Raw genomic sequence first — 106,017 nt, forward strand, 5'->3', positions numbered from 1 at the left:
TGCCGTGGACGGCGCCTTCCTGATGCCGGTGGAAGACGTGTTCTCCATCTCCGGCCGCGGCACGGTTGTCACCGGCCGCGTGGAGCGGGGCGTGATCAAGGTCGGCGAGGAAATCGAGATCGTGGGCCTGACGCCCACGGTGAAGACCACCTGCACGGGCGTGGAGATGTTCCGCAAGCTGCTGGACCAGGGCCAGGCCGGTGACAACGTGGGTATCCTGCTGCGCGGCACCAAGCGCGAAGAAGTGCAGCGCGGCCAGGTCCTGGCCAAGCCGGGCAGCGTGAAGCCGCACACCCACTTCACCGCCGAGATCTACGTGCTGAGCAAGGACGAGGGCGGCCGCCACACGCCGTTCTTCAACAACTACCGCCCGCAGTTCTACTTCCGCACCACGGACGTGACCGGCGCGATCGAGCTGCCCAAGGACAAGGAAATGGTCATGCCCGGGGACAACGTGACCATCACGGTCAAGCTGATCGCCCCGATCGCCATGGAAGAAGGCCTGCGCTTTGCCATCCGTGAAGGCGGCAAGACCGTGGGCGCCGGCGTCGTCGCCAAGATCATGGAGTGATGGTCATGGCACAGCAAAAGATCCGCATCCGCCTCAAAGCGTTCGATTACAAGCTGATCGACCAGTCCGCCGCCGAGATCGTCGACACCGCCAAGCGCACCGGCGCCATCGTCAAGGGCCCCGTGCCCCTGCCGACGCGCATGAAGCGCTTCGACATCCTGCGTTCGCCGCACGTGAACAAGTCGAGCCGCGACCAGTTCGAGATCCGTACGCACCAGCGCCTGATGGACATCGTCGACCCGACCGACAAGACGGTCGACGCCCTGATGAAGCTGGACCTGCCGGCCGGCGTGGACGTCGAGATCAAGCTGCAATAAACCGCAGTCCGAGCTCGACAGGAAAGGCCGCCGCGTGCGGCCTTTTCGCTTCCTGGCGGCCTGCCATGGAGAACGCTGGCGAGCCTGTAGGAACACTGCTACAATTGCGGGCTTCGCTCGGTTTGCGCCGGGCGGAGCTTTTATCAACCCTCCTTCGCGCGCGTTCCTCGGGGCGCCAAACGCAGAAGCCAATTGCAGCGGCTGCGGCGAAGGTAACGGAGTCAAAACATGAGTCTGAGCAGCCTCGGGTTGCTGGGCCGCAAGGTGGGCATGATGCGCCTCTTCACCGATGAGGGGGACGCTGTTCCCGTCACGGTGATCGACGTGTCGAACAACCGCGTTACCCAGGTCAAGTCCCAAGACAACGACGGCTACGTGGCCCTGCAGGTCACGTACGGTTCGCGCAAGGCCTCGCGCGTGACCAAGCCGCTCGCCGGCCACCTCGCCAAGGCGGGTGTCGAAGCCGGTGAAATCATCCGTGAATTCCGCGTCGACGCCGACGTCGCCGGCAAGTACGCCGCCGGCGGCACCGTGCCGGTGCAGGACCTGTTCACGGCCGGCCAGCGGGTCGACGTGCAGGGCACCTCGATCGGCAAGGGCTTCACGGGCACCATCAAGCGCCACAACTTCAAGTCGCAGCGCGCGTCGCACGGCAACAGCCGTTCGCACAACGTGCCGGGCTCGATCTCCATGGCGCAGGATCCGGGCCGCGTGTTCCCCGGCAAGAAGATGTCCGGCCACAAGGGCGACGTCACCACCACCACCCAGAACCTCGACGTGATCCGTGTCGACGAGACTCGCGGCCTGCTGATGGTCAAGGGCGCCGTCCCCGGTGCGAAGAACGGTTTCGTGACCGTGCTGCCGGCCGTCAAGGGCCAGCCGAAGCCGGTCACGGCCAAGCAGGCCGCCGCCGCCGAGAAGGGGAAGAAGTAAATGCAACTCGAACTCCTGAACGAGCAGGGTCAGGCCGCGTCCAAGTTCGACGCGCCGGAGACCGTGTTCGGCCGCGAATACAACGAAGCGCTGGTGCACCAGATCGTGGTGGCCTTCCAGGCGAACGCCCGCCAGGGCACCCGCGCCCAGAAGGACCGCGAGCAGGTCAAGCACTCGACCAAGAAGCCGTTCCGCCAGAAGGGCACGGGCCGCGCCCGCGCCGGCATGACGTCCTCGCCGCTGTGGCGCGGAGGCGGCCGGATCTTCCCGAACAGCCCGGAAGAGAACTTCACCCAGAAGATCAACAAGAAGATGTACCGCGCCGGCATGGCGTCCATCTTCTCCCAGCTCGCGCGCGATGGTCGCCTGGCCGTGGTCGATTCCCTCAAGGTCGACAGCCCCAAGACCAAGCAGCTGGCCGCCAAGTTCAAGGCGATGAACCTGGAGTCGGTGATGGTGATCGCCGACGAAGTGGACGAAAACCTGTACCTCGCGTCCCGGAACCTGGCCAACGTGCTCATCGTCGAGCCGCGTTACGCCGATCCGCTGTCCCTGGTGCATTACAAGAAAGTGCTCGTCACCAAGGGCGCGATCGACAAGCTGAAGGAGATGTTCGCATGAGCACCGCCTCCAAAAAGTTTGACGAAGGCCGCCTGATGCAGGTCCTCGTCGCCCCGATCGTCTCCGAGAAGGCGACGATGGTGGCCGACAAGACCAACGCGGTGACCTTCAAGGTCCTGCAGGACGCCACCAAGCCCGAGATCAAGGCCGCCGTCGAACTGATGTTCAACGTGCAGGTCAAGGGCGTTTCCGTCGCCAACCTCAAGGGCAAGACGAAGCGCTTCGGCCGTTCCGTGGGCCGCCGCGACAACATCCGCAAGGCGTATGTGACGCTGCAGCCTGGCCAGGAGCTGAACTTCTCCGGGGAGACCGCTTAATCATGGCAGTCATCAAGCTCAAACCCACCTCGCCCGGTAACCGGGGCACGGTGAAGATCTCGCGCGACCACCTGCACAAGGGCGAACCTTACGCCCCGCTGCTGGAGCCGCAGATCCAGAAGGCCGGCCGCAACAACAACGGCCACATCACCACGCGCCACAAGGGCGGTGGCCACAAGCACCACTACCGCGTGGTCGATTTCGTCCGCAACAAGGATGGGATCCCGGCGAAGGTGGAGCGCATCGAGTACGACCCGAACCGTTCGGCCCACATCGCCCTGGTGGTGTACGCCGATGGCGAGCGCCGCTACGTGATCGCCCCGCGCGGCCTGGAAGTCGGCTCCACCATGATGAGTGGCGCCGAGGCCCCGATCCGCGCCGGCAACACCCTGCCGATCCGCAACATCCCGGTGGGTTCCACGATCCACTGCATCGAGCTGCAGCCCGGCAAGGGCGCGCAGATCGTGCGTTCGGCCGGTACGTCTGCCACGCTGCTGGCCCGCGAAGGCGTCTACGCCCAGGTCCGCCTGCGGTCCGGTGAGGTGCGCCGCATTCACGTCGAGTGCCGCGCCACCATCGGTGAAGTCGCCAACGAAGAACACAGCCTGCGCCAACTGGGCAAGGCCGGTGTCAAGCGCCACATGGGCATCCGCCCGACCGTCCGCGGTGTGGTGATGAACCCGGTCGACCACCCGCACGGTGGCGGTGAAGGCAAGACCGGCGAAGGCCGCCATCCGGTGGATCCGTGGGGCAACCTGACCAAGGGCTATCGCACGCGTAACAACAAGCGCACGCAGACGTTCATCGTCTCGCGCCGCAAGAAGTAAGGGGTCGCACAAATGACGCGTTCTCTCAAGAAGGGTCCGTTTGTGGACCACCACCTGGTGGGCAAGGTCGAGAAGGCCAATGCCAACAAGGACAAGAAGCCGATCAAGACCTGGTCGCGCCGCTCGATGATCCTGCCCGACTTCATCGGGCTGACCATCGCCGTTCACAACGGAAAGCAGCACGTGCCGGTCTACATCACCGACCAGATGGTGGGCCACAAGCTGGGCGAATTCGCCCTGACGCGCACCTTCAAGGGTCACCCCGCCGACAAAAAAGTCGTGAAGAAGTGAGACTGAACCATGGCTGAAACCAAAGCAGTCCTCCGCGGTGTGCGCCTGTCTGTCGACAAGGGCCGCCTCGTGGCAGACCTGATCCGCGGCAAGAAGGTGGACCAGGCCCTGAACATCCTGAACTTCACGCAGAAGAAGGGTGCCGTCATCGTCAAGAAGGTTCTGGAGTCCGCGATCGCGAACGCCGAGCACAACGACGGTGTCGACATCGACGAGCTGAAGGTCAAGACGATCTACGTCGAGCAAGGCGCCACGCTGAAGCGCTTCACCGCGCGCGCCAAGGGTCGCGGCAACCGCATCAGCAAGGGTACGTGCCACGTGTACGTGACCGTCGGGAACTAAGGAAGAACATGGGACAGAAGATCCATCCGACCGGCTTCCGCCTGGCCGTCACGCGCAACTGGAACAGCCGCTGGTACGCGAACAACCGCGACTTCAGCGACATGCTGGCCGAGGACATCAAGGTCCGCGACTACCTGAAGACCAAGCTGAAGAACGCCGCGGTCTCCCGCGTGCTGATCGAGCGCCCCGCCAAGAACGCCCGCATCACCATCTTCTCGGCGCGTCCGGGCGTGGTGATCGGCAAGAAGGGCGAGGACATCGAGAACCTGAAGAAGGAACTCGCGCAGCGCCTGGGCGTGCCCGTTGCGGTGAACATCGAGGAAGTGCGCAAGCCCGAGGTCGATGCCCAGCTGATCGCCGACTCGATCACCCAGCAGCTTGAAAAGCGCATCATGTTCCGCCGCGCGATGAAGCGCGCGATGCAGAACGCCATGCGTCTCGGTGCCCAGGGCATCAAGATCATGTCGTCCGGCCGCCTGAACGGCATCGAGATCGCCCGTACCGAGTGGTACCGCGAAGGCCGTGTGCCCCTGCACACGCTGCGCGCGGACATCGACTACGGCTTTTCCGAAGCCAAGACCACCTACGGCGTCATCGGCGTCAAGGTGTGGGTCTACAAGGGCGACACCCTGGGCCGCAACGACCTGCCGTCCCTGGACAGCACGCCGCGTCCCGAGGGCGAAGAGCGTCGTGGCCCGCGTGGCCCGCGCCGTGACGGCGACCGCCGTGGCGGCCCCGGCGGTGACCGCCGTGGCGGTCCTGGCGGTGGCCGTGGCGGCCCGCGCACCGGCGTCAGCGCCGGTGCCGGCAACGTCGCGCCGGCTGACGGCAGCGACAAGCCCCAAGAAGCAACCGCAGGCGCTCCCGAAGCGCCGAAATCTACCGTTAAGCGCGTTCCCCGCAAGACCACGGGTGCCGCGCCGGCCGGGACTCCTCCCACCGACGGTAAAGGAGAGTAAACATGCTGCAACCCGCTCGCCGCAAATACCGCAAAGAGCAAAAAGGCCGCAACACCGGCATTGCCACCACCGGCAATTCCGTCGCGTTCGGCGACTTCGGCCTGAAGTGCACCGACCGCGGCCGCCTCACGGCGCGCCAGATCGAGGCCGCGCGTCGCGCGATCTCCCGTCACGTCAAGCGTGGCGGCCGCATCTGGATCCGCGTGTTCCCCGACAAGCCGATTTCCCAGAAGCCCGCCGAAGTGCGGATGGGCAACGGCAAGGGCAACCCCGAGTACTACGTGGCCGAAATCCAGCCGGGCAAGGTCGTGTTCGAGATCGTCGGCGTGCCCGAGGAACTCGCGCGCGAAGCGTTCAAGCTGGCCGCTGCCAAGCTGCCGCTGCGCACCACGTTCGTCACCCGCCTGCTCGGCACCTGAAGGAGCGAAGAGAAATGACGAAAGCCAAGGATCTCCGCACCAAGGATGCCGCCGGCCTGGAAACCGAAGTGAAGTCCCTGCAGAAGGCCCATTTCGGCCTGCGCATGCAGAAGGCCACGCAACAACTCAACAACACCGCCACGCTGCGTTCCACGCGTCGTGACATCGCTCGGGCCAAGACCATCCTGGCCCAGAAGCGTGCGGAATCCGCCAAGTCCTAAGGAGCGAACATGACGGAAGCAAAGACCTCCCTCAAGCGCACCCTGGTGGGCAAGGTGGTGAGCGACAAGCGGGCCAAGACCGTGACCGTGCTGGTCGAGCGCCGCGTCAAGCACGCGCTCTACGGCAAGATCGTGATGAAGTCGAGCAAGTACCACGCGCACGACGAGCAGGGCCAGTACCACACCGGCGACGTGATCGAGATCACCGAGAGCAAGCCGATCTCCAAGACCAAGAACTGGGTTGCCACCCGCCTGGTCGAGAAGGCCGCCGAGGTCTAAAGCCTCGCTGCCCTGCAGGCAATACGGAAACGGCCCACAATCGTGGGCCGTTTTTCTTTTGTCCATCCCAACGAGGAGATAGAGCCATGATCAAAGTCGGTGACCAGCTGCCGGACGTCACGCTGATGGAGTATTCGGAAGTCGAGGGCAACGGTTGCAGCATCGGCCCGAACCCGGTGAAGGTGGGCGAAGCGACCAAGGGCAAGACGATCGCCCTGTTCGCGCTGCCCGGCGCCTTCACGCCCACCTGCTCGGCCAAGCACGTGCCGGGCTACGTGGAGAAGTTCAACGACCTCAAGGGCGCGGGTGTCGACGAGATCTGGTGCGTCAGCGTCAACGATGCCTTCGTGATGGGTGCCTGGGCGCGCGACCAGAAGACCGGCGGCAAGGTCCGCATGCTGGCCGACGGCAGCGGCGACTTCGCAAAGGCGGCGGGGCTGACGCTGGACCTCACGGCCAAGGGCATGGGGGTGCGCAGCCAGCGCTATTCGATGCTGGTGAAGGACGGCAAGGTCGCGTCACTGAACGTCGAGGCGCCCGGCAAGTTCGAGGTGAGCGACGCCCAGACCATCCTCGGCCAGGCCAAGGGCTGATCGGCGCAATACGTCGTGCGCCTGCGGGCGCGGGACGAAGGTCGCTGCGCAAACGCCGGCGTCAGAAGCGGCTGCTCAGCGGCGCCGGCGTGCTGTTCCAGAGGTCCGCCTTGAGGTAGTGCGCCCCCGCGATGGGGTTGTGGTAGTAGGGCGGGATGTCCTCGAAGCCGAGGTCGTCGTACAGCGCGCGCGCTGCTTCCATGTCGTCCAGCGTGTCGAGCAGGACGCAGTCGTAGCCGGCCTGGCGCGCGGAATTCAGTGCCGCCTCCGCCAGCTGGCGTCCCAGGCCGAAGCCGCGGAACGGCTTGCGCACGTACAGGCGCTTCATTTCCGAGGCATTGGGGTAGTCGGTGCTGTCCAGCGGCCGCAGTGCGCAGCAGCCTGCGAGTTCGCCGTCCACGCGGGCCAGCAGCAGGGCGCCGCGGGGTTCGGCGTACTCGCCCGGCAGCTCCGCCAGTTCCTCGGTGAAGTTCTGGAAGCAAAGGTCGACGCCGAGTCCTTCAGCGTATTCCCGGAAGATCGCGCGCACCTCGTCGTAGTCGGGTGCGGTCGCGGGCCGGGAAAGTTCGATCAGGGGCAGTGGGGCAGTGTCCAAGGTCGCGGAATCGAGTCCATGGACGGATCATTCTAGTCGCCCATTACGGTCGAGTTGGTGACCTGGCTCAAGGGGTAGCGCCGGCCCGGACCACCCATGCGACCAGGGTCGCGCAGACCGCGAGCACGGCGAGCGCGGCACTGCGTGAAGCCAGGTCGTCGCGCGAGGAAGGCGCGGGCGCCGCCAGCACCTTGTCGCCCACGATCATCGGCCGCACCAGGTCCTGCCGCTTGCGCCGCAGGTACCAGGCGATGGCGGCGACGTGCAGCACGACCAGGCCCACCAGCAGCCACTGGCCCACCTCCTTGTGGTACCAGGTCGCCCGCAGGCCGGCCGCCGTGGAAACGAGGCGGTTCAGCGGTCCGGTGAAGGCGATCTCGTCGTCGCCCACCAGGCCGGTGGCCACCTGCGCCCCCAGCACCAGCAGCATGGCGAAGACCGAACCGGCCGCCAGCGGGCTGTGGCCGACGAGGTGGTCGGGATGGGCCCGACCGCCCAGGTAGGCCCGGACGCTGCCCGGTCCGTAGAGGAAGCTGCGGAACTGCGACCAGTGGCCGCCGATGAAGCCCCAGACGATCCGGAACAGCAGCAGGGCGAACACGGCGTAGCCGATGCGCGCATGCCAGTCCATCGCATTGCCCCCGACGTGCCCGGTGATCACCAGGCCGACCACCGAGATGACCAGGAGCCAATGGAACAAGCGCGTGGGCAGGTCCCAGACGCGGACGCGATGCGGCATCGTCACCTCGTTGTTGTTGGCGACAGGCGACGGGGAATTCCGGGCCCGGCCAAAGCGTTAGTACAGTTGCGGAGCGGCAGGAGCGGCGCGAACCATCCGGTGGCGCCCGGCCCCCACCGTCCCGGCATCCGACACTTTAACCACGGAGAAGAAACCCATGAAGTTCGCCGCCACGCTGGCCCTCGCCGCCGCCGCTTTCACGATGGCCACCCCGGCTTCCGCCCAGTTCGCCAAGCCCGAAGACGCGGTCAAGTACCGCCAGAGCGTCATGTTCGTCATGGCGCAGCACTTCGGGCGGGTCGGTGCGATGGTCAACGGCCGTGCGCCCTACGACGCCAAGGCGGCGGTGGACAACGCGGAGATCGCGGCGGAAATGTCCAAGTTGCCGTGGCCGGGTTTCGCCGCCACCACCAAGGACATCACCACCAACACCAAGGCGAAGCCCGACATCTGGGCCGAGCAGGCCAAGTTCAAGGACCACGGCGACAAGATGCAGGGCGAGATGCAGAAGCTGGTGGCCGCGGCCAAGACCAACAACCTGGACAATCTGAAGACGGCCTTCGGCCCCGTCGCGCAGTCCTGCAAGGCCTGCCACGACAACTATCGCAACCAGTGAGAGGCCTCACCCGGAAGACGCGGGGGTGTTTTCGATGGGGCAGGTCAGTGTGAAAAAGCCGGGCGACGCCCGGCTTTTTTCATGGGAGCAGGCGGGCGGGACGCGAACCCGCTCGGTTCGCGTGCCGCTGCGCGGTCACGATTCCGCCAGCAGTTTCTCGATCAGCTGGTGCAGCTCGGCGAAGTTGGGCTCGCCGACGTAGCGCTTGACGATTTCGCCCTTCTTGTTCACGAGGTACGAGGTCGGCGTCAGCTGCACCTCGCCCCAGGCCTTGGCGACCGCGCCCGTGTTGTCGATCGCGACGTTGAAGGGCAGCTTGCGGGTCTGCGCGTAGTTGACGACATAGCTGGGGGGGTCATAGCTCATCGCCACCGCCATGTGCTCGTAGCCTTTGGCGTGGTACTTGTCGAAGGTGGAGACCATCTTCGGCATCTCGGCCACGCAGGTGGTGCAGCTGGTCGCCCAGAAATTGACCAGGGTGACCTTGCCCTTGAGATCGGCCGTGGTCTTCTTCGAGCCGTCCAGCAGCACGAAGGTGCTGTCGGGCGCGGCGGACGAACCGCCCGCCACGAAGAAGGCCCCCGCGGCCACCACCACCGCCGCTGCCGCGCCCAGGATCCACTTGCTCTTCATTGCTGTGCCTTGCCTCGTGCCGGGAACATCCGGCACCCAGGAAGGATTCTCGCCGATGGGGAAAGTTCTTGCCTGATGCAGGTCAGGTGCCCGTTCAGGCGAGGGCGAGCAGCAGGCGGGTGAATTCCTCCGGCGCGCTGACCATGGGGTCGTGGCCGGTGGCCAGTTCCACCACCTGAATGCCGCCGCCGCCAGCCCAGGCGCCGTCCCAGAAGTTCGCATCGCGAACGCGCGGGCGGATCGAGTCGATGGTGCCCAACCGGGGCTTCACGCAGTCGACGAAGGTGCGGGCGACGCCGGCCACGCGCCGCGGATCGAACTGCAGCGGCGCCTGGTAGGTATGGCCGGGGTGGGGCGTCTGCCGACGCTGCACCCAGTCATGGTCGCCGGCCGCCAGCCCGAACACGGAAGGATCGGGCGGCGGAAAGCTGAAGTCGGGCGAGGCCTCGGCCGCCGCGATCCGCGCTTCGCGCGTGGCGCTGGCGTGCGTGCTGCTCCAGCTCTCGCCCGGTTTCGGCACCACGGCGTCCACGTAGACGAGGTGCTTCAGGCGCTGCGGCATGCGGTCCGCGATCGCGGTGCCGATCATGCCGGCGTAGGAGTGCACGGCGAGCACCGCGTCCTGCAATTCCTCCGCGTCGATCAGGTTCGCCACGTCGGCGATGTGCGTCTCCAGCGTGATCAGCGGCGACATGAGGTGGGCGCGCTCGCCCAGGCCGGTGAGCGTGACGGCGAAGGCGCGGTGGCCTTGCGCGTGCAGCGCAGCCACCACGCGGCGCCAGCACCAACCGCCATGCCAGGCACCGTGCACGAGAACGAAATCGGCCATCAGATCACCTCCCGTGCGCGCAGCGCCGCGATGCGTTCCGGATTCCATCCCAGCACCTCGGCCAGCACCTGCTCGGTGTGCTCGCCCAGCAGCGGCGGCGGGCGGTCGGCACGGACCGGCGTGGCGCCGAGCTTGATCGGACTGCCCACCAGCGGGAGCGGCCCGGCAAGGGGGTGTTCCCACTGGTGCACCATGCCGCGCTCGCGCACCTGCGGATCGGCGAACACCTCCGCGAGGTTGTTGATCGCACCGCATGGCACCTTGGCGGCCTCCAGCGCGAGCAACCAGTCGGACTTGCGCCGCGTCCTCATGATCTCTTCCAGCATCGGCACCAGCACGCCGCGATTGCGCACGCGGTCCTGGTTCTTGGCGAAGCGAGGATCGGAGGCGATCTCCGGCCGGCCGGCCACCTGGCAGAACTTGGCGAACTGGCCGTCGTTGCCGACCGCCAGGATCAGGTGGTCCTTGCTGCCGTCCGCGGCGGGCGCGACCTCGAACACCTGGTAGGGCACGATGTTCTGGTGCGCGTTGCCGGCCCGGCCGGGTACCTTGCCGCTCACCAGGTAGTTGGCGCCCAGGTTGGCGAGCATGGCCACTTGCGTGTCGAGCAAGGCCATGTCCAGGTGCTGGCCCTCGCCCGTGTGCTCGGCATGCCGCAGCGCCGCCAGGATGCCCACGCAGGAGTACATGCCGGTGAACAGGTCGGCCACCGCGACGCCCACCTTCTGCGGGCCGCCGCCGAGGTCGTCGCGCTCGCCCGTGATGCTCATGAGGCCGCCCATGCCCTGGATCGCATAGTCGTAGCCGGCGCGCTCTCGGTACGGACCGGTCTGGCCGAAGCCCGTCACGCTGCAGTAGACGATGCGCGGATTCACCGCGCGCAGCGCGGCGTAGTCCAGGCCGTAGCGGGCCATGTCGCCGACCTTGAAGTTCTCGACGAACACGTGGCAGTGCCGAGCCAGCTCGCGGATCAGCGCCTGCCCCTCGGCCAGGGCGATGTCGCAGGTGACCGAGCGCTTGTTGCGGTTGGTGCCGAGGTAGTAGGCGGCCTCGGCGGTGTCGCGTCCTTCGCGATCCTTCAGGAAGGGCGGCCCCCAGCTGCGCGTGTCGTCGCCGCTGCCGGGGCGCTCGATCTTGATCACATCGGCGCCCAGGTCCGCCAGCGTCTGCGTGCACCAGGGGCCGGCCAGCACGCGCGAGAGGTCCAGCACGCGGATTCCATCGAGAGCATTCATGCGCCCCATTATCGGGAAACCGATAATGCAAGGCAGCGTCCCCCAGAGGACGGCCCGCCTTTCCATCCAAAGATTCCGATGTCCCAGCTCGATCGCCGCCAGGCGGTGGTGGTGTTCCTTGCGTTCGCGTTCGCCTATTTCTTCGCTGCCGTGCTGCGGGCGATCACGGCCACGCTGTCGCCCGTGCTCACCCAGGAGTTCCACCTGCAGGCGGCCGACCTGGGCCTGCTGGCCGGCGGCTACTTCCTCGGCTTTGCGCTGATCCAGCTGCCCCTGGGCACCTGGCTCGACCGCTGGGGTCCGCGCAAGGTCATGCTGCGCTTCGTGGCGCTGGCCGTGCTCGGCTGCGGCGCCTTCGCGCTGGCGAACAGCTTCACCGGCCTGCTGATCGCGCGCGTGCTGTGCGGCCTGGGGGTGAGCGCCTGCCTGATGGCGCCCCTGACCGGTTTCCGCCGCTGGTTCGAGCCGGGCGTGCAGCTGCGCACCAATTCCTGGATGCTGATGACCGGCTCGTTCGGCATGGTGGCGTCGACGCTGCCGGTGCAGTGGCTGCTGCCGCAGTTCGGCTGGCGGCCCCTGTTCTGGGGGCTGGCGGTGCTGATGGCGGCGTCGATGCTGGTGATCGCCTGGCGGGTCCCGGAATGGTCCGCCGCCGACGCCACCGGGCGTCCGGGCGAGCCGCGCGGCAGCTACGCCCCGGTCTGGCGCCACCGCTATTTCTGGCAGATGGCGCCGCTGGGCTTCTTCAGCTACGGCGGAATGATCGCCGTGCAGTCGCTCTGGGCCGGTCCCTGGCTGTCGAGGGTGGCCGGGTACGACGCGGAGGCTTCCGCCCGGGGCCTGTTCACGATCAACCTGGCCATGCTGGTCACCTTCTGGTGCTGGGGCCTGGTGAATCCCTGGCTGCAGCGCCGCGGCATCGTGACCGACCGCCTGATTACCTGGGGCACGCCGCTGAGCTTCGTGGCGCTGGCCGCGCTGGTGGCCGCCGGACCCGCGGCGGGGCCGGCCACGCTGGCCTTTTTCTGCACGGCCACCACCTTCGTGTCGCTCGCCCAGCCCGCGGTCGGCATGATGTTCCCGGCCTCGCTGGCCGGCCGGGCCCTGTCCGCCTACAACCTGGTCATCTTCGTCGGCGTGTTCGTCGTGCAGTGGGGCATCGGCTTGCTGGTGGACGCCTTCCGCGGCGCCGGGTGGACCGAGGTCAATGCCTTCCGCGGGGCGTTTGGTGTGTTCCTCGCCACGAGCGTGCTCTCCTACGGGTGGTTCCTGTGGAGCAGCGGCCATAATCGCAAGCAGCTCCCATGAACGCCATCCTGCTGATCGCCCACGCCCCGCTGGCCAATGCCCTGCGGCAGTGCGCGCTGCATGTGTTCCCGGAGTGCGGCCCCTGCGTGATGGCCATCGACGTGCAGCCCAATCTGTCGCCCGAGGAAACGCTGGGCACCGCGCGCATCGCGCTGGACCAGCTCTCGCGGCAGGCCCACATCCAGGGCGTGCTGGTGCTGGCCGACATCTTCGGCGCCACGCCCAGCAACGTCGCGCAGAAGCTGGTGGACGGGGTCAGCTCGCGGCTGATCACCGGCGTCAACCTGCCGATGCTCCTGCGCGCGGTGAGCTACCGCCACGAATCGCTCGACACGCTGGTTTCGCGCGCGGTCATCGGCGGCACGCAGGGCGTGATGCAGGTCGCCATCACCGCGCCCCAGAACCAGTCCCGCCGGAACCATGATCAAGACAAAAACGACCATCAACAATAAGCTGGGACTGCATGCCCGGGCCTCCGCCAAGCTCACCAAGCTGGCGGGCAGCTATCCCTGCGAGGTGTGGATGAGCCGGGGAGAGCGGCGAGTCAATGCGAAGAGCATCATGGGCGTGATGATGCTGGCGGCCGGCATGGGCACCGAAGTCACGATCGAGACCAACGGCGAGAAGGAGCAGGAGGCGATGGCCGCCCTGCTCACGCTGATCGCCGACAAGTTCGGGGAAGGCGAGTGACCTTCTCCGTCCATGGCATCGCGGTCGCCCGTGGCATTGCCATCGGGCGGGCCGTCGTCATGGGCTCCGGCCGGGCCGACGTCGTCCACTACTTCATCGAACCGGCGCAGGTCGAGTCCGAGATCGAACGGATCCGCGTCGGCCGCAATGCCGTGGTGGACGAGATCCACCGCCTGCAGCAGACCATCACCACCATGGGGCCGAAGGAAGCGCCGCACGAGCTGACGGCGCTGCTGGACGTGCACCTGATGCTGCTGCAGGACGAGGAGCTGATCGGCGGCGTCAAGCACTGGATCACCGACCGCCTGTACAACGCCGAATGGGCGCTGACCACGCAGCTGGAGGTGCTGTCGCGCCAGTTCGACGACATGGAGGACGAGTACCTGCGCGAGCGCAAGGCCGACCTCGAGCAGGTGGCCGAACGCATCCTGCGCTACATGAAGGGCATGGGCTCGCCGGTCGCGCAGCCGCCCGTCCCCAAGCGCAAGACGCAGCAGGACCTGCTGCTGGACGACAGCGTCGACGTGCCGCTGGTGCTGGTGGCCCACGACCTGTCGCCGGCGGACATGCTGCAGTTCAAGCAGAGCGTGTTCGCCGGCTTCGTCACCGACGTCGGCGGCAAGACCTCGCACACGGCGATCGTCGCGCGCAGCCTGGACATTCCCGCCGTGGTCGGGGCGCGCGCCGCCAGCAACCTGGTGCGCCAGGACGACTGGGTGATCGTCGACGGCGACGCCGGCGTGATGATTGTCGACCCCTCGCCGATCATCCTGGCCGAATACGGCTTCAAGCAGCGCCAGGCGGAACTGGAGCGGGGCCGGCTCGGCCGCCTGCGCCACACGCCGGCCGTGACGCTGGATGGCCAGAAGGTGGACCTGCTGGCCAACATCGAGCTGCCGGAAGACGCCGAAGCCGCGCTCAAGGCAGGGGCCGTCGGCGTCGGCCTGTTCCGCAGCGAGTTCCTGTTCATGGGCCGGCACGGCGACATGCCCAACGAGGAGGAGCAGTACCTCGCCTACCGCAAGGCGGTGGAGGGCATGCAGGGCCTGCCGGTCACCATCCGCACGCTGGACGTGGGCGCCGACAAGCCGCTGGACGAGAACCCGCGCGACGCGGCCCACCTGAACCCCGCGCTGGGCCTGCGCGCGATCCGCTGGAGCCTGTCCGAGCCGGAGATGTTCCGCACGCAGCTGCGGGCGATCCTGCGCGCCGCCGCGCACGGCAAGGTGAACCTGCTGGTGCCGATGATCGCGCACGGCAGCGAGATCCGGCAGACGCTGTCGCTGATCGACTTCGCCCGCGCCGAGCTGGACAACCGCGGCATGGTGTACGGCAACGTCCAGATCGGCGCGATGATCGAGATCCCGGCGGCCGCCCTGTCGCTGCGCACCTTTCTCAAGTACTTCGATTTCCTGTCSATCGGCACCAACGACCTGATCCAGTACACGCTGGCGATCGACCGGGCCGACGAATCGGTGGCCCACCTGTACGACCCCTGCCACCCCGCGGTGCTGCGCCTGGTCGCCGACACCATCACGGAATGCCGGCGCCTGGGCAAACCGGTCAGCGTGTGCGGCGAGATGGCCGGCGACATCCAGTTCACGCGCCTGCTGCTGGGGCTGGGCCTGCGCAGCTTCTCCATGCACCCCGCGCAGCTGCTGGCGGTCAAGCAGGAGGTCCTGCGCGCCGACGCGGGCCGTCTGGAAGGCTGGTCGCGCGAGGTGGTCGACTCGGAAGATCCCGCGCGCACCATGGCGGGCTAACGCGCCCGCGTGCCCACCAGCGCCGCGCCGATGATCAGCGCGGCCGCCGCCGCGATGCCCGCCGTCAGCGGCCTGCCCGTCACCAGCATCAGCAGCGAGGTCGACGCCAACGGCGTGAGGTAGCTCAGGATGCCGATGTGGCGCGCATCGCCCGCCTTCAGCGCCTTGTCCCACAGGAAGAACGCCGCGCCGAGCGGCCCCAGGCCCATGACCGCGATCAGCGCCCCGTCGCGCAGCGACAGCGCGGTGCGGGGCTCCAGCAGGACGTGGCACGCCAGGGACAGCAGGCCCGACACCAGGCCGAACAGCCCGATCGCGGCGGTGGGAAACGCCGGCACGCGCCGGGTCCCCAGCGAATAGCTCGCCCAGATGAAGGCGGCACCGAGCGCGGGCAGGTAGCCCCACGACCAGGCGCCGGTCACACTGCCTCCGCCCAGAATCGCGATCGCCGCGCCGGAGAACCCGGCCAGCGCGGCCAGCACGTGCGCGGGACGCAGGTGCAGTCCCGGCAGGAACAGCGGCGCCAGCACCACGATCAGCAGCGGCCACAGGTAGTTGACCAGGTTGGCTTCCACCGCCGGCGCCAGCCGCAGCGCGATGAACAGCAGGAAGTGGTATCCGAACAGGCCGTAGATGCCCAGCGCCAGCGTGCGTGGCGGCACCTTCCAGTGCCGCGCCAGCGGCCAGGCCGGCACGCTGCCGATCACCAGGGCGAGGCCGGTGAGCAGGAACGGCGGCACATGGCGCAGGGACACGCCCAGCGATGCCAGCGAGGCCCACAGCACGATCGCGCCCAGCGCGTACAGGTTGGGATGCATCCGGCGAGCTTAAGCGCGCGCATCGTCGCGCATCGCCGGTCTGGCGGCGCGCATCGCCGTTTCAGCGCAGGCCGCTGCGGCGCAATGCGGCGGTGAGCGCCGAGGGGGAACGGTAGCCGGTGCGACGGGCCACGTCCTTCACCGCCAGTCCCGCGTCGCGCAGCTGCCGCGCCCGCGTGAGCCGCTGCAGCCGCAGCCACTCCAGCGGGCCCATGCCCTGGGCCTCGTGGCAGCGCAGGGCGAACTGGCTGGTGCCCAGGTGCACGCGTTGCGCGAGATCGGCGACGGTGACGGGATCGTCCAGTCGCGACTGGACCCACAGGCCCAGCGCCGCCCAGTCGACGCGCCGCCGCGGGCGCCGCGCGGGCGAGCGCGGACGCCAGGCTTCCAGCAGCAGCGCCGGCCCCTGCAGCGTCGCCAATGGCAGCCGTGCTTCCATGGCCTGGGCGAGGTAGCGCGCGAGCGCGTGCACCTGCGGCCCGGCCGCGGGCAGCACGCCGCATTCCAGCCACAGCGGGTCGGCGGAATCGAGCACCAGGCAGCGGCTGCCCCGGGCGGATTCGAAGTCGTGGCGCTCGCCCGCCGCGACCAGCACCGCGTCGCCGGCGGCCACGCCCCGGCCATGGCCATCGACCTCGAGTTCCAGCACGCCCTCCAGGCCGACCAGCATCTGGTGGTGCGCATGGCTGTGGCTGCCGTGCGATGCGCCGTAGGCGCGCAGCGAGAGGTCGGAAGAAGCGTCCGGGGACATGGCGCGAAGCTTAGCGCCGCCCGCACCGGCGTGCAGCGGTGGCGGATCAGGGGCCGCGGGTGCCGCCCAGGGCCGGAAATTCCGGCCCGCGTCCCGGCTGGCGCAGTGTTGCGAGCCGGCGCTGCATGCCCTCGATCTCGATCGTCTGGCTGGCGATGATGTCCTCGGCCAGCCGGCGCGTCGCTTCGTCGCGGCCATGGCGCAGCAGCGCGCGCGCCATGGCGACCGCTCCGGCGTGGTGCGGAATCATCATGGCCAGGAAGTCGATGTCCGGATTTCCGGTGGCGCCGGGCGCATGCATGTCGCGCATCATGCGCGCCATGCCCTCGTCCATCTCCGCGTCGAAGGCGGAGGGCGTGCCCGGGCTCATGCCGTCTGCCCGCGCGCGCCGACGCGCACGTACACCAGGTTGATGCTCTTCTTGTTGCGCAGGCCGCCCGAAGGAAGCGCGATCTCTCCCAGGGGGATCTGCGCGATGAATTCCGGCTTGAACGGGTCGCGCACGTCGAAGGCGGCGCAGACCGTCTGGCCGCCGTTGGGCGTGCCGGGCAGCTCGTCCTGCTCGTGCGCCACGTACACCAGCGTGTTCTCCGGATTGGTCCACAGGCCGTGCGCTTCGCGCCCGTGGCTGAAGAAGGTGCCGGCCACCTTGCGGCTGCCGGGCCGGGCGCTGCGGTCGATGATCGCCAGCTGGCTGGAGGCGACGCCGCCCGGGCCGTTGTCGTCGACCCGGGCCAGGCTGGCGTACACCACGCTGCCGCGCGCATTGCTCACGAACTCCACGTGGTTGGGCCGCGCGCCGTTGCCGAGCGCGACGGTGTCCAGCAGCCCGAACTCGCCGCGCGTGGAGCGGCAGGACACGGCGTCGGCCAGCTTGTGCGAGAACCACACTTCGCCGCCATCGGGCGTGGTCTTCAGGAAGGGCGTGAAGCCGGGCTTGTCCTGCCCCGAGATGTCCAGCGTGGCGAGCCGCTGCGGCGCCGAGTGGCCGTCCGACCCCGGTCGCACCTGGAACACGTCCACCCTGGAGGCCTTCTGGCTGGCGACGAAGGCGTGCTGCCCCTCGCGGTCGAACCACACCTGCGCCGGGCCGGGCAGCGTGCCCAGATACATGCGGATCGCGGAAGCCGGCTCGCCGCGCAGCTGGCGCAGCGCCTGTTCCACGTCGAGGATGGCGATGCGGTCCTCGCCGCGCACGGTGACCCACAGCTCGCGGCCGTTGCGCGTGAAGGTCGGCTCGTGCGGCTCGCGGCCCACCAGGATGCCGGTGCTGATGCGTTCGGCGCTGGTGCCGGCGCCGGCCGCCGGATTGGGCGTGTTGCCGATCACGCGCTTCTGCTCGGCGTCGATCAGGTAGACGTTGCTGGAGCCGCGGCCGCTGGTGGCGAGCATGCGGCCGTCCGGCGAGGGCACCGCGCCGTGGGCGTCGATGCAGCCGTGGTACAGCGGCTTGTGGATCATCGCCGCGTGGGTGGGCGCGACGCCGGCGGTGACGTAGCGGAAGGGCGGACGCGGGTCCTCGTCGAAGCTGGTGAGGTTGATGGTGGTCTCCACCACGTTGCGCGACGGGTCGATCACCACCAGCGTGTTGGAGTCCTCGTTGGTGATGAACACGCGGTCGGCCGGATCGACCCCGGGCACGCGCGCCGGAGCTGCGGGCTGCGCGCCTGCCAGCATGGGCGACGCGGCCAGTGGCAGCGCGCTCGCCAGCCTGAGGAAATCGCGCCGCGCGGCGGACGCGGGATCGCGGGAACTGTCTTGCATGCGGAATCTCCCTGGGAATGAAGGGATGAACGCCGCCCGCGGCGCTTTATTCCATCCACCCTGGACCGGAAGCCGCGCGGGAAGGACCCCGTTACGCGTCGACCGGCACGCCGGCCGCGTGGGCCTGCTGGTCCGCGTGGTACGAGCTGCGCACCATCGCGCCGACGGCGGCATGCGAGAAGCCCATCTCCAGCGCCTTCTGCTCGAACATCTTGAAGGTGTCCGGGTGCACGTAGCGGCGCACCGGCAGGTGCGAGGTGGTCGGCGCCAGGTACTGGCCGATCGTGAGCATCTCGATGTCGTGCGCGCGCATGTCGCGCATGACCTCCAGGATCTCCTCGTCCGTCTCGCCCAGCCCGACCATCAGGCCGCTCTTGGTCGGGATGGCCGGGAACAGGGCCTTGAACTTCTTCAGCAGGTTCAGGCTGAACTGGTAGTCCGAGCCCGGCCGCGCTTCCTTGTACAGGCGCGGGATGGTCTCGAGGTTGTGGTTCATCACGTCCGGCGGCGCGGCCTTCAGGATCTCCAGGGCGCGGTCGTCGCGGCCGCGGAAATCCGGCACCAGCACTTCGATCATCGTGCCGGGCGACAGCTCGCGGGTCTTGCGGATGCATTCGACGAAGTGGCCGGCGCCGCCATCGCGCAGGTCATCGCGGTCCACGCTGGTGATCACCACGTACTTGAGCTTCAGGGCGGCGATGGTCTCCGCCAGCTTCTGCGGTTCCTGTATGTCCAGCGGGTCTGGCCGGCCGTGGCCGACGTCGCAGAACGGGCAGCGGCGGGTGCACTTGTCGCCCATGATCATGAAGGTCGCCGTGCCCTTGCCGAAGCACTCGCCGATGTTGGGGCAGGAGGCCTCCTCGCACACCGTGTGCAGGTTCTGCGCGCGCAGGATTTCCTTGATCTCGTAGAAGCGCGAGCTGGCGGAGCCGGCCTTCACGCGGATCCACTCCGGCTTCTTCAGCACTTCGCCAGGCTCCACCTTGACCGGGATGCGCGAGAGCTTGGCCGCCGCCTTCTGCTTGGCGCTGGCTTCGTAGGTCTCGACCGATTGCGCCTCGCGCACGACGTTGCTGGAGCTCATGGGATGTCCTGGGGAGCGAGCAGCGCCTGGAGCTCGTGGCCCAGCATCGCGGCGGCTTCGTTCCATGTGGTGGAAACGCCGATTGTAGAAAGGTCCACCGTTCGAAGTCCTGCGTAACCGCAAGGGTTGATGCGTTCGAAGGGTTCCAGGTCCATGCCGACGTTCAGCGCCAGCCCGTGGTAGGTGCGGTGCCGGCTCACCTTGATGCCCAGCGCCGCGATCTTGCCGAGGCCGGCGAAGGGGTCGCCGCCCGGGGCCGGACCGGTCAGCGCCGCGTGCGAGCCGGGGTCGGCCAGCCGGACATAGATGCCCGGCGCGCCCGCCACCCGGTGCCCGGTCACGCCGAAGCGGGCCAGGGTGCGGACGACCGCCTCCTCCAGCCGGTAGACGTACTCCTTGACGAAGTAGCCGGCCCGCTTCAGGTCCAGGAGGGGATAGGCCACCACCTGGCCGGGCCCGTGGTAGGTGACCTGGCCGCCGCGGTTGGTCGCCACCACCGGGATGTCGCCTGCGTCCAGCACGTGGGCGGCCTTGCCGGCCAGGCCCTGCGTGAACACCGGCGGGTGCTCGCACAGCCAGAGTTCGTCGGGGGTGCCGGGGCCGCTGCCCTCCGTGAAGGCGGCCATCGCCTGCCAGGTGGGCAGGTACTCGACCTGGCCCAGCACCCGGACCTGCATGGGGCGCCTACAGGACGACCTTCACCATCGGGTGCGAGGTGAGCGCGCGGTACAGGTTGTCCAGCTGCTCGCGGCTCGTCGCCGTGATGGTGATGGTGATGCCCAGGTAGTTGCCCTTGGCGCTGTCGCGCAGTTCCACCGTCGAGGCATCGAAGCCGGGGTCGAACTCGCGCGCGAGCGTCGTGATGGCGTGCACGAAGCCGTCCACCTTCGGGCCCATCACCTTGATGGGGAACCGGGACGGGTATTCGATCAGCGATTGCTGGCCGGAAGCGGTGACGGACTTGGGCGGAAAGATGGAAGCGGACATCTAGGAGTTTCGTTTGGCCTGCTGGTACCCAGCAAAGAGCCTTTCGTAGATGGGACCGGGTCGGCCTTTTCCAACTGGCTGTCCGTCCAGCACCGTGCAGGGCAGGACTTCCTTGGTGGCCGAGGACAGCACGATCTCGTCGGCGCCCAGCACTTCCTCCCGGCTCACCTGGCGCAGCTCGAAGGGGATGCCGGCCTGGCCGCACAGCTCTTCCAGCAGGCCGTAGCGGATGCCTTCCAGCACCAGATTGTCCTTGGGCGGTCCCAGCACCACGCCGTCCTTGACCACCCACACGTTGGACGCCGCGGCCTCGCTCAGCCAGCCGTCGCGAAACATGATGGTCTCGTTCCCGCCCACGTCCGCGCTCATCTGGCGCGACAGCACGGCGCCGGCCAGGCTGGTGCTCTTGATGTGGGCCTTCTTCCAGCGGAAGTCGTCGGCCGTCACGCACATCACGCCCTTCGCGCGTTCCTCGGCCGTGTAGATGTACAGCCGGTTGACCATCGCGAACACCGTCGGTTCGAGGTCGGGGGGCATCACGTGGTCGCGCATCGCCACGCCGCGCGTGACCTGCAGGTACACCAGCTGATTGGTCTCTTTCGGCTTCTTGCCTACGTGCTGCGCATAGGCGAGGACCAGCTGGTCGATCAGGTGGCGCCAGGCGCCGCGGTCCATCGGGTTGCGGATGCGCAGTTCGCCCAGGCTGCGGTCCAGCCGGTCCATGTGCTCTTCGAAGCGGAACGGGCGGCCTTCGTAGCAAGGCACCACTTCGTAGACGCCGTCGCCGAAGATGAAGCCGCGGTCCAGCACGCTCACCTTGGTGTCCTGCAAGGTGCCCATGCGGCCGTTGAGCCAGCAGGGCAGGGCGGGAATGTCGTTGCTCATGGCCGCCATTGTCACTGCTTCGGCAAGGCGGCGGGCGCGCCCGCCGGCCACCAGGTGCCGCCGATGGGCAGCACGAAGAAGTCCTGCTCGGCCAGCCCTCGCTGCGCCCGCGCCAGCGCCAGGTCGTGCGGCGGCTGGTCCAGCGCCTCGTCGGTGAGCGCGAAGGTGCCCCAGTGGATGCCCAGGCTGCGGCGCGCGGCCAGGTCGTGGTGCGCCTGCACGGCTTCGGCCGGGTTCATGTGCTGCTCCTTCATGAACCAGCGCGGCTCGTAGGCGCCGATCGCCAGCAGCGCGACGTCGAACAGCGATCCATTCCGCGCGTGCGGCGCGAGCTTGTCCCGTGTTTCCTTGAAGTGGCGGCTGTACCCGGCGTCGCCGGAGAAGTACCAGCGCAGGTCGGGCGCGAACACCGCCCAGCCGCCCCACAGGGTCTGGTTGCGGTCGCCCAGGCCACGGGCGGACCAGTGCTGCACCGGCACCAGGTGGAACTGCACGCCTTCGTGCGTGTGGATGTCCCACCAGTCCAGCTCGATCACGTTGCCGATTCCCAATTGCGTGAAGAACGGCTTGAGGCCCAGCGGCACCAGGAAGAGCGTGTGGCCGCGCGCGCGCTCGTTCAGCTGCACCACGCTCAGGCGATCGAGATGGTCGTAGTGGTTGTGCGAGATCACCACGACGTCGATCGCGGGCAAGTCTTCCAGGGCGACGCCCGGCGGCTGTTCGCGCCGCGGGCCCAGGAAGCTCACCGGCGAGGCGCGGTCGCTGAAGACGGGATCGGTCAGGATGTTGAGGCCGCCCGACTGCACCAGCACGGTCGCGTGGCCGATCCAGGTCACCGAAGGCAGCGGCGGCACCGCCGCCTGCGCGCCGGCCCGCCGCACCGGCGCCGTGTTGGCACGCAGCAAGCGGAGTTCCGGCAGCGCGACCGGCGTGGCCTGCTGCGGCGGCGGCGGCAGGCCGTCGCGCAGGGCGTCGATGCGCCAGCGCAGCAGCCAGGACAGGGGCTTGTCGACCTGCACCCCGGCGGGATTGCGGAAACCGTCCGGCGTGTGATGCGGCTTCGTCGGGTCGAAGTAAGGATTGGCGTGCACCGTCACGGCCCAGAACACCAGGCCGACGACCCATGCCATCGCCCGCTTCATCGCCACAGCAAGACCGCAGCGATCGCGATCCATCCGATCGCGAGGTTGACCTTCACCAGCAGCGCGATCTGGTTCATGCGCCTGCCGCCTTCCGGCCAGTCCTGCGCGGCGACGGCGGCGCGCGCGCGCCGGAACGGCCCGAAGAAGATGTGGCCGAACACCAGCACCATCAACACGCCCAGGCCGGCCATCACGTGCCAGCCGCGCGGCGCCTGCGCGCCGGGCACCTGCATCAGCAGCGGCCCGCCGGTGGCGAGCAGCACCACGATGCTGGCGATGACGACGGTGAAGAAGCGGCGCATCACCTGCAGCATCAGGGTCAGCCGTTGCGGCGGCTGCAGCTGCGCGTGGGCGGCCGGGCGCAACGCGAGCACCATGAAGGCCATGCCGCCCATCCAGAAGACGGCGGCGGCGAGGTGCAGGAAAACGAGCAGGTTGCGCATGGATCTTCTCGGCGTGGATGCGCGCGGATTGTGCGCGCCGGAACATGTCATTGCCGGCGCCATGCCTGCTCATCGTCGGGGGGCTTGGGCCCGACCTGGGTTTCTACTTATAATGGGAGGCTTTCCAAAATTTTCAGGGCTTACCGCGGCGGACCATGCCAACAAGAAGAGTCGCGCCGCTGCCTGAAGACCAGGAGGAAGCCTTTCCCGTCCAGCCGTTGAGCGCCGAAGAGGCCCGACGCGTGCGTGAGCAGAACCCCCCGGTGTCCCCGTGGTGGGTGGTGGCGGGGCAGGCGGGAATGGGCCTGGTGGCCGCGCTGCTGGCGTGGCTGCTGACCGGAAAGCAAAACGTCGGATGGTCCGTCGCGTACGGAGCTCTGGCCGTGCTGGTGCCCGCGGCGGTGTTTGCCCGGGGACTGACCGGAAGGTTTGCATCTCACAACGCGGGAACCGCAGCGGTCGGATTCCTGCTCTGGGAGATGGTGAAGATCGCCTTGACGTTCGCCATGCTGGTGGCGGCGCCGAGGCTGGTGGCGGGACTGAGCTGGCCAGCATTGCTGATCGGCCTGGTCCTCGCAATGAAGGTTTACTGGATTGCGCTGGCGTTCGCGCCGCGTCCCAAGACGAAATCGAGCTGAAAGAAACATGGCTGCTGAAAGCACTGCCGCGGGGCACGGTCCGACCGCGGGTGAATACATCGTCCACCACCTGACGTTCTGGCAGAACAAGAAGCCTGCCAACGTCGTCGATTTCTCCGTCTTCAACTGGGACTCGCTGTTCTGGGCGATCCTGCTGGGCGTGCTCACCTGCTTCTTCCTGTGGAAGGCGGCGCGCACCGCGACCTCCGGGGTGCCGGGGCGCTTCCAGGCGGCGGTGGAGATCCTGGTGGAGATGGTCGACGCCCAGGCCAAGGGCATCGTGCACAACGCGACCAGCCGCAAGTTCGTGGCGCCGCTCGCGCTGACCGTGTTCATCTGGATCTTCGTGATGAACGCGATGGACCTGTTCCCGGTCGACCTCTTCCCCTACCTCTGGCAGAAGATCTTCGGCGCGGCGGGCCATGACCCCGAGCACGCCTACATGCGCGTCGTGCCGACCGCCGACCTGTCCATCACCATGGGCCTGTCGCTGTCCGTGCTGCTGGTCTGCCTGATCTACAACATCAAGATCAAGGGCTTGGGCGGCTGGGTGCACGAGCTGTTCACCGCGCCCTTCGGAAGCCACCCGCTGCTGTGGCCGTTCAACTTCCTGATGCAGATCATCGAGTTCGTCGCCAAGACCGTGTCGCACGGCATGCGGTTGTTCGGCAACATGTACGCCGGAGAACTGATCTTCCTGCTGATCGCCCTGATGGGCGGCGCCTTCTCGCTGAACGCCACCGGCATCGGCCTGGCCATCGGCCACATCATCGCGGGCTCGGCCTGGGCGATCTTCCACATCCTGATCATCACCCTGCAGGCCTTCGTGTTCATGATGCTGACACTCGTGTACGTCGGCCAGGCCCACGACGCGCATTGACATGGCCCACCCCCGAAGCGCCTGCGGCGCCTCGCCCTCAAGGGGGCGCCACCAGCGGCCCGGCAAAGCCGGTTCCGCGGTGGCAGGCGACCCAGGTCATCCGGTCAGCTAGAAGTTCTTTTTCCGTTTTCTTCTTTTCTCGTCAACCACCAAAGTCCCTAGGAGCAATCATGGAAGTTATCAGCTTTGTCGCCCTGGCCGCCGGCCTGATCATCGGTCTGGGTGCCATCGGCGCCTGCATCGGCATCGGCATCATGGGCAGCAAGTACCTCGAATCGGCTGCCCGCCAGCCCGAGCTGATGAACGAACTGCAGACCAAGATGTTCCTGCTGGCCGGCCTGATCGACGCCGCGTTCATCATCGGCACCGGCATCGCGCTGTGGTTCGCCACCGCCAACCCGTTCCTGGGCCAGATCGCCAACCTGCCGAAGTAAGAAGTCCCATCCTTTCGCCAACCCATTTCCTGGCGCGCACCGCACCGGGAGCAAGGATGAACAAGTGAGCATCACCGGCACCCTCATCATTCAGGTGATCGTGTTCCTGATCCTGGTCGGGTTCACGATGAAGTTCGTGTGGCCGCCGATCGCCGCGGCGCTCGACGAGCGCGCCCGCAAGATCGCGGAAGGCCTGGCCGCTGCCGACAAGGCGAAGTCCGAACTCGCCGCCGCCGACCGTCGCGTGGAACAGGAACTGGCCAAGTCGCGCACCGAGACCGCCGCCCTGCTGGCCGACGCCGAGCGCCGCGCCCAGGGGATCGTCGAGGAGGCCAAGGGCCGCGCGACCGAAGAGGCGAACAAGATCATCGCCGCCGCCCGAGCCGAAGCCGAGCAGCAGACCGTGAAGGCCCGTGAAGCCCTGCGCGAGCAGGTCGCCGCGCTGGCCGTCAAGGGCGCCGAGCAGATCCTCCGCAAGGAAGTGAATCCCGGCGTGCACGCCGAGCTGCTCAACCGCCTGCAGACCGAGCTGCAATAAGGAACGAAGGCCATGGCTGAACTCGCCACCATCGCCCGCCCGTACGCCGAGGCGCTGTTCCAGTCGTCCAAGAACGACCTGAACGGCACCACGCAGTGGCTGGACGCGCTCGCCGCAGTGGCGGGCAATCCCCAGCTGCTTCAGTACGCAGGCAACCCCAAGGTGGACAAGCGCCAGGTGTTCGACCTCGTCTCCGAGGTCGCTCGCGTGCAGCTGCCGCCGGCGGGCCAGAACTTCCTGCGCACCGTCATCGACAACGGCCGCCTCGTGGCCCTGCCCGAAGTGGCCCAGCAGTTCCGCGAGATGAAGAACGCGCTGGGGGGCACTTCGGATGCCGTGGTCTACAGCGCCTTCCCCATCGCCGCCGACCAGCTCGGCGGTGTGGCCCAGGCACTCGAGAAGCGGTTTGGCCGTAAGCTCAATCTCACCGTGCAGGAAGATCCGTCCCTCATCGGCGGCATCCGCGTGGTGGTGGGCGACGAGGTGCTGGACACCTCGGTGAAGGCCCGCCTGGAACAAATGAAAGTCGCGCTGACGGCTTGATGCCGCAGCCTCCAAAGGACAGAGTCATGCAGCTCAATCCCGCTGAAATTTCCGAACTGATCAAGAGCCGGATCGAAGGCCTGGCCGCCAGCGCCGACATCCGCAACCAGGGCACCGTGCTGTCCGTGACCGACGGCATCGTCCGCGTGCACGGCCTGTCCGACGCCATGGCCGGCGAAATGCTGGAGTTCCCGTCCACCGCCGACGGCACCCCCACGTTCGGCCTGGCCCTGAACCTCGAGCGCGACTCCGTCGGCGCTGTGATCCTGGGCGAATACGAGCACATCTCCGAAGGCGACACCGTCAAGTGCACGGGCCGCATTCTCGAAGTGCCCGTCGGCCCCGAACTGATCGGCCGCGTGGTGAATGCCCTGGGCCAGCCGATCGACGGCAAGGGCCCGATCAACGCCCGCATGACGGACGTGATCGAGAAGGTCGCCCCGGGCGTGATCGCCCGCAAGTCGGTCGACCAGCCGGTGCAGACCGGCCTGAAGGCCATCGACTCCATGGTGCCGATCGGCCGGGGCCAGCGCGAACTGATCATCGGCGACCGCCAGACCGGCAAGTCCGCCGTCGCGGTCGACACGATCATCAACCAGAAGGGTCAGAACATGACCTGCGTGTACGTCGCCATCGGGCAGAAGGCGTCCACGATCAAGAACATCGTGCGCGCGCTGGAGCAGCACGGCGCGATGGAATACACCATCGTCGTCGCCGCTTCCGCGTCCGAGTCCGCCGCCATGCAGTACGTTTCCGCGTACTCCGGCTGCACGATGGGCGAGTACTTCCGCGACCGCGGCCAGGACGCGCTGATCATCTATGACGACCTGTCCAAGCAGGCCGTCGCCTACCGCCAGGTCTCGCTGCTGCTGCGCCGCCCCCCGGGCCGCGAAGCGTATCCCGGCGACGTGTTCTATCTCCACAGCCGCCTGCTGGAGCGCGCCGCGCGCGTGAACGAGCACTACGTCGAGCAGTTCACCAAGGGTGAAGTCAAGGGCAAGACCGGTTCGCTGACCGCGCTCCCCATCATCGAGACGCAGGCCGGCGACGTGTCCGCGTTCGTGCCGACCAACGTGATCTCGATCACCGACGGCCAGATCTTCCTGGAAACCAACCTGTTCAACGCCGGCATCCGTCCCGCCATCAACGCGGGTATCTCGGTGTCGCGCGTCGGCGGTGCCGCCCAGACCAAGCTGATCAAGTCGCTGTCCGGCGGTATCCGTACCGACCTGGCGCAGTACCGTGAACTGGCCGCCTTCGCGCAGTTCGCATCCGACCTCGACGCGGCCACGCGCAAGCAGCTGGACCGCGGCGCGCGCGTGACGGAACTGCTCAAGCAGCCCCAGTACAGCCCGCTGCCCATCTCGCTGATGGCCGCTTCGCTGTTCGCGGTGAACAAGGGCTACTTCGACGACCTCGACGTCAAGCGCGTCCTGGCCTTCGAAAGCGGCCTGCACGGCTGGCTGAAGGACAAGCACGCTGGTCTGCTGACCAAGCTGGAAAACGACCGGGCGATGGACAAGGACGCCGAAGGCCAGCTCACCGCTGCCATCGAAGCGTTCAAGAAAACCTTCGCTTAAGCCAGCAACCCAAGGAAGACGGCAATGGCTGCAGGCAAGGAAATTCGCGGCAAGATCAAATCGGTGGAGAACACCAAGAAGATCACCAAGGCCATGGAAATGGTGGCCGCGAGCAAGATGCGCAAGGCGCAGGAGCGGATGCGTTCCGCCCGGCCTTACAGCGAGAAGGTTCGCAACATCGCCGCCAACCTCGGCAAGGCCAACCCGGAGTACACGCACGCGTTCATGAAGACGAACGACGTGAAGGCGGCGGGCATCATCGTGGTCTCCACCGACAAGGGACTGTGCGGCGGCCTCAATACCAACGTGCTGCGCGCGGTCACGCAGAAGCTGCGCGAACTGCAGGGCGCGGGTTCGGCGGTGCAGACCGTGGCCATCGGCAACAAGGGCCTGGGCTTCCTGAACCGCATCGGCGCACAGGTCGTGTCGCATGTCACCCAGCTGGGCGACACGCCGCACCTCGAGCGCCTGATCGGCCCGGTGAAGGTGCTGCTGGACCAGTACGCCGAGGGCAAGCTGAGCGCCGTGTACATCTCGTACACCCGCTTCATCAACACGATGCGCCAGGAACCGGTGGTGGAGCAGCTGCTGCCCCTGTCCGCAGCCAGGATGGAAGCGGAAGCCAAGGAAACGGGCGGCGAGCACGGCTGGGACTACATCTACGAGCCGGACGCGCAGACGGTGATCGACGAACTGCTGCTTCGCTACGTCGAGGCGCTGGTGTACCAGGCGGTGGCCGAGAACATGGCGTCCGAGCAGTCCGCGCGCATGGTGGCCATGAAGGCCGCCACCGACAACGCCGGCAACCTCATCGGCGAACTCAAGCTGGTCTACAACAAGACGCGCCAGGCCGCGATCACGAAGGAACTTTCGGAGATCGTGTCTGGGGCGGCGGCTGTTTAAATTTACGGGGCAACAAATGGCTCAAGTTCAAGGAAAAATCGTCCAGTGCATCGGCGCCGTCGTCGACGTCGAGTTCCCGCGCGAGCACATGCCGCGCGTGTACGACGCGCTGAAGATGGATGGCAGCGCGCTGACGCTGGAAGTGCAGCAGCAGCTGGGTGACGGCGTGGTGCGCACCATCGCGCTGGGTTCGTCCGACGGCCTGCGCCGCGGCTCGATGGTCTACAACACCGGCGCCGCCATCACCGTGCCCGTGGGCAAGGCCACGCTGGGCCGGATCATGGACGTGCTGGGCAACCCGATCGACGAGCGCGGTCCGGTCGACCAGACCCTGACCGCCCCGATCCACCGCAAGGCTCCTGCCTACGACGAACTGTCGCCGTCGCAGGAACTGCTGGAAACCGGCATCAAGGTGATCGACCTGATGTGCCCGTTCTCCAAGGGCGGCAAGGTCGGCCTGTTCGGCGGTGCCGGCGTCGGCAAGACCGTCAACATGATGGAGCTGATCAACAACATCGCCAAGGCGCACTCGGGCCTGTCGGTGTTCGCCGGCGTGGGTGAACGCACCCGCGAAGGCAACGACTTCTATCACGAGATGGCCGACTCCGGCGTCGTGAACCTGGACAACCTGGGCGAGTCGAAAGTGGCCATGGTGTACGGCCAGATGAACGAGCCCCCGGGCAACCGCCTGCGCGTGGCCCTGACCGGCCTGACCATCGCCGAATCCTTCCGCGACGAAGGCCGCGACGTGCTGTTCTTCGTGGACAACATCTATCGCTACACGCTGGCCGGCACCGAAGTGTCCGCGCTGCTGGGCCGGATGCCTTCCGCCGTGGGCTACCAGCCGACGCTGGCCGAGGAAATGGGCCGCCTGCAGGAACGGATCACGTCGACCAAGGTCGGATCGATCACTTCGATCCAGGCCGTGTACGTTCCCGCGGACGACCTGACCGACCCGTCGCCCGCCACCACCTTCGCCCACCTGGACGCCACCGTGGTGCTGTCGCGTGACATCGCCTCGCTGGGCATCTACCCGGCCATCGACCCGCTGGACTCCACCAGCCGCCAGGTCGACCCCAATGTGGTCGGCGAAGAGCACTACGACACCACCCGCTCGGTGCAGCAGACGCTGCAGCGCTACAAGGAACTGCGCGACATCATCGCCATCCTGGGCATGGACGAACTGGCGCCGGAAGACAAGCTGGCCGTGGCCCGCGCCCGCAAGATCCAGCGTTTCCTGTCGCAGCCCTTCCACGTGGCCGAAGTGTTCACCGGCTCGCCCGGCAAGTACGTGCCGCTGGCGGAGACCATCCGCGGCTTCAAGATGATCCTGGCCGGCGAGTGCGACCACATGCCCGAGCAGGCCTTCTACATGGTCGGCACCATCGACGAAGCCTTCGAGAAGGCCAAGAAGCTGGCGGCCTAAGCCATGGCAGAGACCACGCACACCATCCACGTCGACGTGGTGAGCGCCGAGGAGTCCATCTTCTCCGGCGAGGCGCGATTCGTCGCGCTGCCCGGTGAAGCCGGCGAACTCGGCATCTACCCGCGCCACACGCCGCTGATCACCCGGGTGAAGCCCGGCTCGGTGCGCATCGAGCGCGCCGATGGTGGCGAGGAATTCGTCTTCGTCGCCGGCGGCATCCTGGAAGTGCAGCCCAACCGCGTCACCGTCCTGTCCGACACCGCCATCCGCGGCAAGGACCTGGACGAGGAAAAGGCCAACGAGGCCCGCGCGGCCGCGGAAGAGGCCCTGAAGAACGCCAAGAGCGACATCGACATCGCGAAGGCGCAGTCGGAACTGGCCGTCATGGCGGCCCAGCTCGCTGCGCTGCAAAAGTACCGCCAGAAGAAGTAAAGTACCGGATAAGAACGCGCTAAAAACCAGCGCCCTAAGCCCCGTGCCGCAAGTCACGGGGCTTTTTTCTTGGCCGCGCGCGCGTGACGCCCGGCGCGCCATCGCGTACAAACGCGGGCATGACCGACCCCACGCACACCCTGCACGTCGACGTCGTGAGCGCGCACGAGTCCATCTACTCCGGGGAGGCGCGGTTCGTGGTCCTGCCCGGCGAGGCGGGTGAGCTCGGCATCTACCCGCGCCACACGCCGCTGATCACGCGGATCAGGCCCGGCTCGGTGCGCATCGAGAAGCCGGATGGAAGCGAGGAGTTCGTGTTCATCGCCGGCGGCATCCTCGAGGTGCAGCCGAACCGGGTGACCGTGCTGTCGGACACCGCCATCCGCGGCCAGGACCTGGACGAGGAGAAGGCCAACGAGGCGCGGGCGGCGGCCGAGGAGGCCTTGCGGAACGCGAAGAGCGAGATCGACCTCGCCCGGGCGCAATCGGAGCTGGCCGTGATGGCGGCCCAGCTTGCCGCATTGCGCAGGTTCCGCCAGAAGAAGTAGCCGCAAGCCGGAAGCGGCGGCCCGTGCAGGACAGGTTCGGCCGCTCAAGGGCCGCGCCGCGGCCCTAATCAGGCGCTTGCGGCGACAACGCCGCCATCGAGGCCGGCACCTGCGCCGCCAGTTCGCGCGCGAGGTAGCCGATGACCCCCATGCGGTCGGCCAGCGCCTGGCCGGCGCGTGCGTGCAGCGCCACGCCCCAGACTGCGGCTTGCTCGGCGGATGCGCCGCGTGCCGCCAGCCCGGCGATCAGGCCGGCCAGCACGTCGCCGGAGCCCGAAGTGCCGAGTCCCGGTGCGTGCGCGCTGTGGGACCACAGGCGCCGGTCGGGTGCCGCGATGCAGGTGGTCGGGCCCTTCATCACGACGGTGGCATTCCATGCGGCTGCCTGGCGCAGCGCGATGTCGCAGGGTTCGTCCTGCAGGTCTTCCTTGTCCCGGCCCGTCAGGTGCGCCATCTCGCCGGCGTGCGGCGTCAGCAGCACCGGCTGCTCGAAGCGGCGCACCGACAGCACGAGATCCATCGCCAGTGCATCGAGCAGCACGACGGCATCGCGGCACAGGGGCAGCAGCCGCTGCACGAAGGCGATCGTGGACTTGGCCCCGATCATCCCGGGGCCGACCAGCACGGCAGCGGTGTCGGCGGCGATCGCCTGCAGGTCCGCGAGCCCGGTGAAGGCCGGGCCGCCGTCGGACGCCTCCGGCAGGGCGATCACGCGCGCCTCCGGCACCGCGCCGGCCACGGTGAGCGCGGCCGACTGCGGCGTGGCGATCACCAGCTTGCCGGCACCGGCGCGCAGCGCAGCGGTGCCCGCGAGCACGGCGGCGCCCGGCATTTCGCGGCTGCCCGCCACCACGAGGACGCGGCCGCGGCGTTCCTTGTCACCGTCTTCCTCCGCTTCGGGCAGCGGCCAGGCGCGCAGCAGCGCGTCGTCCACCGTGTGCAGCACGGGACCGCTCATGGCTTGGGCGCGGCCTGGGCGTCGGGGGCGGCGGTGACAGGCGTGCCCGTCTCCACCAGGGGTGCGACAAAATTCACGAGTTCCGGCACCAGGCAGCGCGCCGCTGCATCCATGCGGTAGGCGGTGACCGCGCAATTAGGCACGTCGCCCATCTTGTCGATGGCGAGGATCTTCGCCTCGTCCAGGTCCTCGATGAGGTAGCGCATGCAGTTGACGATCACCTGATGCGCCACCACCAGCACGCGCTCGCCGCCGTGCTCACGCGCCATCATTTCGGTGAGGCTGCGCAGCCGCAGGATCACGTCGCACCAGCTCTCGCCGCCCGGGGGACGGAAGTAGAACTTTCCGACGTGCGCCCGCTGCTCGTCCAGCTCGGGATACTTCTGGCGGATGCCGTGGCGCGTCAGGCGATCCAGCAGGCCGAATTCCTTTTCGCGCAGGCGCTCGTCCACGCGCAGGCGCACTTCGTGGCCGTTGCGCAGGCCCGCCTGTTCCATCAGGAGCCGCGCCGTGTCGCGCGCGCGCACATAGGGCGAGCACACGACGACTTGCGGGCGCTCCCTGGCTGGCAACTGGCCGAACCACTGGCCGAGTGCGAGCGACTGCTGCACGCCCAGCTCGGACAGCGGTGTGTCGATGTCGCGGAACTCCACGTCGATCCACGCATGGCCGGCGGCCTCCGCGGCATCGCGCGCGACGTTGCCCGCGCTCTGCCCGTGGCGCGCGACCCAGAGAACTTGAGGCCAGGCTTGCTGCATCGAATTAAAATGACTGGATGGGTTCCACAGTGTTCTCGCAGGGCGCGGGCCGCGTTGTGGACGGAGCTTGTCGGACGCTGTAGGCCATTGGCTGCATAGCTCATCCGTTGCGCGGTGGTCACAAAGGGGGAGCCAGCGCGGCACAGGCAAGGTAACCTTCTGTCACAGCGTCCACAAGGGCGCGCCCGTGGGAGATTTCATGCGCATCCTCGCCTGCACGCTGCTGGTCGCAGCGGCCCCCGCCCTCGCCCAGGACATCGTGGTCGGGCAATCCGCGCCGCTGACCGGCGGCAATGCCGAACTCGGCAACGACATCCGCAACGGCGCGCTGGCGTACTTCAAGAAGGTCAACGACGCCGGCGGCCTGCCGCAGGGCAAGCTGAAACTGGTGACGCTCGACGACCGCAACGACACCAAGCAGTCGGCGGAGAACACGCAGAAGCTGGTGAATGAACAGAACGTGGTCGCGCTCTTCGGCTATGCGTCGTCGACGCTGAGCATCCCGGCGATGCCCACCGTGATGGAACACAAGGTACCGTTCTTCGCGCCCTTCACCGGCGCAGACACCATCCGCAAGCAGAACGAATACGTGTACACGGTGCGCGCGACCTACGAGGACGAGATCAACAAGATCATCAACTTCTGGGGCAACCTGGGTTCGACCAAGGTGACGGTGCTGCACTACGACGACACGGTGGGCAAGCAGAACTTCGACACCGTGGCCAAGGTCCTGACCAAGTTCAACCGCACCCCCGTGTCGGTGGCGATCAAGCGCAACGCGGAGATCACGGAAGCGAACTTCAAGGACGTGGTCGCCTCCGATCCCAACGTGCTGGTGGTGACGACGCTGTACGCGCCGGCGGCGCAGATGATCAAGAAGCTCAAGGCGGCGCACCGCGCGACCATGGTCACCAGCCTCTCCTTCGCCGGCGCCAGCCAGCTCGCCAAGGCGCTGGGGCCCGACGCCACCGGCGTGTCGGTGGCGATCACGGTGCCGCCGCCGCGCGCGCAGAGCGTGCCGGTGGTCAAGGAGTGCGGCGACGCCTGGCAGGCCTCCGGGCAGAAGGAGGCGATGTCGGTCACGGCGCTCGAGTCCTGCATCGCGGCCAAGGTCCTGGTCGAGGGGATGCGGCGTTCGGGCCGGGAGGTCACGCGTGCCTCGCTGCATCGCTCCCTCTCGGGGCTGGGCCGCTACGACGCGGGCGGCTACGTGGTGGACTTCAAGCCCAACTTCCGCCACGGCGGCAGCTACGTGGGCATGGCGCTGCTGCGCCCGAACGGCGAAGTGCGCGACTGAGCGTCAGCCGAGCACCGGCTCGTCCGGCAGCTCGTTGGGGTTCGCCGCACCGGCAGCCGCGGGAAAGTGCCGTACGAGCAGCGCGTCGACCGCCTGCACCGCCTGTTCCAGTCCTTCCTGGTAGCGCCCGGCGCGGAAGGCCTCGCCCATGCCCCGCACGATCTGCTGCCATTGCGCAGCATCCACTTGATCGCTCAGGCCGCGGTCGGCCACGATCTCGATCGCATGCTCGGCCAGCAGCAGGTAGATCAGCACTCCGTTGTTCTGAGCGGTGTCCCACACGCCCAGCTTGCCGAACATGGCGATCGCACGCTCCCGGGCCGTGGCGCCGCGCCACAGGTAGCTCATGGGAAGCCCCGCCTCGACGTAGATGCGGATCTCGCCGGTGTGCCGCCGCTCGCTGTCGGCGACCTGCGCGGCCAGCCGCTCCAGGGTTGCCGGCGGAATCGCGCGGCGGGTGTCCGCCTCGTCGTGCCAGCGATGCTTCAGGATGCGTTGCAGCCGGTTGCCCATCACCAGTCTCCCGAGGCGCCGCCGCCGCCGAAATCGCCGCCGCCGCCGGAGCCGAAACCACCGCCGCCACCCCAGCCGCCGCCTCCTCCTCCGCCACCGCCGCCCCACCCGCCGCCGGGAAAGATGATGGGCCCATGGCCGCCGCGACGGCCGCCGAAGGGACCGCCGCCGGACAGCAGCGAGAACAGCAGGCCGGCCACGCCGGCGATCGCCGCGATCACCAGGCTGGAGGTGAACAGCAGGGCGAGCACGCCGATGCCGCCGCCGGTTGCGACCGATCCCAGCTTGCGGCCCAGGATGCCGCGCAACACGCCGCCGACGATGGGCACCGCGAAGAACAGCAGGATCGCAAGGTTGAAGAAATCGAAGCCCTCGCCGCCGCCCCGCTGCTGCGACGCCGGCTGCTTCGGGGCGGGGAGTGCCTCGCCACTGATGCGTGCGATCAGCTGGTCCACGCCGGCCTGCAGGCCGCCCGCGAAGTCGCCCTGGCGGAACTTCGGCGTGATCGCGTCGTCGATGATCATCTTCGCCGCCAGGTCGGGGACAGCGCCTTCCAGTGTCTTGGCGACCTCGATGCGCACCTTGCGATCGTCCTTGGCGACGACGACGAGGATCCCGTCGCCGACCTCCTTGCGGCCGATCTTCCAGGTGTTGCCGACGCGGTTGCCGTAGCTGGCGATGTCCTCCGGCTGGGTGGTGGGCACCACCAGCACGACGATCTGCGTGCCCTTCTTCTGCTCGAAGGCGGCCAGCTTCTCCTCCAGCCCCTTGCGCTGGATCGCGTCCAGCGTGCCGGTCTGGTCGATGACGCGCGCGGTGAGCTCGGGAACGGGCAGCACGCCCTGCGCCGCCGCCTGCCCGAGGGCGAGCAGCGCCAGGACGAAGGCCAGCAGCCGTTTCAACGGGTCAGCGCGTCAGCGTGGTGCTGGCGGGAGCGGAAGGGGACGGCGCAACCGGTGCGGGGGCCGCGGGCTTGCCGAATTCCACCGTCGGCGGGACCGAGATCTGGGCCTCGTTCTGCACGGTGAAGCTCGCCTTGGGCTTGTAGCCGAAGACCATCGCCGTCAGGTTGGTCGGGAAGCTGCGCGACAGCACGTTGTACTGCTGCACCGCCTGGATGTAGCGGTTGCGGGCGACGGTGATGCGGTTCTCGGTGCCCTCCAGTGCCACGCGGAGGTCGCGGAAGCCCTGGCTGGCCTGCAGCGTGGGATAGCGCTCGCTGACCACCAGCAGCCGCGACAGCGCGCTGGAGAGTTCGCCCTGCGCCTGCTGGAACTTCTGGAAGGCCTCGGGGTTGTTGAGCGTCTCGGGCGTGACCTGCACGGCGGTGGCCCTCGCGCGCGCCTCAATCACCTTGGTCAGGGTCTCCTGCTCGAAGTTCGCTTCCCCCTTGACCGTGGCCACCAGGTTGGGAACCAGGTCGGCGCGTCGCTGGTACTGGTTCAGGACCTCGCTCCAGGCGGACTTGGTCTGTTCGTCCAGCTGCTGGAACTGGTTGTATCCACAACCGGTCAGCATCGAAAGCAAGGCGAGGATCAGCAGCCACTTCTTCATGTCGGTTCCTTGTCTCGGCGAGAGTCAGCGAAGTTAGCATAGATGGGATGGGCCAGGAGGCGCTTCAAGTCCTGCGGGCCGCGGCCCGCGCCACGCCATCCGTGGCGAAGCCGCGCCTGCTCATCGCCGGGGCCACCGGGGTGCTCGGCAACGAGGTGCTGCGGCGACTGGCGGGCTCGTCCGGTTTCGCGCTGACGCAGGTGCTGGCGCGCGAGCCCATCACCGCCGCGCTGCGCGGGGTGCGCACGACCCTGGTCCCCTCCGCATCTCCACAGCAGTGGCCGCCTGCCGCCGCCGACGTGGCCGTGGTGCTGTTCGATCCGCCACGCATGTTCAACGAACGGGAGCGGGCGCTGTGGACGCCGACGCCGCAGCAGTTGCCGGCGCTGGCGCGCTGGATGCGCGCGGGCGGCGTGCACACCCTGGCGATCGTGCTGCCGCACTTGCCGGGGCAGCTGCCCGAGGCCCTCAAGCGCGGACTGGCCACCCTGGACGAACAGGAGGTGGCCGCGCTCGGTTTCGAGCGCCTGTTGATCCTGCGCTCCGCCCAGAAGCCCGCGCAGCCGGCGCACCCCAACGTGCTGGCACGGCTTGCCCACTGGATGCTGGGCATCTTCAAGTACATGGTGCCTTCCAGCGAGCAGCCGGTTCGCGCCGTCAAGGTCGCCGAGATGCTGGCGGAGGCGCTGCGCGCGGCGCCGCCCGGCATCCACGTGGCCCCGCCCGAACTGGTGTGGCAAGCAGCACAACAGGACGTGCGCGACACGGTGCACCGCTGGCTCGGCTGACCGGCCTTCGGCACAATGGCCGCATCACCGCTCATTTGTCGATGCGAAAGTCCAAGATCCAGGCCGCCAACCTCGAAGGCGACGCCGATGACATCGAAGCCGCCTTCTACGATGCCCTCCAGCGCGGGGACATCGACAAGCTCATGTCCTGCTGGGCCGACGAGGACGACATCGTCTGCATCCACCCGGGCGGGCCGCGCGTGGTGGGCGCCACCGCCATCCGCGCCACCTTCGAATCGATGTTCAGCGACGGCGGAAGCGTCCGCGCCTGGCCCGAGCGCGTGCGCAAGACGGTGGCGGTCGGCAGCAGCGTGCACAACGTGCTCGAGCGGGTGGAGGTGCTCACCGCCGCCGGGCCCAGCGTCGCCTGGGTGATCGCGACCAACGTCTACCACCGCACGGCCCAGGGCTGGCGGCTGGTGGCGCACCACGCCAGTCCCGGCACCACCAGCGAAATCCAGGAAGTGTCCGATGCGCCATCGGTCCTTCACTAGCGACTTCATCCGCAACTACCGGGCGCCCTGGTGGCTGCCCGGCGGCAACGCGCAGACGATCTGGCCGGCGGTGTTCGCCCGCCGCACGCGCGGACCGGTGCCGGAATACCGGCGCGAGCGCTGGACCACGCCCGACGGCGACTTCGTCGACCTCGACTTCCTGGACACCGACGTGTCCCCCCGGCGGCCGCTGGTGGTGCTGTTCCACGGCCTGGAAGGCTCGTCGCGCAGCCATTACTCGGAAGCCTTCGCCGACGTCGCCTGGCGCGGCAAGCTCACCTTCGTGGTGCCGCACTTCCGCGGCTGCAGCGGCGAGATGAACCTGGCGCCGCGCGCCTACCACTCGGGAGACCACGAGGAGATCGACTTCATCCTGCGTGGCCTGCGCCAGCGGCACCCGGGGCCGATCGTCGCCGTGGGCGTGTCGCTCGGCGGCAATGCGCTGCTGCGCTGGGCGGGCGAGAACGGGGACGACGCGGGCCGGGTGGTGTCCGCCGTGGCCGCCGTGTGCTCGCCGCTGGACCTGGCCGCGGGCGGCCACGCGATCGGCCATGGCTTCAACCGCATGGTGTACACGACGATGTTCCTGCGCACCATGAAGCCCAAGGCGCTGCACAAGTGGTCGCAGCATCCGGGCCTGTTCGACCGCGATGCGCTGCTGCAGGCCCGCGACCTCTACGAATTCGACAACATCTTCACCGCGCCGGTGCACGGCTTCACCAACACCGAGGACTACTGGGCGCGCGCCTCGGCCAAGCCGCACCTGCAGCGCATCCGCATCCCGGCGCTGGCGATGAACTCGTGCAACGATCCCTTCATCCCGGTGTCCAGCCTGCCGCGGCCGGAGGAGGTGGCGGCCAGCGTGACCTTGTGGCAGCCGGCGCAGGGCGGCCACGTCGGGTTCCCCGCGGGGCCCTTCCCTGGCCACGTGCTGGCGATGCCGGAAGCGGTGAGCGCCTGGCTGCTGCAGGCCTCGGGCATCACGCCTAGCGTGCCGGCGGAGTGGCCCGAGCGGCCGATGACCGTGCCTGCGGCGCTCTAGCGGCCAGCGGCGCCGGCTCGCGCCAGCGCGGCACGAAGGTGGTGCCCGCGGTCGGCGTGCCCGTGGTGGCGGTGCCCAACGGTGAAAACGCGGCGGCCACCGTCTGCGCCTGCGCGACGGCGGCGGCGGGCGACGCGGAGCTGCCAGGACCGCCGGCCACCGAGGCGGGCCCAGCCGGCATGTTGGTGGGTGGCCAGGCGTACTCGGCCGCCGGCCGCGGCTTGCCCACCGGGGTGGTCGCCTTGCCCTGGCGCACCAGGGCCATGTCTTCCTCGCTCGGGTATTGTCCCAGCAGGTAGTAGTCGAAGGCGCGGCGCACGATCGGCGCGGCGTTGGCGGCGCCGAAGCCCACGTTCTCCACCACCATCGCGATCGCGATCTTCGGGTCTTCCGCGGGCGCGTAGGCCATGAAGAGCGCGTGGTCGCGGTGACGCTCTTCCATCTCCGAGGCCTTGTACTTGGCGTTCTGCGCGATCGTGATGACCTGCGCAGTGCCGGTCTTGCCGCCGCTCGAATAGCCGGCGCCGCGGAAGGCCGCCGCGGACGTTCCCTCGATGTTCACGCCGACCAGCGCCTTGCGGATGATCGCGAGGTTCTCCTGCTTCGCGGTGAGCTGGCCGACCTGCTGCGGCGCGATCTGCCTGGTTTCCTTGGACACCACGTCCTCGACCTCGCGCACCATGTGCGGCTTCATGCGCGCGCCCTGCGGGTTGGCGACCGTCGCGGTGGCGGTGGCGATCTGCAGCACCGTGAAGTTGTTGTAGCCCTGGCCGATGCCCAGCGAGATCGTCTCGCCGGCGTACCACTTCTGCTGTTCCGGGCGCTTGTAGGCCTTGCGCTTCCATTCGGTGGAAGGCAGCAGCCCGCGGGATTCGCCCTGGATGTCGATCCCCGTGATTTCGCCGAAGCCGAAATGCGACAGCTGCTCGTGGATCAGGTCCACGCCCATGTCGTTGGCGAGCATGTAGTAGTAGGTGTCGCAGGACTGGACGATGGACTTGTACATGTCCACCGAGCCGTGGCCGCCTTCCTTGTCGTCGCGGAACTTGTGGTTGCCGAACCAGAAGTAGCCCGGATCGCTGATCACCTGTTCCGGCCGGCGCTTGCCCGTCTCCAGCGCCGCCAGCGCCATGAAGGGCTTGTAGGTGGAGCCGGGCGGGTAGGTGCCGCGCAGCGCGCGGTTGAGCAGCGGCTTGTCGATCGATTCGTTCAGCGCCGCCCAGTTCTCCTGGTCGATGCCGTCCACGAACAGGTTGGGATCGAAGGTGGGCTTGCTGACGAATGCGAGGACCTCGCCCGTCTTGGGGTCGATCGCCACCATCGCGCCGCGGCGGTCGCCGTACAGGTCCTCCACCAGCTTCTGCAGCTTGATGTCGATCGACAGCTTGACCGTGTTGCCGGGCGTGGCGGGTGTGCTGGCCAGCTTGCGCACCGCGCGCCCGCCTGCGGACGTCTCCACCTGCTCGACGCCGGTGATGCCGTGCAGCTGCTTTTCGAAACTCTGCTCGATGCCCAGCTTGCCGATGTATTCCGTGCCGCGGTAGTTGGACTGCTCGTCCTCCGGCCAGTCCTCCATCTGCTTCTTTTCGGGCTGGTTGATGCGGCCGATGTAGCCGATCGCGTGGCTCGCGAGCTCGCCCCAGGGATAGTTGCGGAACAGCCGCGCCTTGATCTCCACGCCCGGGAAGCGGAAGCGCTGCACGGTGAAGCGCGCGACCTCCTCGTCGGTGAGCTTGGTGCGAAGCGGCAGCGAATCGATGCTCTTGCTTTCCTCCAGCAGCTTCTTGAAGCGGCGGCGGTCCCGCTGCTGGATGTCGATCACGCGCGACAGCTCGTCGACGACGGTGTCCAGCGGCCGCGTCAGGCGCGAGGGCGTGATCTCCAGCGTGTAGGCGGAGTAGTTGGTGGCCAGCACGATGCCGTTGCGGTCGAGGATCAGGCCGCGGTTCGGCACGATCGGGACGATGGCCGTGCGGTTGGCCTCGGCCTGCTCGTCCAGGTCCTCGTGCCGGACGATCTGCAGCCACACCAGGCGCGAGGCCAGCAAGATGAAGCACAGCAGCACGGCCGCGCTGGCCGCCAGCACGCGGCCGCGGAACTTGGACAGGTCCGCTTCGACGTTACGGAGTTCGGTCATAGCCCTTAGATGGGCCTATTTTCGTCCGGATCGGGCGCCCGGCGCTGCGGCAGCAGCAGCAGGACGCTCACGACCGGCCAGAGTGCGGCTTCGATCACGGGCGCCAGCAGCACCGGGGCGCCCGGGAAGGCACCGCCGGCCAGCATGCGGATCGCCAGTTCGATGGCGTGCGAAGCCGCGAACAGCGGCAGCACCTGCACCGCCTGCGAAGGCACCGTGAACCACAGCAGCCGCCGGTGGATCGTGATCGCGAAGAAGCTGAGGATGGTGTAGGCCAGCGCGTGCTGGCCCAGCAGGGAGGTCTGGTGCACGTCCACGGCCAGGCCGAACAGGAAGGCGGCCACGACGCCGATGCGCAGCGGCTGGTGCACGCTCCAGAACACGAGCGTCACCGCCAGCAGGTCGGGCATCCAGGAGATGCGGCCCACTGGCAGCATGTTGAACATCAGGGCCACGACCAGCGTGAACCAGATGAAGAGGGGATTCGCCGGCAGCAGCAGCGGCTGCCCGGGGCGCATGATCATGCGGGAGCGCTCCTCACTTGCGGCCGGCCTTGCGGCCCAGCGGCGCCGCGTCCTCCGGCGCGGGGCGCGCCGGCAACTGGCTCAGCAGGGACCTGAGGACCATCACGTGCCGGGCGCCGTCCACCTTGGCCTGCGGGAAGCAGACGATGCGGGCGAAGGCGGAGTCCGGACGGCGTTCCACCTTGGCGATCTTCGCCACCGGGATGCCGGGCGGGTAGACCCCGTCGACGCCGCTGGTGGTGAGCAGGTCGCCGGGCTGCACGTCGGCATTGGCGGCCATGTAGCGCAGCTCGAGGCCGCCGCTGCCGTAGCGGCCCGCGTCGCCGTAGGCGATGCCCCGGTTGCCGGTGCGCGTGTTCAGCACGGGGATGGCCTGGTCGGCGTCGGTGACCAGCGTCACCTCGCTCATGAGGGGGTGCACGCGGGTGACCTGGCCCAGCACGCCGGACTCGTCGATCACCGGGGAGCCGGCTTCAATGCCCTGCGCGAGGCCCTTGTCGATGACGACCTTGCGCGAATAGGGGTCGGCCGCGTCATACAGCACTTCGGCGGCAACCGACGGGGCGTTCAGCCGTTCACGCAGTCCGAGCAGCTTGCGCAGTTGCACGTTCTCGTTGGACAGCTGTTCGACCTGGTTGGCCTTCTGCGACTGCAGGATCAGTTTGCGGCGCGCCTGCTCCTCGTTGTTCAACGCGGTGTTGAGCGAGGTGAAATAGTCCTGCACCGTGCGCACCACCAGCAGCGGGCGAAGGGCCATCCACTGCACGGGGAACAGCACGGTGGCGACCGCGGCCCGGATCGGCTGCGTGATGCGAAAGCGCGCGTCCGCCACCATCAGGAACAGCGCCAGCGCGCTGCAGACCATCAGCTTGGAGAGTGCTGAAGGCCCCTGCTTGAAGAACGGCGGCGGAGAACGGTCGAGGGTGCCTAATGGCATGGGCCGATTGTGCCCTTGGGGTTCACTCGCTGGTGAAGATCGAGCCCAGCCGTTCCATGCGTTCCAGCGCGATGCCGCAACCGCGCACGACGCACGTCAGCGGATCTTCGGCCACCAGCACGGGCAGGCCGGTTTCCTCGGCCAGCAGGCGGTCCAGGTCGCGCAGCAGCGCGCCGCCGCCGGTGAGCATCATCCCGCGCTCGGCGATGTCGGCGCCCAGTTCCGGTGGCGTCTGTTCGAGCGCGTTCTTGACGGCGGACACGATGTTGTTCAGCGGGTCGGTCAGCGCTTCCAGGATCTCGTTGGAGCTGATGGTGAAGCTGCGCGGCACGCCCTCGGAGAGGTTGCGGCCCTTCACTTCCATTTCCTTCACCTCGCTGCCGGGGAATGCGGAGCCGATCTGCTTCTTGATGGCTTCGGCCGTCGGTTCGCCGATCAGCATGCCGTAGTTGCGGCGGATGTAGCTGATGATGGCTTCGTCGAACTTGTCGCCGCCGACGCGCACGCTGCCCTTGTAGACCATGCCGCCCAGGGAGATCACCCCCACCTCGGTGGTGCCGCCGCCGATGTCGACGACCATGGAGCCGGAGGCTTCGGACACCGGCAGGCCGGCGCCGATGGCCGCGGCCATGGGTTCCTCGATCAGGTAGACCTCGCTCGCGCCGGCGCCCAGCGCCGATTCGCGGATCGCCCGGCGTTCCACCTGGGTGGAGCCGCAGGGCACGCAGATGATGATGCGGGGGCTGGGCTTCAGGACGGACCGGGGATGGACCATCTTGATGAACTGCTTGAGCATCTGCTCGGTGACGGTGAAGTCGGCGATCACGCCGTCCTTCATCGGACGGATGGCCTCGATGTTGCCCGGCACCTTGCCCAGCATGGCCTTGGCCTCGTGGCCCACGGCCTGGATCGATTTCTTACCTTGCGGGCCACCCTCGTGACGGATCGCCACCACGGATGGCTCATCGAGGACGATGCCCTTGTCGCGGACGAAAATCAGGGTGTTGGCCGTGCCCAGGTCGATGGCCAGGTCCGTGGACAGATAGCGTCGGAAGGCTCCGAACATTTGGGGAAATCCTCGTTTCTTCTGCGAAATCGGCCGCTTTGCGCGGCCGTTGCGCCGGCTGCGGAGACCGCACGCCGAACGGCGGGATAATACCCCATCCCCTGTGCCGGACCCCCTCCAGCGCGCCTCGCGCCGGTGGTCTGTGGCGCTGGCGCAAAGACTTCTTTCACCCATGTCCCTGAACGCACAAGACATCGCGCGCATCGCCAACCTGGCGCGGCTGGAACTCCATCCGGAGGAAAGCGAACGCATGCTGGCCCAGATCAACGGCTTCTTCGCCATCGTGGAGAAGATGCGCGCCGTCGATACCACCGGCGTCGAGCCCCTGCCGCACCCCGTGGCGGCGGTGCAGGAGGTGGCGCTGCGGCTGCGCGCGGACGTCGCCGGCGAGCCCGAACAGCGGGAGGCCAACCAGCGGAGCGCGCCGGCGGTGGAACGCGGGCTGTTCCTGGTGCCGAAGGTGATCGAATGAGCGCGCTGCACGACCTGACCGTCACCCAGCTGGCGGGCAAGCTCAAGGCGAAGGAAGTCTCCGCGCTGGAGACGGCGCAGCACTTCCTGGCGCGCGGCCGCCAGCACGCCGCGCTGGGCGCTTACCTGGCGACCGACCCCGACGTGACGCTGGCCCAGGCCCGTGCCGCCGACCAGCGGATCGCCGCCGGCGATGCGGCGCCGCTGCTGGGCGTGCCGATTGCCCACAAGGACATCTTCGTCACCAAGGATTTCCCCAGCACCGCGGGCTCCAGGATGCTGGAGGGCTACCTGTCGCCCTTCGACGCCACGGTGGTCCGCAAGCTGGCGGACGCCGGCGCCGTCACCCTGGGCAAGCTCAATTGCGACGAGTTCGCCATGGGCTCGTCCAACGAGAACTCCGCCTATGGCGTGGTGAAGAACCCCTGGGACACGAGCCGCATTCCTGGCGGCTCCTCCGGCGGCAGCGCCGTGGCCGTGGCGGCCCGGATGGCGCCGGCGGCGACCGGCACCGACACCGGCGGATCGATCCGGCAGCCGGCGTCCTTCTGCGGCATCACGGGCATCAAGCCCACCTACGGCCGCGCGTCCCGCTATGGGATGATCGCCTACGCGTCCAGCCTGGACCAGGCCGGGCCGATGGCGCGCACGGCGCAAGACTGCGCGCTGCTGCTGTCGGCCCTGTGCGGACCCGACCCGGACCGCGACTCCACCTCGCTGGACGTGCCGTCCGAGGACTTCACCCGCGCGCTGGACGGCTCCCTGGAGGGCCTGCGCATCGGCGTGCCGAGGGAGTTCTTCGCGGAAGGCGTTAGCGCCGACGTGCGCGCGGCCCTCGATGCCGCGCTGGCGCAGTATCAGAAGCTGGGGGCGCGGCGCGTGGAGATTTCGCTGCCGCGCACCGAGCTGGCCATTCCCGTCTACTACATCATCGCGCCCGCCGAAGCGAGCTCCAACCTCTCCCGCTTCGACGGCGTGAAGTTCGGCCACCGGGCCAGCCAGTACGGCGACCTGCTGGACATGTACAAGAAGACGCGCGCCGAGGGCTTCGGTCTGGAAGTGCAGCGCCGCATCATGACCGGCACCTACGTGCTCTCGCACGGCTACTACGACGCCTATTACCTGCAGGCGCAGAAGATCCGCCGGATGATCGCGGACGACTTCCAGAACGCCTTCCGGCAGTGCGATGTGATCGCCGGCCCGGTGGCGCCCACGGTCGCCTGGAAGCTCGGCGAGCACGGCGGCGACCCCGTCGCGGACTACCTGGCCGACATCTTCACCTTGCCGGGCTCCCTCGCCGGCCTCCCCGGCATGAGCATCCCGGTGGGCTTCGGTGAAGGCGGCCTGCCGGTGGGCTTGCAGTTGATCGGCAACTACCTGGGCGAGGCGAAGCTGCTGAACGTGGCGCACCGCTACCAGCAGGCAACCGATTTCCACCTCCGCAAGCCGGAGGGCTTTTGAGATGACGAGCAAGCTCATTCACGGCTGGGAAGTCGTCATCGGCTTCGAGACCCACGCGCAGCTGTCCACGCACAGCAAGATCTTCAGCCGCGCGTCCACCCGGTTCGGCGCCGAGCCCAACACGCAGGCCTCGCCGGTCGACCTGGCGTTGCCGGGCACGCTGCCGGTGATGAACGTCGGCGCGGTGGAGCGCGCCATCCGCTTCGGCCTGGCGATCGGCGCCCACGTGGCGCCGCGCAGCGTCTTCGCGCGCAAGAACTACTTCTATCCCGACCTGCCCAAGGGCTACCAGATCTCGCAGTACGAGATCCCGGTGGTGCAGGGCGGCGTGGTGGAGTTCTGGCTGGGCGAGGAAAAGAAATCCGTGCGCCTGGTACGCGCGCACCTGGAAGAGGACGCCGGCAAGTCGCTGCACGAAGACTTCGTCGGCCAGTCCGGCATCGACCTGAACCGCGCGGGCACGCCCTTGCTGGAGATCGTCACCGAGCCGGACATGCGCTCGTCCGACGAAGCCGTGGCCTACGCCAAGGAGCTGCACAAGATCGTCACCTGGATCGGCATCTGCGACGGCAACATGCAGGAAGGCAGCTTCCGCTGCGATGCCAACGTGTCGGTGCGCAAGCCCGGCCAGCCCTACGGCACCCGGCGTGAGATCAAGAACCTGAACTCCTTCAAGTTCATGAAGGAGGCGATCGACTTCGAGGTGCGCTGGCAGATCGAGCACATCGAGGACGGTTTCGCGATCCAGCAGGCGACCGTGCTGTTCGACCCGGACACCGGCGAGACGCGCGCCATGCGGACCAAGGAAGACGCGGCGGACTACCGCTACTTCCCCGATCCCGACTTGCCGCCGCTGGTGATCGCCGCCGACTGGATCGAGCGCGTGAAGGGCGAGATGCCCGAGCTGCCGCGCGTGATGGCGGCGCGCTTCGTGAACGACTACGGACTGCCGGAGTACGACGCGACCACGCTCACGCAGAGCAAGGCCATGGGCGCGTACTTCGAGGAAGCCGCGAAGGCCAGCGGGCAGGCCAAGCTGGCCAGCAACTGGATCATGGGCGAGATGTCCCGGCGCCTGAACGCGCAGGAGATCGGCATCGAGCAGGCGCCGGTGAACGCCGGCACGCTCGCGGCCCTGATTCAGCGCATCAGCGACGGCACCGTGTCGAACAACGCCGCCCGGCAGGTGTTCGAGGCGCTCTGGACCGGCGAAGGCAGCGACGTCGATGCCGTGATCGAGGCCAAGGGCCTCAAGCAGATGAACGACAGCGGTGCGCTGGAGAAGATCATCGACGAGGTGATCGCGGCGAATGCGGCCAACGTCGAACAGGTGCGCGCCGGCAAGGACAAGGCCTTCAACGCGCTGGTCGGGCAGGCCATGAAGGCGTCCCGAGGCAAAGCCAATCCGCAGCAGGTGGGCGACCTGCTGCGCAGGAAACTGGGTCTTTGAGCGGTTGATCCGGGCGAGCTGCCCGCGGCTCAGCGAACGGGCGCGGGCCCGGAGGCAGCGGACGCCGCGGCCAGTCCCGGGGTCTGCTGCGCCCAGAGCAGCTTCAGCCGCGCCAGTTCCTCGTCGAAGCGGCGCGTGATGCGCTTCTTTTCGTCTTCCTGGCTCGCGATGAAACGCTGCTGGGCGGCTGCCTGCTCGTCGTTCTCTTCCAGCTGGCGCTTCAGCTTCGGCGGCCACTGGGTGGGCGACTTGTAAAACTCGGTTTCGGTCGTCAGCCCACGGCGTTGCTGCTGGAGTGCCTCGGTGCGCCGGTGGCCGCTGGCAATGGCATCCTCCACCGCCCGCAGCGCCCGCGTTCGCTCGGCTTCGTGCACGGCCGCATTGGGATAGCGCGCCACCAGCAACTTTTGCATGCGCTGCTCCTCGGCCTGGCGCTGCCGCTCCTCGGCGGCCTTGCGGTCCCGTTCCTCCTGGGCGGCGCGCTCGGAGGCAGTCAGGGTGGGGCCGATGCTGCGCCGGAACGTGCCGCTGGGGTTGAGTTCCTTTTGTTCCCGATCGAAACATTCCGCGATCGGGCGGTCCGAGGTGATCCGGCGGCCCTTGGCGTCCGTGCAGCTGTAGATGCTGCGCGTCTGCGACCATGCCGCCCCGCACAGGCTGGTCACCAGGAAGGCGATGACGAAGTGACACAGCGCGGGGGACATGGCGGTTTCCTTTCAGCCGGCGCCGTAGCGGTCCCGGTATTCGAGCACCTTGGCGTGGTGCCGTCCGAGCTCGTCTCCGGCGTGGTGCTCCAGGTACTGCAAGAGGTCTGCCAGCTTGGCGATGGTGCACACCTGCAGGCCCAGTTTTTCACGGACATACTGCACGGCGCTCCAGTCCGCGTCACGCCCGCCCTCCGTGGCCTTCTCCTGGCGGTCCAGGGCGATCGCCACCGCATGGGGGGTCGCGCCGGCCGCCTGGATCAGCGCGATCGATTCCCGGGCGGCCGTGCCGGCGGACATGACGTCGTCCACGATCAGCACCTTCCCGCGGACCGGCGCCCCCACCAGGGAGCCGCCTTCGCCGTGGTCCTTCGCTTCCTTGCGGTTGTAGGCGTAGGGGACGTTGCGGCCCAGGCGCGCCAGCTCGATCGCCACCGCCGCCGCGAGCGGAATGCCCTTGTAGGCTGGGCCGAACAGCATGTCGAACTCCACCCCCGAAGCGAGGATGCGCTGTGCATAGAATTGCGCCAGCCGACCCAGCTTCTCGCCATCGTCGAACAGGCCCGCGTTGAAGAAGTAGGGCGACAGGCGCCCGGCCTTGGTCTTGAATTCGCCGAAGCGAAGCACCCCCGAGCGCACCGCGAACTCCACGAAATCCTGCGCCAGCCGGTCCTGGCCCGTCACCGCCACCATGGGAAATTCCTTGTTCAAACTGACCAGCCTCAACCTCAACGGCATCCGTTCGGCCGCCAGCAAGGGCGTCGCTGCCTGGGTCGCACAAACCAGCCCGGATTGTATTTGCGTGCAGGAGGTGAAGGCCCAGGCACCCGACGTGCAGGGCAAGCACGACAGCCTCGCCGGGCTGCCGGGCCATTTCCATTTCGCCCGGAAGAAGGGCTATTCCGGCGTCGGCGCCTTCAGCCGCCACGAGCCGAGCGACGTCATCACCGGCTTCGGCTGCGAGGAGTTCGACGCCGAGGGTCGCTACCTCGAACTGCGCTTCGACACGCCGCAGCGCAAGCTGTCCATCATCAGCTGCTACTTTCCGTCCGGCTCGTCCGGCGAGGACCGCCAGCAGGCCAAGTTCCGCTTCCTCGACGTGGTCGACCCGCACCTGGTGGCGCTGAAGCGCTCGCGCGAATTCATCCTGTGCGGCGACGTCAACATCGCCCACGGCGAAAAGGACCTCCGCAACTGGAAGAGCAACCAGAAGAACAGCGGTTTCCTGCCCGAAGAACGCGCCTGGATGACAAAACTGTTATCCGAAACGGGCCTCGTCGACGTATATCGTCATCTGCAGCCGGACACCACCGACGCCTGCTACACGTGGTGGAGCAACCGCGGCCAGGCCTGGGCGAAGAACGTGGGATGGCGGCTGGACTACCACCTCGCCACGCCCGGCATCGCCGGGCTGGCCCGGCGCGAGTCCATCTACAAGGAGCAGCGGTTCTCGGACCACGCGCCCATCACCATCGAGTACGAACTGGGCCTGTGACGCCGTGATCATCCGCGACCGCCCGCACGGGGCGCAGCTGTTCTACATCCTGCGCGGCTCGGTGCTGCCCCACATCGCCTGGGAGCTGGCCACCTGCACCGCCGTGGCCCTGGCGGTGACCCTCACGCATGGCTTCGTGTACCACTTCAAGGTGACGCTCACGCCCGTCCCGTTCTCGCTGATCGGGCTGGCGCTGGCCATCTTCCTGGGCTTTCGCAACAGCGCAGCCTACGACCGCTACTGGGAAGCGCGCAAGCTCTGGGGCGACCTGGCGCACCGCTCGCGCAGTTTCGCGCGCCAGGTGCAGACGCTGCTGCGTTTCCCGCAGCCGGCCGGTCCGGCCGACCCCGGCGACCCGCGCCGGGTCCTGATCCTGCGCACCCTGGCCTTCGCGCACGCGCTGCGGCACCAGCTGCGCTGCAGCGATGCGCGCGCGGACGTCGAGCGCCTGCTGGGCGCCCAGGAGGCGCAGGCGTTTGCCGGCGCGCGCCTGGGGACCGACTTCCTGCTGCGCAGGATGGGCGCGCAGGTGGGGGACTTCCTGCGTGCCGGCCAGCTCGATGCGCCGGTGGCGGCGGAAATGGACCAGACGCTGTCGGCACTGACCGCCGTCGCCGCGGGATGCGCGCGCATCAAGCACACGCCGATCCCGTTTCCGTACACGCTGCTGCTGCACCGGACGGCCTGGATGTACTGCTTCCTGCTGCCCTTCGGCCTGGTGGACGCCGTCGGCCTGATGACGCCTTTCGTGGTGGCCATCGTCGCCTACACCTTCTTCGGGCTGGATGCGCTGGGCGACGAAATCGAAGAACCCTTCGGCCTGGCCATGAACCACCTGCCGCTGGATGCCCTGTGCCGGGAGCTGGAAATCACTCTGCTGGAGGCGCTGGGCGAGACGGAGCTGCCTCAGCCGCTGCAGCCGGTGCTTTCACAGCTGACGTGAGGAGCGGTCGCGAGCAACCGCGGCCAGCCTGGGCCCTTAGCCGCCGTCCTTGCGCTTGAACCAGGACGCGTCGGCCTGGCGCTCCCACTCGGCGAGTTGCTTCTCGGCTTCGTCCTTGGCCACGCCGTAGCGCTCCTGGATCTTGCCCGCGAGCTGGTCGCGATGGCCGGCGATGACGTCGAGGTCGTCATCGGTCAGCTTGCCCCACTTCTCGCGGGCCTTGCCCGTCACCTGCTTCCAGTTGCCCTTGATCTGGTCCCAGTTCATGGTGATCTCCTGTGTTGGACACGATCCGTACGCGGACGACCCGCCGTGAACGGCTAATCCTTTCTGCCCCCGGCCAGCAGCAGCACGCCGCCGATGACGATCGCGCCGATGCCTGCCCAGACGGGGATGTTGACTGTCTGCTTTTCCTTCACCGAGAGTTCCAGCGGACCGATCTGCGCCTTCTGGGTTTCCTTGGTCCAGCTGAAGCTGCCGTAGCCCAAGCCCAGCACGCCGGCGACGATGAGCAGGATGCCCGCAATTTTGGCGGCGTTCACTTTCGTGTTTCCCGGTGCGCTACAGGCGCCGACCCTGGAGCAGGCGGACCAAGATGACGACGACGGCGATCACCAGCAGGACGTGGATCAGTCCGCCCAGGGTGTATGAGGTCACCAGGCCGAGAAGCCAGAGGGCGATCAGGATGAGGACAAGGGTCTCGAGCATGTCATGCTCCTTGGGTTGGTTGGAGGGCAAACCCGTGCGGCCCCGGACTGCGCCGTGTCATTGCCAATCTAGTCCGCCGGCCCTCGCTGCGCCAGCGAATTCGCCATCCATTGCGCGTGCTGTTGATCTTCCGCAAGCGCTGCGGCGGCCCTTACCACTCCACCAGGCTCAGCCCGATGCTGAACACGGTGCGGTTGCGGTTGTAGTCGATCAGGGTCTCGCCGTAGCCGGAGAACAGCTGCGTGTGCAGCCGCAGCCCGCTCGGCAGGCCGACGCCCGGGTCGGCGAGGGTGCGGAACCATTCCAGCCGCACGGAGCCCTTGGATCCGCTGCGCAGCCCGTGCCGCCCGGTGAAGGCGAACAGGTTGCCGCGGTCGGCGTTCCAGCGCATCACCAACTCGCCGCGCCCGACGTAATCGCTGATGCGCGGGTTGTCGTCGTTGTTGCCTTCGTCGATGCGGTTCCACAGACGCGCCTGCACCTGCACCGTGTCGTGCTCCGCACCGCCCATCAGGTAGACCCGGTTCCAGCTGCGCGACAAGGGAAGCGACTGCCCGTTGGACTGATGCACGAGTCCCAGTCCGGCGAGTCGCAGGCGCCACTCGCCTGCCTGCGCCCGCTGCACCGGCGTGACGTACAGGATCTCGGGCTCGTGGTCGGTGTTGCGGAACGGGCGCGACAACGCGGGCGTGAACACCTGCCAGTACGACAGCTGCGAATACGCGAGCCACAGCGAGTCCATGCCCCGCTCGCCATAGGCGAACACGCCTTGCGCGATCTTGGTCCGCACCGACAGCTGCAGGCGCGCCTCGGTGGTGCGATAGTCGGTGCTGGTGGTCGCGTTGTTGCGCGGGTTTTCCGAGGTGGGCTGGCGGCTCACGGTGTTGGCGCGTGCCACCGCGGCGGAGATGGGGCGGAAGCCCCGCAGGCCGAAGGTCCCGCAGTCCGCGCCGGGCTCCAGCTCCCAGAAACGCGACAGCTCCGTGTACTGCGGCTCGTGGCAGCCCTCGCTGGCGGTCAGCCGGACGCCGCGCCGGTCTGCGGGCGGCGGTGGCGTGCCCATCGGGGCGGGCGGGGGTGCGGCCGCGGCGGGTGCGGGTTCGACTGCCGCAGCCGGCGCCGGTGGCTTGGATCCCTGTCCCCTGGCCCACGCATCGAAGCACGCGAGCCGCTGCGCATCCTCCAGCTCCGTGCATGCCTGCCAGGCCTCGGTGCCTTGCGCATGGACCAGCACCGACAGGGCGGCCGCGGCACAGAAGGCGAGGGTTCTCCGCATGCCGGAATGCTAAGCGGCGAGCTCTTCGTGCAAAGAGAGTTACTGCTTGCGCAGGACGAACGGACTGCCGGCCTGCTGGCCATCGAGCGTCCAGGTGCCGCGGATCTCGCGACCGCAGGAGCCTTCCACCACGTCGCCCAGCCAGGTCGCGGCGATGTGCACGCCATCGGCGGACTCTTCCAGGGTCAGCTCGCCGTTGTCGACGTCGCCCGCCACCTGGCTGCGCCGGCCCGAGCGCTCGAGGCTGCCGCTGACGCTCTCGGCGTACTCCGCGTGCTGCTCCAGCCGCATCGTGGCCGGGCCCAGGCCCTCGACCTCCGCCCGCCAGGTGCCGATCAGGTGGGGCTGCATCACGTCGCCTGCTTCCGGGCAAGAGGTCTGCGCCGCGGCTGGCAAGGCGCAGGCGAAGAGCAGCAAGTGCCAGACCGCCTTCATGCGCTGCCTGCCGCCGCGGCTGCGGCGGCCGCCGCTTCCGCGCTCTTCTTCGCGAACTCGGCGCGCAGCGCCTTGAGCTTCTCGCGCGGGTCTTCCTTGACCGTGCTCTTGTCCAGCGCCATCTCGGCGATGAAGCGGCTCGGCATGGCGGGCACCATCTCGCGGCCCTTCTTGCGCTTCTTGCTCCAGCTCACCGCCAGGGAACGCTGGGCCCGCGTGATGCCCACGTACATCAGCCGGCGTTCTTCCTGCAGGCGCTGCAGCAGGGCTTCACTGCCGCCGCCGCCGTCCTCGTCCGGCTTGAAGGGCAGCATGCCCTCGACGCAACCGGCCAGCACCACGTGCGGCCACTCCAGTCCCTTGGAGGCATGCAGCGTCGAGAGCGTCACCACGTTCTGGTCCTTCTCGCGCTCGCTGATGGTGGACAGCAGCGAAATGGTCTGCGCCACCTCCAGCAGCGTCTTGCGTTCGCTCGCCAACGAGGCGCCGGCCGCGTCGTCGATCTCGCCGCCGCAGCGCTTGGCCATCCAGTCGCAGAACTCCAGCACGTTGGTCCAGCGCGCCGCCGCGACCTTCTCGTTCTCCTCGCCGTCGTACAGGTGCTTCTCGTAGCCGATGTCCTTCAGCCAGTCGGTGATGAACGTGCGGGCATCCTCGGCGCCCACCGTGTGGCGCGCGCGAAACTCGAGGTCGTTCACGTAACGGCCGAACTCGTGCAGGCTGCCGACGGCGCGCGCGTTCAGCACGCTGGCCAGAGAGGGCGAGAACAGCGCCTCGAACAGCGACAGCTTGTACCGGCTCGCGAACACCCCCAGGGACTGCAGCGTCTGGTGGCCGATGCCGCGCTTGGGGGTGGTCACGGAGCGCAGGAAGGCCGGGTCGTCGTCGTTGTTCACCCAGAGTCGCAGCCACGCGCACAGGTCGCGGATTTCGGCGCGGTCGAAGAAGCTTTGCCCGCCCGAGACCTTGTACGGGATCTGCGCCTTGCGCAGCGCCTGCTCGAATACGCGCGCCTGGTGGTTGGCTCGGTACAGCACGGCGAAATCCTTCCAGTCCTTGCCCAGGCCCGCGGCGCCCACGTTGCCTCCCGCCGACTCGCGGATCGACTGGATGCGCCGGACCATGCGCTCGGCCTCGTGCTCCTCGTTGTCGCAATCGACGACGCGCACCGGCTCGCCTTCGCCCAGCTCGGAGAACAGGGTCTTGGGAAACAGCTTCGGGTTGGGCTGGATCACGTTGTTCGCGGCCCGCAGGATCGCGCTGGTGGAGCGGTAGTTCTGCTCCAGCTTGATCACCTTGAGCTGCGGATAGTCCTGCGGCAGCTTGCGCAGGTTGTCCAGCGTCGCCCCGCGCCAGCCGTAGATCGACTGGTCGTCGTCGCCGACCGCCGTGAAGCGGCCGCGTTCGCCGACCAGCAGCTTCAGTAGCTCGTACTGCGTCGCGTTGGTGTCCTGGTATTCGTCCACCAGCACGTGGCCCAGCTGCTGCTGCCACTTTTCGCGCACCTCGGGAAAGTCACGCAGCAGCTTGAGAGGCAGGCCGATCAGGTCGTCGAAATCCACGCTCTGGTAGGCGGTCAGCCTCTCCTCGTAGCGCGACATGACGGTGGCGATCATCCGTTCGTGGTCGTCCTTGGCCTGCGCCAGCGCCTGCGCAGCATTCAGGCCTGCGCCCTTCCAGGCGCTGATCGTCCACTGCCACTGGCGCGCGGTGGCGGCGTCGGTGGTACCGCCGGCGTCCTTCAGGATGCCGGTGACGTCGTCGGTATCGAGGATGGAGAACTGCGGCTTGAGCCCCAGCACGCTGCCGTCCTGCCGCATCATGCGCACGCCCAGCGCATGGAATGTGCAGATCAGCACGTCCTTTGCATCGCGGCCCACCAGGGCCTTGGCGCGCTCGCGCATTTCCGCGGCCGCCTTGTTGGTGAAGGTGATGGCGGCGATGCGCTTCGCCTCGAGCCCCGACTGGATCAGCCGGCCGATCTTGTGCGTGATCACGCGCGTCTTGCCCGATCCGGCGCCGGCCAGCACCAGGCAGGGCCCATGCATGAAGTTGACGGCTTCTTGCTGGGCGAGGTTCAGGCCGGCGGACATGGGGGGCGGGAGGGTACTGCGCGAAGGGGACAGCGGCCGATCATAAGGGCGTGGCGGTTGTTGCCCCTGCGCGAACGGCGGTACCCGCGCGCCTCGCTCGCGATGGGTTGCAGGGACAATACGGCCCGTGCTAAGCGTCCTCACGGTCACCTTTCCCTTTTTCGCCCTGGTGTTCGCCGGCTACCTGGCCGCACGGCGGCGCATGCTGCCGTTCGAGGCCATCGCGGGTCTGAACACCTTCGTCCTGTTTTTCGCGCTGCCCTGCATGCTGTACCGCTTCGGCGCGGGAACGCCGATCGCGCAGATGCTGGATCCCCTCGGCATCGTGCTGTGGCTCGCCTGCGCGCTGCTGGTGGTGGCCGGCACCGTGAAATTCAGCATGAATGCGCGGATCCGCTGGAACGACGCGTCCTTCGGTGCACTCGTCGCGGCGTTTCCCAACACCGGCTTCATGGGGGTGCCGCTGCTCGTGGCGTTGCTGGGAGCGCAGGCGGCCGGACCGGCGATCCTCACGATCCTGATCGACCTGGTGTTCACGAGCTCGCTGTGCATCGCGCTGTCGCGCCTGGACGGGGCCGACGAGCACGGCGCGTCCGAGGCCGCGAAGAAGGCATTGCGCGGCGTCGCGCTCAACCCGATGCCCTGGGCGATCGTGCTGGGCGGCGTCTCGTCGGCGTTCGCCTGGAAACCCGTGACTCCCGTGATGAACACCATCGGGCTGCTGGCAGATGCGGCGTCGCCCGTCGCGCTGTTCACCATCGGCGCGGTGCTCGCACGTTCGCAGTTCGTCGCAGCGCAGGGCGAGCAGGGGCCGCAACCCGCGCGCGACTTCGTGCCGGTCGCGCTGGTCAAGCTGGTGCTGCATCCCTTGCTGGTGTTGGGGCTGGGTCTGGCGATGCGCGCCGCGGGCTTCCCGCTGGACGCCTTCGCGCTCCAGGTGATGGTGCTGGTGGCGGCGCTGCCCAGCGCCAGCAACGTGTCGCTGCTGGCCGAGCGTTTCGGTGCCGACACCGGCCGGATCGCCCGCATCATCCTGCTCACCACGGCGGCGGCGTTCCTGACCTTCTCGGCAGCGGTGGCGCTGCTGAAGTGAAGTCCTGCGCTGCCGCGCTCGCCGCTGCGCTGCTTGCCGGCTGCGTGCTGGTGCCCTACACCGTGGAGCGCTACGACCCCGGCTGCCACGTCGCCACGCGCACGATGGAGCTGCAGCCGGTGCAGATCGCGTCGATCCAGCATTGCGTCAACGAAGGGTGCGCGGTGCTGCTCGCTGCGGCGGGCGCGACGGCCGCCGCCAGCGCCGTCATTTCCGGCAGCATCGTGCTCGTCGGCAACGTGGCGTACTGGCTCGAGAAACAGGGTCGCTGCCAGCGCGCGCCCTGAACGGCGCCGGGCAGGCGGCAGCGCGATGCCGACGGACGGAATGTGCTGTGCGCTTTGGCCAACAGAGCGTGTACGTGAGCGCGAGCGGGCTTACGCGCAGCACTTCGCGTCGATATATTTCCCTGCAAGGGGCCGCTCGCGCCCCGGGGGAGCAAGACCATGAGCACTGCCGGTGGCTTCTATGCGCTGTCCGACGACCAGCTCCGGCGGCTGCTCGCGGGCGAGCTGGCGTATGCGCCTTTCCTGCAGGCCGGCGGCGGCGAACAGCCGCGCGAAACGCACGCCGAGGCCATCGCCGTCTGGTACGAATTGAGCCAGGTGCTGCAGGCCGAAGCCGCCTGCGGCGCGGAGCAGTCCGACAAGATCCCGAGCATGGTGGGCTATTCCTTCTCCGGCGACGTGCAGTCCACGGCCGCCCGGCTCGCGACGCTGGCCGAGGGCGACATCCGCACGCGCTGTGACAGCGCGTTGATGGAGGCCACGCCCGATGAGGTGCTCGCGGCGGTGCAGGGCCTCAAGGGCTTCTACCAGCGCGCCGCCGCCAACAAGGACGCGGTCCTGTTCCGCGTCGCCTGATTCATCAACCTCCACCCAGCCGCGCCAGCGGTGCAGTACCCAGATGTCCGCCCAAACCCAGATCCGTTTTGCTTCCCTGGCCGCCGCCACCTATGCCGCCGTGCTGGTGAGTGGCATCGTCTACCACTTCCAGCGCACCGGCAGCCTGCGCGCGCTGGCGCAGAGCCTGGCCAATCCAAGCGTCTGGATCGCACTCCTCGTCGCCGCGATCGTCACGTACGGCCTGTGGGCCCGCCATGCCTGGGCCTGGTGGCTGGCAATCGCCGCGGCCGGTTACCAGATCGTGCGGATCGTGCTCGCCTACGTGCACGGCCGCGGTGCCGGCCACTTGCCCGGCTTCGCCACGCTGTTCGCACTGGCGCTGCTGCTTCTCATCATCGTCCTGCTGCTGCCTCGCAAGGCACGGCTGGGATGCAACCGCTGAGGCCCGGCATGCCGCACCGCATCAAGACCTGGAGCGGCAACGCGGCGCTGGCGTGGCTGGCCACGGCCGCCTTCGCCCTCGCGGCGCTGTGGCCGCACGTGTTCGGGCGCGAGGTGGCGCTGATCGGCCTGCGCGCGCTGGCCGACGTCCACATCGGCGCACCGCTGGTGCTCACGGCGCTCGCGCTCGCGGTGTTCCTGTCGGTGCGGTCCTGGAGCACGCGCGACCGGCTGCTGGTGTGCGCCGGCGCGTCGCTGTGCCTGTTCGCCGTGGTGACCTATGCGGTGGGCGCTTCGGCGGCCCTGCCGTTCGCGCTGATCGGCGGCAACATCCTGCGCGAAGTGCGCAGCGCGCCCGCCCACCCGTCGCGCGTCTGGGCCGAAACGCAGTAAAGGGGAAGAAACATGCCCATCGTCGGCTTCGGCCTGTACTTCGCCCTCGCAATCTTCTGCGCCGTGCACGCGGTGCGCACCGGCCAGCCCCTGTACTGGCTGATGATCCTGTTCGCCTTTCCCGTCCTCGGCGCCCTGGTGTACATCGTGGCGATCTACCTGCCCAGTTCCCGGCTGCAACGGCATGCGGCCAAAGCGGTGAACGCCGCCGCCAGGGCGCTGGACCCGCAACGGGAAGTGCGTGCCGCCCGCGCTGCGTTCGAGGAGACGCCTTCCGCACACAACCAGATGCGCCTGGCTTCCGCGCTGCTGGATGTCGGCGATGCGCCCGCCGCGGCGCAGGCCTACGAGGCCTGCCTGGCGGGGCCGTTCGCCAGGGATCCGGAGATCCGGCTCGGGGCGGCCCGCGCGCTGGTCGAATGCCAGCGCCATGCGGATGCCCTGCGCATGCTGCAGGCCCTGCGCGGCGAACATCCGGACTTCCGCCCCGAGCCCGTCTCCCTGCTGACCGCCCGGGCCCTGGCGGGCACGGCGCGCCGCGCGGAAGCGCGGGCGGAATTCGCCGATGCGGAAGCCCGATTCGGCACCTACGAGGCCAAGGCCGAATACGCGATCTGGGCCTATGCCGTCGGCGACCCCTTGACGAGCGCACGCCTGCAGGCGGACCTGGACAAGATCGCTGCCCGCTGGAACGGCCTGGCGCGCGAACTCAATGCACCGGCCCAGCGCCGCGTGCTGATGGCGCGCGAACTGGCATCCGGCAAGCAGGGCCGCGGCTAACGCGGCTGCGCCAGCCCGTCCGCCTTCACCACGGATCGATCGCCGGCCCCGACGGCTCGCTGCCGATCCGGGCGGCCGCGAGCCCTCGCACCAGCCACTCGCGCGTCTGCGCCGGATCGATGACGGCATCGATCTCCAGCGTCGCGGCCATGTTCATCGCCTGGCCCGCTTGGTATTGCCTGGCGACCAGCCGTTCGAACAACGCCTCGCGTTCCGGTCCGTCCGGCACCGCTTCGAGTTCCTTGCGGTAGCCCAGGCGCACCGCGCCCTCCAGGCCCATGCCGCCGAACTCGCCGCTCGGCCAGGCCACGGTGGCCTCCGGCGCATGGAAGCCCCCCGCGGCCATCGCCATGGCGCCCAGGCCATACCCCTTGCGCAGCACCACGGCGAACAGCGGGACCCGCAGGTGCGCGGCCGCGACGAACATGCGGCTCACGTGCCGCACCTGCGCGCGTTCCTCGATGGCAGGCCCGACCATGAAGCCCGGCGTGTCGACCAGGCTCACGATCGGCAGTCCGTGCGCGTTGCACAGCTGCATGAGGCGGGCCGCCTTGTCGGCCGCGTCGGCGTCGATCGCGCCGCCGAGGTGCAGGGGATTGCTGGCCATCAAGCCCACGGGCCGGCCTTCGAGGCGACCCAGTGCGGTGTGGATGCCCAGGCCGAACCCCGTGCGCAATTCCAGCAGCGAGCCGGCATCCACCAGGCCCTGCAGGGCGGCACGGCTGTCGTACACGCGCAGCCGGTTTTCCGGAACGACGCTGCGCAGCGCCAGCGCGTCGGGCGCTTCGAAGCCGGCAAGCGCGCCCTGGAAGTAGGACAGATAGCGGCGCGCCGCCGCGACGGCTTCGGCTTCGTCCTGCACCAGCACGTCGATGACGCCATTGCCGTGTTGCACGCCCGCGGGACCGATGTCTTCCGGACGGAAGACGCCCAGGCCACCGCCTTCCACCATGGCCGGGCCGCCCATGCCGATGTTGCTGTCGCGCGTGGCGATGATCACGTCGCAGCAACCGAGCAGGGCCGCGTTGCCGGCGAAGCAGCGGCCGGCCACGATGCCGATCACCGGGACCTGGCCATTGAGCCGCGCGAAGCTGGCGAAGGTGGGTACGTGCAGGCCGGCGACGATGGGCATGTCGGTGTCGCCGGGCCGGCCGCCGCCGCCCTCGGCGAACAGCACGACGGGCAACCTGTGCTTGAGCGCGATCCCCAGCAGCCGGTCCGTCTTCTGGTGGTTGCGAAATCCTTGCGTGCCCGCGAGCACGGTCGCGTCGTAGGCCAGCACGGCAGCCTGGCTGCGCTCCGGCGGGAACATCGTGCCGTTGATGCGGCCCAGGCCCGTGACCATGCCGTCGGCCGGCGTGTTGCGCACCAGGTCGTCGTCGCTGCGGCGGGCGCGCTGCGCCGCCACCGCCAGGGCGCCGTATTCGCTGAAGCTGCCGTCGTCGCACAGGTCGGCGATGTTCTCGCGCGCCGTGCGCAAGCCGAGCGCGTGCCGCCTTTCCACCGCCTGCGGCCGTGCCGCGTCGAGCGTGAGTGCTTGGCGGTCGAGCACGCGCTGCAGGTCGGCGCGCGCCAGGTGGTGCGGTGCGGACGCTGGGGAGGCGTCGCGCACGAATGCTGCATCTTCCGGCGCATCCCCCGCCACCTCCTCCAGCGTCAGCAGCAGGGCCTGCTCCTGCACCGTCTCTCCCTCGGCGAACAGTCTTTCCCGCACGCGGCCGCCGCCGGGGCTGCGCACCTCGTGTTCCATCTTCATCGCCTCGAGGATGACCACGACGTCGCCGGCACGGACCATCTCGCCCGGGGCGACCAGCCACTGGACGACCTGGGCTTGCAGGGGGGCACGCAGTTCCGTCATGGGCGCGATTGTGCGGTGGCGCGCGCAGGCCGGCCGGTCCAGCCGGTGACACGGCAGAATCGGCCGCATGGCAGCCTTGGTCCCGCTCATCGAAACCTTCCGCGGCGGCACGCTCGAATGCGTGCACTTCGGCGCCGTGGCGCTCAGCGATGCGAGCGGACGCGTGCTCGCGCAGGCGGGCGATCCGCACTGGGTGACCTTCACCCGCTCGACGCTCAAGCCGCTGCAGGCGCTGCCCTTCGTGCAGGGCGGCGGGGTTCGCCACTTCGGCTTCACCGATGCGAACCTGGCGCTGCTGTGCGCCAGCCACAGCGGCGAGCCGATGCACGTCGCCCATGTGGACCAGATCCTGGCCAAGGCGCAAGTGGGCCACCAGCGGCTGCAATGTGGCTGCCACGTGCCCCTCTTCGCCGAGCTCGGCGCTTGGCCGCCGCCGGCGCCGGGCAGCTACGACGAGCGCCACCACAACTGCAGCGGCAAGCACAGCGGCTTCCTCGCCCATTGCGTGCAGCACGGCCTGAACCTGGACAGCTACCTGGCTCCGGCGCATCCGCTGCAGCAGGCCGTCCGCGCCCACGTGGCCGAGGCGGTGGGCCTGCAGGAGCACCAGCTCGCCATGGGCATCGACGGCTGCTCGGCGCCGAATTACGCGATGCCGCTCGCGCACCTCGCGCGGGGCTTCGCGCGGCTGGCCAGCGGTGCGCGCGACCCCCGCTTCGGCGAGAGCTTCGTGCAGCTGGCGGACGCCATGACCGCGCATCCGGACCTGGTATCGGGCACGGGCCGCAACGACCTCGCCTTCATGCAGGCGGGCCGGGGTGACCTGGTCAGCAAGGCGGGCGCGGACGGCGTGCAGGTGGTGGCGAGCCGCAGCCGTGGCGAGGCGCTGGCGCTGAAGGTCGCCGACGGCAACAAGGTCGCGCTGTTCGCCGCCACGGTCGAAGCCATGGACCAGCTCGGCTGGCTCGACGAGGTCCAGTGCGAGCAATTGCGCCCGTGGCGCAGCGAGACCATCGCCAGCATCAAGGGGGCGCCGGTGGGCGAGCGCAAGGCGGTGTTCCGCCTCCAGCGGCCCCAGGCGTGATGCCACGGCAGGCGGCTGCGAACGCTTCGCCGGATGCGATCCCGGTCGCGGGGCGGCTGGATGCATCCTGTAGCAACCGGCCCGGATGCCGCCGCCTTGCGACACAATCCGCGGTGCCATGACCACCGTCAGCCTCATCGGCGCACCCACCGACGTCGGCGCCAGCGTCCGCGGCGCCGGCATGGGCCCGGACGCTCTGCGCGTGGCCGGCCTGGCCGAGGCGCTGCGCGCGCAACGCTTCGAGGTGATCGACCGCGGCAACCTCGCGGGGCCGCCCAACCCCTGGCATCCGCCGGCCCACGGCATCCGCCACCTGCAGGAGGTCGTCGCCTGGAACCGGGCGGTGTTCGAGGCGGTGGCCACCTCGCTGGCGCTGGACCAGGTGCCGCTGCTCATGGGCGGCGACCACTGCCTGGCGATCGGCTCGATCAGCGCGGTGGCGCGGCAATGCCGGCAGGAGCGCAAGAACCTGCGCGTGATCTGGCTGGACGCGCACACCGACGTCAATACCGAGGCGATCAGCCCCAGCGGCAACATCCATGGCATGCCCGTGTCGTGCCTGCTGGGACACGGCCCGGCCGACCTGGTGGGCTGGAGCGGCGAACGCGCGGCGATTCACGCGGACGGGGTCGACTTCATCGGCATCCGCAGCGTCGACGCCGACGAGAAGGAGGCGATCCGCCTGCTGGGGCTGCAGGTGTTCGACATGCGCCACATCGACGAGCACGGCATGCGCAACACGATGACCGAGGTGCTGCAGGACGTCGACGAAGACACGCACATCCACGTGAGCTTCGACCTGGACTGCCTCGATCCCCTGGAGGCGCCGGGGGTCGGCACCGGCGTGCGCGGCGGCCCGACCTACCGCGAGATGCAGCTGTGCATGGAGATGATCGCCGACACTGGCCGGCTGGGCTCGCTCGACGTGGTGGAGATCAATCCCGCCCTTGACGTGCGCAACCGCACGGCGGAACTGGCCGTCGAATTCATCCGCAGCCTGTTCGGCGCGTCGACGCTGGCCCGCTAGCACGGTAGAGTCCGGGCGTGCAGCCCACCCCACCCGCCGCTGACCGCGAAGCGCAACGCCTCGAGGCCCTGTACCGCCTCGGCATCCTCGACACCCCGGCCGAGGCCTTGCTGGACAGCCTGACCCGGGCTACGGCGGCCGCCTGCCGCACCCCCATCGCGCTGCTGAACCTGGTGGACCGGGACCGCCTGTGGGCCAAGTCGCAAGTGGGCATGCCGGGCTTCGTGGAAGTCCCGCGCGAGGATTCGATCTGCACGCTGGTGGTGGCGTCCGGCCAATACCTGGAGATCCCCGACACGCGTCTGGATCCCCGGGTGTCCTCCAAGCCCTGCGTGAGCGGCGAGCCTCCGGTCCTGTTCTATGCCGGGGCGCCGCTGCTCACGCCCGATGGCCACGTGCTGGGCTCGCTGTGCGTGCTGGACGAGGTGCCCCGTGCCGGGCTGGCCGAGGGCGAGCGCGCCGCCCTGCAGGAACTGGCGCGGACCGCGATGCAATCGCTGCTGCTGCGGCAGGCCGCGCACCGCTCGCTGCACGGATCCAGCGAGCAGATGTTCCGCGAGCTGTCGGAAACCTGCCCGGTGGGCATCTTCCACAGCGACGCGTCCGGCAAGATGATCTACGTGAACCCCGAAGGCGTGCTCATCTTCGGGCGCACGCGCGAGGCCCTGCTGGGCGACGACTGGCTGGACACCGTGCATCCCCTGGACCGCGGCCCGGCGGCGACCCTGTGGCAGCAGACCGCGTCGACCGGCGAGGTGTTCGACCACACCTTCCGGGTACTGCACCCGGATGCCAGCGCCGGACACGTGCGTTTGCGCGCCCAGTCCGTTCGCCTGCCCGACGGGTCCGCCGGCGGCTACGTGGGCTCCATCGAGGACGTGAGCGCCCAGGTGCGGCACGACGAGCAACTGCAGGCGAGCAACGACTTCCTCGCCCGCGCCGAGCAGATCGCCGGCGTCGGCGCATGGCGCTTCAACCTGCTCACGCGCGAGATCCAGTGGACCGGCCAGACCCGGCGCATCTACGAGCTGCCGCCGGACTACGTGCCGCGCGGCGACGAACACCTGCAGGAGCGCTACTTCACGCCGGAGATCCAGAAGGAGATCCGCGCCACCGCCGCGGCCTGCATGGAGACAGGCGAACCGTGGGACCTGCAGGTGCCCATGACCACGGCGCGCGGCCGCCGGATCTGGGTGCGCACCATCGGCCAGATCGAACGGCGCAACGGCAAGCCCCATGCGCTGGTCGGCGCGCTGCAGGACGTGACCGAAAGCCAGCTCGCGCGCGAGGCGCTGGAGCGCAGCGAGGAACGCCTGCACCGCGCGCTGGAAGGCTCGGGCCTGGCCTTGTGGGACCTGGACGTCCCCAGCCAGACGGTCTACCTGTCCGAGCAATGGTCGGTGATGCTGGGCGGCGAGCCGACGGAGACCCGCTGCGGCGCCCGGGAGTTGTTCCAGCTGGTGCCGCCCGAGGACGTGCCGGGCATCCTGTCGGCGCTGGCGCAGGTGCTGGAAGGCGGGTCGTCGAGCTACCTGGTGGAGCACCGGGTCCGGCACCGGGACGGCAGCCTGCTGTGGATCCACAGCGAAGGCCGGGTGGCGCAGCGCGACGCCGCCGGCGCGCCGATGCGCATGGTGGGCACCAACCGCGACATCACCCAGGGCAAGCAGGCGGAGCAGGAACTGCGCATCGCGAGCGACGCGGCGGACGCGGCGAACCGCGCCAAGAGCCACTTCCTCGCCACCATGAGCCACGAGATCCGCACCCCGCTGAACGGCATCATCGGCATGACCAAGCTGCTGCTGGACGAGGAGCTGCAGCCGGCGGAACGGCGCCATGCCGACCTGATCGACCGCAGCGCCCATTCGCTGCTGGCGCTGGTCAACGACATCCTGGACGTGTCCAAGATCGAGGCCGGGCAGATGGAAATCGAAAGCGTGCCCTTCGACCTGCACGAGCTGATCGAGGACCTCGCCACCCTGTACCGGCTGCGCGCCACCGAGAAGAGCCTGCTGTTTCGCGTGCGGCTCGATCCCCGCGTGCCGCGGCATGTGCTGTCCGATCCCACGCGCCTGCGCCAGGTGCTGGTCAACCTGCTGGGCAACGCGCTGAAGTTCACGTCCTCCGGCTGGATCGGGCTGGACGTGAAGGCGAGCCAGGGCGCCGGCGCGTGCGCGCTGCAGTTCACCGTGGCCGACACGGGCATCGGCATCCCGCACGAGGTGCAGCCGCAGCTGTTCTTGCGCTTCATGCAGGCCGACAGTTCGACCTCGCGCCAGTTCGGCGGTACCGGACTGGGCCTGTCGATCGTGCGCCAGCTGGTAGAGCTGATGGGCGGCAGCGTCGACGTGGCGAGCACGCCGGGCAGCGGCTCGCGCTTCACCGTCCACCTGGAGGTCGCGGCGGCGCAGGGGGCGCCGGCCGCTTCGGCGTGGCAGGACCTCACGCCGGCGCGCGAGGGCGCACGCATCCTGGTGGCCGAGGACAACACCACCAACCAGGTGGTGGCCTTCGGCATGCTGCGCAAGCTCGGCTACGTGGACGTCAGCCTCGCCGGCGACGGCCGCGAAGCCTGCGCCATCGCTGAGCGCGAGCACTTCGACCTGGTCCTGATGGACTGCCAGATGCCGGAGATGGACGGCTACGAGGCGACGCGGCGCCTGCGCGCGTCGGGCTGCGAGGCGCCGATCATTGCCATGACCGCCAATGCGATCAAGGGCGACCGCGAGCGCTGCATCGAGGCCGGCATGAACGACTACATCAGCAAGCCGATCGACCTGAAGGTGCTGCGCACCGTGTTGTCACGCTGGACCGGCACGCCCGCCTCGCGGCTGGGCGACCTGCCCCTGTTCGACGGCGGCGGGATCGACTCGCGCTTCGGCGGCGACATGGAGCTCAAGGAAGTGGCGCTGGCGACCTTCCGGCAGACGACGCCTGCCCTGCTGGGGCGCATCCACGCCGCGCTGGCCGCGGGCGACCGCAAGCAGATCGCGCGGCTGGCGCATTCCGCCAAGGGCGGTGGATCGATGATCTCGGCGGAACGCTACGCGGGGATCGCGGCGGTGCTCGAGGAGCGCGCCGCGAGCGCGAGCGAGGAGGAACTGCGCCAGCTGGTCGCCGACCTGCAGGCGGCCTTCGACCAGTTCGCCGAGATCGTGGCGGCGCTTACTGCGCGTTGACGGGCTGGCCGGCCAGCACCGGCGCGGCGACGGCGGGCGCGCGCGCGGCCAGCCAGGAGGCGCCGCTGTCTTCGCCGGTCAGGGCCACGACTTCGTTGCGCGCCGCGAAATATTCGGCGGTGACCTGCGAACGGGTCTTGGCGCTCGCGAAGGATTGCAGCGGGTTGTAGTCCTGCGCCCAGGGGTTCGCGCCGGCGCGCTGGAACTGCTGCAGTTCGGCCTGCACTTCGGCGCGCGATTTGCCGGCGACGAAGCGGGTGCTGTCGATGGTGATGTCATCGGCCAGCGCGGCACCGGTGGAGGCGATCAGGACGAGGGCGGCGGCGAGGGTCTTGCGGTTCATGGGGATTCCTTTGGATGGCAGGACGACGATGCGTCGTCCATGGCCATGACTGTAGGAATCCCCGCCCGATGCCGATGTGCGTTTGCGCACCCGGATGCGCAGGTGCCATGGCGCAGCGGCCTCAGGCCTCCAGGCGCACTTCCTCCACCATGCGCGCCAGCCGTTCGACGTCGGTCAGCACGATCGCCGTGCCGTCCTTCTCCAGCAGCCCCTGCCTGGTGAGTGCGGAGAACTCGCGGGTCACCTGCTCGCGGTAGGTGCTCACCTGGCTCGCGATGTCCGCGTGCTTGGGCGCGGGATCCAGCCGCACGCTCTGGCCGTCCGGGGCGGCCAGCCGGGCGAGGCGCAGCAGCTCCGCGTGGATGCGGTTCTGCACGCCCAGCGTGCTCAGTTCGATCACGCGTTCCGACAGCAGGCGGACCAGCTCGGCCAGCCGCTGCAGCACGCGCTCGCGCACCAGCGGCTCCTGCGCGATCAGTTCGCGGAACTGTTCCGGCGAGAGCGAGGCCACCAGCACGCTCTCCAGCGCCAGCACGTCCGCCGAACGCGGCTTGGCGTCGATGGCGGCGAGGTCGCCGAACATCTCGCCCGCATCCTCGTCGCGGAAGGTGACCTGGCGGCCGCCGGCCGAAAAGCTGGTCACGCGCACGCGTCCCCCCACGACGAAATGCACGTCGCGGTCGGGGCTGTTCCGGGCCACAATCAGCTGTCCGGGTTCCACGCGGCGCCAGGTGCACTGGGCAGCGAGGAGTTCCAGGCGCTGCTGCGACAGGCCCTGCAGCAGGCGGACCTGCTGCAGGCCCAGCGTCGACGGTTGAACGGTTGCCATCGCATTCACTTGAAGTCCGCCCATCTTAGTGCCCGCCGCCTGCGCCTCGCCTCCGGCCTGGTGCTGCTGTTCTACGTCTTCAGCCACCTCCTGAACCACTCGCTTGGCCTGGTGTCGCTCGCCGCGGCGGAAACGGGCCGGCAGGTGTTCACCGCCTTCTGGCGCAACGGCGCCGTCACGGTGGTCTTCTACGGGTCCATCCTGCTGCATTTCGGTTTGGCGCTGACCGCACTGTACGAGCGCCGTTCGCTGCTGATGACGTGGACCGAGCTGCTGCGCATGGTGCTCGGTTTCCTGGTGCCCTTCCTGCTGGCCGTGCATTTCACCCAGACGCGGCTGGTGCACACGCTCTACGGCGTGGACGACACCTACAGCCGCAACGTGTCGCTGATGTGGTTCGGCGACTACTCGGGCTGGCAGATGACGCTGCTGACCGTGGCGTGGATGCACGGCTGCCTGGGCGTGCACTTCGCGTTCCGCCACCGCGCGGAGTACCGCCGCCTGCAGACGGCCTTCGTGGTCGCGGCCACGCTGCTTGCCGTGCTGGCGGCCACCGGTTACCTCTCGATGGCGCGGGAACTGGCGCTGCAGCCGCTGTACGTGGACAGCATCGACCTGCGGCAGTCCGGCACGCTGCAATCGGTCGCCGACGCCATCATGGCGACCACCTTGGCGCTGCTGCTGGCCACCCTGCTGGCGCGCTGGCTGCGCAACCTGTGGGCGCGCCGGAGCAAGGGCCTGGTGCGCATCCGCTATCCCGACCGCACCGTGGACGTCCCGCGCGGGTGGTCGGTGCTGGAGGCCAGCCGCGCCAACGGCATCCCGCACCTGTCGGTGTGCGGGGGCCGGGCGCGCTGTTCCACCTGCCGGGTCGACGTGCAGGCCCGGCCCGGCGACCTGCCGCCACCGCGGGCGGACGAGCAGCGCACGCTGTCGCGCATCGGCGCGCTGCCTTCCGTGCGACTGGCCTGCCAGCTGCGGCCGCAGGGCGACGTGCAGGTGCGTCCCCTGCTGTCGGTGGCGACGGGCGCGCGCACCTTCGAGCCGCTCGGCTCGGCGATGGAGCGCGAAGTGGTGGTGCTGTTCGCCGACCTGAGGCGCTGGACCAACCTGTCCGAGGATCAGCTGCCCTTCGACCTCGTCTACGTGCTGGACCGGTACTTCGAAGCCGTGGGCGACGCGGTGCGCGAGGCCGGCGGCATTCCCAACCAGTTCATCGGCGACAGCGTGATGGCGCTGTTCGGCATCGACACCGACCTGCCCACCGCAGCCCGCCAGGCGCTCGCCGCGGCCGCGCACATCGAGCAGCGCATGGAAGCGCTCAACGACACGCTGTCGCACGAGTTCGGCCGGCGGCTGGACTTCGGCATGGGCATCCACGCCGGCATGGCAGCGGTGGGAACGGTGGGCTACCGCGAGACGCGCACCCTCACGGCCGTGGGCGATGCGGTGAACATCGCCAGCCGGCTGCAGGAGCTGACCAAGCAGTACGGCGCGCGGCTGGTGGTGTCCGAGGACGTGCTGCGGCATGGCGGCCGCGGAGCCGGCGACCTGCAGCCGCACGAGATCGCCGTGCGCGGGCGGCGCGGCAAGCTCACGGTGTTCGCGCTGCCCGCCATCCCGCGCGAGTGCGCGGAAACGGGCGCGGCCACCGCCTGACGCTTACTGGGGCTCGAGCCCGACCTTCTTCACGAGCGCCGCGTACTTCGCCAGCTCGCTGCGAAACGCGGCTTGCGCCTGCTCCGGCGTGCTGATCTGGATGGTGTTGCCCTGCTTGGCCATGGTGTCCTTGACCGCAGGATCCGCGAAGGCGTCCACGACGGCGTCGTGCGCCTTCTTCACGCTCGCGGCGCTCATGCCCTTGGGACCGATGACGGCGAACCAGGCATCGACCGAGAAATTGGCGAGCCCCTGCTCGGCGAAGGTGGGGATGTCCGGCGCGGCCTGGGTGCGTTGCGCCGGCAGCAGGCCGATGGCGCGCAGCGCGCCGCTCTTGATGTGCGCCTGCACGCTGGGCAGCGCCGCGGTGGCGAAGTCGATCTGTCCGCCGATCAGGTCGGTGACCATCGGGCCCACGCCCTTGTAGGGGATGTGGCGCGCCGTGGCGCCGCCGGCCTCCAGCACCAGCTCGCTGGCCAGGTGCAGGATGGTGCCGTTGCCGCCGGAGCCGAAGTTGTACGTGGCCGGCTTCGCCTTGAGCAGGGCGAAGAATTCGCGCGCGTTGGTGGCCGCCACCTTGGACGGATTCACCACCAGCACCATCGGCGTGGCCCCGACCACGGCGATGGGCGTGAAGTCGCCCGGCATGTCGAAGGGCAGCGACTTCAGCACGCTGGGGAAGATCACCACGTTGTTCGACACCACCGACAAGGTGTTGCCGTCCGGGGCCGAGCGCGCCAGCGCCTGCAGGCCGACCACGCCGCCCGCGCCGGGCTGGTTGTCCACCACCACCGAAGCACTGAGTGCCTTGGACAGCGCCGGCGCGGCGGCCCGGGTGATGGCGTCCACGCCCGAGCCGGTGGCATTGGGCAGGATGAATTTCACGGTGTTGCCCTGCGCGTGCGAGGCGAAGGGCAGGGCGGCCGCCGCGAGGGCGGCGCCGGCCGCCAGCAGCTGGCGGCGGTTGAGGACATTGCGGCTCATCGTGTCTCCTTTTGGGTCTGTCAGTAGCGGTGCCTTCGGCTCAGGCCACCACGGCCTTCGTCCGCATCGCGTCGATGGCGTCGTCTGCAAGCCCCAGCGACCGCAGCAGTTCTCGGCTGTGCTCGCCCAGTCGCGGCGGGTCGATGCGCACGCCCAGGCGCTCGCCGGCGAGCGTGAAGGGCAGCAGCGTGGTCTTGACCGTGTCGCCGGCCCGCGGGCCGTCAGGCAGGCGCACATCGGCCAGCCCGCCGGTGGCCAGCAGGTGCTCGTCATCGTACAGGTCCTCGGGACGGCGGATCGGCGCGAAGGGCAGCCCGGCCTTCTCCATCAGCGATGCCAGTTCGGCCGCGCCGCGATGGCCCAGCCGTTCGCGCAGCGTGGCCAGCAGCCGCGGGCGCTGCTGCACGCGCTGGTTGTTGGTGGCGAGTTCCGGCTCGGCCTTCAGGTCGGGGAATCCCAGCACCGTGCAGAACTTGTCCCACTGCGCATCGCTCACCGCGGCCAGGAAGATCTGCTCGCCGTCCTTCACCGTGAACACGTCGTACACCGCCCAGGGGTTGTCGCGGGCGGGCAGCGGCGCGGCGGGCTTGCCGGTCATCGCGTACTGCAGCATGTGCTGGCCGACCAGGAACACGTTGTTCTCGTAGAGCGCGGACTGCACCTCCATGCCGCGGCCGGTGATGCCGCGCTGGATCAGCGCGCCCAGCACGCCGAGCGCGGCGAACAGGCCGCCCATGATGTCGTTGACGCTGGTGCCGGCCCGCAGCGGATCGCCGGGTCGGCCGGTCATGTAGGCCAGCCCGCCCATCATCTGCACCACTTCGTCCAGAGCGGTGCGGTGGTCGTAAGGGCCGGGCAGGAAGCCCTTGCAGGTGGCGTAGATCAGCTTGGGGTCGGCGGCGGACAGCGACCCGTAGTCCAGTCCGTACTTCGCCATCGTGCCCGGCTTGAAGTTCTCGGCGACCACGTCCGCCGACGCGCACAGCCTGCGCGCGAGGGCCGCGCCTTCCGGCTGGTGCAGGTCGATGCCGATGCTCTTCTTGTTGCGGTTGAACATGGGGAAGAAGCCGGCGCCGGCGCCCAGCAGGCGGCGCGTGCGGTCGCCATCGATGGGCTCGACCTTGATCACTTCCGCGCCCAGGTCCGCGAGCACCATGCCGCAGGTGGGCCCCATCACCATGTGGGTGAATTCGACGACCCGCAGGCCCTTCAGGGGCTGCGGCGGATGGTGGGAGGGCGAGCCCTTCGGGGACTGCGGGGCAGGGGTCTCAGGCATGTGCCGTTTCCTTCTTCATGGTCCTGGGAAGGCCGGCCTTCCAGATGGTGCCGTGGGTGGGTTCGCCTGCCAGCCATTGCACGACCTTGGCGCGCAGCGCGAGCAGCCGGTCGAAATCGAGCCCGGTCTCCACGCCCATGCTGTGCAGCATGTAGGTGAGGTCCTCGGTGGCGACGTTGCCGCTGGCACCCGGCGCATGCGGGCAGCCGCCGATGCCAGCCGTGCAGGCATCGAAGCGGGCGATGCCCAGCTGCAGCGCCGCATAGACGTTGGCCAGGCCCAGCCCGCGCGTGTCGTGGAAGTGGCCGCACACGAGGCGCTCGCCGGCCACGCGCAGCACGCGCTCGAACAGGCGCGACACCATGACGGGATCTGCGTAGCCCACGGTGTCGGCCAGGCTCACCGCCTGCACGCCGGCATCGAGCGCGGCCTGCACCAGGCGCACCACTTCCTGCGGCGCCACTTCGCCCTGGATCGTGCAGCCGAACGCGGTGCTGATGCCGACTTCGATCTGCGTGCGGGCGCCGCTGGCGTCGCGCTCCGCGCGGATGCGGCCGATCTCGGCCAGCACTTCGTCCGGCGTCTTGCGCAGGTTGGCCAGGCTGTGCGCGTGGCTGGCCGACAGCGGCAGCAGCATCATCTCGGCCCGGGCTTCCAGCGCGCGCTGCGCCCCTTTGAGGTTGGGCACCAGCACCGTCGCGCGCAGTCCCGGCAGCGTCTGCGCGAAGGCGAGGACCTCGGCGGTGTCGGCCAGCTGCGGCAGCAACCGGGGCGGCACGAAGGAGCCGACCTCGATCTCGCGCTGGCCGGCGGCATAGGCATCGCGCAGCCACTCGATCTTGGCGGCCGTGGGCACGATGGTGGCGACGCTCTGCAGGCCGTCGCGCAGGCCCATCTCGCGCACGACGACGCGGGGCGGCAGGGCTGGAGAAAGGGAAGCGGGGTTCATGGGGAGAGTCTAGAATTTCCAGAACGAGCTATCACTGCAATTCTGGAACGCTAAAATTCCGAATCGGAACACCTTGCGCGACCTCGACCTCACCACCCTGCGCCTGTTCGTCGCCGTCTGCGAGACGGGCAACATCGCGCGCGCCGGCGAAAAGGCCAGCATCGTCGGCTCGGCGATCAGCAAGCGGCTGGCGCAGCTGGAAGACCAGCTCGGCACGCCGCTCCTGCTGAGGAAGCGCCACGGCGTGGTGCCGACGGCGGCGGGCCACACCCTGCTGGAGCACGCACGCGGCATGCTGGATGGCGCGGCGCGCATCGCCCGCGACATGGAGACCTACGCCACCGGTGGCCGCGGGCAGGTGCGCATCCTCGCGTCGGTGTCGGCGATGACCGAATCGCTGGCCGACGACGTGGCGGCCTTCCTGCGCAAGCCGGCGCATCGCAGCGTTCAGGTGGACATGGAGGAGCGGGTCAGCCCGGAGATCGTGCGCGGCGTGCGCGAGGGGCTTGCGTCCATGGGCGTGTGCTGGAACGCCACGGATCACACGGGGCTGCAGTGCCAGCCCTACCGGCGCGACACCCTGTGCGTGGCCGTGCCCGCGCGCCATCCGCTGGCGCAACGCAAGACCGTGCGCTTCGAGCACACGCTGGACTACGAGCACGTCAGCCTGCCGGTCAACAGCGCGGTGCAACTCATGCTGCAGCGGAACGCGGCGCAGCTCGGGCGCGCCGTACAGCACCGCGTGATCGTCACCAACTTCGAAGCGGCGCTGCGCGTGGTGCGCGCGGGATTGGCGGTCAGCCTGGTGCCGCGCGAAGTGGCGCAGCCCCACGCGGATGCGGGATTGCGCCTGATCCCCTTGGCCGAGCCCTGGGCCGAGCGGCGCTTCATCGTCTGCTACCGCGACGCCGCGTCGCTCACCCCTTCGGCGCAGGCGCTCGTGGAGCACCTGGCCACACTTGCATCGCCATGAACGATTTCCTGGACCTCGGCCGCGCACCGCGCATCCTCTTCCTCGCGCAGGACGCGTCGCTCATGCGTGCGCAATGCGCCGGCCGCCGGCTCACGCCCGCCCAAGCCTGGCCGCTGCGCGATGACATTTCCACCGACGAGATCACGCCGGTGCGCATCATGTCCCACTACGACGACAGCCTGGCGCGCTTCCCGTACACCGGTTTCACCGTGGAAGGCGAGCGGCCCATCGCCGTGGGGGCGGTGCACGCGGGGGGCTTCCAGGTCACGGTGGGCGGCAAGCGCTACGGCAAGGGCTCCTCGCGCGAGCACAGCCCGGCGGCGGAGCAGCTCGCCGGCATCCGGCTGGTCGTCGCACAGAGCTTCGAGCGGCTGTACCGCCAGAACGCCGACAACATCGGCCTGTTCACCTCCACCGACTTCGGCCTGTTGGACCGGCTGCAGCGCGGCGAGGTCATCCCCCTGGAAGAACTGGTCGCGGGGCGCGACGCGCTGGCGGCCGCGATCCTGCGCAGCGGCGGGCTGCTGCGCTTCGGCGCGCAGCACCTGCGCGACGCCCGGCCGGTGCCGCTGCCCACGGCAACGCGTCCGCTGACGCTGTTCGAGAAGATCGTGCAGCGCCACCTGCTGCACACGCCGGTCACTTCCGAGGCGCCCGCGCCCGGGGAAGGCTGCTTCGTGCGGGCGGACTGGCGCTTCATCCACGAGTACTACACCGGCATGGCCGCCCACATGCTGCACGCCACCTTCGGCGCGCCGCTGGCGCTGCGCGACCCGACGTCCATCCTGGTGTTCGAGGACCACACCTCGTACATGGACGAAAGCCCGGCGCACGCCGGCTCGCCGCTGCTGCCCAACCTGCGCGCGATGTGCGAGGCGCAGCGGCGCTTCGTCGCGGAACACGGGCTGCGCCACCACCGCACGCTCACCGAGGACGAAGCGCGCGCGGACCACGGCGGCAACGTCGCCGGCATCTCGCACGCGATGATGGCCGAGCACTACGCGCTGCCCGGCCAGCTGGTGGTGGGCACCGATTCGCACACGCCGCACAGCGGTGCGCTGGGCTGCGTGGCCTTCGGCGTCGGCACGACCGACATGGCCAACGCCTTCGTGACCGGGGCCGTGCGGCTGACCGTGCCGCGCGTGCTGCGCATCGAACTGCAAGGCGCGCTGCCCGCCGGCGTCGCGGCCAAGGACATCGTGCTGCACCTGCTGCAGCTCCCCGCGCTGAAGGCCGGCGGCGGCGTCGGCCAGGTGTTCGAGTTCGGCGGGCCGGTGGCGCGCACCCTGTCCACCGACGAACGCGCCACGCTCACCAACATGACGGCCGAACTCGGCGGCCTGACCGGCATCGTCGAGCCGGATGCGGAAACGGTGCGCTTCCTGAAGGAGCGGCGCGGGGTCGACTTCGCGCTTGCCGACTGGATGCGCAGCGATCCCGGTGCGAGCTACAGCGAGGTGCTGCGGGTGGACTGCAGCGCGCTCTCGCCCATGGTCGCGCGGCCGGGCGACCCGGGCCGTGGCGTGCCGCTCGCGCAGCTGGGCGAGCGGGTGCGCGTGGACATCGCCTACGGCGGCTCCTGCACCGCCGGCAAGCGCGAGGACTTCGACCAGTACCACGCGGTGCTCGCCTGGGGCCTGGCCCACGGTCGCAAGGTGGCGCCGCACGTGCAGCTCTACCTGCAGTACGGGACGACGGCGGTGCGCGACTACTGCGTGGCCCGCGGCTACGACCGCACCTTCGCGGCGGCCGGCGCGCGCATCCTGCAGCCGTCCTGCGGCGCCTGCGCCAACTGCGGACCGGGATCGTCGACGGACGCCGGCCAGGTGACGGTGAGCGCGATCAACCGGAACTTTCCCGGGCGTTCCGGTCCCGGCCAGGTCTGGCTCGCCAGTCCCGCCACCGTGATGGCCAGCGCGCTGGCCGGTGAGCTCACCTCGTGGGCGGACCTGCAGGCGGGCTCACCCGGCTGAGCAGGCCGCGCGCGGCGAGCGCGGCGCGGACGTCCTCCGGGCCTGTCACCAGCACCGCCTGCAGTCCCAGTGCCTGCGCCCCCGCCACGTTGTCGGCCAGGTCGTCGAACAGCAACACCTCGGGCGGTGGCACGCCGATCGCGCGCAGCACGTGCTCGAACGCCGCGGGCTGCGGCTTGCGGTGGCCGATCTGGTGCGACACGAACACGCGCGTGAAGCGAGGCAGGAAGCCGGGGAAGCCGCGTTCGATCGCCGCCAGGTGCGACGGGTTGGTGTTGCTGATCGCGTAGCAGGGCAGCTGCGTCCGGACCTGCTCCAGCAGGCGGACGGTTTCCTGGATCTCCCCGACGATGAGGGCGTCGAATCCCTGCTGCACCACGGGAAGGTCGCAGTCGAGCGCGAGCGCCTGCCGCAGGTGGGCGAAGTAGCCGTCGTTGTCCAGGTGGCCCGTTTCGTGGCGCTGGAAAGGTTCGTCCGAAGTGAAGCGGGCGCGCAAGGCCTCGCGCGGCATCCGCGAGTGCGGCGCCCACACGTGCACGGCGCGCTCGACGTCGATGTCGAGCAGCACGCGCCCGAGGTCGAACAGGAGCGCGCGGGTGACGGGTGCGTTCGTGGGCATGTGCCGATTGTCCCCGCGCCGGGACTTCATCGGCGCGCGGACGACTTGCGCGGCCGCGCCCTTACTCCGCCTTCGCGCCCGAGTCCCTGGCCAGCTTGGCCCAGAAGCGGTTCTCGTCCTTCACGAAGGCGGCGAAGTCCGCCGGCGATGCGGACGCCGAGACATCGGTGCCTTCGCGCGCCAGCGCGGCCTTCACCTCGGGCCGCTGCAGCGCGACGCTGGTGGCGTCGAACAGCTTCTTGACGATCTCCGGCGGCGTCCCGGCGGGCACGAACAAGCCGTACCAGAAGTCCATCTTGTAGCCGGGCAGGCCGGCCTCCTTCATGCCGGGCAGCTCGGGCACCAGCGGGAATCGCTCGGTCGTCGTGACGCCCAGTCCGACCAGGCGGCCGCCCTTGATCTGCGGCAGCACCGAGGGCGGCGTGGCGAAGGTCACCTGCGTGTCGCCGGCGATGACCGACTGCACCGAGGGCGCGCCGCCCTTGAACGGGATGCCCACCAGGTCCGTGCCCGCGAGCTGGTTGAACAGCACCCCGCCCAGGTGCGGCGCCGAACCCATGCCGGCATGCGCGAAGTTCACCTTGCCCGGATTCTTCTTCGCGTACTCGACCAGTTCCGGAATCGTCTTGATGCCCAGCTGCGGATTGGCCGCGACCACCAGCGGCGAGGCGGTCAGCTTGGCCACCGGGACCAGGCTGTTGACGGCCGGGGCGCGCTTGGGGTCGATCGCCGGATTCACCGAGATCGCGCTGGGGCTCGCGATCAGGATCGTGTAGCCGTCCGGCGCTGCCTTGGACACGAAGTCCGCGGCCAGGCTGGAGCCCGCACCCGGCTTGTTGTCGATCACGATCGGCTGGCCCAGGGCCCGGCCCAGCGCGTCGCCCACGCTGCGGCCCACGTAGTCGGCCGCGCCGCCGGGCGTGAAGCCCACCACCAGCTTCACCGGGCGGTCGGGCCAGGTCTGCGCCTGCGCCTGCGCGCCGCTGCACAGTCCGATGGCCAGCGCCACGCCGGCGACCAACGTCTTGATCATGGAGACTCCTTGGGATGCGGTCAGGCCGCGATGACGATCTTGCCGACGTGCGCGTTGGCTTCCATGCGGGCGCGGGCGGCGGCCACCTCGGCAAAGGGAAACACGTGGTCGATCAGCGGCCGTAACTGGCCCGCGGCCACCAGCGGCAGGACCTGCGCTGCAAAGAGCCGCGTGCCTTCGGCCTTCTGCGCCGGGCTGGTCATCTTCTGCGACACGCCGAACAGCACCAGGCGCTTCGCATGCAGCGCCTGCAGGTCGATCTCGGCCTTCAGCACCTGGTCGACGTAGCCGACCGTGGCCAGCCGCCCTTCGAACGCCAGGCAGCGAACGCACTCCGCGAACACGGTGCCGCCCACGTTGTTGACCACCAGGTTGACGCCGGCGCCGCCGGTGGCGTCCATCACCCGCGCATGGAAGTCCGCAGCGCGGCTGCAGATCGCGACGTCCAGGCCCAGCGGCACGAGCTTGTCCAGCTTCGCCTGCGAGCCCGAGGTGCCGATCACCTTCGCGCCCAGGGCCTTGGCGATCTGCAGCGACGCGACGCCCACGCCGGAGGTGACGCCGGTGACCAGCAGCCAGCCGCCGGCCTGCAGGCCGCCCTGCAGCACGAGCATGTCGTGCGCCACCATGAAGGTGGTGGGCAGCGCGCCCGCTTCTTCCCACGAAAGGGGTTCCGGGACGGCCATGGCCTGCGCCTCCTCGGCCAGCACGTACTCCGCCATCGCGCCGGGGAAGCGGCCCATCACGCGGGCGCCGGGCGCGAACCGCGTCACCTGCGCGCCCACCTTCACCACCTCGCCCGCACCCTCGATGCCCAGGGCCTTGGCGCTGCCGGCCTTGGTGAGCCCGCCGATGATGAACTCGCCGCGGTTCAGGCCCGCGGCGCGCACCCGCACCAGCATCTGCGTGGGGCCGGGCTCGGGCACGGCGGTTTCCCGCGGTTCGATGCGGGCCTCGGTTTCGCTCGCGACCAGCCAGTACGAGCGCATCTCACCGGCCCCGGAACACGGGCTTGCGCTTTTCCATGAAGGCGCGCCGGCCTTCGGCGTAGTCCTCGCTCTCGAAACAGTCGAGGATCAGGCGCTTGCACAGGTCCCGGTCCAGGTCGGCGTCGTCCTTGAGCATTTCCTCGATGATCTTCTTGCCGGCCAGGAGGGTCAGCGGCGCGTTGGCCCCCATGGCGGAGGTGTACTCGGCGAGCAGCTCGGGCAAACGGTCCCCGGTTGCCACCCGGGTGATCAATCCGACGGTCTTCGCTTCGGCGGCTTCGATGCGGCGCGCGGTGAAGAACAGGTCCTTGGCCACGCCGACGCCGACCAGGTTCACCAGGTTCTTCAGCGCCGAGAGACGGTAGCCCAGCCCCAGGCGCGCGGCGGGAATGGCGAACACCGCGTCGTCGCTGGCGATGCGGAAATCGCAGCTGATGGCGACGTTGACGCCGCCGCCGATGCAGAAGCCGCGGATGCACGCGAGGGTCGGCTTGGCGCAGCGGTAGATGCTCATCAGCGCCTCTTCCGCCATCGCCTCGTACACCTTCACGGCCTCGCGCGCGGCGCGCATGTCCTCGAACTGCGAGATGTCGGCGCCGGACACGAAAGCCTTCTCGCCGGCGCCGGAGAACACGACGAGCCGGATGGCATCGTCCCGTTCCCCCTGCGCCAGCAGCGGCGGCACCGCCTGCCACATGTCGACGGACAGCGCGTTGTGCTTGGCGGGATTGTTGAACCGGATGTGCAGCGTGGACCCTTCGGTCCAGGCCTGCACGCGTTCGGTGGGGGACGTGTACGTCCCGGCGGTGGCCTCGTTCATGCGAGGCAGTATGTCGGCGCCGGAGAGCTCGCCGGGTACGGGGTTTCCCGCTTCCGCCCGCGTGTCCGCGCCGCAGCGGCAATCGAAAGTGCCAAGGAGGCCGGTCGATTCGCTCAGGCCGCCTGGCTGAGCAGCGCGAAGGGCGGCGCGTCCTTGACCAGCAGGACGCTGCACGGCGCTTCCGCCGCCACGCGCGCCGGCACCGTCGGGATCCAGCGCTTCAGGGCCAGGCCATGCGTGGCCGCGCCCATCACGATCAGGCTGACATGGTTGGATTGCGCATAGGCCAGCAGGGCGCCGGCCACGTCGTCCGCCTGCAGCACGTGGAAGGACAGCTGGCGGTCGGTGACGTCCAGGCCGCGGGACCACAGCCGCAGCTGCTCGGCGTGGTACCGGTGCCGGGCGGCCTCGTCGTCCTGGGCGGCGCCGCTGCCGACGACGGTGACGCAGGCCAGGCGCGCGCCGGGCCGGATGCCCAGCGAGCGCTGGGTCGCCTGCCGCAGCGCATAGAGCGCGGCATCGGTGGTGTCGTGGTGCGGCACCGCCACCATCACGATCGGCACCTCGCCGACACGTTCGCTGGGCAGCGGGCTCGGCTCGTAGTGCATGCCGGCCGCCCGCAGCCAGCGGCGCAGTTGCTGCGACAGCGCCGTGCGCTCGGTGCGCTGTCCGCGCGGGCCGACCTGCACCTGGTCGGGATGCCCCAGGTCGAAGGCCAGGTGCGCCGCCGACGGCGGGCGCCGGGCGGCTTCCGGCTCCAGGCAATTGAGGATCACCTCCTGCAGCCAGGGTGGAAGCTCCGGCTGCAACGCGCGGGGCGGCGCCGGGTCCATCCAGAGGCGCTGGCGCAGGCCGCCGGTGGTGGCGGGCGCGCCGAAGGGAAGTTCGCCGGTGGCCAGTTCGTACAGCATCACGCCGATGGCGAACACGTCGCTGCGCGGATCGCCGCGCACGCCCACCACCTGCTCGGGCGCCATCCACGCCGGCGAGCCGATCGCGGGCCGCATCTCGGCGGCGAGCAGGTCGGGGTAGTGCGCGTGCCAGCTCAGGCCGAAGTCGATCAGCACGCAGCTTCCGTCGGGCTTGAGCAGCACGTTGGCGGGCTTCAGGTCCAGGTGCACCGCGTTCTGCTTGTGCAGGCTGTGCGCGGCCAGCGCGATGGCTCGGCCCCAGTGCGCGATGTCCTGCGGCGGCGGCCGCCGGCGCGCGGCCGTGGCCTCGTCCAGCACCTCCTGCAGCGTGCGCCCCTGCACGTACTCCATCACCAGGAACGGCAGCCGCCCCATGTCGCCGGCGGCGACGAAGCGCGGAACGTGCGGGCCGTGCAGCACCTGCAGCATCTGGTGCTCCACCTCGAAGCCGACCAGGTTCTCCGCGCCCTCGCCGCCGCCCATGCGCGGCACCTTCATCACCATGGGAAAGCCGGGGTCGGGCCGTTCGCCGTCGTAGCGGACGCGGTACAGCTCCGCCATCGCGCCCGCGTGCACGCGCGGGCCGATCACGAAGCCGTCGATCACCGATCCTTCCTGCAGCCGCGTCATCGTCCCCGCTCCAGTCGTTGTGCGAACCCTTCGGGCAAGCCGGCGGCGCGCACCGCGGCGGCGACGCCGACATGGTCGTAGGCTATGCGGTGGAAGCTCAGCCGCGCCTGCGCTGCGTCAAGCAGGGCATACATGGCGCGCGGGTCGCCGTCGCGCGGCTGGCCCACGGAACCGACCAGCGCCAGCCAACTGCGGTGCGCAGCCAGCGGCACCGGCACGCCGGGAACGGGGCTGAACGCCATCGGCTTGCCGTCCGCGCCCCGGTAATAGAGCAGCTGCTCGTGCACGTGGCCGCAAAACACGCGGTGCAGCCCCCACTGTTCCTCCGCCGCCTCCAGGCAGCGACGCGCCAGCGCCGGCCGGTCCACGTACTCCCAATGCTGGGGATCGTGCGCGCTGGCATGCACCAGCAGCGCATCGGCCGCGGTCGCCGTCAGCGGCAGCGAGGCCAGGAAGGCCAGGTGCGCGGGGCCCAGCTGCGCATGGGTCCAGGCGGACGAGACGGCTTCGGCGGTGTCGCGAGCGGCCGGCGGCTGCCGCGCCGCGTCGTCGTGGTTGCCGCGCAGCACGATGGCTCCGTCCTGCGCCAGCGCCATCACGCGTTCCAGCAGCTGCACCGGTTCCGGCCCATAGCCGACCAGGTCGCCCAGCAGCGCGAACCGGGTCGCCCCGGCGGCGCGGGCATGGGCCAGGCATGCGTCGAACGCGCGGAGGTTGGCATGCAGATCCGACAGCAGGGCCAGTTTCACCGCGCCATCATGGCGCAAAAGCGCGGGGTGGCCCAGCAGCGCGGCGACCCGCACGCCGCGTTCCCCCGCCCCTGCGTTGCAGCAACCAGAGTGCAAGGACCGGGCGGTGGGGGCGCGCGTCCCGGGGTGCCCTTGACGCACGTCAAGACGTCGCGGCGCCGCTGGCCGAGACTGCATCGACGGCTGGCAGCAGCAAAGGAGACACCATGGACAAGCAGCAAGCAGCGAACGAGGCATCGACCTCCGACCTGCACGCACCGATCCGCCAGTTCAGCGGATGCCACGACGGCATCCTGACCGGGCTGCGCGACCTCGCTGCATTGCCGGAGCTGGCGGCGGCGATGGAGCAGGCACGCACCAAGGCGACGGCGCTGCTCGACCTGTTCGACAGGGTGGTGCACGCGCACCACTTGGACGAGGAGCAGGAACTGTTCGTCTCGGTGCAGCGCAGTTGCAGCGACGCGCGCGAGGCCGCCCAGGTGCAGACGATGGTCGACCGGCTGAAGGCGGAACACCGCGCGATCGAAGGCTTGTGGAAACAGGTCCGGCCGGCGGTGGTGTTCGCGGCGGCGGGGAAGATCCATGGTCCCGCGTTCACCGGGGACGTGGACCGGCTGGTGCGCCTGTATGGGCAGCACGCCCACTTCGAGGAGGAAGTGTTCCTGCCCCTGGCCGACACCATCCTGTCGCGCAACGCCAACCACATGGCGGCGCTGGACATCTCGCTGCACCTGCGGCATGCGCCGCCGCCGCGCAGCTCCTACATCTAGGAGCCCGGCCGCCGCCCCGTTCGGGGCGGGCGGGGTCAATGGAAGATGGAGTTCTCGACCGCGGGCGCCGACAGTTCGCGGCCGACCATGGCGCGGGCGTAGAAGTAGTTGTTGCGGGCCCGCTCGCTCATGCGGTCCAGGTCCACCTGGCCCGCGGGGTCGCACGGGAACGCGTAGCCGCGTCCGCTGTGGAACAGGGAACGGAAGCACAGTTGGTAGGCATTGGTGCTGGACTCGTTCATGGCGGCTCTCCTGTCGGATGAAGGGCTTGGCCCTTTGTTGCATTCATGATCGGCGACCGCACGGGTTCCCGCGATCAGCGCAAGCTGAATCCCAGGCTCGGCGGGTTCCGATTCAGGGACGCGCCGCTGGCTGAGCCCGCATAGGACGAGTCCTATGCCGCGACAGCGCTTGGCGCATGCCCGACTTCCGGCTGGCTCACGCGTGCCGCCTCCTCATCCATGCGCGAGGCGCGCGGCGCGCGAAATGCCGCGTCCTCCCTCGGTGGGCTGCTGAGCCATGTTTGTCCTAGGACAAGCGCTGTCGGCCATGGCGCACAGGGGGACGCAGGTCCCCCCGACGGGCCCGCCGCGCCACGGGCCCGACCATGGGGGCCGTACGAACTGGAGCCCACATGAACGACACGAAACAGCACGAGGTCCTCTGGGACCTGATCAAGGCAACGCGCTTCTGCATGCTGTCGCACCGTCACGCCGACGGCACGCTGCACTCCCACCCGCTGACCACGCAGAACAAGGAACTGGCGGAGGACGGCTGCCTGTATTTCTTCGTCTCGCGCTCCTCCGAGGTGGGCCAGCGCCTGCAGGCCGACGGCAACGTGAACCTGGCCTACGCCAACCCGGGCAAGGACACGTGGGTTTCGGTCACGGGCACCGCTCGCGTGCTGGACGACCTGGCAAAGAAGCGCGAGCTGTTCAACCCGATCGCCAAGGCCTGGTTCCCGGGCGGGCCCGAGGATCCCTCCATGGAGCTGCTGGAGGTCCGCATCGAAGAGGCCGAGTACTGGAACGTCAAGGAAAATAAGCTGCTGCAGCTGCTCAAGATGGGCAAGGCGGCGGCCACCGGCACGCGCCCGGACAAGCTCGGTGAGCACGGCGAGGTGCAGTTCAACTGACGCCGGCCCCGCATCCGCGCCGGGTTGGGGGAAACCCGTGCTCTTGGCCGCACTTGAGATTTCTCAAGTGCGCAGTGCCCCGCGTGAACGATCGTTGCCGAACCGCACGCAGGGACCTGACCATGAACCTTCCCGTCGACCTCCGCTTCATCGGCATGCTCTCCTCGGAGAGCGCGGAAGCCGCCGCCCTGCACGGCATCAGCACGCTGGACGCCGTGCACGGCGAGGTGCGAGGCTGGAAGGTGAGCATGGAGCCGCCGCAGTTCACCGTCGGCTATCCGGCCTACGCGGTGCAGGTGCAGGCGGAACTGCAGGAGGGCGCCTTGGTGGCCACGCGCGCGCACGGCGTCGACCTGGTGGCGGCGGTGCGCGATGCGTTCGAAGGGATGGAGCAGCTGCTGGTGCGCCGCAGCGCACCGGCGGCCTTCACCGCTTACGGGCGTTGATGGACTGCAGGTAGCTGACCACGTCGCCGATCTGTTCCTCGGTCAGTTCCTCGCCCCAGGGCGGCATGAACTCCGAGCGGGCCAGGGCCTTGCCGCCCTTCGCCACGATCAACCGCATGTACGCGTCGTTCTTGTCGCTCTCGCGCAGGTTGGCCGGACGCGGGTCGTACAGCTTGGCGGCGCGTCCGTTGCCGTCGGCGTTGGGGCCGTGGCAGGTCACGCAGTAATTGAAGAACACCAGGCTGCCCCGGAAGTGGGAGGCGTCGGGACCGTCGCGCGCCAGCAGCGGCTTCGCGGTGCTGACCAGCACCGGCGCGACCGCCGGGGCGATCTGCGCAGGGGCCTGCCAGGCCAGCACCATGCCCATGGCCGCGAGGGCCAGCCGTCTCATTTTTTCACCTCGATCACCAGCTTCATGTCGGGGTGCACGGCGCACTCGACTTCGACCGTGCCCGGTTTGTCCATCAGCACCGACTTGAACAGGCCCTGGCCGTAGGAGCCCAGGTCGAAGCTCTTCACGTCGGACAGCGAGAACACGTTGTGGGCGAACGGGTCATCGTTGACGAACTTGACGCTGTCGCCCTGCTGCACGGCCAGCCGCTTGATCGAAAAATTCTTGGCCTTCTGGCTGACGACGTGTTCGGCCGCCTGGGCGGGCAGCGCGAGGGCGAGCGCGAGCAGGGCCGCGGTGGAAAGGATCGTGCGCATGGTGCGGTGGGCTCCCAAGAGTGGTCAGGTCAGGCCTGGAGGTTGGTCAATCGTTGCGTCAGCGCGCTGGAGGTGTGCGCCAGCGAGGCGGAAGTTTCGTCCAGCAGGCGCGCCTGCCGGTCGCCATCGGCGAGCGCGGCGGCCAGTTCCTGCGATTCGCGGTCCATGAACTGCACGCGCTCCACCTGGCGCTGGAAGGAGCCGCGGAAGCCCTGCACTTCCCTGTGCATGCCGTCGACCAGTGCGCGGTTGGAGCGCGCCGAGCTGTCCAGGGCGGCGATGCGGCCGGCGCCCTGGTCCATCAGCACGCTGGTTTCTTCCAGCGCGGTGGTGGTGGCGCCGAGCTGGCGGGTGATGTCCTCGCTCGCGCGGCGGATCTGCATCGCGGCCTGCTGGGTGTCCTCGGACAGCTTGCGCACCGAATTCGCGATCACCGAGAAGCCGCGGCCGGCGGCGCCGGCGCGCGCCGCCTCGACGGCGGCGTTGAGCGACAGCAGCCGGGTGGTGGCGGAGATGCCCTCGATCTGGTCGGCGAACCGGGCGATCTCGCTGCGGCTGCGGCTCAGGGCCTGCGTGCCTTCCAGCAGCTTGTGCAGCCGCGCGGTCGTGGTCTGGATCTGCTCGGCCACCACGGCGGCCTCCTCGGCGTGCAGCCGCGACATCTCGGCGGAGGCATCGCAGGTCCCGCCCAGCTGGTCCACGTCCTTCAGGCAGCCCTGGGCTTCCTGCAGCATGGATTCCATGGCGCCCTGGCAGCGCTCCAGCAGCACCCGCAGCTGCTGGGTGCCCCGCTGCACGTCGCCGTTCACGTTGTCGAGCTGCTGGCCGCCCGCCTGGAGTTCGTGCGCGCTGTGCGCGACTTCCTCCAGCAGCTGCTCCACCGGCGCGAAGCGGCGCATCAGGCGCCGGTAGAACAGCACGCCGCCGAACGTGCCGACGCCGGCCGCCAGCAGCAGCGCGTACAGCATGCGTTCGAACAGTTGGGAGCGCTCGTCGCTGGCCTGCTGGCGGGTGGCCGCCTGGTTTTCCAGGATCGTCGTGGACAGCCGGTTGATCTGCTGCAGCGGCTCGACGATGGACTGGCGCGTGGCGGAAGCCTGCGCACGCTCGCCCTTGCGCGCCAGCGTGATCACCTGGATCCGCGGGGCCTTCACGCCGTCGACCAGGCGGCTCATCTCGGCGACGTCGGTGCTCTGGGGCAGGGCGACCAGCAGGGCCGTCACCGCGTCTTCCAGCCGGGAGGCCGCCGCGATCGAGGCGACGGCGGCGGTGCGCACCTTCGCGGGATCGTCTTCCGCCATGGTCTGCGACAGCAGCCGGTCCACTTCCAGCACCGCGAGGCGGGCATCGACGGCGGCGCGCGAGCGCGCCTCGTTCACGGCTTCGGCGCGGGCCACCTCGTTGATCACGTGCCACATCGCCAGCAGGGAGATGCCGGCCACCAGCACCACCAGGAGCGTGACGCCGCCGGCGAACCAGCGCAGCTCGCGTTTCCAGCGCGCGACCATGCTGCGCGAGCGCCGCGGCGCCGGGGGTGCGCCCGCCGACGCAGCCGCAATGCTGTCGTACGACATCAGGGACGATGGCAACGAGGTGTCCATGACTGCTGCAGCCCGGCTGGTGGAAAGGGCTGCCTTTACTGCGGCAGTTGCGGCGTGGTCACGGCCACGCGCTTGCCGGTCAGGGCGCGCAGGAAGGCAACCAGGTCGCTCTTGTCCTGCTCGCTCAGGTTCAACTGCTTCATGTCCGGCGACAGGTTGGAGCGGTCGTCGCCGCCGCGGGCGTAATGCTCCACCACGTCGCGCAGGGTGGCAGCGGATCCGTCCCGGAAATAGGGCGCGGTGAGCTCCACGTCGCGCAGCGTCGGCGTCTTGAAGGCACCCTTCATCGAAGCGACCTTGCGAATGGCGTAGCGGCCCGGGTCGGGATTGGCGCCCACGGTCTTGATGCCGATGTTGTGGAAGCCGTTGTCGGTGAAATTGGGGCCGCTGTGGCAGGCCGCGCAGTTGCCCTTGTCGGCGGCGCTGAACACCTTGTAGCCGCGGTACTGCTCGGGGGTCAGGGCACGCGTGTCGCCGTTGAGCCAGCGGTCGAAGGGCGCGTCCCGGGACACGATGCTGCGCTCGAAGGCGGCGAGCGCCCGGGCGATGGTCTCCTCGCCGATCGCCTCGCCGGGATAGGCCTTCTCGAACAGCGACTGGTACGCCGGCATGGCGCCCAGGCGGGCGATGACGGCCGGGAAGTCGGTGTTCATCTCGTCGGCGGCCTTCATCGGGCCGAGCGCCTGGTCTTCCAGGGACTTCTTGCGGCCGTCCCACATGAATTGCGTGTTGTAGGCCGTGTTGACGATCGTCGGAGTGGCGCGCCCCAGCACGACGCCGCCGAAGCCGACCGCCGTCTTCTGGCCATCCGACCAGCCCAGGGAGGGGTTGTGGCAGCTGGCGCAGGAGCTCGCCCCATTGCCGGACAGGCGCGGATCGAAGAACAAGGCCTTGCCCAGTTCCACACGCGCCGGCGTGCTGATGTTGTCCTTGGGCATGGGCACGGCAGGCAGGCGCCACGCGTGGTCGGCGGCCGTCGGCGGCGGGACCTTGTCGGCGGCGGCTACGGCAGCGGCCGCCGCGAGCAGTGCGACCGCGGAGCAGGACAGGATGCGGGCAATCGAAGACATGCGGATCTCCTGATGGAGTGGTCGCGGAGGGCGCGACGCGTGCTGTCACTGTAGGGGCGAGATGCTACAAATTGCAACCAAACTGTGCGGGTTTCACCTACCGCTGGGGCAGCGGACCCCTCCTTTTGTCTGAGGAAGCGGGAGATCGTTAGGTGTGACAACGTAAGCAACAGCCCTAAGAACGGGCCGCCCTGTCTTCAGCGAAGGCAGTAGCTGCTCTCCCGGCGGTGGCTGGCACCCCACGTGCGATAGCCGTGGCGGTCGATGTGGATGCGTCCGGTCGGATAACGGCTGACGCCCATCTGCCAGCCCTGTCCGCGCTCCCGCCAGAACTGGCACAGGCGCGCGCCGACTTCCGGTTGCAGCGGCGCGATGTCGACCGCGAAGTGCACGTGGGCGCTGCCGGGCGCGCCGCCGGCGCAACGGTTCAGCCGGGGGTCGCGGTAGGCCGAGACCACCTCGAAGCCCGGCAGCACCTGGCGCTCGCGCAATTCGTGCAGCAGCACCAGCAGGTCGCGCACCTTGGGCCATTCCTGCTCCGGCGGCAGCTGGAACGGTTCGGCATGGCACTCCTTCCACATCGAAGCGCTGCGCAGCAGCTGGTAGGTGGGCACCACCTGCGCCACCTGTTCGTGGACGAGGAACTCCTCGAACGCCTCGACCTCGGCGGCATGCTTGTCTCGCCAGATCTTGAAGAGCACCGCGCTGCGCTCGGGATCGGCCGGTTCTTGTGCGGGCGGCGGGGTGGGGACGGGCGCAGGTTGCGTCTCCGGAGCCGCAGCCGGAGGCCTCGGGGGTGCTGCCGGGCTGGCCGGCGCCGGCAGCGCAGACGGACCCCGCGGCGAGGGAGGACGAGGAGGCTCCTGCCGCGGCGTGCAGGCGGCGATGGCAAGGGCGCAGGCGACGAGCAGGCAGCGCGGCGGACCGGGCATTCGCATGCTTCCAGCCTAGCGCAGCGCCAGCGCGCCGGGGTGTGGGACAGATCAGCGCTCGATCGGCAGGCCGAGCTCGAAGCGCACGCCTTGCTCGCAGTTGAGCGCGCGTACGCTGCCACCCATCTTGGCCAGGTAGGTGCGGGCCACGAACAGGCCCTGCCCGCGCCGGCCCGTGCGTTCATCGGCGTCGGCATCGCTCACGCCGTAATCGAAGATCCGCTCCAGCAGCGCATCGTCGATCGCCGGCCCCACGTTGTGGATGCCGATTCGCGCCTGGCCGTCGGCCTCGTGCAGCGACAGGGTGACCGGCGTGCCCGGGCTGCGATGCCGCTGCGCGTTGCGCAGGATGTGCGTGACCACGTCCTCCAGCGAGAACGGGTCGGCGCGCACGCGCACGGGATGGCCGGGCGACGCGTAGCGCACGTCCTCGATGCCGGCGAAGCCCGCATTGGCGGCCACCTGCTGCAGGAAGGCATCCAGGTCGAGCGGCGCCAGTTCCAGTTGCGCCGCGGCCAGCGCCTCGCTGGGCGAAGTCTGGCCGTACAGCACGCGCACGGCCTGCTGCATGCGCTGCACGTAGCGATGGTCGGGGTCGTCGGGATCGGGATGCAGCACCATCAGGGACTGCAGGGGCGACAGGATCTCGTGGCCGACCGCCTGCAGCATGTCCCGCTCGCGCTGGGCGCGCAGCTGCTCGCGCTGCACATCGCTCTTGACGCGCTCCAGCAGGTCCGCCAGGCCGCCGGCGAGGATGCCCAGTTCGTCCTTGCCGCGCAGGTCGGACACGTCGAGCTGGCCGATCCGCGCATCGCCCTGAGCATCACGCTGCACGTTGTGCGACACCGCGGCGGCGCGCCGCGTCAGCACCCCGATGCGGCGGATCAGGCCGACTTCGATCACCAGCCACGCGAGCACGATCGCACCCAACATGGCCGCGACGTACCAGGCCATGCGCGTGGCGATCACGCCCAGCCCCTGGTCGATGCCGCGGGCGTCGCCGCTCAGACGCACGTCGAAGCTGCCGGTCGGCGTGGCGATGGTCTCGCGCGCCTGCACCGGGCCGGGCCGCGTCGCCACGGGCAGGCGATCGATCAGCCGCAGGATCAGCGGCGAGCTGCGGCCCGCGCTGTCGTCGCGGCCTTCGATCACCAGCGGTGCGGCGCGCGGCGCGTCCTGCCGCTGGATCGCCAGTACTTCGCCGGGCTGAAGCACCTTGGCGATGGCGGCCAGCGAGGCGGGCGCCACGGCCCCGGGCGCCACGGCCCCGGGCGCATTGCTGTCGAACACCGGCGGCGCGTCCCCCGGCGCCAGCATCTGCACGTGGACGCGGATGCGGTCCAGGTCCGCGGGCGGCCATTCCGCGCGGGGACGCTCGAACGCGGCGGTCCGGAATGCTTCCACCGGCAGCCGGATCGCATAGACCACGCGCCTCGGGCAGTCGGGCAGCTCCCCGCCTTCGGCGCAGGTGGCGCTTTGCCACAACCAGCCGCGGAAGTCGCGCACCGGCCGCGCCTCGCCCGGCTGCGCGGGATCGGCGCCGAGCGCGAAGCCGGCGAGGCGTCCCCGCACCAAAGGCTCGCCGCGCAGTGACAGCCGCTCGAACGGCGCGATCCAGGCCTTCACCTCGCCGCGCATCTCCACCCGGATGCGCGCGCGGTGCACGGCGTCGATGTCGGGCATGTCGGGTTCGCGCGCGACCAGGTCCCCGGTGCGGAAGCTGCCCACCAGGTACAGGTAGCCGCCGGCGAACGCGTTGTGGCCGACCCCCACGCACAGGTCGCTGCCATCCGGGTAGCGCAGCGCGCAACCAGCCGCCTCGACCGCCTGCCGTGCCCGGTTCGGGTCGTCGATGTCCAAGGCGGGGTAGGGCAGCACCAGTGGCCGCAATGGCGTCGGCTCGCGCTGGTCGGCCTCCGGATTCATCAGGGCGAGCTGGCCCGCCGGATCGCGCAGGCGCGCCAGCAGTTCGGCCTGCGTGCGGCGAAAGGCCTGCTGGTAGTTCGCATAGCTGCGCTGCTTCTCGTCCTGCAGCAGCACGACGGCGAGCGCCAGGGTCGCGAGCGCGAGCAGCAGGAACACGGCGCGAAAGAGGATGCGCCGGCGGAAGGACGCGAGGCCCAGCCGCGGCGCTTCCAGGCCGGGCAGCCCGAGTTCGGGCAGCTTCATCCGCGCGCGGGCCTGGCGTCGGCCCAGCGGAAGCCGCGCATCGGCACGTTCTCGATGCCCTCGAAACCCGGGTCGACTTCGCGCAGGGCCTCGCGGATGGTGCCCACGTGCTTGCGCACGTTGTCGCGGTTGCGGCCGCTCTTGACCACGTCGAACAGGTCCTCGTAGGACACCACTTCGCCGCGCCGCTGGTACAGCGTGGCCAGGATGCGCTGCGCCGTCAGCGGCAGGTTGATGCGCTGGCCGCGCCAGGTCGGCGTGCGCTGCCACAGCGGATCCAGCGACAGCGCATCGGCCTCGGCCTTCGGGGCATCGTCGCTCGCGCGGCGCTCGCGAGCGACGCGCAGGATCTCCAGGAAGGTCTCGACGAAATCGGCCTCCTCGAAGGTCGTCTTCTGCAGGTAGTCCCAGGCGTCGAGCGCCTTCATGATGCTGCGGTAGATCGCCGCCGGCATGGCCGACACGACCAGCACCGGAACGCCGGAGCGGCGCTTGTTGATCGCGTTGATCAGCGCGACGCCGGCATGGCGTTCGCGGCCCAGCTCGATGTCCAGCAGCACCACGTCGTAGCTCTCGCGCGCGAGTGCCGCCTCGGCGCTGTCCCGGTCGAACCACTGGTCCACCTGCACCTGCGGCCGCGCGGCGCGGATCCAGCCGGCGAGCTGGTTGCTGGTTGGCAGGTCGTCCTCGATCACGGCGACGCGGGTCATGCGCCGGATTATGGAATGCGGCCCGCAAGCGAGCCCGGAAGGTTTCTTCCTGGGCGTGAACGAAGCCGCCCCGCCGCTGCGTTGTTCCTTCCCGGCCTGCTCCGAAGAATGGCCTGCATCGCCAACCCAAGGAGAAGCACGATGACCCGCCGCCCCACCCCCTTCCGCGCCCTGGCCCGCTTTGCGCTGGCCTCCGGCGCCTGTGCCGCCGCCGCCGCGCTGTGGGCGGGCAACCGCCCCGAACAGGGCCTGCTGCTGGACGCGCAGACCTGGCAGGACGAAGTGGTGACCGCCAGCACCGGCCCCTGGCCGGAGAACGGCTGGTACCGCCTGGTGGTGCAGGACCAGGGCGTGGACGTGCGCGCCGTGAAGCCCGGCGAGCGCGGCATGCAGCCCGCCGACGCCCTGTTCTTCCGGATGAAGGAGACCGAGCTGAAGACCGGCCTGCGCCCCAGCTACCGCCACCTGGAAGTGCTGGAGACGCCGCGCCTGGGCCGCCACCACGAACTGGCCATGGGCGGCATGCGCTTCAGCCTGCGGGTGGAGGAAGTGGCCGCCGGCGTGCAGTACGCCGTGGGCTACGAAGGACAGACCTACACCTACCTGCTGGGCCCGCAGGGCGCGCGCACCAGCGTGCGGGCGGTGGCCGACCTGGACGGTGACCGCCGACCGGATTTCCTGGTGGAGGTGGAAGAGCAGGCCACCTTCCTGCTGCTGTCCACCCGTGCCCAGCCCGGTCCCAACCTGCCCACCGCGGAACTGCCGGCGCACGGCTGCTGAAGTCCCGCCACCGAGGAGAACCCCATGCTCGCCCGCCTGAATTCCATCGTCCGCGCCATCCGCCTGGGCCTTGCCCGCAAGCTGCGGCGCCCCGCGCAGGGAGACCTGTTGTTCGCCGAAGGCGCGCTCGGCCGCGTGCTGCATGCACGGCGCGCGATCGGCATTGCCGCACTGGTCGGCGCCGCGGGCTGGGTGCTGCTGGCGCACCCGCCGCTGCAGTCGGCCGGCCCCGGCGAGCTGGGCGTGCGCACCAATCTGTTCACCGGCAGCGTGCTGACCTGGAAGGACGGCAGCGTGCTGGTGGTGCCGGGCGTGCACCGGGTGCACCTGGTGTCGGTGCGCGATCGCGTGTACCGGCCGGCGCAGATGGCGAACGCGGCCGGGGCGGCGCCGGTGCAGTCGGTCGAAGGACTCTCCGTCGGCATCGACCTCACCGTGCGCTATTCGCTCGATCCGGCGCGCATCGCCGCCACCGCGCGCACGCTGCCGGACAGCCTGGACGCGGAGATCGTGGAGCCGGCGGTGCAGAACGTGGTCTACAAGGTGTTCGCGCGCTACACGGTGCGCGAGATCTTCTCCACCAAGCGCGCGGAAATCCAGCAGGCGCTGGAGGCCGAGCTGCGCCCGCGCCTGGCCGCCGACGGCGTGCTGCTCAAGGGCGTGCTGGTCGGCAAGGTGGACCTGCCGGCCGACTACAAGCGCGGCATGGAAGGCTTGCTGGCCGAGGAGCTGGAGACCCAGAAGATGCGCTACACGCTGGAGCTGAAGGACAAGCGGGTGAAGGAGACCGAACTGGAAGCCAACGCGGAGAAGGTGCGGCGCGAGGTGCGGGCCGAAGCGGCGGCGCGCGAACAGGTGATCGCCGCGCGCGCGCAGGAAGAGGCGATGAAGCACGTGCTGCCCTTCAAGCAGCGCCAGATCGAACAGCGCCGGCTGGAGGCGGAAGCGGAAAAGGAATCGCGCATGAAGATCGCCGAAGGCAATGCGCAGGCCCGTCGCATCGAGGCCAGCGGCGAGGCCGATGCGCGCCGCAAGCTGGCGGAGGCCGAGGCCTTCCGCATGGAGAAGGTCGGCCAGGCGGGCGCGGAACAGATGGCGCGCGAAGGCACGCTGCTGTCGCGGCATCCGCTGCTGATCCAGAAGACCCTGGCCGACAAGCTGTCTGACAAGGTTCAGGTGATCATCGCGCCGCCGGGTTCCGGCGGCGGCTTCCTGGCGGCCAACCTGCTCGGCGGCGGCCAGGACGCGCGGCCGGCCGCGGCGCAGCAGGTGGTGGCGCGGCCCGGCGCGGAGGACTGACGCCATGCTGGCGAGTGCCCTCGTGACTGCCGCTGCCGCGGCGACCTTCGGCAGCGCGATCGTGGCCACCGACCAGGCGGTCCTGCGGGCGTCGCCGCGCGAGTCGGCGCCGGCGCAGGCGCAGCTGTGGCAGGGCGAACTGCTGGAGGTGCGCGGAGAGCGGCTGGATTACCTGCAGGTGTGGGATCCCGCGCGCGAGCGCGGCGGCTACGTGAAGGCGAACCAGGTGCGGCGCAGCATGCTCGCGCCGGCGGATGCGCCGGAGCTGCTGGCGGTGCTGCGATTCGTGCGCGAAGCGCCAGGCGCCGAGTCGCTGGGCATCGGGATCGCAGCGGCGTATCTGCTGGCCGCGCCGCCGGAAGCCCTGCGCGGCCCGGCCGGCGCCGATGCGCTGGACGCACTGGGCACCCTGGCCGAGCGGCTGGCGCAGCGCGCCTCCAGCGCGCCGCCTGCCGGCAAGGCGGGACAGGCCGCGCTGTCGGCCCACCTGGAGGTGGCGTCCCGCTACGGCGTGCGGTTCGCCAGCTACGAACGCGCGGGCCGCATGCGCATCTGCTACGACGGCGAAGCGTTCCGCCGCGTGCTGGGACTGCCGGCGCAGCCCGTGCAGCAGGCGCGCGCGGCGCTGGCCCTGACGCAACCGGAGTGCATCGACCCGGCCCTGCTGCCCTTGCAGCGGCACCAGCTGAACGTCTGGCGCGCCGGCGTGCTGGAGCGCGTGGACACGGCTGCCCTGCCGACGCACGTGCGCAACCGCGTCGCCCTGCGGCGCGCGGCCGTGTGGAGCACGCTGGCCTACGAGCGCACGCGCCTGGGCGAGCCGGCCCAGGCGGCGGCCGAGCGCGCGCTGGCGGAACTCGCATCGGTCGGCAAGGCCGAACTGTCGGAGGACGACCAGGCCGCGTACAACGATGCCGCCATGCGCGTCAACGCATCGCGCTGGGCCGCCGTGCCGCGCGCGGAAGCGGCGCCCGATCCGCGTCGTCCAGCCATCCTCGTCGAGCCGGGGCAGCCGGGTGAAACCTGCGTGCTGCTGGTGGACGCGAAACACGGCGCCAGCCAGCCGCTCGCGCGTCGCTGCACCTATGCCCTGGTCTGGCCGCAGTCGGCCAGCCTCAATCGCGAAGGCAATGCGCTGGCGCTTGCGGTGCAGCCGCTGGAGGCCTGGCGCGAACTGTGGCTGTTCCGGCTGCGCGGAAAGCAATGGACGATCGAGGTACTCCCGCCCGCGCCCCTGCAGCCGGAGCTGGGCTACGTGGAATTCGCCGGATGGGTGCCCGGTGGACAGCAGGTGCTGCTGGCGCGGGAAGCGCGCGGCGAGGGACGCTATCGGCGCAGCTACGACGTCGTGGGCCTGGACTCGCTGGCGACCCAGAGGCAGGCCGGCGACCCGTCGGCCCTGGGGCCGTTCCAGCGCTGGACCGACCCGGGGTGGAAGCGCCTGTCGGTCAGCCTGCGCTAGCGGCGCCGGCCTTGCCGGTTGCGCGCTGCGCCTTGGCCCGCCGCACGAACTCCGGCAGGAAGCTGCGCCGGCTGCGGTCGGCGAAGGCGACCGTCACCTGCGTGGCGCTGGCTTCCTCCACCACGCCGCGGCCGTAGCGCCGCACTTCCACCACGTCGCCGCGCGCGAACACCGGCGCGGCGGCATCCTCGTCCTGATCCTGCGTCTCCTGCGTCTCCTGCGTCGCGGTCTCGCGCTGCAGCAGGTCTTCCACCACGGCCTCGTGCGCGGCGATGCGGCGGCAGTTGTCGCAGTGTTCGCAGCGCTCGAACGGCGCGCCGCCTTCCAGGTGGTCCAGCAGAACGCGCCAGCGGCATTGCCCGGTCTGCGCGTAGAAGACCATGCGCTCCAGCGCCTCGCGATCGAGGTCCCGCTTGCGGCCGTAGCCTGCCGTCAGGGCGCGCAGGCGTTCGCCGGACGCCACGCGGGCCAGCAGCCGCAGCGTCCCGTCGCGCGCCATCGCCACGATCTTGTCCTTGCGCAGCAAGCCCAGCGCCACCTGCAGCTTGGTCTTGGGGCGGCTCACCTTCGCCTGCAGCAGCGGCAGCGTCCACGCTTCCCCTTCGACCGGACGGTCCTGCAGCGCCTGCACGATCGCGGCGGCGTCCTCCTCGCCGGGGTAGCGACCGGCCATGAAGAACTGCTGGATCGCCTTGTCGCCCCGCAGGAACAGCAGCGTGCAGCGCGCGGTGTCACCGTCCCGTCCGGCGCGACCTGCTTCCTGGTAATAGGACTCCAGCGTCGCGGGCAGCTGGTAGTGCAGCACGAAGCGGATGTCCGGCTTGTCGATGCCCAGCCCGAAGGCATTGGTGGCGACCATCACGCGGCAACTGCCGTCCATGAACGCGTCCTGCGCCCGCGCGCGCTCGGCCGCTCCCAGCTTGCCGTGGTACAGCCCGACGTTCTCGCCGGCATCCTGCAAGGCTTCGTGCACCGCATGGGCGGCCTTCACCGTCGCGGCATAGACGATGCCGCTGCCCTCGGTCGCGCGCACCAGCTTCAGCGCCTGCGCGAGCTTGTCGGCCTCGTCCGCCACCGCCACCACCCTGAGGTCGAGGTTGGATCGGTAGGCGCTGGTGTTGAGCACCCCCTCGTCCGGGATGCCGAGTTGCTTGCAGATGTCCTGCGCGATCTGGCCGGTGGCTGTCGCGGTGAGCGCCAGCACCACGGGCTTGCGGAGCCGCGGCAGCACGTGCGCGATCTCCAGGAAGGCGGGGCGGAAGTCGTGGCCCCACTGCGAGATGCAATGCGCCTCGTCGATCGCGAGCAGGCTGATCGGGTGCGCGAGCAGCATCTCCAGGAACGCGGGCTCGGCCAGCCGTTCCGGCGTGGTCATGACGATCTTCGCGCTGCCGTCGGCCACGGCCTGTTCCGCCGCGCCGGACTCTTCGCTGTCGGTGGCGCTGTTCACCTGCACGGCCGCGATGCCCAGTGCACGCAGCGACTCGCACTGGTCCTTCATCAGCGCGATCAGCGGCGAGACCACCACGGTGCGGCCTTCCAGCAGCAGGGCCGGGAGCTGGTAGCACAGGGACTTGCCGGCGCCGGTGGGCATCACGGCCAGGGTCGGCTCGCCGGCCAGCACGCGCTCGATCACGGCCGACTGTCCCGGCCGCAGCCGGGACAGCCCGAAGGTCTCCTTGAGAACGGTCCGCACGCGGCGCATCGCGGCGGCAGGCGTCGCGCTGCGGCCCATGCGGCTCAGCGGTCTTCGCCCGACCGGTCGCCGTCGGCCGAGGCCTGTGCGTCGTCGTCGACGTCCAGGTCGGTCAGGTCCATGCCGTGCGGGTCGGTTTCGGCCGATACCTCGCCGTCGGCCAGGTTCACCACGCGGTCCGGCAGGATGTCCGCGCCTTCGCGCGCATCGCGTCCGGCGACGACCCCGCGGTCCCCCGTGCCACCGGCGTCCGTCGTGTCCTGGTCGGCTTCCGTGGTGCCGATGGTGTCGCTGCCGCTGTCCGAGTTGTCGCTCGGGCCCAGCAGTTCGGCCTCGCGGCCGGCGGGGTTGGTCGGTGCGACGTCCGCACCCAGGATGCTGCTGTAGGCCATGGCGTTCTCCTTCCGGATGGTGTTGCCGCCAGTCTGGGGGCGCGGCCCGGGGCCTCGCGTCGGCACCGGCACCTGGGCACTGTCGGACACAACCGTCGCCGGTCGCGCTGTCCGGCGCGGCACAGGCGCCGGCGGGGGGCTGACGTAAAGTCGGTGCCCAAGGAGACCCGCTTGACCGCCGACCAGACGCCGCCGCCCGTGGGGCTGCCGCCCTTCCGCGCCATCCCCGACCTCATCCGCGAACACGCGCAAGCCCGTCCGGAGCACCTGGCTCTGCGGCAGGGCGCCGTGCGGCTGACCTGGCGCGAGCTGGACGCGCAGGTCGATCGCGTCGCCGCCCGCCTGCAGGCCGAGGGCTTGCAGCCGACGCAAAGCATCGCCATCAGCGGGGCGAATTCCATTGCCTACGTCGTGCTGTTCCTGGGCGGCCTGCGGGCCGGCCTTGCAATCGCGCCGCTGCCCACGGGCGCGACGACGGAGCAGCTCGCCGGCATGGTGCGCGACAGCGGCGCGCGCCTGTTCTTCACCGACGCCACCGTGCCCGCCTTCGCCAGCGACGCGCGCCGTGTCGCCATGGACGACCTCGCGTCCTGGCTCACGGTGGACACGCCGCCGCGGCCGGTGCGGATCGATCCCGCCTGGCCCTTCAACATCATCTATTCCTCGGGCACCACCGGCGCGCCCAAGGGCATCGTGCAGCCGCACGCGATGCGCTGGGCCCACGTCGCCCGCGGCGAGACCTACGGCTATGGCCCGGACGCGGTGACGATCGCCGCTACCTCGCTCTGTTCCAACACGACGCTGGTGTCGGTGTTTCCCTGCCTCGCCAAGGGCGGCACGGTGGTGCTGACGGAGGGCCGGTTCGATGCGCAGGCCTATGTCGCGCTGGCCGAGGACGCACGGGCGACGCACGCCATGCTGGTGCCGGTGCAATACCAGCGGCTGATGGCGCTGCCCGGCTTCGACCGGCACGACCTGTCGTCGTTCCGGATGAAGTTCTGCACCAGCGCGCCGTTCTCCGCGAAGCTGAAGGCCGACGTGCTGCGGCGCTGGCCCGGCGGCCTGGTCGAGTACTACGGCATGACCGAGGGCGGCGGCACCTGCATCCTGGAAGCGCACAACTTCCCGGACAAGCTGCACACCGTGGGCAAGCCCGCCGAGGGCCACGACATCCGGCTGATCGACGAAGCAGGGCACGAAGTGCCGCAGGGCGAGGTCGGCGAAGTGGTCGGGCGCTCCGCTTCCATGATGACGGGCTACCACCACCAGCCGGACAAGACGCGCGACGCCGAGTGGTACGACGCGCAGGGCAACCGCTTCATCCGCACGGGCGACGTCGGCCGGTTCGACGACGACGGCTTCCTCACCCTGCTGGACCGCCGCAAGGACATGGTCATCAGCGGCGGCTTCAACATCTATCCCAGCGACCTCGAATCGGTGTTGCGCCAGAACCCCGGCGTGCTGGAAGCCGCCGTCGTGGGCGTGCCCTCCGAGGAATGGGGCGAGACCCCGGTGGCCTTCGTGGTGCCGGCGCCGGGCGCCATGGACGCCGCCGCGCTGCGCGCCTGGGCGAACGAGCGGCTCGGCAAGACGCAACGCCTGTCCGCTGTCCGCTACCTGTCCGAGCTGCCGCGCAGCGACATCGGCAAGGTCCTCAAGCGCGAGCTGCGCGAGCGCTACACCGCCGGCTGATCGACGCGGCAAGCACCTGCCTCGACAATGTCAGCCTTGACAATGATTGCCTAGGCAAGTATAGTTGGGGGCATGACCCGTGGCGTCCATGCCCCCGCTTCCTTCTACCGTCCCGAGAACTACCAGCCGGACGAGAGCGCGGCCTACCTGATGCGGCGCATCCTGTCCTGCATGGCCGCCGAGGTCGACGAGGCGCTCGAGCCTCGCGGCCTGACCAACGCCCAGTGGGTGCCCCTGTTCAAGCTGCACCTGGGCGAAGCCTCCACCGTGGCCGAACTCGCGCGCCAATGCCAGCTCGACGTCGGCGCGATGACGCGCATGCTGGACCGCCTCGAAGCCAAGGGCCTGGTCACGCGCGTGCGCTCCTCGGAGGACCGCCGCGTGGTGAACCTGGAGCTCACGCGCGAAGGGCGGGAGTCGGCCAAGGAAATCCCGGCCGTGCTGTGCAAGGTGCAGAACGCCTTCCTGCAGGGCTTCACCCAGGACGAATTCCGCCAGCTGAAGGGCCTGCTGCGCCGCGTGCTCGACAACGGACGCGCCATGCAGGCGCAGGTCCAGGAACCCACCTGACGCCCGCCGTGCGCGGCGTCGCCTTTTCGAACTCCCCATGAGCGAACCCCAACAGGAAGCCCCGGCGTCCCCGCGCGCCCACCCCCGCCGCAAGAAGGCGCTGCTGACGCTCGCCGGCGTCGTCGCCGTGGTCGGCCTCATCTGGGGCGGCTACGAGTGGCTGGTTGCCAGCCACTACGAAGACACCGACAACGCCTATGTGCAGGGCAACGTCATCCAGATCACGCCCCAGGTCGGCGGCACCGTGATGTCGATCCACGCCGATGACACGGACTTCGTGCGCGCCGGCCAGCCGCTGGTGAAACTGGATCCGGCCGATGCCCGCGTCGCGCTGGACCAGGCGGAGGCGGCCCTCGGCCAGACCGTGCGGCAGGTGCGCACCGTGTACGCCAACAACGGGTCGCTGGCGGCCCAGGTGGCGCTGCGCGAGGCGGACGTGCAGAAGGCCATGGCCGCCCAGGCGCGCGCGCAGGACGACTACAAGCGCAGGGCTTCGCTGATGGGCACCGGCGCCATTTCCGGCGAAGAACTGAACCACGCGGAGACGGAACTCAACGCCGCCCGCAGCGCAGTCACGGCGGCGCAGGCCGCCGTCGTGAGCGCGCGCGAGCAGCTTGCGAGCAACCAGGCGATGACCTCCGGGACCGACGTCGAACAGCATCCGCAGGTGCAGGCGGCCGCCGCCAAGGTGCGCGAGGCCTGGCTGGCGCAGCAACGCGCCGTGCTGGTGGCGCCGGTCGACGGCTACGTGGCCAAGCGCACCGTGCAGCTGGGGCAGCGGATCGCGGCGGGATCGCCGCTGATGTCCATCATCCCGCTCAACCAGGTGTGGGTGGAGGCGAACTTCAAGGAAGTGCAGCTGCGCAAGCTGCGCATCGGCCAGCCCGTGACGCTCACCGCGGACCTCTATGGCAAGAAGGTCGAGTACCAGGGCCGCGTGGCTGGTCTCGGCGTGGGAACGGGTGCGGCCTTCTCGCTGCTGCCGGCGCAGAACGCCACCGGCAACTGGATCAAGGTGGTGCAGCGCGTTCCCGTGCGCGTGGCGCTCGACCCCGCGCAGCTGAAGGAGCATCCCCTGCGCGTCGGCCTGTCGATGGAAGCGACGGTCGATGTCGGCCGGCAGGACGGCAAGGCGCTGGCGGATGCGCCCCGCGCCGCCGCCACCACGCAGACGCAGATGTTCGACACGCAGGACGACGGCGCCGAAGCCGAGGTGCGCCGCGTGATCGCGCAGAACAGCGCCCCCGGCCGCCTGGCGGTGCACGGCGGCCCGCCCGCGCGCTAGGGACCCTGCATGAGCGAGCAGCAGCTCCCGCCTCCGCCGCTGGAGGGTTCCGCGCGGCTGTGGGGCACGATCGCCCTGTCCACCGCCACGTTCATGAACGTGCTGGACACCTCCATCGCCAATGTGTCGCTGCCGGCGATCGCGGGCGACCTGGGCGTCAGTCCCAACCAGGGCACCTGGGTCATCACCAGCTTCGCGGTGGCCAACGCCATCGCCGTGCCGCTGACCGGATGGCTGTCCCTGCGGTTGGGCCAGGTGCGACTGTTCGTCGCCAGCGTGCTGCTGTTCGTGGCGGCGTCCTGGCTGTGCGGGCTGGCCCCCAACATGACGACGCTGATCGCTTTCCGCGCGCTGCAGGGCTTCGTGGCCGGGCCGATGATCCCGCTGTCGCAGGCGCTGCTGCTCGCCAGTTACCCACGGGCGCTGGCGGGCCTGGCGATGGCGATGTGGGCCATGACCACTCTGGTCGCGCCGGTGCTCGGGCCGCTGCTGGGCGGCTGGATCACCGACAACATCTCCTGGTCGTGGATCTTCTACATCAACATCCCGGTGGGCCTGGTCGCGGCGTTTTCCTCTTGGGCGATCTACAGGCACCGCGACAGCGTGCGGCGGGTGCTGCCGATCGACAAGGTGGGCCTCGCGCTGCTGGTGCTGTGGATCGGCTGCCTGCAGGTGATGCTGGACCTCGGCAAGGAGTACGACTGGTTCCGCTCGTCCACCATCGTCGCGCTCGCGGTGATCGCGGCCGTCGGCTTCGCCTTCTTCCTGATCTGGGAGCTGACCGACGCCCACCCGGTGGTCGAACTGCGCCTGTTCGCGCGCCGGAATTTCTGGGCCGGCACCCTGACCACCTCGGTCGCCTATGGCCTGTTTTTCGGCAACGTGGTGCTGCTACCGCTGTGGCTGCAGCAGTTCATGGGCTACACCGCCACTGAAGCCGGCATGGTGCTGGCGCCGGTGGGCCTGATGGCGATGGTGCTGTCGCCCTTCGTGGGCAAGACGGTCGGCCGCGTGGACCCGCGCCGGTACGCGACCTTTGCCTTCCTGGTGTTCGGGCTGGTGCTGTGGATGCGGTCCAACTTCAACACGCAGGCCGACTTCCGCACCATCCTGGTCCCCACGGTCATCCAGGGCGTGGCGATGGCGTTCTTCTTCATCCCGCTGATGACGATCACGCTGTCGGGACTCACGCCGGACCGCATCCCGGCCGCGTCGGGCCTGACGAATTTCGTCCGCATCACCGCGGGCGCCATGGGCACCTCGATCTCGACGACCTTGTGGGAGAGCCGGGCCGCGCTGCACCACGCGCAGCTGGCGGAATCGGTCTCGGTCGGCAACGCCGCGGTGCAGGCGACGCTGTCGGGGCTGGCCGCCGCAGGCCTGACGCCGGAGCAGGCACTGGCGCAGATCAATCGGCTGGTGGACCAGCAGGCCTTCATGCTTGCGGCCAACGACATCTTCTTCGGGTCGGCGGTGCTGTTCCTGGCGCTGATTCCGCTGGTCTGGCTGACCCATCCGCAGCGCAGTGCAGGGGGCAGCGAAGCCGCCGCGGGCGCCCATTGATTCGGGGGGCCTCGGGCTCCTGTCCGACACGGCCCTTCCGCAACTGCGACGGCCACGGCCGTGCTGGCGGCTGACGCGCCACGCTGCTGCGCGCCGTCCCGAGGACACCGACGGCGCCCACAGGCGCCCGCCGCGCCGCGGCGCATTCTGGAGCCCGTACCAGGGAGATGCTCCAAATGAAATACATGCACAAGGCCATCTGGCAATCCGACGGCAACCTCGTGATCCGCGGCAACACCCGCGCGCTGCTGTTCCGTGCGCTGGAAGACGTTCGTGCAGACCTCGCCCGTCGCGGCGAGGACGCCGATGCCCTGAAGCGCACGCTGGCTGCGCTGCAGAACGTGCTGGGCGCCTACGACGGCAAGCTGCCCAGCGCGCTCGACCTGCTCGGCGACCCGGTCCGGGAACGCGTCTCTCGCAACCTGCTGAAGGGTTGATCAGGCCAGCAGGGCCACGTTGCCGCCGGCGGCGGTGGTGTTGATCGTCACGGTCTGCTCGGCGCAGAAGCGCACCAGGTAGTTGGGGCCGCCCGCCTTGGGACCGGTCCCCGACATGCCTTCGCCACCGAAGGGCTGCACGCCCACCACTGCGCCGATCATGTTGCGGTTGACGTACACGTTGCCGATTCGAGCCTCGCGCGCCAGCGCCTGCGCGCGGCTGTCGATGCGGGTCTGCAGTCCCAGCGTGAGACCGTAGCCCACGCGGTTGATCGCATGGATCACGGCCTGCGGATCGCCGCTCCAGCGCGCGACGTGCAGCACGGGCCCGAAGACCTCGTGCCTGACCTGTTCCACGTTGTCCACTTCGAAGGCCTGCGGCGGGATCAGCCGCAGCTGCGGATCGAAGGAGGCCTCCGGCAGCAGGGGCTTCGCTTCCGCCTGCAGCCGTCGCACGTGACGCTGCAGCCCTTCGAAGGCCTCGCCGTCGATCACCGGCCCGACGTCGGTGCGCCATTGCGCGGGATCGCCGGTGACGAGTTCCTGCGCCGCACCCTGGATCATCCGGATCACGCCATCGGCAATCGCTTCGTGCACCAGCAGCAGTCGCAGCGCGGAGCAGCGCTGGCCGGCGGACCGGAAGGCGCTTTGCACGACCGCATCGGCCACCTGTTCCGGCAGCGCCGTGGAGTCCACCAGCATCGCGTTGATGCCGCCCGTCTCCGCGATCAGGGGCACGATGGGGCCGTCCTTGGCCGCCAGCGTGCGCTGGATGAGCTTGGCCACTTGCGTCGATCCGGTGAACACCACGCCGGCGATACGCGGCTCGGCCACGAGGGCGGCACCTATCGTCTCGCCGGCGCCGTGCAGCAGTTGCAGCGCGGCGGCCGGCACGCCCGCGGCGTGCAGCAGGCGCACCGCTTCGGCGGCGATGGCGGGCGTCTGTTCGGCCGGCTTCGCCAGCACGGTGTTGCCGGTCACCAGCGCCGCCGCCACCTGGCCCGTGAAGATCGCCAGCGGGAAGTTCCACGGGCTGATGCAGGCCCAGGCGCCGCGGCCGGTGAGGCGCAGCACGTTGCTCTCGCCGGTGGGGCCGGGCAGCGTGACGGGCTGCAGGATGCGTTCGGCTTCGTTCGCGTAATAGCGCAGGAAGTCGACGGCTTCCCGCACTTCCGCCACCGCGTCGCCCCAGCACTTGAAGCCCTCCTGTACCAGCAGGGCGCACAGGCGCGGCAGCGCGTCTTCCATGCGGTCCGCGGCGGAGCGCAGGACCGCGGCGCGCGCTTCCACTGGCGTGCGTTCCCACGCATGGCCCGCGGCGATCGCGCGTTCCACCGCCTGCGGCACCTGCGCCGGGTCGGCCGGCGGCACGGTTGGCACGGTCATCCCGGCCAGCGCATCCTCCAGCGGCGCGCGCATCTCGGGCACCGCGAGGTCCAGCCCGCGGCTGTTGCGGCGCGCGGGGCCATAGAGGTCGGGCGGCAATGGCAGCGAGGGCTGCGGCGCCAGGTGCAGCGGCGACTGCAGCAAGTGGTCCATGCCCACCGATTCGTCGGCGAGCTGGTGCACGAAGGAGGAGTTGGCGCCGTTTTCCAGCAGCCGCCGCACCAGGTAGGCGAGCAGGTCCCGGTGCTGGCCGACCGGCGCGTACACCCGGCAGGAGATCAGCGGGTTCTGCAGCACTTCGCGGTAGATGCCTTCGCCCATGCCGTGTAGGCGCTGCAATTCGAAGCCGGTTGCCCCAGCGGCGCCCGTCTGTCCCGGCATGGCGCGCGCTTCCTCGCCGGGGCGGGATGAAGTCGCGCGCGGACCGAGGACCCGGTGCGCCATCTGCACGATCGCGGCGATGGTGCCGGCGTTGTGCGTGGCGAACTGCGGATAGATCACGTCCTGCGCTTCCAGCAAGGCGCGCGCGCAGGCGAGGTACGAGATGTCCGTGTGGTGCTTGTGCGTGAACACGGGATAGTGCGACAGGCCCAGCTCCTGCGCGCGCTTGATCTCGGCGTCCCAGTAGGCGCCCTTGACCAGCCGGCACATCAGCCGGATGCGGTGCCTGCGCGCGATCGCCGCCACCTCGGCGATCAGTTCCAGCGCGCGCGTCTGGTAGGCCTGCAAGGCGAGGCCGAAGCCCTGCCACTGCGGATGGTGCTGCGCCACCAGTGCGCAGAGCGCTTCGAAGATGTCCAGCGAGAGTTCCAGCCGGTCCACTTCTTCCGCGTCGATGGTCAGGTTGATGTTGGCGCGGGCGGCGCGTTCGCACAGCCGCCACGCGCGGGGCACCAGCTCCTGCAGCACGCGTTCGCGCTGCAAGGCCTCGTAGCGCGGGTGCAGGGCGCTCAGCTTGATGGAGATGCCGTCGTTGTCCTGTACCGGCCGGCCCGCGTTCGCCGACGCCGCGATGGCCGCGATCGCGTCTTCGTAATGCGCAAGGTAGCGCTGTGCGTCCTCCGCGGTGCGCGCGCCTTCGCCCAGCATGTCGTACGAAAAGCGAACGTTCGGCTGGCGCCGGCGCGCGCCGTCCCCCTCGTGCATGGCCTCGGCGATCGTCTGGCCGAGGACGAACTGCCGTCCCAGCAACTGGACGGCGCGCAGCGTGGCGGCGACGACGGTCCGGGCGCCCAGCCGGGCGAAGACGCCGGGCTCCGGCTGTGCACCGTCGCCCGGCAGGAAGCGCTTGGACAGGGCGATGGCGCTGTGCGAAAGGCGCGCCAGGGCGCTGTCCGCGGAGCCTTCGAAGTCGGCGCGCGAGAGCTGGTCGGCGGTGAGCGCGATCGCCGTTTCGGCGTCGGGCACCCGCAGCAAGGCTTCGGCCAGGCGCATCAGCGCCAGGCCCTCGGCGCTGGAGATCGGATATTCCTTGAGCAGGCTCTCCATCGCCCAGAAGGGCGGCGGATTGCGGCGCACGGCAGCCACCCAGGGCGCTGCCACCTGCGCGGCGGCGGCCCAGTCCAGGGCGGCGCGCAAGGACTGCAGGCGGTCGGCAACGGTGGGGGCCTCGGGTCGGTAGGGGCTGGGCAGGCGCTGGTGGGTGGCGGGCATGAAACGCATGGTGGCTGGTTCTTGCGCGAATGTTTCGCTAAAGTGACTGAGCTTCGCGAAAGAAAATTCAGACCATGGACGCCATTGCTGCCGATCTGGACCGCATCGACCTGAAGATCCTGAATGTCCTGCAGGCCGACGGCCGTCTGTCCAACCTGAAGCTCGCCGAGGCCGTGGCGCTGTCCCCGACCGCCGTGCTGGCGCGCGTGCAGCGGCTCACGCGGGAGGGCTACATCCTCGGCTACGAAGCGCGCCTGGACCCGGTGAAGCTGGGGGTCGGCATGCTCGTGTTCGTGGAGGTGCTGCTGGACCGCACCACCCCCAACGTGTTCGAGGCCTTCAAGGCGGCCGTGCAGGCGCACCCGCAGATCCTCGAATGCCACATGGTCGCGGGCGGCTTCGACTACCTGGTGAAGACACGCGTGGCCGACATGCAGGCGTACCGCGACTTCGCGGGCGCGGTGCTGTGGCAGTTGCCTGGCGTGCGCGAGACGCGCACCTATGCGGTGATGGAGGAAGTGAAGAACAGCGCGCGCCTGCCGCTGCGGGTCTAGCAGCGCCGAAAAGCGCGCTGGGCAGCGCCCGCGACCGTGGGCAGAATGGCTGGCACCGAAGGAGAAGCCCCATGCGCACCCCCCTGCTGATCGTCGCCACGCTGCTCGCGGCCGCACCCCTGGTGGCCGGAGCGCAGTCCCTGAAGCCCGGTTTGTGGGAAATCCACCACAAGAGCGACAACCCGCAAATGGCGGGCGCCATGGCCGAAATGCAGCAGCAGATGGCGCAGATGCCGCCCGAGCAGCGCAAGCAGATGGAGGCGATGATGGCGCAGCAGGGCGTGAAGATGGCGCCGGGTGCCGGCGGTGCCACGGCGATGCAGGTGTGCCTGACCAAGGAGATGGTCGAGCGCAACGACGTCCCGATGCAGGACGGCTGCCGCGTCACGCAGCAGCAGCGCAACGGCAACCTGATGAAGATGGCCTTCGCCTGCACCAACCCGCCCTCCAGCGGCGAGGGGCAGGTGACCTTCAACAGTCCCGAGTCCTACGCCAGCCGCATGACCGTGCGCAGCATGGCGCAAGGGCGCACCGACACCACCACCATGGAAAGCAACGGCAAGTGGCTGAAGGCGGATTGCGGCAACGTCAAGCCGTTCACGCCCCGGAAGTGAGCCGGTGCGGCCGGGTGCCGAAGATCGCGGTGCCTACGCGCACCATCGTGCTGCCGGCGTGAATCGCCGCCTCGAGGTCACCCGTCATCCCCATCGAGAGCGTGTCGAGCGCCAGCCCCGCGTCCCGCAGCGAGTCGAACAGCGCGCGCGCCTGGCGGTGCGCGGCGAGCTGCGTCGCGAAATCCTCGCGGGGTTCGGGGATGGTCATGAGCCCGCGCAGCTTCAACCGCGGCAACTGCGCGATCTCGCGTGCCAGTGCCAGCGTTTGCGCGGGCGCGACCCCCGACTTGTTGGGGCCGCCGTCGATGTTCACCTGGATGCACACCGACAGGGGCGCGCGGTCCAGCGGGCGCTGCTCGGACAGGCGTTGCGCGATCTTCAGCCGATCGATCGTGTGCGCCCAGTCGAAGTGCTGCGCCACCATCCGCGTCTTGTTGCTCTGGATCGGGCCGATGCAGTGCCAGGTCAGGGGCAGGTCGGCCAGCAGCGCCTGCTTCTCCACGGCCTCCTGGATGTAGTTTTCGCCGAACGCGGTCTCGCCCGCTGCATGGGCCTCGCGCACTGCTTCGGGGCCGAAAGTCTTGGACACGGGAAGCAGCGTGACTTCGTTCACGTGGCGTTGCGCAGCCGCGCAGGCGCTCGCGATCCGGCTGTGCACGGTCTGGAGGTTGGCAGCAATCGTCGTCATAATGGTCCGGAGGCCATCGGCGACGTGCGCCACCGTTGGTGAGGACATAAGAGAAGAGGGACTCGTGGATATTACCCAGCTGCTCGCTTTCAGCGTCAAGAACAAGGCGTCGGACCTGCACCTGTCGGCCGGCCTGCCCCCCATGATCCGCGTGCACGGCGACGTGCGTCGCATCAACGTCGACCCCATGGACCACAAGCAGGTCCATGCCATGGTGTACGACATCATGAACGACACGCAGCGCAAGGCTTACGAAGAGTTCCTGGAGTGCGACTTCTCCTTCGAGATCGAAGGCCTTGCGCGATTCCGCGTCAATGCCTTCAACCAGAACCGCGGCGCCGGCGCCGTGTTCCGGACGATTCCTTCCAAGATCCTCACACTGGAACAGCTGAACGCGCCCAAGATCTTCCAGGACCTCGCGCTGAAGCCGCGCGGCATGGTGCTGGTGACGGGCCCCACGGGCTCGGGCAAGTCCACCACGCTGGCGGCGATGGTCAACCACCTGAACGAGACCGAGTACGGCCACATCCTGACGGTGGAAGACCCGATCGAATTCGTGCACGAGTCCAAGAAGTGCCTGGTGAACCAGCGCGAGGTGGGTCCGATGACGCTGTCCTTCGCCAACGCGTTGCGCTCGGCGCTGCGCGAGGACCCGGACTGCATCCTGGTGGGTGAAATGCGCGACTTGGAAACGATCCGCCTGGCCATGACGGCGGCGGAAACCGGGCACCTGGTGTTCGGCACGCTGCACACGTCCAGCGCCGCCAAGACCATCGACCGCGTGATCGACGTGTTCCCTGCGGAAGAAAAGGAAATGGTCCGCGCGATGCTGTCGGAGTCGCTCCAGGCCGTGATCTCGCAGACGCTGTGCAAGACCAAGGACGGCAGCGGCCGCGTGGCGGCGCACGAAATCATGATCGGCACCTCGGCCATCCGCAACCTGATCCGCGAGGCGAAGGTGGCCCAGATG

The 106,017-nt window shown here is 69.3% G+C and carries 119 protein-coding genes (1 of these 119 only partly in view); 63 read left to right on the top strand and 56 right to left on the bottom strand.

All coding sequences use genetic code 11. The features are described 5' to 3' along the window. From AC1DSA_RS14645 to AC1DSA_RS14705, 13 genes are all read left to right on the top strand, one after another. Positions 1-571, top strand: a 571-nt coding sequence (locus tag AC1DSA_RS14645; protein WP_477890390.1) for an EF-Tu C-terminal domain-related protein, incomplete at its 5' end; no start/stop codon positions are given. 5 nt (positions 572-576) lie between these two features. Continuing rightward, the gene (gene rpsJ, locus AC1DSA_RS14650; protein ID WP_145895499.1) at positions 577-888 is read left to right on the top strand and encodes a 30S ribosomal protein S10; all 312 of its coding nucleotides are present in this window, start codon (positions 577-579) and stop codon (positions 886-888) included. Between the two features lie 228 nt (positions 889-1,116). Beyond that, entirely contained in the window at positions 1,117-1,821 is a 705-nt protein-coding gene (rplC, locus tag AC1DSA_RS14655; protein WP_477890393.1) for a 50S ribosomal protein L3, read from the top strand. Further along, positions 1,822-2,442 (top strand): 50S ribosomal protein L4, encoded by a 621-nt coding sequence (gene rplD / locus AC1DSA_RS14660; RefSeq protein WP_477890395.1) that lies wholly within the window; start codon positions 1,822-1,824, stop codon positions 2,440-2,442. It abuts the gene before it with no gap. Further along, a complete protein-coding gene (gene rplW / locus AC1DSA_RS14665; protein WP_477890397.1) occupies positions 2,439-2,759 on the top strand; it encodes a 50S ribosomal protein L23 in 321 nt (106 codons plus the stop codon). The genes rplD and rplW overlap by 4 nt, the downstream gene beginning before the upstream one ends. A gap of 2 nt (positions 2,760-2,761) precedes the next feature. Continuing rightward, positions 2,762-3,586 carry a 50S ribosomal protein L2 gene (gene rplB / locus AC1DSA_RS14670; RefSeq protein WP_477890399.1) on the top strand — a complete coding sequence of 275 codons (825 nt, stop codon included), beginning with the start codon at positions 2,762-2,764 and terminating at the stop codon, positions 3,584-3,586. A gap of 12 nt (positions 3,587-3,598) precedes the next feature. After that, positions 3,599-3,877 carry a 30S ribosomal protein S19 gene (gene rpsS, locus AC1DSA_RS14675; protein WP_477890401.1) on the top strand — a complete coding sequence of 93 codons (279 nt, stop codon included), beginning with the start codon at positions 3,599-3,601 and terminating at the stop codon, positions 3,875-3,877. A gap of 9 nt (positions 3,878-3,886) precedes the next feature. Further along, the gene (gene rplV / locus AC1DSA_RS14680; protein ID WP_477890403.1) at positions 3,887-4,219 is read left to right on the top strand and encodes a 50S ribosomal protein L22; all 333 of its coding nucleotides are present in this window, start codon (positions 3,887-3,889) and stop codon (positions 4,217-4,219) included. An 8-nt stretch (positions 4,220-4,227) separates the two neighbouring features. Then, positions 4,228-5,178, top strand: a complete 951-nt coding sequence (gene rpsC, locus AC1DSA_RS14685) for a 30S ribosomal protein S3 (protein ID WP_477890405.1) — start codon at positions 4,228-4,230, stop codon at positions 5,176-5,178. Positions 5,179-5,180: 2 nt separating this feature from the next. Then, complete coding sequence (gene rplP / locus AC1DSA_RS14690) at positions 5,181-5,597, top strand: 50S ribosomal protein L16 (RefSeq protein ID WP_477890407.1); 417 nt, start codon at positions 5,181-5,183, stop codon at positions 5,595-5,597. Between the two features lie 14 nt (positions 5,598-5,611). Then, a complete protein-coding gene (gene rpmC, locus AC1DSA_RS14695) occupies positions 5,612-5,818 on the top strand; it encodes a 50S ribosomal protein L29 (RefSeq protein ID WP_477890409.1) in 207 nt (68 codons plus the stop codon). Positions 5,819-5,827: 9 nt separating this feature from the next. Next, complete coding sequence (gene rpsQ / locus AC1DSA_RS14700; protein WP_477890411.1) at positions 5,828-6,097, top strand: 30S ribosomal protein S17; 270 nt, start codon at positions 5,828-5,830, stop codon at positions 6,095-6,097. Between the two features lie 86 nt (positions 6,098-6,183). Further along, positions 6,184-6,690 carry a redoxin family protein gene (locus tag AC1DSA_RS14705; RefSeq protein ID WP_477890413.1) on the top strand — a complete coding sequence of 169 codons (507 nt, stop codon included), beginning with the start codon at positions 6,184-6,186 and terminating at the stop codon, positions 6,688-6,690. A gap of 61 nt (positions 6,691-6,751) precedes the next feature. On the opposite strand, the gene AC1DSA_RS14710 is transcribed toward AC1DSA_RS14705, so the two are convergent. Both AC1DSA_RS14710 and AC1DSA_RS14715 read right to left on the bottom strand, forming a co-directional pair. Next, positions 6,752-7,270, bottom strand: coding sequence for a GNAT family N-acetyltransferase (locus tag AC1DSA_RS14710; protein WP_477890787.1), 519 nt, complete (start codon positions 7,268-7,270; stop codon positions 6,752-6,754). An 82-nt stretch (positions 7,271-7,352) separates the two neighbouring features. Continuing rightward, on the bottom strand, positions 7,353-8,024 hold the full coding sequence (locus tag AC1DSA_RS14715) for a cytochrome b/b6 domain-containing protein (protein ID WP_477890415.1): 672 nt from the start codon (positions 8,022-8,024) through the stop codon (positions 7,353-7,355). A 157-nt stretch (positions 8,025-8,181) separates the two neighbouring features. Between AC1DSA_RS14715 and AC1DSA_RS14720 the strand changes: the two genes are divergently transcribed. After that, complete coding sequence (locus tag AC1DSA_RS14720) at positions 8,182-8,640, top strand: c-type cytochrome (RefSeq protein WP_477890417.1); 459 nt, start codon at positions 8,182-8,184, stop codon at positions 8,638-8,640. Between the two features lie 135 nt (positions 8,641-8,775). Here the strand turns inward: AC1DSA_RS14720 and AC1DSA_RS14725 are convergent, their stop codons facing one another. The 3 genes from AC1DSA_RS14725 to AC1DSA_RS14735 form a co-directional block, all read right to left on the bottom strand. Continuing rightward, the gene (locus AC1DSA_RS14725) at positions 8,776-9,273 is read right to left on the bottom strand and encodes a TlpA family protein disulfide reductase (RefSeq protein WP_477890419.1); all 498 of its coding nucleotides are present in this window, start codon (positions 9,271-9,273) and stop codon (positions 8,776-8,778) included. A 94-nt stretch (positions 9,274-9,367) separates the two neighbouring features. After that, entirely contained in the window at positions 9,368-10,102 is a 735-nt protein-coding gene (locus tag AC1DSA_RS14730) for an alpha/beta fold hydrolase (RefSeq protein WP_477890421.1), read from the bottom strand. Further along, a complete protein-coding gene (locus tag AC1DSA_RS14735; RefSeq protein ID WP_477890423.1) occupies positions 10,102-11,337 on the bottom strand; it encodes a CaiB/BaiF CoA transferase family protein in 1,236 nt (411 codons plus the stop codon). Before AC1DSA_RS14735 ends, AC1DSA_RS14730 begins: the two co-directional genes overlap by 1 nt. Before the next feature lie 78 nt (positions 11,338-11,415). Here AC1DSA_RS14735 and AC1DSA_RS14740 point away from each other — a divergent pair, with 78 nt between their 5' ends. From AC1DSA_RS14740 to ptsP, 4 genes are read left to right on the top strand one after another with little or no spacing between them, the layout of a single operon-like run. Next, positions 11,416-12,645, top strand: coding sequence for an MFS transporter (locus AC1DSA_RS14740; RefSeq protein ID WP_477890425.1), 1,230 nt, complete (start codon positions 11,416-11,418; stop codon positions 12,643-12,645). Continuing rightward, positions 12,642-13,097, top strand: coding sequence for a PTS sugar transporter subunit IIA (locus AC1DSA_RS14745; protein ID WP_477890427.1), 456 nt, complete (start codon positions 12,642-12,644; stop codon positions 13,095-13,097). The genes AC1DSA_RS14740 and AC1DSA_RS14745 overlap by 4 nt, the downstream gene beginning before the upstream one ends. Further along, complete coding sequence (locus tag AC1DSA_RS14750; RefSeq protein ID WP_477890429.1) at positions 13,066-13,335, top strand: HPr family phosphocarrier protein; 270 nt, start codon at positions 13,066-13,068, stop codon at positions 13,333-13,335. Before AC1DSA_RS14745 ends, AC1DSA_RS14750 begins: the two co-directional genes overlap by 32 nt. Then, positions 13,332-15,098: a phosphoenolpyruvate--protein phosphotransferase gene (gene ptsP / locus AC1DSA_RS14755; RefSeq protein WP_477890431.1), complete on the top strand. Its 1,767-nt coding sequence runs from the start codon at positions 13,332-13,334 to the stop codon at positions 15,096-15,098. Before AC1DSA_RS14750 ends, ptsP begins: the two co-directional genes overlap by 4 nt. Here ptsP and AC1DSA_RS14760 read toward each other — a convergent pair. The 10 genes from AC1DSA_RS14760 to AC1DSA_RS14805 form a co-directional block, all read right to left on the bottom strand. Beyond that, positions 15,095-15,916, bottom strand: coding sequence for a DMT family transporter (locus tag AC1DSA_RS14760; RefSeq protein ID WP_477890433.1), 822 nt, complete (start codon positions 15,914-15,916; stop codon positions 15,095-15,097). The genes ptsP and AC1DSA_RS14760 overlap by 4 nt on opposite strands. A 61-nt stretch (positions 15,917-15,977) precedes the next feature. Then, the gene (locus tag AC1DSA_RS14765) at positions 15,978-16,667 is read right to left on the bottom strand and encodes a helix-turn-helix domain-containing protein (protein WP_477890435.1); all 690 of its coding nucleotides are present in this window, start codon (positions 16,665-16,667) and stop codon (positions 15,978-15,980) included. Between the two features lie 46 nt (positions 16,668-16,713). Beyond that, a complete protein-coding gene (locus AC1DSA_RS14770; protein ID WP_477890437.1) occupies positions 16,714-17,037 on the bottom strand; it encodes a DUF305 domain-containing protein in 324 nt (107 codons plus the stop codon). Then, positions 17,034-18,431 carry a YncE family protein gene (locus tag AC1DSA_RS14775; RefSeq protein WP_477890439.1) on the bottom strand — a complete coding sequence of 466 codons (1,398 nt, stop codon included), beginning with the start codon at positions 18,429-18,431 and terminating at the stop codon, positions 17,034-17,036. Before AC1DSA_RS14775 ends, AC1DSA_RS14770 begins: the two co-directional genes overlap by 4 nt. Positions 18,432-18,522: 91 nt before the next feature. Then, on the bottom strand, positions 18,523-19,515 hold the full coding sequence (gene lipA, locus AC1DSA_RS14780; protein ID WP_477890441.1) for a lipoyl synthase: 993 nt from the start codon (positions 19,513-19,515) through the stop codon (positions 18,523-18,525). Further along, complete coding sequence (lipB, locus tag AC1DSA_RS14785) at positions 19,512-20,192, bottom strand: lipoyl(octanoyl) transferase LipB (RefSeq protein WP_477890442.1); 681 nt, start codon at positions 20,190-20,192, stop codon at positions 19,512-19,514. The genes lipA and lipB overlap by 4 nt, the downstream gene beginning before the upstream one ends. Positions 20,193-20,199: 7 nt before the next feature. Further along, positions 20,200-20,502 (bottom strand): YbeD family protein, encoded by a 303-nt coding sequence (locus AC1DSA_RS14790; RefSeq protein WP_477890444.1) that lies wholly within the window; start codon positions 20,500-20,502, stop codon positions 20,200-20,202. Beyond that, a complete protein-coding gene (locus AC1DSA_RS14795; RefSeq protein ID WP_477890446.1) occupies positions 20,503-21,387 on the bottom strand; it encodes an aminotransferase class IV in 885 nt (294 codons plus the stop codon). 11 nt (positions 21,388-21,398) lie between these two features. Next, positions 21,399-22,517 (bottom strand): MBL fold metallo-hydrolase, encoded by a 1,119-nt coding sequence (locus AC1DSA_RS14800; RefSeq protein ID WP_477890448.1) that lies wholly within the window; start codon positions 22,515-22,517, stop codon positions 21,399-21,401. Between the two features lie 8 nt (positions 22,518-22,525). Beyond that, complete coding sequence (locus AC1DSA_RS14805; RefSeq protein ID WP_477890450.1) at positions 22,526-22,972, bottom strand: CopD family protein; 447 nt, start codon at positions 22,970-22,972, stop codon at positions 22,526-22,528. Between the two features lie 155 nt (positions 22,973-23,127). Between AC1DSA_RS14805 and AC1DSA_RS14810 the strand changes: the two genes are divergently transcribed. From AC1DSA_RS14810 to AC1DSA_RS14855, 10 genes are all read left to right on the top strand, one after another. Continuing rightward, the gene (locus AC1DSA_RS14810; RefSeq protein ID WP_477890452.1) at positions 23,128-23,610 is read left to right on the top strand and encodes an ATP synthase subunit I; all 483 of its coding nucleotides are present in this window, start codon (positions 23,128-23,130) and stop codon (positions 23,608-23,610) included. 7 nt (positions 23,611-23,617) lie between these two features. Then, entirely contained in the window at positions 23,618-24,490 is an 873-nt protein-coding gene (gene atpB / locus AC1DSA_RS14815; protein WP_477890454.1) for a F0F1 ATP synthase subunit A, read from the top strand. 170 nt (positions 24,491-24,660) lie between these two features. After that, positions 24,661-24,924, top strand: coding sequence for a F0F1 ATP synthase subunit C (gene atpE, locus AC1DSA_RS14820; RefSeq protein WP_112189215.1), 264 nt, complete (start codon positions 24,661-24,663; stop codon positions 24,922-24,924). 64 nt (positions 24,925-24,988) lie between these two features. Next, the gene (locus tag AC1DSA_RS14825) at positions 24,989-25,462 is read left to right on the top strand and encodes a F0F1 ATP synthase subunit B (RefSeq protein ID WP_477890455.1); all 474 of its coding nucleotides are present in this window, start codon (positions 24,989-24,991) and stop codon (positions 25,460-25,462) included. Between the two features lie 12 nt (positions 25,463-25,474). Further along, entirely contained in the window at positions 25,475-26,005 is a 531-nt protein-coding gene (locus AC1DSA_RS14830) for a F0F1 ATP synthase subunit delta (RefSeq protein ID WP_477890456.1), read from the top strand. A gap of 26 nt (positions 26,006-26,031) precedes the next feature. Further along, a complete protein-coding gene (atpA, locus tag AC1DSA_RS14835) occupies positions 26,032-27,585 on the top strand; it encodes a F0F1 ATP synthase subunit alpha (protein WP_477890457.1) in 1,554 nt (517 codons plus the stop codon). A 24-nt stretch (positions 27,586-27,609) separates the two neighbouring features. Then, positions 27,610-28,488 (top strand): F0F1 ATP synthase subunit gamma, encoded by an 879-nt coding sequence (atpG, locus tag AC1DSA_RS14840; RefSeq protein WP_477890459.1) that lies wholly within the window; start codon positions 27,610-27,612, stop codon positions 28,486-28,488. 16 nt (positions 28,489-28,504) lie between these two features. Next, positions 28,505-29,914, top strand: coding sequence for a F0F1 ATP synthase subunit beta (gene atpD / locus AC1DSA_RS14845; RefSeq protein ID WP_477890461.1), 1,410 nt, complete (start codon positions 28,505-28,507; stop codon positions 29,912-29,914). 3 nt (positions 29,915-29,917) lie between these two features. Continuing rightward, positions 29,918-30,346 carry a F0F1 ATP synthase subunit epsilon gene (locus AC1DSA_RS14850; protein WP_477890463.1) on the top strand — a complete coding sequence of 143 codons (429 nt, stop codon included), beginning with the start codon at positions 29,918-29,920 and terminating at the stop codon, positions 30,344-30,346. 119 nt (positions 30,347-30,465) lie between these two features. Then, positions 30,466-30,894, top strand: a complete 429-nt coding sequence (locus tag AC1DSA_RS14855) for a F0F1 ATP synthase subunit epsilon (RefSeq protein WP_477890465.1) — start codon at positions 30,466-30,468, stop codon at positions 30,892-30,894. A 64-nt stretch (positions 30,895-30,958) separates the two neighbouring features. Here AC1DSA_RS14855 and AC1DSA_RS14860 read toward each other — a convergent pair whose 3' ends face one another. Then, positions 30,959-31,852 carry an NAD(P)H-hydrate dehydratase gene (locus AC1DSA_RS14860; RefSeq protein WP_477890467.1) on the bottom strand — a complete coding sequence of 298 codons (894 nt, stop codon included), beginning with the start codon at positions 31,850-31,852 and terminating at the stop codon, positions 30,959-30,961. Continuing rightward, positions 31,849-32,610, bottom strand: coding sequence for a histidine phosphatase family protein (locus AC1DSA_RS14865; protein ID WP_477890469.1), 762 nt, complete (start codon positions 32,608-32,610; stop codon positions 31,849-31,851). The genes AC1DSA_RS14860 and AC1DSA_RS14865 overlap by 4 nt, the downstream gene beginning before the upstream one ends. Before the next feature lie 199 nt (positions 32,611-32,809). Between AC1DSA_RS14865 and AC1DSA_RS14870 the strand changes: the two genes are divergently transcribed. Continuing rightward, positions 32,810-33,907: an ABC transporter substrate-binding protein gene (locus AC1DSA_RS14870; protein WP_477890471.1), complete on the top strand. Its 1,098-nt coding sequence runs from the start codon at positions 32,810-32,812 to the stop codon at positions 33,905-33,907. 3 nt (positions 33,908-33,910) lie between these two features. Here AC1DSA_RS14870 and AC1DSA_RS14875 read toward each other — a convergent pair whose 3' ends face one another. From AC1DSA_RS14875 to AC1DSA_RS14885, 3 genes are read right to left on the bottom strand one after another with little or no spacing between them, the layout of a single operon-like run. Further along, positions 33,911-34,420, bottom strand: a complete 510-nt coding sequence (locus tag AC1DSA_RS14875) for a TPM domain-containing protein (RefSeq protein ID WP_477890473.1) — start codon at positions 34,418-34,420, stop codon at positions 33,911-33,913. After that, complete coding sequence (locus tag AC1DSA_RS14880; protein WP_477890475.1) at positions 34,420-35,322, bottom strand: TPM domain-containing protein; 903 nt, start codon at positions 35,320-35,322, stop codon at positions 34,420-34,422. Before AC1DSA_RS14880 ends, AC1DSA_RS14875 begins: the two co-directional genes overlap by 1 nt. 4 nt (positions 35,323-35,326) lie before the next feature. After that, the gene (locus AC1DSA_RS14885; RefSeq protein ID WP_477890477.1) at positions 35,327-35,974 is read right to left on the bottom strand and encodes a LemA family protein; all 648 of its coding nucleotides are present in this window, start codon (positions 35,972-35,974) and stop codon (positions 35,327-35,329) included. A 47-nt stretch (positions 35,975-36,021) separates the two neighbouring features. Between AC1DSA_RS14885 and AC1DSA_RS14890 the strand changes: the two genes are divergently transcribed. From AC1DSA_RS14890 to AC1DSA_RS14900, 3 genes are read left to right on the top strand one after another with little or no spacing between them, the layout of a single operon-like run. Continuing rightward, positions 36,022-36,762 (top strand): Rossmann-fold NAD(P)-binding domain-containing protein, encoded by a 741-nt coding sequence (locus AC1DSA_RS14890; RefSeq protein ID WP_477890479.1) that lies wholly within the window; start codon positions 36,022-36,024, stop codon positions 36,760-36,762. Between the two features lie 41 nt (positions 36,763-36,803). Further along, positions 36,804-37,256, top strand: coding sequence for a YybH family protein (locus tag AC1DSA_RS14895; RefSeq protein WP_477890481.1), 453 nt, complete (start codon positions 36,804-36,806; stop codon positions 37,254-37,256). Then, on the top strand, positions 37,234-38,298 hold the full coding sequence (locus AC1DSA_RS14900) for a YheT family hydrolase (protein WP_477890483.1): 1,065 nt from the start codon (positions 37,234-37,236) through the stop codon (positions 38,296-38,298). Before AC1DSA_RS14895 ends, AC1DSA_RS14900 begins: the two co-directional genes overlap by 23 nt. On the opposite strand, the gene mrdA is transcribed toward AC1DSA_RS14900, so the two are convergent. Genes mrdA through AC1DSA_RS14920 form a run of 4 tightly spaced genes read right to left on the bottom strand, consistent with a single transcriptional unit; the run spans position 38,243 to position 42,962 of the window. Continuing rightward, positions 38,243-40,435, bottom strand: coding sequence for a penicillin-binding protein 2 (gene mrdA, locus AC1DSA_RS14905; protein ID WP_477890485.1), 2,193 nt, complete (start codon positions 40,433-40,435; stop codon positions 38,243-38,245). The two genes, AC1DSA_RS14900 and mrdA, sit on opposite strands and share 56 nt — an antisense overlap. Positions 40,436-40,440: 5 nt before the next feature. Continuing rightward, positions 40,441-40,959, bottom strand: coding sequence for a rod shape-determining protein MreD (mreD, locus tag AC1DSA_RS14910; RefSeq protein WP_477890487.1), 519 nt, complete (start codon positions 40,957-40,959; stop codon positions 40,441-40,443). Positions 40,960-40,972: 13 nt separating this feature from the next. Continuing rightward, positions 40,973-41,896: a rod shape-determining protein MreC gene (gene mreC / locus AC1DSA_RS14915; RefSeq protein WP_477890488.1), complete on the bottom strand. Its 924-nt coding sequence runs from the start codon at positions 41,894-41,896 to the stop codon at positions 40,973-40,975. Between the two features lie 22 nt (positions 41,897-41,918). Next, positions 41,919-42,962, bottom strand: a complete 1,044-nt coding sequence (locus AC1DSA_RS14920; protein ID WP_193675681.1) for a rod shape-determining protein — start codon at positions 42,960-42,962, stop codon at positions 41,919-41,921. 172 nt (positions 42,963-43,134) lie between these two features. Between AC1DSA_RS14920 and gatC the strand changes: the two genes are divergently transcribed. The 3 genes from gatC to gatB are packed head-to-tail and all read left to right on the top strand — an operon-like array spanning position 43,135 to position 46,344. After that, positions 43,135-43,434 carry an Asp-tRNA(Asn)/Glu-tRNA(Gln) amidotransferase subunit GatC gene (gene gatC / locus AC1DSA_RS14925; RefSeq protein ID WP_477890490.1) on the top strand — a complete coding sequence of 100 codons (300 nt, stop codon included), beginning with the start codon at positions 43,135-43,137 and terminating at the stop codon, positions 43,432-43,434. Next, a complete protein-coding gene (gene gatA / locus AC1DSA_RS14930; protein ID WP_477890492.1) occupies positions 43,431-44,894 on the top strand; it encodes an Asp-tRNA(Asn)/Glu-tRNA(Gln) amidotransferase subunit GatA in 1,464 nt (487 codons plus the stop codon). Before gatC ends, gatA begins: the two co-directional genes overlap by 4 nt. Position 44,895: 1 nt before the next feature. After that, positions 44,896-46,344, top strand: coding sequence for an Asp-tRNA(Asn)/Glu-tRNA(Gln) amidotransferase subunit GatB (gene gatB, locus AC1DSA_RS14935; protein ID WP_477890494.1), 1,449 nt, complete (start codon positions 44,896-44,898; stop codon positions 46,342-46,344). A 29-nt stretch (positions 46,345-46,373) separates the two neighbouring features. Here the strand turns inward: gatB and AC1DSA_RS14940 are convergent, their stop codons facing one another. Both AC1DSA_RS14940 and pyrE read right to left on the bottom strand, forming a co-directional pair. Further along, on the bottom strand, positions 46,374-47,048 hold the full coding sequence (locus tag AC1DSA_RS14940) for a DUF4124 domain-containing protein (RefSeq protein WP_477890496.1): 675 nt from the start codon (positions 47,046-47,048) through the stop codon (positions 46,374-46,376). A gap of 12 nt (positions 47,049-47,060) precedes the next feature. Beyond that, positions 47,061-47,741, bottom strand: coding sequence for an orotate phosphoribosyltransferase (gene pyrE / locus AC1DSA_RS14945; RefSeq protein ID WP_477890498.1), 681 nt, complete (start codon positions 47,739-47,741; stop codon positions 47,061-47,063). 10 nt (positions 47,742-47,751) lie between these two features. Here pyrE and AC1DSA_RS14950 point away from each other — a divergent pair, with 10 nt between their 5' ends. Next, the gene (locus tag AC1DSA_RS14950; protein WP_477890500.1) at positions 47,752-48,543 is read left to right on the top strand and encodes an exodeoxyribonuclease III; all 792 of its coding nucleotides are present in this window, start codon (positions 47,752-47,754) and stop codon (positions 48,541-48,543) included. 4 nt (positions 48,544-48,547) lie between these two features. Next, positions 48,548-49,486, top strand: coding sequence for a bestrophin family protein (locus AC1DSA_RS14955; RefSeq protein WP_477890502.1), 939 nt, complete (start codon positions 48,548-48,550; stop codon positions 49,484-49,486). A gap of 36 nt (positions 49,487-49,522) precedes the next feature. On the opposite strand, the gene AC1DSA_RS14960 is transcribed toward AC1DSA_RS14955, so the two are convergent. From AC1DSA_RS14960 to AC1DSA_RS14985, 6 genes are all read right to left on the bottom strand, one after another. Next, positions 49,523-49,753 carry a CsbD family protein gene (locus tag AC1DSA_RS14960; RefSeq protein WP_477890504.1) on the bottom strand — a complete coding sequence of 77 codons (231 nt, stop codon included), beginning with the start codon at positions 49,751-49,753 and terminating at the stop codon, positions 49,523-49,525. Between the two features lie 53 nt (positions 49,754-49,806). After that, positions 49,807-50,028 (bottom strand): hypothetical protein, encoded by a 222-nt coding sequence (locus tag AC1DSA_RS14965; protein WP_477890506.1) that lies wholly within the window; start codon positions 50,026-50,028, stop codon positions 49,807-49,809. A 19-nt stretch (positions 50,029-50,047) separates the two neighbouring features. Beyond that, entirely contained in the window at positions 50,048-50,194 is a 147-nt protein-coding gene (locus AC1DSA_RS14970) for a lmo0937 family membrane protein (protein WP_477890508.1), read from the bottom strand. Between the two features lie 151 nt (positions 50,195-50,345). After that, positions 50,346-51,470 (bottom strand): phospholipase A, encoded by a 1,125-nt coding sequence (locus AC1DSA_RS14975; RefSeq protein WP_477890510.1) that lies wholly within the window; start codon positions 51,468-51,470, stop codon positions 50,346-50,348. Between the two features lie 39 nt (positions 51,471-51,509). After that, complete coding sequence (locus AC1DSA_RS14980) at positions 51,510-51,821, bottom strand: hypothetical protein (protein ID WP_477890512.1); 312 nt, start codon at positions 51,819-51,821, stop codon at positions 51,510-51,512. Positions 51,822-51,901: 80 nt separating this feature from the next. Further along, positions 51,902-53,998 carry an ATP-dependent helicase gene (locus AC1DSA_RS14985; RefSeq protein ID WP_477890514.1) on the bottom strand — a complete coding sequence of 699 codons (2,097 nt, stop codon included), beginning with the start codon at positions 53,996-53,998 and terminating at the stop codon, positions 51,902-51,904. Positions 53,999-54,125: 127 nt separating this feature from the next. Between AC1DSA_RS14985 and AC1DSA_RS14990 the strand changes: the two genes are divergently transcribed. The 6 genes from AC1DSA_RS14990 (at position 54,126) to AC1DSA_RS15015 (ending at position 57,550) form a co-directional block, all read left to right on the top strand. Further along, positions 54,126-55,091 carry an AEC family transporter gene (locus AC1DSA_RS14990; RefSeq protein WP_477890516.1) on the top strand — a complete coding sequence of 322 codons (966 nt, stop codon included), beginning with the start codon at positions 54,126-54,128 and terminating at the stop codon, positions 55,089-55,091. Beyond that, entirely contained in the window at positions 55,088-55,378 is a 291-nt protein-coding gene (locus AC1DSA_RS14995) for a hypothetical protein (RefSeq protein WP_477890517.1), read from the top strand. Before AC1DSA_RS14990 ends, AC1DSA_RS14995 begins: the two co-directional genes overlap by 4 nt. Before the next feature lie 159 nt (positions 55,379-55,537). Continuing rightward, entirely contained in the window at positions 55,538-55,954 is a 417-nt protein-coding gene (locus AC1DSA_RS15000) for a hypothetical protein (protein WP_477890519.1), read from the top strand. 43 nt (positions 55,955-55,997) lie between these two features. After that, positions 55,998-56,378 carry a hypothetical protein gene (locus AC1DSA_RS15005; RefSeq protein ID WP_477890521.1) on the top strand — a complete coding sequence of 127 codons (381 nt, stop codon included), beginning with the start codon at positions 55,998-56,000 and terminating at the stop codon, positions 56,376-56,378. Beyond that, positions 56,366-56,770 carry a hypothetical protein gene (locus AC1DSA_RS15010; RefSeq protein ID WP_477890523.1) on the top strand — a complete coding sequence of 135 codons (405 nt, stop codon included), beginning with the start codon at positions 56,366-56,368 and terminating at the stop codon, positions 56,768-56,770. The genes AC1DSA_RS15005 and AC1DSA_RS15010 overlap by 13 nt, the downstream gene beginning before the upstream one ends. 12 nt (positions 56,771-56,782) lie before the next feature. After that, the gene (locus AC1DSA_RS15015) at positions 56,783-57,550 is read left to right on the top strand and encodes a tetratricopeptide repeat protein (RefSeq protein WP_477890524.1); all 768 of its coding nucleotides are present in this window, start codon (positions 56,783-56,785) and stop codon (positions 57,548-57,550) included. Between the two features lie 25 nt (positions 57,551-57,575). On the opposite strand, the gene AC1DSA_RS15020 is transcribed toward AC1DSA_RS15015, so the two are convergent. Beyond that, positions 57,576-59,468 carry a carboxyl transferase domain-containing protein gene (locus tag AC1DSA_RS15020; RefSeq protein ID WP_477890789.1) on the bottom strand — a complete coding sequence of 631 codons (1,893 nt, stop codon included), beginning with the start codon at positions 59,466-59,468 and terminating at the stop codon, positions 57,576-57,578. 7 nt (positions 59,469-59,475) lie between these two features. On the opposite strand from AC1DSA_RS15020, the gene AC1DSA_RS15025 reads away from it, so the two are divergent. From AC1DSA_RS15025 to AC1DSA_RS15035, 3 genes are all read left to right on the top strand, one after another. Beyond that, a complete protein-coding gene (locus AC1DSA_RS15025; protein ID WP_477890526.1) occupies positions 59,476-60,492 on the top strand; it encodes an asparaginase in 1,017 nt (338 codons plus the stop codon). Between the two features lie 118 nt (positions 60,493-60,610). Beyond that, complete coding sequence (rocF, locus tag AC1DSA_RS15030; RefSeq protein ID WP_477890528.1) at positions 60,611-61,519, top strand: arginase; 909 nt, start codon at positions 60,611-60,613, stop codon at positions 61,517-61,519. Between the two features lie 17 nt (positions 61,520-61,536). Continuing rightward, positions 61,537-64,698: a PAS domain-containing protein gene (locus AC1DSA_RS15035; protein WP_477890530.1), complete on the top strand. Its 3,162-nt coding sequence runs from the start codon at positions 61,537-61,539 to the stop codon at positions 64,696-64,698. Here AC1DSA_RS15035 and AC1DSA_RS15040 read toward each other — a convergent pair. Both AC1DSA_RS15040 and AC1DSA_RS15045 read right to left on the bottom strand, forming a co-directional pair. Next, complete coding sequence (locus AC1DSA_RS15040; RefSeq protein ID WP_477890532.1) at positions 64,685-65,041, bottom strand: DUF4148 domain-containing protein; 357 nt, start codon at positions 65,039-65,041, stop codon at positions 64,685-64,687. The genes AC1DSA_RS15035 and AC1DSA_RS15040 overlap by 14 nt on opposite strands. Positions 65,042-65,162: 121 nt before the next feature. Further along, positions 65,163-65,870, bottom strand: a complete 708-nt coding sequence (locus AC1DSA_RS15045; RefSeq protein WP_477890534.1) for a Crp/Fnr family transcriptional regulator — start codon at positions 65,868-65,870, stop codon at positions 65,163-65,165. 9 nt (positions 65,871-65,879) lie between these two features. On the opposite strand from AC1DSA_RS15045, the gene AC1DSA_RS15050 reads away from it, so the two are divergent. Further along, positions 65,880-67,529, top strand: a complete 1,650-nt coding sequence (locus tag AC1DSA_RS15050; RefSeq protein WP_477890535.1) for an adenylate/guanylate cyclase domain-containing protein — start codon at positions 65,880-65,882, stop codon at positions 67,527-67,529. A gap of 3 nt (positions 67,530-67,532) precedes the next feature. On the opposite strand, the gene AC1DSA_RS15055 is transcribed toward AC1DSA_RS15050, so the two are convergent. The 3 genes from AC1DSA_RS15055 to AC1DSA_RS15065 are packed head-to-tail and all read right to left on the bottom strand — an operon-like array spanning position 67,533 to position 70,738. Continuing rightward, positions 67,533-68,513 carry a Bug family tripartite tricarboxylate transporter substrate binding protein gene (locus AC1DSA_RS15055; protein ID WP_477890537.1) on the bottom strand — a complete coding sequence of 327 codons (981 nt, stop codon included), beginning with the start codon at positions 68,511-68,513 and terminating at the stop codon, positions 67,533-67,535. A 40-nt stretch (positions 68,514-68,553) separates the two neighbouring features. Continuing rightward, positions 68,554-69,789, bottom strand: a complete 1,236-nt coding sequence (locus tag AC1DSA_RS15060) for a CaiB/BaiF CoA transferase family protein (protein ID WP_477890539.1) — start codon at positions 69,787-69,789, stop codon at positions 68,554-68,556. Continuing rightward, a complete protein-coding gene (locus AC1DSA_RS15065; protein ID WP_477890541.1) occupies positions 69,782-70,738 on the bottom strand; it encodes a hydroxymethylglutaryl-CoA lyase in 957 nt (318 codons plus the stop codon). The genes AC1DSA_RS15060 and AC1DSA_RS15065 overlap by 8 nt, the downstream gene beginning before the upstream one ends. Positions 70,739-70,811: 73 nt before the next feature. Between AC1DSA_RS15065 and AC1DSA_RS15070 the strand changes: the two genes are divergently transcribed. Continuing rightward, a complete protein-coding gene (locus tag AC1DSA_RS15070; RefSeq protein WP_477890542.1) occupies positions 70,812-71,711 on the top strand; it encodes a LysR family transcriptional regulator in 900 nt (299 codons plus the stop codon). Then, complete coding sequence (locus tag AC1DSA_RS15075) at positions 71,708-73,684, top strand: aconitase family protein (RefSeq protein WP_477890544.1); 1,977 nt, start codon at positions 71,708-71,710, stop codon at positions 73,682-73,684. Before AC1DSA_RS15070 ends, AC1DSA_RS15075 begins: the two co-directional genes overlap by 4 nt. On the opposite strand, the gene AC1DSA_RS15080 is transcribed toward AC1DSA_RS15075, so the two are convergent. From AC1DSA_RS15080 to AC1DSA_RS15105, 6 genes are all read right to left on the bottom strand, one after another. Next, positions 73,644-74,303 (bottom strand): HAD family hydrolase, encoded by a 660-nt coding sequence (locus AC1DSA_RS15080; protein ID WP_477890546.1) that lies wholly within the window; start codon positions 74,301-74,303, stop codon positions 73,644-73,646. The genes AC1DSA_RS15075 and AC1DSA_RS15080 overlap by 41 nt on opposite strands. Positions 74,304-74,364: 61 nt before the next feature. Beyond that, positions 74,365-75,336, bottom strand: a complete 972-nt coding sequence (locus tag AC1DSA_RS15085) for a Bug family tripartite tricarboxylate transporter substrate binding protein (RefSeq protein WP_477890548.1) — start codon at positions 75,334-75,336, stop codon at positions 74,365-74,367. Positions 75,337-75,356: 20 nt separating this feature from the next. Continuing rightward, a complete protein-coding gene (locus tag AC1DSA_RS15090; RefSeq protein ID WP_477890550.1) occupies positions 75,357-76,325 on the bottom strand; it encodes a zinc-binding dehydrogenase in 969 nt (322 codons plus the stop codon). A 1-nt stretch (position 76,326) separates the two neighbouring features. Beyond that, positions 76,327-77,145, bottom strand: coding sequence for an enoyl-CoA hydratase (locus tag AC1DSA_RS15095; RefSeq protein WP_477890552.1), 819 nt, complete (start codon positions 77,143-77,145; stop codon positions 76,327-76,329). Positions 77,146-77,258: 113 nt separating this feature from the next. Next, on the bottom strand, positions 77,259-78,686 hold the full coding sequence (locus AC1DSA_RS15100; protein ID WP_477890554.1) for a serine/threonine protein kinase: 1,428 nt from the start codon (positions 78,684-78,686) through the stop codon (positions 77,259-77,261). Then, the gene (locus AC1DSA_RS15105) at positions 78,683-79,435 is read right to left on the bottom strand and encodes a metallophosphoesterase family protein (protein ID WP_477890556.1); all 753 of its coding nucleotides are present in this window, start codon (positions 79,433-79,435) and stop codon (positions 78,683-78,685) included. The genes AC1DSA_RS15100 and AC1DSA_RS15105 overlap by 4 nt, the downstream gene beginning before the upstream one ends. A gap of 206 nt (positions 79,436-79,641) precedes the next feature. On the opposite strand from AC1DSA_RS15105, the gene AC1DSA_RS15110 reads away from it, so the two are divergent. After that, positions 79,642-80,205 carry a hemerythrin domain-containing protein gene (locus AC1DSA_RS15110; RefSeq protein WP_477890558.1) on the top strand — a complete coding sequence of 188 codons (564 nt, stop codon included), beginning with the start codon at positions 79,642-79,644 and terminating at the stop codon, positions 80,203-80,205. A gap of 35 nt (positions 80,206-80,240) precedes the next feature. On the opposite strand, the gene AC1DSA_RS15115 is transcribed toward AC1DSA_RS15110, so the two are convergent. Next, entirely contained in the window at positions 80,241-80,447 is a 207-nt protein-coding gene (locus AC1DSA_RS15115) for a hypothetical protein (RefSeq protein WP_477890560.1), read from the bottom strand. A 392-nt stretch (positions 80,448-80,839) separates the two neighbouring features. On the opposite strand from AC1DSA_RS15115, the gene AC1DSA_RS15120 reads away from it, so the two are divergent. Both AC1DSA_RS15120 and AC1DSA_RS15125 read left to right on the top strand, forming a co-directional pair. Continuing rightward, positions 80,840-81,340 (top strand): pyridoxamine 5'-phosphate oxidase family protein, encoded by a 501-nt coding sequence (locus tag AC1DSA_RS15120; protein WP_477890562.1) that lies wholly within the window; start codon positions 80,840-80,842, stop codon positions 81,338-81,340. A 122-nt stretch (positions 81,341-81,462) separates the two neighbouring features. Further along, entirely contained in the window at positions 81,463-81,786 is a 324-nt protein-coding gene (locus tag AC1DSA_RS15125) for a hypothetical protein (protein ID WP_477890564.1), read from the top strand. Here AC1DSA_RS15125 and AC1DSA_RS15130 read toward each other — a convergent pair. The 7 genes from AC1DSA_RS15130 to AC1DSA_RS15160 form a co-directional block, all read right to left on the bottom strand. Continuing rightward, entirely contained in the window at positions 81,767-82,177 is a 411-nt protein-coding gene (locus AC1DSA_RS15130; RefSeq protein WP_477890566.1) for a c-type cytochrome, read from the bottom strand. The genes AC1DSA_RS15125 and AC1DSA_RS15130 overlap by 20 nt on opposite strands. Then, complete coding sequence (locus tag AC1DSA_RS15135) at positions 82,174-82,494, bottom strand: plastocyanin/azurin family copper-binding protein (RefSeq protein ID WP_477890568.1); 321 nt, start codon at positions 82,492-82,494, stop codon at positions 82,174-82,176. Before AC1DSA_RS15135 ends, AC1DSA_RS15130 begins: the two co-directional genes overlap by 4 nt. A gap of 29 nt (positions 82,495-82,523) precedes the next feature. After that, the gene (locus AC1DSA_RS15140; RefSeq protein WP_477890570.1) at positions 82,524-84,095 is read right to left on the bottom strand and encodes a methyl-accepting chemotaxis protein; all 1,572 of its coding nucleotides are present in this window, start codon (positions 84,093-84,095) and stop codon (positions 82,524-82,526) included. 35 nt (positions 84,096-84,130) lie between these two features. Next, complete coding sequence (locus AC1DSA_RS15145) at positions 84,131-85,165, bottom strand: cytochrome-c peroxidase (RefSeq protein WP_477890572.1); 1,035 nt, start codon at positions 85,163-85,165, stop codon at positions 84,131-84,133. 197 nt (positions 85,166-85,362) lie between these two features. Beyond that, positions 85,363-85,866, bottom strand: a complete 504-nt coding sequence (locus tag AC1DSA_RS15150; RefSeq protein WP_477890574.1) for a D-Ala-D-Ala carboxypeptidase family metallohydrolase — start codon at positions 85,864-85,866, stop codon at positions 85,363-85,365. Between the two features lie 282 nt (positions 85,867-86,148). Next, positions 86,149-88,266, bottom strand: coding sequence for a sensor histidine kinase (locus tag AC1DSA_RS15155; protein WP_477890576.1), 2,118 nt, complete (start codon positions 88,264-88,266; stop codon positions 86,149-86,151). Then, a complete protein-coding gene (locus AC1DSA_RS15160; RefSeq protein WP_477890578.1) occupies positions 88,263-88,976 on the bottom strand; it encodes a response regulator transcription factor in 714 nt (237 codons plus the stop codon). Before AC1DSA_RS15160 ends, AC1DSA_RS15155 begins: the two co-directional genes overlap by 4 nt. A 141-nt stretch (positions 88,977-89,117) precedes the next feature. Here AC1DSA_RS15160 and AC1DSA_RS15165 point away from each other — a divergent pair, with 141 nt between their 5' ends. The 3 genes from AC1DSA_RS15165 to AC1DSA_RS15175 are packed head-to-tail and all read left to right on the top strand — an operon-like array spanning position 89,118 to position 92,517. After that, the gene (locus AC1DSA_RS15165; RefSeq protein WP_477890580.1) at positions 89,118-89,756 is read left to right on the top strand and encodes a hypothetical protein; all 639 of its coding nucleotides are present in this window, start codon (positions 89,118-89,120) and stop codon (positions 89,754-89,756) included. 24 nt (positions 89,757-89,780) lie between these two features. Further along, positions 89,781-91,055, top strand: a complete 1,275-nt coding sequence (locus tag AC1DSA_RS15170) for a prohibitin family protein (protein WP_477890582.1) — start codon at positions 89,781-89,783, stop codon at positions 91,053-91,055. A gap of 4 nt (positions 91,056-91,059) precedes the next feature. Beyond that, positions 91,060-92,517, top strand: a complete 1,458-nt coding sequence (locus AC1DSA_RS15175; RefSeq protein WP_477890584.1) for a hypothetical protein — start codon at positions 91,060-91,062, stop codon at positions 92,515-92,517. Here the strand turns inward: AC1DSA_RS15175 and AC1DSA_RS15180 are convergent. Both AC1DSA_RS15180 and AC1DSA_RS15185 read right to left on the bottom strand, forming a co-directional pair. Beyond that, positions 92,504-94,222 carry a RecQ family ATP-dependent DNA helicase gene (locus AC1DSA_RS15180; protein WP_477890791.1) on the bottom strand — a complete coding sequence of 573 codons (1,719 nt, stop codon included), beginning with the start codon at positions 94,220-94,222 and terminating at the stop codon, positions 92,504-92,506. The two genes, AC1DSA_RS15175 and AC1DSA_RS15180, sit on opposite strands and share 14 nt — an antisense overlap. 35 nt (positions 94,223-94,257) lie before the next feature. Next, entirely contained in the window at positions 94,258-94,605 is a 348-nt protein-coding gene (locus AC1DSA_RS15185; protein WP_477890586.1) for a hypothetical protein, read from the bottom strand. A 171-nt stretch (positions 94,606-94,776) separates the two neighbouring features. Between AC1DSA_RS15185 and AC1DSA_RS15190 the strand changes: the two genes are divergently transcribed. The 5 genes from AC1DSA_RS15190 to AC1DSA_RS15210 all read left to right on the top strand — a co-directional run bounded on the left by AC1DSA_RS15190 (position 94,777) and on the right by AC1DSA_RS15210 (position 100,152). Next, positions 94,777-96,297 carry a class I adenylate-forming enzyme family protein gene (locus AC1DSA_RS15190; RefSeq protein ID WP_477890588.1) on the top strand — a complete coding sequence of 507 codons (1,521 nt, stop codon included), beginning with the start codon at positions 94,777-94,779 and terminating at the stop codon, positions 96,295-96,297. 72 nt (positions 96,298-96,369) lie between these two features. Continuing rightward, positions 96,370-96,867, top strand: coding sequence for a MarR family winged helix-turn-helix transcriptional regulator (locus tag AC1DSA_RS15195; protein WP_477890590.1), 498 nt, complete (start codon positions 96,370-96,372; stop codon positions 96,865-96,867). Positions 96,868-96,904: 37 nt separating this feature from the next. Next, positions 96,905-98,152, top strand: a complete 1,248-nt coding sequence (locus AC1DSA_RS15200) for an EmrA/EmrK family multidrug efflux transporter periplasmic adaptor subunit (RefSeq protein WP_477890592.1) — start codon at positions 96,905-96,907, stop codon at positions 98,150-98,152. Between the two features lie 9 nt (positions 98,153-98,161). Beyond that, a complete protein-coding gene (locus AC1DSA_RS15205; protein WP_477890594.1) occupies positions 98,162-99,715 on the top strand; it encodes a DHA2 family efflux MFS transporter permease subunit in 1,554 nt (517 codons plus the stop codon). A 176-nt stretch (positions 99,716-99,891) separates the two neighbouring features. Continuing rightward, positions 99,892-100,152, top strand: coding sequence for a hypothetical protein (locus tag AC1DSA_RS15210; protein ID WP_477890596.1), 261 nt, complete (start codon positions 99,892-99,894; stop codon positions 100,150-100,152). Here the strand turns inward: AC1DSA_RS15210 and AC1DSA_RS15215 are convergent, their stop codons facing one another. Then, positions 100,153-103,191, bottom strand: coding sequence for an L-glutamate gamma-semialdehyde dehydrogenase (locus AC1DSA_RS15215; RefSeq protein ID WP_477890598.1), 3,039 nt, complete (start codon positions 103,189-103,191; stop codon positions 100,153-100,155). A 74-nt stretch (positions 103,192-103,265) separates the two neighbouring features. Here AC1DSA_RS15215 and AC1DSA_RS15220 point away from each other — a divergent pair, with 74 nt between their 5' ends. Both AC1DSA_RS15220 and AC1DSA_RS15225 read left to right on the top strand, forming a co-directional pair. After that, the gene (locus AC1DSA_RS15220; protein WP_477890600.1) at positions 103,266-103,745 is read left to right on the top strand and encodes an Lrp/AsnC ligand binding domain-containing protein; all 480 of its coding nucleotides are present in this window, start codon (positions 103,266-103,268) and stop codon (positions 103,743-103,745) included. A gap of 71 nt (positions 103,746-103,816) precedes the next feature. Then, positions 103,817-104,359 carry a DUF3617 domain-containing protein gene (locus AC1DSA_RS15225; RefSeq protein WP_477890602.1) on the top strand — a complete coding sequence of 181 codons (543 nt, stop codon included), beginning with the start codon at positions 103,817-103,819 and terminating at the stop codon, positions 104,357-104,359. On the opposite strand, the gene AC1DSA_RS15230 is transcribed toward AC1DSA_RS15225, so the two are convergent. After that, entirely contained in the window at positions 104,343-105,047 is a 705-nt protein-coding gene (locus AC1DSA_RS15230) for a YggS family pyridoxal phosphate-dependent enzyme (protein ID WP_477890604.1), read from the bottom strand. The two genes, AC1DSA_RS15225 and AC1DSA_RS15230, sit on opposite strands and share 17 nt — an antisense overlap. Positions 105,048-105,111: 64 nt before the next feature. Between AC1DSA_RS15230 and AC1DSA_RS15235 the strand changes: the two genes are divergently transcribed. Beyond that, positions 105,112-106,017: the 5' portion of a type IV pilus twitching motility protein PilT gene (locus tag AC1DSA_RS15235; protein ID WP_477890606.1), read on the top strand. The gene runs 138 nt beyond the window's last position; the window shows 906 of its 1,044 coding nt (coding positions 1-906); its start codon is at positions 105,112-105,114; its stop codon lies off the right edge, out of view.

The organism is Ramlibacter sp. P4_H7, assembly GCF_056400765.1.

What these genes read in the sequence shown, in the direction of transcription:
- atpA (WP_477890457.1), top strand. Translation starts at nt 26,032, where the DNA reads ATGCAGCTCAATCCCGCTGAAATTTCCGAACTGATCAAGAGCCGGATC.
- AC1DSA_RS15100 (WP_477890554.1), bottom strand. Translation starts at nt 78,686, where the DNA reads ATGACGCGGCTGCAGGAAGGATCGGTGATCGACGGCTTCGTGATCGGC.
- AC1DSA_RS15130 (WP_477890566.1), bottom strand. Translation starts at nt 82,177, where the DNA reads ATGAGACGGCTGGCCCTCGCGGCCATGGGCATGGTGCTGGCCTGGCAG.
- AC1DSA_RS14920 (WP_193675681.1), bottom strand. Translation starts at nt 42,962, where the DNA reads ATGTTCGGAGCCTTCCGACGCTATCTGTCCACGGACCTGGCCATCGAC.
- AC1DSA_RS15210 (WP_477890596.1), top strand. Translation starts at nt 99,892, where the DNA reads ATGAAATACATGCACAAGGCCATCTGGCAATCCGACGGCAACCTCGTG.
- rpsJ (WP_145895499.1), top strand. Translation starts at nt 577, where the DNA reads ATGGCACAGCAAAAGATCCGCATCCGCCTCAAAGCGTTCGATTACAAG.
- gatA (WP_477890492.1), top strand. Translation starts at nt 43,431, where the DNA reads ATGAGCGCGCTGCACGACCTGACCGTCACCCAGCTGGCGGGCAAGCTC.
- AC1DSA_RS14740 (WP_477890425.1), top strand. Translation starts at nt 11,416, where the DNA reads ATGTCCCAGCTCGATCGCCGCCAGGCGGTGGTGGTGTTCCTTGCGTTC.
- AC1DSA_RS14805 (WP_477890450.1), bottom strand. Translation starts at nt 22,972, where the DNA reads ATGCGCAACCTGCTCGTTTTCCTGCACCTCGCCGCCGCCGTCTTCTGG.
- AC1DSA_RS14725 (WP_477890419.1), bottom strand. Translation starts at nt 9,273, where the DNA reads ATGAAGAGCAAGTGGATCCTGGGCGCGGCAGCGGCGGTGGTGGTGGCC.
- AC1DSA_RS15010 (WP_477890523.1), top strand. Translation starts at nt 56,366, where the DNA reads ATGCAACCGCTGAGGCCCGGCATGCCGCACCGCATCAAGACCTGGAGC.
- lipA (WP_477890441.1), bottom strand. Translation starts at nt 19,515, where the DNA reads ATGAGCTCCAGCAACGTCGTGCGCGAGGCGCAATCGGTCGAGACCTAC.
- AC1DSA_RS15215 (WP_477890598.1), bottom strand. Translation starts at nt 103,191, where the DNA reads ATGCCCGCCACCCACCAGCGCCTGCCCAGCCCCTACCGACCCGAGGCC.
- atpD (WP_477890461.1), top strand. Translation starts at nt 28,505, where the DNA reads ATGGCTCAAGTTCAAGGAAAAATCGTCCAGTGCATCGGCGCCGTCGTC.
- AC1DSA_RS15045 (WP_477890534.1), bottom strand. Translation starts at nt 65,870, where the DNA reads ATGGCAACCGTTCAACCGTCGACGCTGGGCCTGCAGCAGGTCCGCCTG.
- AC1DSA_RS14795 (WP_477890446.1), bottom strand. Translation starts at nt 21,387, where the DNA reads ATGAGCAACGACATTCCCGCCCTGCCCTGCTGGCTCAACGGCCGCATG.
- AC1DSA_RS14810 (WP_477890452.1), top strand. Translation starts at nt 23,128, where the DNA reads ATGCCAACAAGAAGAGTCGCGCCGCTGCCTGAAGACCAGGAGGAAGCC.
- atpE (WP_112189215.1), top strand. Translation starts at nt 24,661, where the DNA reads ATGGAAGTTATCAGCTTTGTCGCCCTGGCCGCCGGCCTGATCATCGGT.
- AC1DSA_RS14855 (WP_477890465.1), top strand. Translation starts at nt 30,466, where the DNA reads ATGACCGACCCCACGCACACCCTGCACGTCGACGTCGTGAGCGCGCAC.
- AC1DSA_RS15165 (WP_477890580.1), top strand. Translation starts at nt 89,118, where the DNA reads ATGACCCGCCGCCCCACCCCCTTCCGCGCCCTGGCCCGCTTTGCGCTG.
- atpG (WP_477890459.1), top strand. Translation starts at nt 27,610, where the DNA reads ATGGCTGCAGGCAAGGAAATTCGCGGCAAGATCAAATCGGTGGAGAAC.
- rocF (WP_477890528.1), top strand. Translation starts at nt 60,611, where the DNA reads ATGACCACCGTCAGCCTCATCGGCGCACCCACCGACGTCGGCGCCAGC.
- AC1DSA_RS14705 (WP_477890413.1), top strand. Translation starts at nt 6,184, where the DNA reads ATGATCAAAGTCGGTGACCAGCTGCCGGACGTCACGCTGATGGAGTAT.
- AC1DSA_RS15200 (WP_477890592.1), top strand. Translation starts at nt 96,905, where the DNA reads ATGAGCGAACCCCAACAGGAAGCCCCGGCGTCCCCGCGCGCCCACCCC.
- AC1DSA_RS14885 (WP_477890477.1), bottom strand. Translation starts at nt 35,974, where the DNA reads ATGAAGAAGTGGCTGCTGATCCTCGCCTTGCTTTCGATGCTGACCGGT.
- mreD (WP_477890487.1), bottom strand. Translation starts at nt 40,959, where the DNA reads ATGATCATGCGCCCCGGGCAGCCGCTGCTGCTGCCGGCGAATCCCCTC.
- lipB (WP_477890442.1), bottom strand. Translation starts at nt 20,192, where the DNA reads ATGCAGGTCCGGGTGCTGGGCCAGGTCGAGTACCTGCCCACCTGGCAG.
- AC1DSA_RS15025 (WP_477890526.1), top strand. Translation starts at nt 59,476, where the DNA reads ATGGCAGCCTTGGTCCCGCTCATCGAAACCTTCCGCGGCGGCACGCTC.
- rplD (WP_477890395.1), top strand. Translation starts at nt 1,822, where the DNA reads ATGCAACTCGAACTCCTGAACGAGCAGGGTCAGGCCGCGTCCAAGTTC.
- AC1DSA_RS15075 (WP_477890544.1), top strand. Translation starts at nt 71,708, where the DNA reads ATGAACGATTTCCTGGACCTCGGCCGCGCACCGCGCATCCTCTTCCTC.
- mrdA (WP_477890485.1), bottom strand. Translation starts at nt 40,435, where the DNA reads ATGACCGAACTCCGTAACGTCGAAGCGGACCTGTCCAAGTTCCGCGGC.
- AC1DSA_RS15005 (WP_477890521.1), top strand. Translation starts at nt 55,998, where the DNA reads ATGTCCGCCCAAACCCAGATCCGTTTTGCTTCCCTGGCCGCCGCCACC.
- AC1DSA_RS14850 (WP_477890463.1), top strand. Translation starts at nt 29,918, where the DNA reads ATGGCAGAGACCACGCACACCATCCACGTCGACGTGGTGAGCGCCGAG.
- AC1DSA_RS14735 (WP_477890423.1), bottom strand. Translation starts at nt 11,337, where the DNA reads ATGAATGCTCTCGATGGAATCCGCGTGCTGGACCTCTCGCGCGTGCTG.
- AC1DSA_RS15080 (WP_477890546.1), bottom strand. Translation starts at nt 74,303, where the DNA reads ATGCCCACGAACGCACCCGTCACCCGCGCGCTCCTGTTCGACCTCGGG.
- AC1DSA_RS14980 (WP_477890512.1), bottom strand. Translation starts at nt 51,821, where the DNA reads ATGCAGCCCCACCTGATCGGCACCTGGCGGGCGGAGGTCGAGGGCCTG.
- AC1DSA_RS15115 (WP_477890560.1), bottom strand. Translation starts at nt 80,447, where the DNA reads ATGAACGAGTCCAGCACCAATGCCTACCAACTGTGCTTCCGTTCCCTG.
- rpsQ (WP_477890411.1), top strand. Translation starts at nt 5,828, where the DNA reads ATGACGGAAGCAAAGACCTCCCTCAAGCGCACCCTGGTGGGCAAGGTG.
- AC1DSA_RS15125 (WP_477890564.1), top strand. Translation starts at nt 81,463, where the DNA reads ATGAACCTTCCCGTCGACCTCCGCTTCATCGGCATGCTCTCCTCGGAG.
- AC1DSA_RS14970 (WP_477890508.1), bottom strand. Translation starts at nt 50,194, where the DNA reads ATGCTCGAGACCCTTGTCCTCATCCTGATCGCCCTCTGGCTTCTCGGC.
- AC1DSA_RS14865 (WP_477890469.1), bottom strand. Translation starts at nt 32,610, where the DNA reads ATGCAGCAAGCCTGGCCTCAAGTTCTCTGGGTCGCGCGCCACGGGCAG.
- AC1DSA_RS15015 (WP_477890524.1), top strand. Translation starts at nt 56,783, where the DNA reads ATGCCCATCGTCGGCTTCGGCCTGTACTTCGCCCTCGCAATCTTCTGC.
- AC1DSA_RS15000 (WP_477890519.1), top strand. Translation starts at nt 55,538, where the DNA reads ATGAGCACTGCCGGTGGCTTCTATGCGCTGTCCGACGACCAGCTCCGG.
- AC1DSA_RS15170 (WP_477890582.1), top strand. Translation starts at nt 89,781, where the DNA reads ATGCTCGCCCGCCTGAATTCCATCGTCCGCGCCATCCGCCTGGGCCTT.
- AC1DSA_RS15180 (WP_477890791.1), bottom strand. Translation starts at nt 94,222, where the DNA reads ATGCGCCGCGTGCGGACCGTTCTCAAGGAGACCTTCGGGCTGTCCCGG.
- AC1DSA_RS14890 (WP_477890479.1), top strand. Translation starts at nt 36,022, where the DNA reads ATGGGCCAGGAGGCGCTTCAAGTCCTGCGGGCCGCGGCCCGCGCCACG.
- AC1DSA_RS15095 (WP_477890552.1), bottom strand. Translation starts at nt 77,145, where the DNA reads ATGAACGAGGCCACCGCCGGGACGTACACGTCCCCCACCGAACGCGTG.
- AC1DSA_RS14940 (WP_477890496.1), bottom strand. Translation starts at nt 47,048, where the DNA reads ATGTCCCCCGCGCTGTGTCACTTCGTCATCGCCTTCCTGGTGACCAGC.
- AC1DSA_RS15225 (WP_477890602.1), top strand. Translation starts at nt 103,817, where the DNA reads ATGCGCACCCCCCTGCTGATCGTCGCCACGCTGCTCGCGGCCGCACCC.
- AC1DSA_RS14730 (WP_477890421.1), bottom strand. Translation starts at nt 10,102, where the DNA reads ATGGCCGATTTCGTTCTCGTGCACGGTGCCTGGCATGGCGGTTGGTGC.
- AC1DSA_RS14790 (WP_477890444.1), bottom strand. Translation starts at nt 20,502, where the DNA reads ATGTCCGCTTCCATCTTTCCGCCCAAGTCCGTCACCGCTTCCGGCCAG.
- gatC (WP_477890490.1), top strand. Translation starts at nt 43,135, where the DNA reads ATGTCCCTGAACGCACAAGACATCGCGCGCATCGCCAACCTGGCGCGG.
- AC1DSA_RS14870 (WP_477890471.1), top strand. Translation starts at nt 32,810, where the DNA reads ATGCGCATCCTCGCCTGCACGCTGCTGGTCGCAGCGGCCCCCGCCCTC.
- rpmC (WP_477890409.1), top strand. Translation starts at nt 5,612, where the DNA reads ATGACGAAAGCCAAGGATCTCCGCACCAAGGATGCCGCCGGCCTGGAA.
- gatB (WP_477890494.1), top strand. Translation starts at nt 44,896, where the DNA reads ATGACGAGCAAGCTCATTCACGGCTGGGAAGTCGTCATCGGCTTCGAG.
- rplC (WP_477890393.1), top strand. Translation starts at nt 1,117, where the DNA reads ATGAGTCTGAGCAGCCTCGGGTTGCTGGGCCGCAAGGTGGGCATGATG.
- AC1DSA_RS15110 (WP_477890558.1), top strand. Translation starts at nt 79,642, where the DNA reads ATGGACAAGCAGCAAGCAGCGAACGAGGCATCGACCTCCGACCTGCAC.
- AC1DSA_RS15195 (WP_477890590.1), top strand. Translation starts at nt 96,370, where the DNA reads ATGACCCGTGGCGTCCATGCCCCCGCTTCCTTCTACCGTCCCGAGAAC.
- atpB (WP_477890454.1), top strand. Translation starts at nt 23,618, where the DNA reads ATGGCTGCTGAAAGCACTGCCGCGGGGCACGGTCCGACCGCGGGTGAA.
- AC1DSA_RS15145 (WP_477890572.1), bottom strand. Translation starts at nt 85,165, where the DNA reads ATGTCTTCGATTGCCCGCATCCTGTCCTGCTCCGCGGTCGCACTGCTC.
- rplB (WP_477890399.1), top strand. Translation starts at nt 2,762, where the DNA reads ATGGCAGTCATCAAGCTCAAACCCACCTCGCCCGGTAACCGGGGCACG.
- AC1DSA_RS15085 (WP_477890548.1), bottom strand. Translation starts at nt 75,336, where the DNA reads ATGATCAAGACGTTGGTCGCCGGCGTGGCGCTGGCCATCGGACTGTGC.
- AC1DSA_RS14975 (WP_477890510.1), bottom strand. Translation starts at nt 51,470, where the DNA reads ATGCGGAGAACCCTCGCCTTCTGTGCCGCGGCCGCCCTGTCGGTGCTG.
- AC1DSA_RS14875 (WP_477890473.1), bottom strand. Translation starts at nt 34,420, where the DNA reads ATGGGCAACCGGCTGCAACGCATCCTGAAGCATCGCTGGCACGACGAG.
- AC1DSA_RS15160 (WP_477890578.1), bottom strand. Translation starts at nt 88,976, where the DNA reads ATGACCCGCGTCGCCGTGATCGAGGACGACCTGCCAACCAGCAACCAG.
- AC1DSA_RS14900 (WP_477890483.1), top strand. Translation starts at nt 37,234, where the DNA reads ATGCGCCATCGGTCCTTCACTAGCGACTTCATCCGCAACTACCGGGCG.
- AC1DSA_RS14720 (WP_477890417.1), top strand. Translation starts at nt 8,182, where the DNA reads ATGAAGTTCGCCGCCACGCTGGCCCTCGCCGCCGCCGCTTTCACGATG.
- AC1DSA_RS14895 (WP_477890481.1), top strand. Translation starts at nt 36,804, where the DNA reads ATGCGAAAGTCCAAGATCCAGGCCGCCAACCTCGAAGGCGACGCCGAT.
- AC1DSA_RS15230 (WP_477890604.1), bottom strand. Translation starts at nt 105,047, where the DNA reads ATGACGACGATTGCTGCCAACCTCCAGACCGTGCACAGCCGGATCGCG.
- AC1DSA_RS14775 (WP_477890439.1), bottom strand. Translation starts at nt 18,431, where the DNA reads ATGCAAGACAGTTCCCGCGATCCCGCGTCCGCCGCGCGGCGCGATTTC.
- AC1DSA_RS14830 (WP_477890456.1), top strand. Translation starts at nt 25,475, where the DNA reads ATGGCTGAACTCGCCACCATCGCCCGCCCGTACGCCGAGGCGCTGTTC.
- AC1DSA_RS15065 (WP_477890541.1), bottom strand. Translation starts at nt 70,738, where the DNA reads ATGAACCCCGCTTCCCTTTCTCCAGCCCTGCCGCCCCGCGTCGTCGTG.
- AC1DSA_RS15135 (WP_477890568.1), bottom strand. Translation starts at nt 82,494, where the DNA reads ATGCGCACGATCCTTTCCACCGCGGCCCTGCTCGCGCTCGCCCTCGCG.
- AC1DSA_RS14860 (WP_477890467.1), bottom strand. Translation starts at nt 31,852, where the DNA reads ATGAGCGGTCCCGTGCTGCACACGGTGGACGACGCGCTGCTGCGCGCC.
- AC1DSA_RS15040 (WP_477890532.1), bottom strand. Translation starts at nt 65,041, where the DNA reads ATGAACCGCAAGACCCTCGCCGCCGCCCTCGTCCTGATCGCCTCCACC.
- AC1DSA_RS15155 (WP_477890576.1), bottom strand. Translation starts at nt 88,266, where the DNA reads ATGAAGCTGCCCGAACTCGGGCTGCCCGGCCTGGAAGCGCCGCGGCTG.
- rpsC (WP_477890405.1), top strand. Translation starts at nt 4,228, where the DNA reads ATGGGACAGAAGATCCATCCGACCGGCTTCCGCCTGGCCGTCACGCGC.
- AC1DSA_RS14800 (WP_477890448.1), bottom strand. Translation starts at nt 22,517, where the DNA reads ATGGCATGGGTCGTCGGCCTGGTGTTCTGGGCCGTGACGGTGCACGCC.
- AC1DSA_RS15060 (WP_477890539.1), bottom strand. Translation starts at nt 69,789, where the DNA reads ATGCCTGAGACCCCTGCCCCGCAGTCCCCGAAGGGCTCGCCCTCCCAC.
- rplW (WP_477890397.1), top strand. Translation starts at nt 2,439, where the DNA reads ATGAGCACCGCCTCCAAAAAGTTTGACGAAGGCCGCCTGATGCAGGTC.
- AC1DSA_RS14960 (WP_477890504.1), bottom strand. Translation starts at nt 49,753, where the DNA reads ATGAACTGGGACCAGATCAAGGGCAACTGGAAGCAGGTGACGGGCAAG.
- AC1DSA_RS15185 (WP_477890586.1), bottom strand. Translation starts at nt 94,605, where the DNA reads ATGGCCTACAGCAGCATCCTGGGTGCGGACGTCGCACCGACCAACCCC.
- AC1DSA_RS14985 (WP_477890514.1), bottom strand. Translation starts at nt 53,998, where the DNA reads ATGTCCGCCGGCCTGAACCTCGCCCAGCAAGAAGCCGTCAACTTCATG.
- AC1DSA_RS14770 (WP_477890437.1), bottom strand. Translation starts at nt 17,037, where the DNA reads ATGAGCCCGGGCACGCCCTCCGCCTTCGACGCGGAGATGGACGAGGGC.
- AC1DSA_RS15140 (WP_477890570.1), bottom strand. Translation starts at nt 84,095, where the DNA reads ATGGACACCTCGTTGCCATCGTCCCTGATGTCGTACGACAGCATTGCG.
- mreC (WP_477890488.1), bottom strand. Translation starts at nt 41,896, where the DNA reads ATGCCATTAGGCACCCTCGACCGTTCTCCGCCGCCGTTCTTCAAGCAG.
- AC1DSA_RS14750 (WP_477890429.1), top strand. Translation starts at nt 13,066, where the DNA reads ATGATCAAGACAAAAACGACCATCAACAATAAGCTGGGACTGCATGCC.
- rplP (WP_477890407.1), top strand. Translation starts at nt 5,181, where the DNA reads ATGCTGCAACCCGCTCGCCGCAAATACCGCAAAGAGCAAAAAGGCCGC.
- rpsS (WP_477890401.1), top strand. Translation starts at nt 3,599, where the DNA reads ATGACGCGTTCTCTCAAGAAGGGTCCGTTTGTGGACCACCACCTGGTG.
- AC1DSA_RS14760 (WP_477890433.1), bottom strand. Translation starts at nt 15,916, where the DNA reads ATGCATCCCAACCTGTACGCGCTGGGCGCGATCGTGCTGTGGGCCTCG.
- pyrE (WP_477890498.1), bottom strand. Translation starts at nt 47,741, where the DNA reads ATGGTGGCGGTGACGGGCCAGGACCGGCTGGCGCAGGATTTCGTGGAG.
- AC1DSA_RS15055 (WP_477890537.1), bottom strand. Translation starts at nt 68,513, where the DNA reads ATGAGCCGCAATGTCCTCAACCGCCGCCAGCTGCTGGCGGCCGGCGCC.
- rplV (WP_477890403.1), top strand. Translation starts at nt 3,887, where the DNA reads ATGGCTGAAACCAAAGCAGTCCTCCGCGGTGTGCGCCTGTCTGTCGAC.
- AC1DSA_RS15220 (WP_477890600.1), top strand. Translation starts at nt 103,266, where the DNA reads ATGGACGCCATTGCTGCCGATCTGGACCGCATCGACCTGAAGATCCTG.
- AC1DSA_RS15205 (WP_477890594.1), top strand. Translation starts at nt 98,162, where the DNA reads ATGAGCGAGCAGCAGCTCCCGCCTCCGCCGCTGGAGGGTTCCGCGCGG.
- AC1DSA_RS15175 (WP_477890584.1), top strand. Translation starts at nt 91,060, where the DNA reads ATGCTGGCGAGTGCCCTCGTGACTGCCGCTGCCGCGGCGACCTTCGGC.
- AC1DSA_RS14745 (WP_477890427.1), top strand. Translation starts at nt 12,642, where the DNA reads ATGAACGCCATCCTGCTGATCGCCCACGCCCCGCTGGCCAATGCCCTG.
- AC1DSA_RS14715 (WP_477890415.1), bottom strand. Translation starts at nt 8,024, where the DNA reads ATGCCGCATCGCGTCCGCGTCTGGGACCTGCCCACGCGCTTGTTCCAT.
- AC1DSA_RS14765 (WP_477890435.1), bottom strand. Translation starts at nt 16,667, where the DNA reads ATGTCCCCGGACGCTTCTTCCGACCTCTCGCTGCGCGCCTACGGCGCA.
- AC1DSA_RS15120 (WP_477890562.1), top strand. Translation starts at nt 80,840, where the DNA reads ATGAACGACACGAAACAGCACGAGGTCCTCTGGGACCTGATCAAGGCA.
- AC1DSA_RS15090 (WP_477890550.1), bottom strand. Translation starts at nt 76,325, where the DNA reads ATGCGCTCGTACTGGCTGGTCGCGAGCGAAACCGAGGCCCGCATCGAA.